Source organism: Pseudoclavibacter soli DSM 23366 (genome assembly GCF_000423505.1).
Lineage (GTDB): Bacteria > Actinomycetota > Actinomycetes > Actinomycetales > Microbacteriaceae > Pseudoclavibacter_A > Pseudoclavibacter_A soli.
Genome location: NZ_KE384027.1, coordinates 125,140 through 240,482 on the forward strand (window position 1 = coordinate 125,140; position 115,343 = coordinate 240,482).

Sequence of the window (115,343 nt, forward strand, 5' to 3'; positions counted from 1 at the left end):
GAGCTCCCCGCGAGAGCGGGGGTGATCCGTGGCGTGATCGTGGTCTGGTCGCGACGAAGATGAGCTCCCCGCGAGAGCGGGGGTGATCCCAAGACGTGCCTTTCGCCTTATCAACAAGGTCGGAGCTCCCCGCGAGAGCGGAGGTGATCCGGCCATCCAACCGATAAGCGGCGCCTGGCGCCAGGGGCCGTGAATCAGCGGAAGAGGTCGTGCTCGTTGGCCTTGATCCAGTTCTGCTCGTTTTCGCCGAGGGTTGAGCGACCGCTGCCTCGCGTTGTTTCTGTGACCTCGCCCTTCAGTGGGAGGGCAAGGCCGAGCAAGGCTGCCACGACAAGAATTCCCAGTGCGAGAGGGCGGTTGTTGGGGTTGGTGCTCACCCACCTCGAGGTTGCGGTGATCGCAATGCCGCTGTAGATGATGCAGCGGCCTAAGCGCCAGAAGATCGGTCGAGCCGAATGTGTGTATGAGACCATTTTTGTCATATCAGCGCACCTCGTCATAGGGCGATTGCGGCGGGCGGATGGCCGGACGCAGCAGGTTGCGATCCACATTGATGTCGCCCACCGTGCCTGAGAACGGGCGTGGTGTGTAGCGCGCGCTGGCGCGTAGCCTGCGACGTCGGAACCAGGATCGGCGCACTCTGGCGGAGCTGCTGCGGCGAACTCGCACCTTGGCCGAGGCCGACCGTTGGCGCTGGCGATGGCGCTGGCCTGGTGCAGGAATAAACAGAATGACGACCAACGCGATGGCGATGGCTGCGCCCAGTGTCCACTCTGGTGATGTGTGAAGCCATACTCCGGCGCGCATAGTGCCGAGTGCGAGCACCCCGGCGATCGCGATTCGCCCGTACAGCGGTATCCCCCATGATTTGCTCATAGGAGAATCATAGATTCGATGGAGTCGGAATCGGTGGAGCAGGCTCTCCCGCCGTATCGCCGACCTCACTGTCAAGCCTCCCGAAATCACGTCGTCGCAGCTCAGCGCCCATAAACGTACGGCTCGTGATCAAGTACCGAAGTGATCTCGAGGCCGTCATCGGTGAATTGCAGCTGGTAAGTGATATCTTCCGAAAGGTCGAATCGATAATCTGAATCCCACTCATCGACGCTGTGCGTCATTTTCACTGTTGGGCCGGTTCCATTGCCTCCTGGTGCCGTGAGCGAGTGCCCCCACCCATCTATTGCCCCGCTGGGCAGTTCGAAGCCACTCGCGTCTTTATACATGGTCTCTAGCAGCGAGGTACCACCGGTATTGGGGCTGATCAATTCGCACTGGCCGAGCACTGTCAAACTGTCTCCGTTTGCGTTCGCTGTGTACACGCTCAGTGCCAACGGGTCATTCATGCCGACAGTCCCACCTCGACCGCCAAAGCCGCCGGTATACGCTTCCAGCTGTGTCAGCGTCACGATGTCGTTAGCTCCGTCGCCATTGACATCGCCCACGTAGGGGTCGATGGCGTAGGCAGCGCTTGACTCCTCGCGCTCATGGCCAGCCGAAAACCCGTTGCGCGGAAACCCATCGATGTAGAGGCCGAGGGCACCTTCTGTCTGAGACTCAGCGTTGAGTACCTCGGTCGGGCTCCAGATGGCGCCGTCTTCAAAGTTCGTGGCCTCGTCAGGCAGCTCGGCATCCTCGGGCGTGCCTAAGAACCCGGCATTCTGCTCGATGAATTCGCGATCGAAGTCGGTGACGGGTGCGGTTTTGAGTAGCTCGAGTAGGGCGTCTTCGCTGAGGGATGCGTGGGCTGGTGCCGGAGGCGATTTGTCCGGCGAGGTCGGTGCCGCCTGCGGCGGTGACCCCGGTGCCGGCCTGTGTGGCGGCAAGGCCGGTGGTGGTGGCTGCGGATGCGGCGATGCCGGTGGCTGCTGGGCCGGCGAGGTAGCCGCGTTTTTGGTCTTGTTCGGGTTGCAGCCCGCGCAGCCATTGGGCCAGCTGCGGGTAGATGTTGGGGTGGGCGAGCAGGGGTGCGATCAGCTCGGGGTGTTCAGGTGCATGCGTGGCGATTTGCTGCGACTGTGCCGGGGTGGTGGTGAGCTCACGCACCTGCGCAAGCAGGGCATCCACCGGCTGATTTGGGTGTGGTTGTTCGGTCATTTCTCCCCCCGGATCGTCTGACGGTCGACAGGCTATCACGGGGGGCATGACAGAGCCACGGTGGTTGCTGTGGTACGCCGTCGAGTGTGCAGAAGAACCACCTATGTGAGGTTTCAGGTGTCACGACTTATGGTTTCGACGTGGTGAAATCGCATCTCGTGACACCTCTCTTGTGGCACTGCAGATTTGCGGTGCAAACGTGCGCACGTGTACAGCAAACAGGCACATCAATCGTCATCAAGTGTCGGTGACAGAATGAACCCGCCTTGATCTTCAGGATGAGCTTGAAGTGAATCCAAGAATCAATCGGGTTTTTGACGCGTGGAGGCCGAAATCGAGCCTTCATGTCGGTGGTTGGTGTTGGAATGTCAGTATGAACGCCAAGGCACACGCACAACACGCGGCAGCTGGCGCCAGTGCGCTGGCGGCGGCGCTCAGCGAGCTGAACGCGGCCGCTGAACGTGTTGTGAGGCTGTGCGTTCGGGCCGATCAGTCTGGCGCTTGGGGGCAGTCCGTTCTCGCTGTGTTATCTGGTGGGGCAGGCCAGCCTGGGGCGTTTGCGCTGCACGACATGGCGGGCGTGCAGGTAGTGCACGCTGCGCAGGCGATCGAGCGGGTGAGCCGGCTGGTCTCGGCTGTGCAAGTGAGCTTGGCAGGTGAAGTGCAGGCGCGGTGCCAGTCTCCTGAGCTCGAGCCAACGCCGAGCGCTGCCGGAGCGGGCGTCGGCGTGGGTACGGGCACAGGTACTGCGACCACTACTGAGGCAGCAGCAGTGGTCGATCCGGCGAAAACCCCGACGACTGGTGCGGCTGTAAACGCGGCTGCAAGCGCTGGCGAATGGACAGTTCCGGGGCAGGGCAGCGCTGTTGCCGGTGCGGCGACTGACCTGCGTGAAGTGTTCGGGGTGCGAACGGCCTCGGCGCTCTTGCAGCAGGCATGCGGGGTGGGCGCACGAGTGGCACGGGGGCGTATACGTCTGGCCGAGCAGGTGCTGCCCAGGCGAAGTGACACGGGGATGATTCTGTCGGGGCTGCATCCCCGGGTTGGTGCTGCCATGTTCGCCGGGGCGATCAGCGTTGAGACAGCCCAGGTCATTGTCGGTGAGTTGCAGACTGTGGCCGATCGTGCGCACCCCGACGACCTCGCGGCCGCTGAAGCGCACCTTGTTGCTGAGGCGAGCTTCGAGTCACCGACGACTGCCGACGCAGGCGACGCGGCTGTTTCAGAGGCGGCTTCAGCACCTGAGCTGGCTGCGAAGGCGGGGTTGTCTGTGAAGGCGAGGTTGTCTGCGAAGGAGGGGCTGTCTGCGAAGCTGGGGCTGTCGCCCGAGTTGGTGAGAGTGCAGGCACAAGCGTGGCGTGATGCGCTTGATCCTGATGGGGTTGAGCCGAAGTTCGATACACAATTGCGTCGCCGCTACCTCAGTATTTCGGCTACGCCTCGTGACGGCATGCACAGCATTTCAGGTGCGATACCGCCCGATGTCGCGGCCAAAGCTCTCGCGATTCTGGGTGCGCTCACAACGCCAAGACGATCAACCGGCAGAGATAGTGCAGTCGACTTGGCGAGTGGGTTGGGCGATGTTCCTGCCGATAAGCGCACGGTCGGCGAGCGTCGGGCTGACGCATTTGCCGCGATGGTCGCTGCTCTGAGCAACGACACCACTATGTTCACCACTCCGCCGTCGGTGATCATCACGACGAGCGCAACGAGCGCAACGAGTGCTGGCACACTTGCGAGCAGCCCCGGCCGCATCAGCGGCATCGCCGAACTCGTGCCACCTTCGGTGATCGCTCAGCTGGCTGACGACGGTGGCGTTCAACACGCCCAATCTGACCCTCGCGGCGCAGTGGTCGCGCTGAGCAGCGCACAACGGGTGTTCACCGCATCTCAACGCAAGGCGATGGTTGCCCGCGACGGTCATGAGTGTGTGATTCCAGGCTGTCGCATTCCGGCCATCGGCTGTGAAGCTCACCATGTCACCGCTTGGCAGCACGGCGGGCGCACCAGCATCGACAACGGAGTGCTGCTCTGCTGGTGGCATCACCGCACCATAGACACCGGGCCCTGGCGCATCGACATGCAGCATCGCCGACCTGTTATCACGCACAAGTACTGGCGCGGTCAATGCTGGCAACCGAGCGCTCACCATGCCACGACGGTTCGCGAGATCTCGTCGCGTGGCACGCAAATCCCTTCGCCTCGGCACCGAGTGAGCAGGCATCGTCATGAGGTCATGCAGACCTGAGCGTTTACGGGTGTGAATGTTTGGCAAGGTGAGCGCTGCGAGGCCATTTCCAGTTCACTTTCCGGTCATAGGCACGACACCGCCCGAACACCTGTCGGACACGTTCCGGGCACGTCGAGTTCACGCTTGCCTCCTACGGTTTCAGGGTCTCACCTGTACCCCCGAAGAGGAGCACCCTTGTCCCCCGAGCATATCCATCCCACTGCGCCCGAACCCGCACCGGCGCCTGCGCTCGAGACTGAGCCGTCGCGGCAGGTGTGTGATCACGCCGAACGCACTGGTCGCGCTGGTATTCTCTCGCGCATCCTGCGCGGCCTGACCGCATCAGCCGGCGTTGCCGCACTGATTGCCGCAACGCCAGGTCTGGCCGACCTCGGCGCGGCCGCAGCGCCAGCCGCCGTCACCGGGCCCATCGTCACCGAAATCCAGGGCGACAACACCGGGTATGACAACTTCGAGTACATCGAGCTGTATAACCCGCTCGAAGTGGCAGTCGACTTCGCGGCCGACGGCTTCAGCTTGGGCTATGACAACGGCGGCACCATCAAGACCCTTACCACTGCGAACATGGACGGCACCGAGGGGTCGCCGAACCTGGTGCTGCAGCCGGGCGCCACGGTCATGCTGTGGCTGTCGTACAACGACGGCAAAAGAGTCGACTCGTTTGCCAAGACCGAGCAGGAGTTTCGTGAGGCGATCAGCCTGAATGACTCCACGGTGCCCGTCGTGCGCCTGACCGGGCAAGGCGGTATCGCCAATGGCGGCGAGCGTGGCGTCGTGGTGCAAAAGAATGGGCAGACCATCGCCGAGTCGTACCTGCCGGCGATCTCGCCGCAGGCGCCCGGCACCTCGACCCACTTCGCTCTGCCGATCTCGCAGACCGACAAACACCTGAGCGTGTGGCAGCAGTCGGCAGACCCCACCCCTGGCGTGGTTGACAAAGCCCAGCTGGTGAACTCCAGCAGCGACGATGACGGCTCAGATGACGGCACCGGTGGCACCGACCCCGAAACACCGGTCGACACCGACCCCACGCCCGGCTTCGACCCGGTTGCCGACCCCAGCGCCACCGGCTCGCCGCTGCAGATTACTGAGCTGCTGCCCGACAGCTCCAACGTCGGTGGTTCAGACGGTTACGAGTTCATCGAGGTGTACAACTCATCCAGCACCGCCGTCGACTTCGCCGACTACGTGCTCACCTATCTGATCCCCATCGATTACGACAACAACACCACCGAAACGCTGTGGCCGTCGACGAAGCGCGATGTGGTCATCCAGCCGGGCGCCACGCTGGTGTTCTGGGTGAAGAACTCGGCCAATCAGCAGCTGACCGTCGATGACTTCAACACGAAGTTCGGCACGGCGCTGGTCGACGGCGAGACGATTGTCGAGGTGCAGTCGTCAGGCATGGCCAACGGCTCGATGCGCGGGGTCGCGCTGCGCACCAACACGGGGTACACCGTCAGCCGCGCGTATTACAACATGAGCGTGGGCCAGGGCACGAAAGACACGGTTGTCGATCAGGGCCTGCACTACACCGCGGGCACCGACGCCGATCGTCCCGAGGTGCAGCGCATTCTCGAAACCTCAGCGGCAACGCCCGGGCAGGTTTCGCAGCAGCAGGTGGGCACCAGCCTTATCGTCGCGCCCACCGACACCACGTCACCGGTGATCGAAAACCGCACCACCGCATCCACCGATGGCACCGGCGACCTCACCATCTCGGCGCACATCACTGACAATCAGCAGGTGCGCACCGTCGAGCTGACCTACCGCAACAACGTCGACAACACTGATCGCACGCTGCAGCTCAAACGGGGCTCTGGCGATGTGTATTCAACGACGATTTCGTCGGGCGATCTCGCCGGCAAATCGACGATCAGCTATCGATTCACGGCGACCGACGGGCTGTCCACTCCGGCTGAGGAGTCGGGCACTGTGACCATCGAGCGTGACGACGCCGGGCCGGTGCAGCTGAATATCGCTGAAGGCCAGATTGTCGCGGGCAGTCTCGACATCGTGGCGAGCGGTGACGCGGGCGGTACAACGGTGGATGTCGATGGCCAGACCCAGCAGACGTCGCCCAGCCTGCCCAGTCAGCCGACCTTCTTGTTTGAGGCCACCAACACCGACGTGTTCTTCCGCAACGGGGTGAAAGTGGCCCTTGGTGAGGACAAATACGACGTGCTCAACATCTTCGATGACGGTACGTACTCGAATACCGTCACGATCAGTACGCCGGTGCCGCTGAGCTATCTGACCAAGGGCTCACCGGTGAAGCTCAGCATCTGGGCGGGCACCAAGGCTTGGCCTGATATCGACGAGAATGAGAACAACGACGATTTCGAGGTCAAGAACCTGCGCCTTGTGCTGCCCGACGGCCGCACGCTGCGCTCGACGGAGTGGGCGGACGCTGACCAAGTGATCCAAATGGGCGACTCAACCGGCAAACACGATTACATCGAGGGCACGTTCACCCTTGATGATGCTGACTTCAGCGGGGTTGGTTTCACGTGGAACACCGCCACCGTGGCTGACGGCATGCACACCATCACTGCGCGTTCCGGCGACGAGACGCTCACCCGGCAGGTGCTCGTCGACAACACCGCGCTGACGGTTTCGCCCTCGGTGACCTCAGATGCCGAGAGCGAGCAGGGTCTGCACGGGGCCATCACGCTCGACGCCTTGGTCAGCGATGGCGACGGCGACGTTTCTGGTGTGCCCGATGGTGCGGTGTCGGCAACGCTCGACGGTCAGAGTATCGAGCTGCCCTATGTCACCAGCAGCACCGATCTCGCTGCCGGCCAGCACACGCTGTCGGTGACCGCGACTGATGCCGCTGGCAACACCACCACTGAGACCCGCACGTTCACCACCATCGACGAGACGCCTTCTGCAGCCGAGCTCTCGGTTGGCAGTACCGCCACGATGAATGCCGACGGCACGGCGACGGTCGATCTGCAGGCGACGGCGACCGACCCAACCGGTGGCAGCCTCACGGTCAACTTCAACGAGGGCTCGGCCGAACAACTCGGCGACGGGGTGCAAGTGGCCACTGGGACGACCAATGACGCTGCGGCGACCGACCGCTCGAGTGCGGTGGCGGTGAGCGCCGACGATTTAGCTCGGCTGACTGCTGCCGATGGCCAGGGCGTGACGACCACCGGCACCGACGGACTGCCGTATCAGTTGTTCACGGTCACCGTGCCCGAGGGCGTGACCAGCGGCCAGGTGCGTGCCAACTGGACCGGGTCGAGCAACCCCAACGCGCAGGTGACCCTGTTCGCGTTGAGGTCTGATGGTTCGGCCTGGGACCAGGTTGATCGGCACTACACACCGGCTGACGACACCGGCGCGAACTTCGATTTGAGCGGGTACGTCAACGTGGCGTCACACGCGAAGGATGGCGTGGTCACCCTGGTCGTGCAGCATTCAGACGGATGGTCGGGCGCCGACACCACCACGAGAGACTCTGACGTGGAGGCGTATAACGCCGACGCCACTGACCGCAGTGACTACGACTTCACCCTGGCCTGGGAATCGGACACGCAGTACTACAACGAGAACCTCACCCAGAACTTCAGGTACCAGCAAGACATTCATCAGTTCTTGCTCGATCAGCGCAAGAACCTGAACCTGAAGTACATGTTCCACACCGGCGACATCGTCGATGACTTCGACCAAGAGTATGAGTGGCAGAACGCCGATGAGGCATACAGCATGCTCGAAGAGGATGCCGACGGCAACCCGCTGGCATACGAAGACCGTATTCCGTACGGCGTGCTCGCGGGCAACCACGACGTGGGTCACAAGTCAGACGACTACAGCACCTTCAGCACCTGGTTCGGGTCCGATCGCTTCTCGGGATCGCCGTGGTTCGGCGGCGACTACAACAACAATCAGGGTCACTACGACCTGTTCAGCGCCGGAGGCATCGACTTCATGGTGGTCTCGATTGGCTGGGACCCAGGCGATGAAGAGATCGCGTGGATGAACCAGGTGATCTCCGAGCATCCAGAGCGCACCGTGATTCTCAACCTGCACGAGTTCATGCTGACCACCGGCGGCCTCGGCCCCATTCCCCAGCGCATTATGGATGAGGTGGTCGCCACGAACCCGAACGTCAGCATGGTGTTCTCGGGTCATTATCACGACGCCTACACGCGTCAAGACTCGTTCGATGACGACGGTGATGGGGTGAACGATCGCGTCGTGACCTCGATGCTCTTCGACTACCAGGGGCTCGAGCAGGGCGGTCTCGGGTACCTGCGGCTGCTGCACTTCGACAACGAGTCGCAGACCATGCGGGTGCGCACCTACTCGCCGAGTCTCGATGACTTCGACGCCGAAGAGCCCTCGCTGGCCGACACCAACGGCGACCTGAGCACGTATCAGGACTTCGCGATCTCGTATGCCGATCTCGGCATACAACCCCAGACCAAAACGCTGACGACTGACTCGTTCACTGCGTCGGTGCTGAGCAATCGTGGCGTGAGCACTTTCTCGCGCATGGTCTCGACCTCCGGGGCGATCGCCTCGGTGACGACGCCCAGCGGAGTCACCGCCAGCACGCAGTGGACCGTGCCGGGGCCGGGCGTCTACGGCTGGTACGCCGAGGTCACCGGGCAGTACGGTGCGCAGCTGGTGTCGCCGGTGATGACCTTCACCGTGCGCAGCGATGGCAGTGTTGTTGAGGGAGTGGCCGATCCGCAGGTCGACGACACGACCTCAGGTGAAGGCTCGAATACCGCGACAAGCGGGGGGTCGGGCAATGGTGACAGCGGTATCTCGGCAGACACCGGCGCGCAGACTGAACCCGCGCTCGCTGCCACCGGAGCCGATCAAGCGCTGCTTGGGGCGGGCATCCTGACGCTCATGCTGGGCGGCATGCTGCGTCTGCTGACCCGCCGGCGCGTGCGCTGAGTGCGACCTGAATCAGGCGCCACGAGATACGGACTGCCGCTGTGCGGCTCGTGCCTTGTGGCGCCTGTTCGGTTGGATGCGCCTCTCGCCAGATTCACAGCTCTCACGTAGACTGCACCCATGGGCCTCATCACACTGATCATTGTCGCCGTCATTGTCGTTCTGCTGCTGATCGGCACGTTCTTCACCGTGCAGACGCAGACCAACATCATCATTGAGCGGTTCGGGCGTTTCGTGCGCATCGCCAACCCCGGTCTGAACGTGAAGATTCCGGTGATCGAGAAGAAGGCGGGCATCGTCTCGCTGCGGGTGCAGCAGATCGACCTGCAGATCGAGACCAAGACCAAAGACAACGTGTTCGTGCTGGTGCTGGTCTCGGTGCAGTACGCCGTGCTGCCCAACCGAGTGGCCGATGCCTGGTATCGCCTCGAGAACCCCGAAGCCCAGATCAAGAGCTACGTGTTCGATGCCGTGCGAGCCACGGTGCCGAGCCTGCAGCTCGACGAAGCGTTTGAGCGCAAAGACGATATCGCTCAGACGGTGGGCACCGCGCTCGCCGGCGAGATGGGCGAGTTCGGGTACCAGATCATCAAGACCCTGGTCACCGACATCAACCCCGACTCGAGCGTCAAGGCGGCGATGAACAAGATCAACGCGGCGCAGCGCGAGCGGGTTGCCGCCCAAGACCTCGCTGAGGCCGACCGCATTCGCGTGGTCACCGAGGCTCGGGCCGAAGCCGAGGCCAAGCAGCTGCAGGGTGAAGGCATCGCGAATCAGCGCAAGGCCATCATCGACGGCCTGCACGCCTCGATCGCTGAGCTGCAAGAGCAGGGCATTCGCGAGGCCGATGTGATCAACCTTATTCTGCTCACGCAGTACTTCGACACGCTCACCTCGCTGGGCAAAGACGGTGCCACCACGGTGCTGCTGCCCGGCTCGCCGCAGGGTGTCTCACAGCTCGGCGACGAGATTCGCAACGCCCTGCTGGTCGCCGGGGCGGTGCCGCAGCGCGAGCAGTAGCGCTGCACTGAGATCACGCGACGCCATCCGAGGAGTTCTTCGGATGGCGTCGCGGCGTTTTCCCACCGTTCACTGCTGGGTTACCTCAGGGCACTTGTCGGTTCAGACTGCACTTTTATGCTGCATTCGTTCACCTGACAACAGCAGAACGGACCACTGTGCTCTTCCCTCGACGCACCTCACACCTTGCTTCTTTAACAATCTGGACTCGCCCGGTTCGGGCCGCGCGGTTCGCTGCCGCGATTGCCGCTGCAGCCACGCTCCTGGCCGGATTGCAGGCGCCGGCATTCGCTGATGCGAACCAGGCGAGCGATACGCTCGAATCGTCGACGGCAATCCAAGCACTGGTGAGTGCTGTCGACTCCAACCAGCCCAACAGCGGCGGCAAGGAGTCGGTCGCTAACCTCGCTGATCAGAACAGTTCGACCAAGTGGTATGAGGGCAGCGGTGCAGCGCCCTCCGCTCAAGCTCCTATCTACGCGGTGTATACGCTCAGTCGACCCGCTTCGGCCATCGGCTACACTCTCACCTCTGGCAACGATGAGTCGAAGCGAGATCCGAAGACCTGGCAGCTGCTTGGCACGAACGATGCGGTGGTTGCGGCTGATGCAGCATCTGACCAGTGGCAGGTGCTCGATTCGCGCGCTGATGAGTCGTTCTCACAACGCGCTCAAACCAATGGGTACTCCATCGCCAACCCGGCGAATTACACCTATTACCAGCTGCGCGTGACCGCCAATGAAGGCAACACCAACCAGTTCCAGATTGCCGATTTCACTTTGCTGGGCTCGACAGGCACAGCACGAGAGCTTGTTGGCGCAAGCGCCGAGTGGTCGTATTGGGACACGACCGATAGCTCAGACACAGCCTCTGACCCGACAGCGGGCTCGGATGCACGCACCAGTTGGAGCGCAACCGATGCGGTTCTGCGCACCGGCTGGAAGACCGGGGTCGGCCCGTTCGGCGTGAAAAAGCAATCTGATGGATCAGACGGAGCTGACTTGGGCAACGGTTTCAGCGCAAGTACAGTGCTGCAACGGGCACAGGGCTCATCAATCGTGCCGGCATATTTCTTCCGCACACAGTTCTCGTTGACGCAAGGCGATCTCGGCACTGTCGGTGGCCTCGTGGGTACCATCGCCTTCGATGACACCGCGACCGTGTATGTCAATGGTCAGCGGGTGACAGGGTGGGATGATGCGGATGTCACCTCGAACACTGCCGCACTAAAATATGACGGCAAGGGCGATCCGCAGACACGATTGTTCACCGTGCCCGCCGGGCTGCTCACCGTTGGCACGAACACGATCGCCGTCGAGGTGCATCAGTGCAACCAGTCCAGCTCCGATGCGTGGTTCGCGATGCCGACACTGGTAGCGACCGCTGACTACACGTCGCTGTCGTACACCGGGTCAGAGCGTGACCGCAGCTATTCCTCAGACAGCTGGCCGGCGACCGCTGATGGCAGTGACGGCTTTGTCAGTCTGCTCAGCGGTTACAGCGATCTCGCTGATCAGTCGACGGTCTGGGGCGGCAACTCAGTGCTGCCCAAAGACGCTGAACTGACTGCACGCAACGACCAGCTCATCGTACAAATCAACAATGAGGCCACCGATGAGCAGGTCAGCCGAGCCATCACTGACGCGAACAACTCCCCTGTGCAGACTGAGTACGACGGCTTGGGGGAGCGCCTGGGCTCGCTGTACAAGACAGCGCTTAACACTGGTCAACTCCCTAAGACAGCTGAGGTGCTTTCGCATCTGATCACTGATGACATCGACGGGCACAACACGGCCAAGTCGATCTTCACTGAGAAGCGACCCTACGAACGTCTCGGGTTCACCTCAGACGGCGGGCGTATTCAGAAATACGACATCGGTTACGGGTTCAGCAATGACTCATTCCCCAGCGGGCACACCACAGGCGGTTACATGGTGGGAACCACGCTGGCGACGCTGCTGCCAGAGCTTGCCCCACAGATGCTTGAACGCGCCAGCGAATACGGCAACAACCGCATCGTGCTCGGCTTTCATTACCCCATCGATGTGATGGGCGGGCGCATCGGCGGACAGGCGATGGTTGGTTATCGCTGGTCAGATAGCGACTTCCGTCAGCTGCTGCTGGCCGCGCATGACGAGATCGAGAGTGTGCTGACGGCAGCCTGTGTGGATGCCGGCTATGGCAGCACGCTTACGGAATGCGCTTCTGACGCGAACGACACTTCGAGTGCAGTGAACACCTATACCGAGAGGCTCACTTATGGCTTCTCATCCAGTGCTGCCGCTGTCACCGGAAACGCCGATCTCGTGGTGCCCACCGGTGCGGCCGACCTGCTGTTGACCTCGTATCCACAACTGACCCAGGCGCAGCGTGCGGCCATCATTCGTCAGACTGCGCTGAGCGCAGGGTACCCGCTCGATCTCACTGCAAGAGGTGAGGCGAGTTGGCAGCGAGTTAACCTCGCGGCTGCGTTGACTGCGGAGGTGCAAGTCATTTCGGCAGACCAGCTGTCGATCAACGGGGTGACCGTCGACGTGACGCAGGTCGACGACGGCGATGACGGAGCATCCACCGAGACAGACCAGAAGGCGCAGGATGCAACCGTCGGCTCGCTGATCGAATACCAGCGTCTCGGGCTCTCAGCAGATGTTGACGAAGCCGTGGCGAGCTTGGCCGAGACCGATGCCCAGAAGGCGCAGGCCTGGTCGGAGATCGCCCAGGCCTGGACGGATGATTTGTACCGATTCGACCCTCAGGGTAGCGATGACGCGACGAGTCTGGAGGGCATTCCTGACGGACTGCCCAATGCTCGCAGCCAAGTGTTTGTGGTGCTGGGGAACAAACTCAACGACGACGGCTCGGCGAAGCAGGAACTGATCGATCGTCTTGAAGTAGCCAGGGCTGCGCTCACGAAGTATCCGAACACGCGCGTGCTGGTGACGGGCGGGCACACCGCCGGCAGCGACAAAGACAGCGAGGGCGAGGTGATGCAGAAGTGGCTGATCGCTCATGGCATTGCAGCAGACCGCATCCTCGTCGAGACGGAATCGAGTGACACCCCCGACAACGCGACGATGTCGATGCCGATGCTTTACGGGCAGACCGGCGACGACGCAGTCACGACAATTTCGGTCATCACTTCCCAGTGGCATCAGCGTCGGGGCACCATTCTGTTCGAGGCTGAGACGCGTCTGCTCGCCGACGCGCTGGGCGTGCAGCCGATTACGGTGCTCGACGGGGCCACGTGTGCGACGTCGAGCTGTACAAACAGCTCGTACGCGACCCCGCCGGCATTCGTCGGTGACGATGAGCGTGATCTCATCGCAAGAAATGTGGCCAAGGTCGCGAGCAACATGACGGTACACTCCGGCCTGGGCACCGCTCGCGGTGTCTCGGACGCCTACAGTGCGGCGCGCGCGACGACTGATCAAGCCAGCACCGACTTGTCTCGAGTGATCTGGATGCAGAGCAACGGGTACACCGGGGACACATCGACTGCGCGAGACAATCTGCTTGACGTGCGTCGCGCGATCGCCGATACCGCTGCTTCGTCGCGCACTTATGGCGACGAGCTGCAGCGCTTCACTGAGACGTGGGATGCGGCACTTGCGCCCCAGCGCGTCAGCGACGAGATTCCAGACGACCTGCCGACAGCGGCGCATGCGTTCGTGCTGATGGGTGCCGACGGGGGTGGCAGCACCGCGATGAAGAACCGCATCGCGCTCGCAAAGAACGCATTGGCTGAGTACCCGAACTCGATCGTGCTGGTTGCCGGCAACCAGGGCGAGATCACCGCTGGGTATCAAGGTCTGACCACTGGTGACGATGCGGTCGATGCTTCGCGCATCGTGAAGGTCGCGGTAAGCACGGATGCTCCCAGCGGGGCAGTCAACGTGATGCGTCAGCTGTACAGCATGAACGGAGCCGTCACGTCGTATACGGTCATCGTTTCTGGCAACTATGTGCGTCGTCCTACGGTGCTTTTTGCGGCTGCCGAACTGCAGCAGCGGCAGGCCCAGCGTGCCGACTTCGCGATCAGCTCGACAGAGATGATCGCGGAGACCTCGACGGGCACACCTGACGCTGCAGTGGCCACGTCTGACGCCTTAGGCAAGATCGCGACCAACGTCGCCCAGGTCTTTGGCGTTTCGAGCGCATATTCGAGCCGAAACTCCGAGAACACACCGTTGTCGGCGCTCACCGGGCTGAGCATTGTGCTGCCCAATGACGCACGCTTGAGCCGCTCAGCGGTGACGCCGCTGGCTGCCCAGCAGCCGAGAGTCTATGCCGAGCTCGACAACGGTGCAGAGGGGTCGGTCGAGGTGACCGATCTGGTAGAGCTCGTCACGAGCAGCGAAGAGGTGCCCGAGGGCACGAAGACTACGTGGTCAACAAGCTTTACCTACCGAGGGATCACAAAGGAGGCGAGCGCTTCGAAGATCACAGCGGCAGACAGCGGAACCGACGATGGGTCGGCTGAGAATGGAGGTGAGGCCAACGGTGCCGGCACTGGTACGGAGAACGGGCACGAAACTGACTCAGGCGGCGCCACCGACGATGCTCAAGACACCAGCATCAACACCAGTGCCGCTGAGCAGAGCGACGCGGCCGAGCTCTCTGTCGCTGAGGAGCATGATGGGCTTGCCAGCACTGGCGGCGTCTCGTTCGTCGCGGCAGGTTCGGCGCTGGCTCTGCTCGCACTCGGCGCGGGGGTGCTCGTTGTGGCACGTCGCCGCGCCGAGTGAGCGCGAGCAGTAGCTCAGCCGATCCGAACGCCGTCGACCAGTGCGGGCACGGCTCCGTCGCGCAGCGATGCGGGCAGCAGCGCCTGCGGCAGGTTCTGGTAGGCCACGGGGCGCACGAACCGGGTGATTGCGGCCGTGCCCACCGATGTGGTGGTCGACGCTGTGGTCGCCGGGTAGGGGCCGCCGTGCTGCTGGGCGTAGCTCACTGTCACCCCGGTGGGCCACTCGTTCCACAGCACACGACCGGCACGCCGGGTCAGCGTGGCGATCAGCGGCGGGGCGATGCGGTCATCCTCATCGGCGATCAGAGTCGCGGTGAGCTGCCCGGGCAGGCGCTCGGCGAGCTCGACGAGCTGCTGCTCGTCGGTATACGACACCACCAGTGCCGCCGGCCCGAACACCTCGTGCAGCAGCTCCGCATTCGTCAGCACCGTCTCGATATCAGTGGCCAGCAGCGTCGGCGCCGGTGGGTTATCGGTGCTTGCGGTGCTGCGCTGTAGCGGTGCGACGCCGGGCTGCAGCTCGAGCTCGCTCAGCGATTGTGTGAAGCCGCTTTGGATGCGCGGGTTCAGCAGCTGCGCGGCTGGCGGCAGGCTCGCTTCGGCGAGCAGCGCTCGGATGCCCGAATCGGCCGGGTGCAGCAGCAGACCGGGTTTGGTGCAGAACTGCCCGGCACCCAGGGTGAATGACGCCACGAACTGTTCGACGATCTGCTCGGGGCGGCCTGCGGCGGCCTGCTCGGTGATGAACACCGGGTTCAGGCTGCCGAGTTCGCCATAGAACGGAATTGGCTCAGGGCGCGATTGGGCGAGATCGAACAGCGCCCGCCCGCCCGGGATCGAACCCGTGAACGCACCGGCCTGCACCCGGGGGTCAACGATGGCCGCACGACCGGCCTCGGTGCCCGTGATCATCTGCAGCAGATGCGCGGGGGCCTCGACTGAGGCGAGCGCATCCACCACAACCTCAGTGGTCAGCGCCGACAGCTCGGGATGCCCGGAGTGCGCTTTGAGCACCACCGCGTTGCCGGCAGCCAGCGCGGCAGCCGAGTCGCCGCCGATCACCGAGAAGGCGAACGGAAAATTGCTCGCAGCGAAGACTACGACTGGGCCGATCGGCACCAACACGCGGCGAATGTCGGGGCGCGCGCCCATCGGCCAGGCCGGGTCGGCGTGATCAATGCGCGCGTCGAGGTAGCCACCGTCACGCACCACCTCGCCGAGCAGACGCAGTTGGAAGCTCGTACGCGTCAGCTCGCCGCGCAATCGTGGCTCACCCAAGTGCGTTTCGCGCATGGCGACCGGTACCAGTGTGTCGGCCGCCGCATCCAGCGCATCGGCGACCGCATCCAGCGCCGCAGCACGAGTCGGCTCATCGGTGGCCGCCCACGCGCGCGAGGCGGTCACGGCATTGCCGACCATGGTGGTGATCTGCTCGGCAGAGGTGGGTGCGATCATGAGTGGTTCCTCCAGGTGTGTGCGATGGCCAACTGCTCGGCGGCGGCACGCGCGAGCACGTTCAGATCGGTGGTCACGGTGACCACACGGAATCCTTGGGCGGCGCGCTTGGCGGCGGTTTCGCCATCAGGTGTGTGAATGCCCGAGACCTTGCCGGCCGCCTCGACGGTGCTGCGAATGCGCTCGACGGCCGCTTCGAGATCAGGCAGGATGGCTGGCTCGAGCGGTACCTCGGCGCCGAGCCCCAGCGACAGGTCGTAGGGGCCCACGTACACACCGTCGACGCCGTCGACTGCGACGATCTCGTCGAGGTTGTCGAGGCCTTCGCGGGTCTCGACCATCACGAACAGCGCCACGGTGTCGTCAACCTCGGCCGGGTTCGACCCGAACAGGCTTTCGGCGCGCATCGGCCCGTAGGATCGGGCCCCGCCCGAGACGGGGTAGCGCATGGCGCGCACCGCCGCCCGAGCCTGCTCTGCTGTGTTGACCAGTGGCACGATCACCGCGCTGGCCCCGGCGTCGAGCGCCTTGCCGATGTCGGCGGCGCTGTTCTCGGGCACGCGCACCACAGGTACCGGGCCTCCGGCGGCCTCGATCACGAGCAGTCCGCGGATCACGTCGCCGTAGTCGATCAGCCCGTGCTGCCAGTCGACACAGACGTAGTCGAAGCCTTGGCGGGCGGCCAGCTCGAGCGCAGCGGTGGGCTCCACCGCGTTCCACAGCCCGAATGATGTCTCAGGTGCGCGAAGTCGGGCCAGCGCTTCTCGGCGAGCCTGGGTTGCGGGGCTCATGCGGTCACCTCTTCTGTCTCATTGCTGCGACGCAGGTGCGTGGTGTCGTCGAGCTCCTGGTCGTAGCGCTCTTTGGCGAACGACACAGCGACCAGTGAGATGGCTGCACAGGCGATCACGAACAGGCCGACCGGCACGTAGTTTCCGCCGAATCCAGCCAGCAGGGCGGTTGCAATCAGCGGGGCCGGGCCGCCGGCGATGGCCGCGCCCAGCTGATAGCCGAGCGAAGCGCCGGTGTAGCGCACCTCGGGGGCGAAGCTTTCGGCGAGCAGGGTGCCGATCAGCGAGCCGTAGGTGGGCCACACGATGAAGAACGAGATCAGAATGGCGGCCGCCGCAGCGACGTTGTTGTGTGTGTTGAGCAGCCACAGGTAGGGCAGGATGAACACGGCCACCGCGACGGTGCCGCCGATGAACACCTTCTTGCGACCGATGGCATCAGAGAGTCGGCCGTAGAAGAGCATGCCGCCGACACCGAGCACCGCGGCCAGCAGCACCATGTTGAGCACGAACTGGCGTTCGTAGCCGAGGCTCACCGCGTAGCTGATCGAGAAGGTCGCGAAGATAAAGAACGTCGAAGTCTCGATGAACTTGGCACCGGTGGCGATCAGTACCTCGCGCCAGTGGTGGCGCAGCGTCGCAGCCAGTGGCACGCGCTCCTGCTTGCCCTGGGCCTGCACGGCGCGGAACGAGGGGGTCTCATCGACTTTGTGACGAATCCACAGACCGATGGCCAGCAGCACGATCGAGATCAGGAACGGGATGCGCCAGCCGATTGAGAGGAACAGATCATTGGGGAACACCCAGCCCGATACCACCAGGGCGAGGTTGCCGAGGGCGAGACCGGTCAGTGCGCCCACTTGGGGCACGGCGCCGTAGTAGCCGCGCTTGCCCTTGGGTGCATACTCGACGGCCAGCAGCAGCCCACCGCCCCACTCACCGCCGAGGGCCACGCCCTGCAGCAGACGAAGCAGCGTGAGGATGATCGGGGCCGCAACACCGATGGTCGCGTAGGTGGGCACCAGACCGATGGCCACAGTCGTCAGGCCCATCAGGGTCAGTGTCATCACCAGGGTGCGCTTGCGGCCGATGCGGTCGCCGATATGGCTGAAAATCACGCCGCCGATGGGGCGAATGAAGAAGGCGAGGGCGAACGATGCCAGAGCCAGCAGCTGGCTGACCAGCGGGTCATCGCTTGGAAAGAAGAGCGGTCCGAAGACCAGGCCGCTCATGGTGCCATAGAGAAAGTAGTCGTACCACTCGATGGTGCTGCCGATCGCGCTGCCCCAGAGCGCGCGCGTGCGGTCTTGCTGACTGACGGCTGGTGGGGCGACGGTGCCCGCGGTCGTATCGGTCATTGGTGTTTTCCTTTGTTCGGGTGGTGGCACGGTCGTCCATGACCACGCCACGGAGGGGGAGGGGGTGGCGTCAGCTGGTGGCGCCGGACTGCGGAAGAATTACAGGGCGCCCGATGGCACCTGAGGTGAGTGAAGCGAGCGCTTCGTCGATCTCTTCGAGTCGATAGCTGCGGTCGATGAGTCGGTCGAGGGACAGGCGCCCGGCCAAGTACAGGTCGAGAATCTCGGGAACCTGCACCGGCGTGTTCGACGAGCCGTAGAGCGAGCCGTCGATGCGCTTGCCCTGCTGCACAAGGTGGTTGATCGGCAGCTCGGCGGTGTCGGTGGCTGAGCCGAGCCCCGCGATGACGGCCGTGCCGCCCTTGCGCAGCGCATGGATGGCCTGCGTGATGGTTGCGGACCGACCGATCGCCTCTACCGCGTAATGTGCACCCGAGCCGGTGATGCGCTGGGTCTCGGCCACGACATCCTGCGTCGCCGCATTGATCACGTGCGTGGCACCCAGCTCGAGTGCCTTCTCGAGGCGGGCGGGCACCACGTCAGAAACGATGATCTGTCGAGCGCCCACCAACTGTGCGCCGAGCACTGCCGAGAGACCGACGCCACCAGCGCCGATGATCAGCACCGAGCGACCGGTGAGATCGGGCAGCCGGTTGAGCACCACGCCCATGCCGGTGATGACCGCGCAGCCGGTGATCGCAGCGATCTCGCTGGGCACCTCGTCGGGCACGCGCACCAGCGACTGTTGTGGCACCACGGCCTGCTCGGCGAAGCAGGAGATGCCCATCAGGTGGTAGCGGGTCTCGCCGTTGAGGCTCAGGCGGGTGCCACCGCCGATGAGCTCGTTGGTGGTGCCATGCACCGCGCCTTTGTCGCACAGGGCGGGCTGTCCCGACAGGCAGTATTCGCACTCGCCGCAGCGGGGGCGCCAGAGCATCACAACTTTGTCGCCTGGTGCGAAGGCGGTGACGCCGGGGCCAACCTGCTCGACGATGCCGCAGCCCTCGTGGCCGAGCACGAGGGGGTGATGTGCGGCGAGGTCGCCCTGCCAGTAATGCAGGTCGCTATGGCAAACGCCGGCCGCTTCGATGCGCACGAGCACCTCTCCGGCCGCCGGGGCATCGAGGGTCAGATCCTCGATGATCACCGGTTCGTGGGGGCGGTGCATTACCGCTGCTCTCATCGGGCACTCCTTTGTGTCTGAGGGCGGTCGCCCGGGGAGGCGACCGTGCGACCGCGATAGCGGTCAGGTCGATGTGCGGCGAGGCCAGGGGGAGTTGCCCCGCCACACATCGACTGCTCACACATTCTGGGGAGGGTACAGGCGCAAATGCGAAAAGTGTTCCGGTGAGTGGAACGAAGATCGTATCTGATCGCTGGCATCGACCAGCGACTCAGTCGCGCTCGCGATGGCACTCAGTCTGCGCGTCAGAGGGTGTTCAGTGCTGCGTTGGCGCGGATCTGTCGGTTCAGACCGAGCGTGGCCGCATGAATGGTGGGGCCGAAACGGCGAATATCGCCGTCAGAGGTGGGTCCGGTGAGTGAGATGGCAGCGATGGGTGACTGATCGTGCCGCAACAGGGCTGCGGAGGCGCACGCGACGCCTTCCGCGGACTCTTCAACCTCATAGGCCACCCCGGTTGCGCGCACTTCGGCGAGCTGGCGGTAAAGCTCGGCACTATCAGTGATGGTGCGTGGGCCGAGGCGTTCAAGCCCACGCGAGAGAATGTCATCGGTGACCGCGGCATCAGAGAAGGCCATCAGCGCTTTGCCTGCTGCTGAGGCATGCGCGGGTACTCGGCCACCAACTCGTGATGGCAGATGCTCGGGGATGCTGCGCCCGCGCAGAATCTCGATGTAGACCAAGTCGCGGCCGCGCAGCACCGTCAGCTGCACCGTGAGCCCGGTGGCCTGACGCAGGTCGGCCATGGCGGCTAAGGCCAGTCGACGCAGCAGCTTCGAGCGGCCCACCATCTCGCCGAGTTCAAAGCAGCGCATGCCCAGCTGGTAGCCGTGTTCGACGCGCTCGAGCAGGTCGGCTTCGACCAGTTCGCTGGTGATGCGCGCCACCGTCGGCTTGGGAATACCCGTGCGTTTGGCGATCGCTCCCAGCCCGAGCACCGGGTCGGCGACGCTGAATGCCTGCAGAATCAGCGACACACGGCCGATCATGGTTTTCGGAATCGGAGGAGTTGGTTCCGGGGTCATTCCGGCAGTGTAGCGGGGTCAGTAATCGTGAGTCACTTCGGGAGTGTCGAAGGCGATGGCATCGTCTTGCCATGAGATGTGGAACGTCGCGGTATAGCCTTTGTTGACGGAGTTGCTCAGATCTTCACCCATAGCTTCTCGATTCATCGTCAGGATTGCGCCGGCGTCTGTGCTCTTGAGCTGGCGGTCCCAATAAGAGACCTTGACATCGCCATCGGTGACCGCTGCATCGGGTACTGCCTTGCGGAACGCCTCTTCCAACTTGGTGCTGTAGTCGACGTTGTCGGCACTGCGACTCTCTCCGGACTCTGGAGAGCTCATATGCTCAGCGTCAGTCAGCACCTCCTGGTTGAGCACCTCAAGGGCAGTGCCATCGGCATTGGGCGTGTAGATCGTCAGAGCGGTGTAAACGGCGCTGCTGCCCCAGCCTGCATCTCCGTAGGTCGACATCATCGAGAGCGTGACGATGTCGCTGGCGCCATCGCTGTTGATGTCGGTGACCACGATGTCATTCGATGATCCGGGTTTGGTGCGGTAATACCCATGCTCATAGGCCATATAGGTGCCGTCGTTAGTGAGCATGGTCGTGAAGGCCTCTGTTGAGGGTGAGGTCTGCTGAGGCGACGAGCCCTCTTCGAGTGAGATAACGCTGTCGGTAAACCGCTCTGGTGCCTGAGCTCCATCGTTCAGGTTCGCATAGAGCTGTTGATCATGCTCGCCGAGCGGGGCAGTGAGCAGCAGTTCGCGTAGTGCGGTTTCGCTCAAGGATGCGTGGGCTGGTGCGGTTGTCACGGTTTCGGCGGTGGTGTTGGTCGCGTCGTTGTTGAGGGCGATGTAACCGGCCGTGCCACCGCCTGCGACGACGGCGACGGTGGCGACGCTGGCGACGACTTTGCCGGCCGTGATGCCGGTGGCGGTTTTGGTCGCTGCGGCGGCGCTGGCTTTGCCTGCGGTTGCGGCGCCGGCTTTGCTGGCCGCTGCGGTGGCGGTGGTGGGGTCGATCGGGGTGATGCCGGCACCCAGCGAGCTTGGTGTGGCGGCGTGGGTGGTAGCTTGCGCGGCGTGTTCGATGGCGGTGTTGGCCAGGCCTGCGGCGTCGGTGGTGGCCGAGGCGGCGGCTCCGGTGCCAGCCTGTGTGGCGGCAAGACCGGTCGTGGTGGCTGCCGATGCGGCAACGCCGGTGGCTGCTGGGCCGGCGAGGTAGCCGCGTTTTTGGTCTTGTTCGGGTTGCAGCCCGCGCAGCCATTGGGACAGCTGCGGGTAGATGTTGGGGTGGGCGAGCAGGGGTGCGATCAGTTCGGGGTGTTCAGGTGCATGGGCTGCGATTTGCTGCAACTGTGCCGGGGTCGTGGTGAGGTCACGCACCTGCGCGAGCAGGGCATCCACCGGGCTGGAACCGCCAGCACCCGTCGCCGCATCGTTAGTGTTGACTGGCTGATCGCTCATGAAATTCCCCCTTGATGTGTCGTTGCAGATACGCGTTTACTGCCAGGCCACCAGCGACAGGGGCTTGACTTGGATTGCCTTGTCGATGGTCACCTCATCGTCGGAGAAGCCGATCGAGAAGGTGACGAGATCGGTGCCCTGAGAGCTCGGTGCGTCTCCGTCGGAGCCCCAGTAGTTGCTGCGCCGTGCGGTGAGTGTGGTGCCGTCTTCGTTGAGCGCGATCGCTGTGTAGCCGGCGGCTTGGCCGCTGGTGCTGGTGTGCGTGCCACCCGCTGCCTTGTACGCGGTATCGAGCTGTGGGCTGGCGCTGGCAGTGCCGTCGATGACGTCTTTTGTCTCGTCGAAGATGGAAAGCTGCGATCGCACGGTGAGTGCGGTGCCGTCTTCATTGGGGGTATAGACGGTGAGCGCCGAGAAGCCGTCGCCTGACCCGTTGGTTGTGACTGTCGATTTCGGATCGGGATTGGTCACGATGGTGACGATGTCTTTGATGCCATCGCCGTCGACATCGCGCACCGCTGGGCGCTGGCTGCGGGTGATGCCGTATGACGAGAGCGTCGGGAAGTTTGTGCTGGTGATCAGTGAGCCGTCATTGGTGACTCGAATGCTCACGCCGCTTGCCGACACGGTCAGCAGTGACCCGCTATACGAGGTGAGACTGGGCGCGGTGCCACCGTTGAACGCTGCGATGTCGGTCAGATAGCTGCGCTCAAGATCGCCGACCGGTGCGGTCTTCAGCAGAGCGAGCAGCTCATCGTCGCTGAGCGAAGCCGCTGCCGGCAGTGTTTCTGAAGGCTCTGCGGAGGTGCTGGCGGTCTCGGTGGTGTCATCGCTGCTGTTGAGCGCGAGATACCCGGCGGTGCCGCCGCCCGCCACGAGAGTTGCGGCCGCGAGCCCGGCGATGATCTTGCCTGCACTGAGCCCGGTGCCCGTTTTGGCAGCTGCGGCCGCGCCCGCCTTACCAGCGGTTGCTGCTGCGGCTTTGCCGGTTGCTGTGGTGGCGGTGGTGGGGTCGACTGGTGGGATGGGCGTGGCCGCGCCGCTGGCAGCGTGTGCGGTTACGGTGCTGGCAGGGTCGATGGGCGGCAGTGAGGCCGCACTGGTGGCAGTGTGTGCGATGGGGTCGATGCTGGGAATGGGCGGGATGGCGCCGGAGGCGATTTGCCCGGCGAGGTCGGTGCCGCCTGCAGCGGTGGCTCCGGTGCCGGCCTGTGTGGCGGCAAGCCCGGTGGTGGTGGCAGCGGATGCGGCGACGCCGGTGGCTTCCGGGCCGGCGAGGTAGCCGCGTTTTTGGTCTTGTTCGGGTTGCAGACCGCGCAGCCATTGGGCCAGCTGCGGGTAGATGTTGGGGTGCGCCAGCAGGGGTGCGATCAGTTCTGCGTGTTCAGGTGCATGCGTGGCGATTTGCTGCAACTGGGCCGGGGTCGTGGTGAGGTCACGCACCTGCGCGAGCAGGGCATCCACCGGGCTGGAGCCGCCGGCACCCGTCGCCGCGTCGTTGGCGTTGGCTGGCTGATCGCTCATGATTCCCCCTTGATATGTGGTTGTCGGATGGCTCTGCTCGTCGCAGAGACCAACCCGTGGCGCGCAGTGCCGTGCGGCCGAGGTCAGCCTACCAAAGGCCTCCGACATGCCCTGCGCTCAAACGCGGGGCCACACCTCATCGGCGATGCGCACGATCTCGGCGAGCTTGTTCCACTGCTGCTGCTCGGTGAGCACGTTGCCCTCTTCGGTAGAGGCGAAACCGCACTGTGGGCTCAAGGCAAGCTGTTCGAGAGGTGCGAAGCGTGAGGCCTCGGTGATGCGTGCCCGCACAGCCTCGGGGCTTTCGAGGTCGCCCGACTTCGAGGTGATCAGGCCGAGCACCACGCGTTGACGGCCGTGGGGCAGAAAGCGCAGGGGCTCAAACCCGCCGGCACGTTCGGTGTCGTACTCGAGGAAGAAACCGTCGTAGTTGGTTTCGCCAAGCAGCTGCCGAGCCACTGGCTCATAGCCGCCGGAGGCGATCCAGGTGGAGCGGAAGTTGCCGCGGCACACATGCGTGGTGATGGTCATGTCGCTGGGTTTGTCGCGCAGAATCTCGTTGAGCAGCGCCGAGTAGGCATCAGCCAGCCCGTCGGTGTCGAGGCCGCGTTCGCGGGCCCGTTCGAGTTCTTCGTCAGAGCACAGGTACGCCCAAGCGGTGTCGTCGAACTGCAGGTAACGGCAGCCCTCGGCATAGAACGCGGCGATCGCGTCGCGCCAGGTCTGCGCCAGGTCTGCGAACAGGGCGTCGCGGTCGGGGTAGATGTCGCTGGCGATGCTCTCGGGCGCGAGGCGGAAGTGCAGCACTGTGGGGGCGGGAATGCACTGCTTGGCCACTACTGAGGCGTGGTCGCGCACGAAGCGGAAGTGTTCGAGCATCGGGTGGTCGGCGGGAAAGCCGATGCGGCCGGTGATGTGCACCGCGTGTGGCTTGGGCGCCACACCCTTGAACGCCATGCCGGAGTCTTCGGCGACGATCTCGACCCCGTCGAGCCCGCCGAAAAAGTCGAAGTGCCAGAAGGCGCGACGGAACTCGCCGTCGGTCACCGCGTGCAACCCGACCTGTTGCTGCTGCTCGATGGCGTGCAAGATCGCTTCGTCTTCGACCGCGCGCAGGGCGGCGGCGTCGATCTCGCCGTGCTCGAAACGAGCACGTGCGTCGTGAACGGATGCGGGGCGCAGCAGGCTGCCGACTTGGTCGGCGCGGAACGGGGGTGTCGTCATGCACACCAGTGTAGGCCTGCACCCCGTCGGCTGACGGCAGTGGCCGCGCCCGGGAGTTCCGGAGCGCGGCCACTGTCTGAGGAGGAGTCAGGCGATCAGTGCACGTAGACCTTGAGCGCCTTGGTGTTCTTGGCGTCGGCGAACACCTCGTAGGCCTTCTCGAACTCGTCGAAGGCGAACTCGTGGGTGACGAACCCGCTCACGTCGAGCTTCTTGGCAGCGACGAGGTTCAACAGCATCTCGAGGGTGGTGGTGTTCACCAGGCCCATCGTGATGTCGATGTTCTTGGTCCACAGCTTCTCCATGGCGATCTCGACGGGCTTGCCGTGCACGCCGATGTTGGCCACGTGGCCGCCGGGGCGCACGATCTCGGTGGCCAGCTGCAGAGTCGGTGGAATGCCCACGGCCTCGATAGCCACATCGACGCCCTCGCCGTCGACGGTCAGCGCCTTGATCTGGTCGATCACGTCGGCCGCACCCGAGTTGACGCCGTCGGTGGCGCCGAACTTCTTGGCCTCGGCGATGCGGTTGTCATCGAGATCGACCGAGATGATCTTGGCCGGGCCGTACAGGCCGGCGGTGGCGACAGCCGAGAGGCCGACGGGGCCGGCGCCGATGATGGCGACGGTGTCGCCGGGCTTCACGCGGCCGTTCTGCACGCCGATCTCGAAGCCGGTGGGCAGGATGTCGCTCAGCAGGATCGCGTCGCGGTCGTCCACGCCCTCGGGGATGCGGTAGCTGGAGGTCTCGGCGTAGGGCACGCGGCAGTACTCGGCCTGGGTGCCGTTGATGTAGTGGCCGAACGCCCAGGCGTCGCCGGCGGCGCCCTCGGGTGCGAGGCAGTGGCTGAGCAGACCCTTGCGGCAGTTCGCGCAGCGGCCGCAGGTGGTCATGCAGCTGAGCAGCAGCTTGTCTCCGACCTTGATGTTCTCGACCTCGGAGCCGATCTCGGTGACGATGCCCACGCCCTCGTGGCCCAGCACGGTGCCGACCGGGGTCTCGGGCACATCGCCCTTGAGCACGTGCAGATCAGAGCCGCAGATCGTGGTGGCGGTCATCTTGACGATGACGTCGGTGGGCTGTTCGATGACCGGATCGGGCACGTCCTTCCACTCGCGAATACCGGGACCGCCGTAGACAAGACCCTTCATGGGTTCCTCCTTGAATCAGATGTCAGGCCGGCGCCTCGCCGTGGGGGTTCAGCGGCCGGATGCGAGCTTCAGCGCTCGCTCCTTCTCATGGTTCCAGCCGGGTCGGCTGCAGAACCGGGGTTAGTCGCCCTGATGTGTGCGAAGATGACACAGTATGTCCTCCACAATGTGGAGGTGGGGAAGGTGGATATGGCAGCCGAGCGCAGAACAGGCACACAGGCACTGCACCGTGCGGCCGACCTGCTGGCCGAGCTGGCACGTGACGCGGGGGCGCCGCGCCGCATCGCATCCATCGCCCGAGCGCTGGCACTGCCTGAGCCCACCGTCGCCCGACTGCTCGGCGGTCTGGCCGAGGTAGGGCTGGTCGAGCGGCTGCCGCACAGCCTGCTCTGGCGACTCGGCCCCGAGATCGACGCCCTCGCGCAGGCGCGCCCGGTGCTGTCGCCGTCTTTCTGGCGCGAGGCCGACGCCGTGCTCGACGAGGTGGCCGACACTACCGGAGGCACGGTGACGCTGTGGCTGCGCAGCGGCGACGATCGTGTGTGCGTGCGCCGGGCTGACGGCGTGCTGGCTCCCGATTCGGTCAGCGTGGTGCGGCTGGATGCGGCATCGTCAGACACCTCGTTCATCGTCGACGACGGGCATGACGCCTGCCCCGGTGACCGCGCGCCCCTCGGCATCGGCGCGGGTGGGCTGGTCGAACTGGCTGGCCTGAGCGCCGAGGATCAAGGTGCGATCGTGGGGCGGCTGTGGCCGCGCATCCTTGCGTCGGAGCATATGCCGAGATCGGAATACGATGCCCAGGTTGATGCGCTGCGCGAGCAGGGCTATGCCACCGATGACTCGCACGACTGGCAGCATTCGTTCTGCACGGCGGTGGCGCTCACCGATGCCGCCGGTGCACTGATCGGTGATCTTGTGGTGGTGCAACGTCTCGAGTTGGCGTCGGTATCGCGCCGACTGGCCGCTGTGCAGGCGTTGCAGCGCGCCGCCCGGCGACTGGCTCAGTCGGTTTCAGACAGGCCGTATTCGGCGAGTCTGCGGTAGAGCGTCGACCGTGAGATGTCGAGGGCGCGGGCGGCGGCTGCCCGATTGCCGCCCGCACGATAGAGCGCGGTCATGATGGCGGCCCGCTGCTGTCGCTCGGCCTCGGTCAGATGACGCAGCGCGGCGCTGAAAGCGTGCGGCGGCAGGTCTGCGGTGGTGATCTCGCCGACGGGGCGCTGGCGCAGGGCATGCCGCAGGGCATCGGTCAGCTGATGGATGTTGCCCGGCCAGTGCCCCTCGGCGAGGGTGCGCAGCGCCTCGGGTGCGAGCCTGCGCGACGAGCCGGGCTGGAGTGCTTCGAGAATTGAGGTCACCAGACTCGAGAAGTCGGCCCGGCGCTGCCGCAGTGCGGGCAGCGTCACCGTGTGCGCGACCATGGGCAGCGCGGTGGCGATGGGCTGGCCGTCGCTGATCTGATCGTTCTCTGCGGTGAGCACCACGCGCACGGGCTGGCCGTGCAGACGAGGGGCCCGCAGCCACTGAGTGACTTCGGCGAGCGTCGACTGCGGCAGGCGATGGGCGTTGCGCAGCACGAGCACCGGGGCGCTCTGGCGGGAGGTTGGGGTCGCGTCGCCGGGCACATCAGCGTCGGCCTCGCACACGGCCAGGGCTTGGGCGAACCCGCCGGCACGGGTGACAGTCTCGGGCGCGATGGTGTGCGTGTGCCAGCCCTCAGCCCGGGCCACCTCGTTGACCAGCGACACCTTGCCGGTGCCGATCTCACCGAGCACGAGCGTGGTCTCGAAGCGCCGCAAACTGCGCGTGAGGTCGCGGCGAGCCAGGGCCCAAGTGCTCGATTGGCTCTGCCGACCGAGCGTGAGCTCGTCGACCACGTGCAGCGATTCTGGCTCGGGCGATGCTGATGGGCGACGCGGTGAGTGCCGTGCGGGGCGAGCCGGGCGATCGGCGATCTGGGGCATCCTGCGGGCCCAGATGAGCACGCCGTCGGCCACCCCGTTGATGCGGGCGGCTGAGACCTGCGCGGCGAGTCGGCCGGCGGCTGCAGACAGCACCACTGATGTTTCGGTGGCGTTGGATGCGGCGAGGCTGCGGCGCACCTGCTCGACCAGTTTGGCCGTGGCGCCCTCGTCGAGCAGGCGACGGGCCGTCACATTGCGCAGGGTCAACAGGGGAGTGGCGGCGATGACGGCGAGGCCGGGCTGCCCGTGGGCCTCTGCTCGAGCGCGGGTGAAGGCCTCGAACACGCGGCGCTCGGCACTTGAAGAGGCCTGAAAGAGCTCGTGCTCGACGGCGCGGGCACCCTGCACGGCGATGACCTGCATCATGGGGCTCGCGTCGCGAATGTCGCAGGTGAGGTCGAGTACACCCTCGAGGCGGCCGGTAATCGGGTGGATGATCGGCGCTCCTGCGCACACGTAGCGCAGGAAGCGCTCTTGGTAGTGGGCCGCGCCGGCGACGTAGATGGGGCGGCGTGTCTCGATCACGGTGCCCACGCCGTTGGTGCCCACGAACCCCTCGCTGAAGTCGAAGCCGGGGGCGAGATCGATGTGGTTGACCAACGCCTGTGCGGTGTGGCCGTTGTCGGCGCGGGCGAGCACGTGCGAGTTGTCGTCTGAGAGCACCACGCTCACATCGAGACTGCCGAGCTGGTGCACGAGTTCGTTCATCGGCTCGGTCGCGCAGCGCGAGAGCAGAGTGTCGTCGGTCACGGTGACGCGGCGGGAGTCGCTGCTCTCGGCGTCCACGCCGGCGCGCACCGAGCGCTGCCACGATCCGGCGATGGGCAGGGGCACGCCGGTGGTCCAGGTGGTGGGATCAGCCGCGTGTGTGTTCTGGTTTGCGGGCGCACTGTCTTGTCGGGTGGCGCGGATGAAACGCTCCCGTGCCCTAGCGACGTCATCGACGGAGTGCATATCTCTATTGTCCGCTCTCTGCGCGCTGTTGCGCTGCCTGTGCACGTTGATTTGTGGTAAATCGAGGGGTTTCTCACAGACTCTTCCGCGCAGGTAGCGGGCGCGGGAGAGTGCGTATGCGTGCGCGAGTCAGGGCGCGGGGATGCTGTGCACATACACTGAGAGGGCACATACCCTGAGAGGGTTCGTCACTCGCGAAGGATGCCTCATGTCGATGCCCGAAGATCTACCCCTGCGAATCGACCCCGCGGGGGTGGTGATCGAGCAGCTGGTCGATCAGGTGATCGCATTGTCTGCCGAGTCTCAGGCGCGATTCGCCGAGACCTACGCCGCACATGCTTGGCAGGCCGATCTGCGCGAGCCGGCCAAGTTCACCTTCGACACCGACCCGGTGACTGTTTTCGAGCCGCAGTTTCTCGGCACCACGGCCGACGCCTCCAACTCGTGGCTGTGGGGCTGGGAGAACGTAAACGGGTTTCCCGCCTCGGTGCTGCAATGCGCCGAGCGCGTGCGCGGCGTCGGAGAGCACTTCGAAGTGCCCGAGCTGACCACCGCGATTCAACCGCTCGACGCCGAGCAGCGCCGCGCCGCCGGGCTCAACGCAGCCAACGCCGCGCAGCAGACGCTGGTGTACGCCGCCATGGCGATCGCGGGCTACCCGGCGCCGGTGTTCTACCGCGGGCCGGTGGGGCAGGGTTCATATGCCTGGTTTCTGCTCGACAACCCCGATGCGTTCAGCCTGCCGGCGCCCACCACACTTGCCACTGCCGAGGCGTTCACCGCCGCGATCGACAGCGGCCACCTGCACGACCATCGCCTCGTGGTGCAGGGGTACGCCGACCGGCGGGAAGGTGTCGACCTGAGCGAAGACGGGCCCGACGCGCTGCTGACGGTGAGCGACGGCGTGGTGCGCATCATGTTCGACGACCAAGGTCGCATGTCGCAGATCAGCGGTGAGGTGGGCTGAGGCTCTGTCGTCACTGTGCACTCCTGCCCAGCGATCAGGCCCGCGCAGCGGACGGGCTTGTGCACTCCTGCCCAGCGATCAGGCTGCAAGTGGCGCGCGGCACTTGTGCAGCCGCCACTGCGGCGCGTGATTTCGGCAGACACTGCGGCGACGTGGCAGCGCGGCAGGCCGATCACTGGGCAGTTCGGTACACCCCGGGATCGCACCTGAGCATGGAGTGTCGCGTTCACTGGGCAGTTCGGTACAGCCCCGCCTCTCACACCGCCAGATGCCGCCCGGCCGCAGCCGCATCGACCGCCTGCGCGAGCACATCGGTGAATTCCGCGTCGAACCACGGCGCGAGCGTCTGCACATACGCACGCGTGGGGTGATTGTTGTCGATGTAGATCACACGACCGCCGATCGCCGGTGGGCAGACGTCGCCGGTGCAGAACAGGTCGGCCAAATCGATCGTGAGCACCAGGGGGTCGTCGGCCAGCGTGGTCGGCAGAGCCTCTGAAAGGTCGACGTCGGCGAGCACTTGGTCGCGTGGCACCGAGCACGTCTCGATGCCGATCACTTGGTCGGGCTGCTGCGCCAGGCAGGTGCTCGGCGACTGGCTGAACCGCGGGTTGTCACGCATCAGAATCACCGGAACGCCCAGCGCGGTGATGCGCTCGGTGTGCTCGACCAACGAGTCAGCCACGGTCAGCTCGGGCGAGTCGGCCACTGAGCGGTTGCCCACGGTGAATACGGCGTCAGGATGCTCGGCCGCCACCGCGTCGATCAGCGTCTCGTTCATTGCGATGCAGTCGGTGGGCTTCTGCCCCACGTCGGGCTCGAACAAGCCGTCGTCACCGGTGCCCATCGCGCATCCGCCGAGGATGAACGTGCGGATGGTCCATCCGTTGCGCTCGGCCAGCTGAGCCAGCAGCGTGACCCAAGTGTCGGCATGCGAGTTGCCGGCGACGAAGATCGTGCGGGGCTGCTGCCCGTCGGCGGCGGCAGCCTGCGGGTCGTTCACGCAGGTGATCAGCTGGCTGTCGTGGCTGTCGATCGTCTCGCATCGCGAGGCCCACTCGGCCCACTGGTCATCGAGGGTGGTGAGCGCCGGCTGCAGCGACGTGAACAGCTGCGGCCCCGCGTAGTCGGCCGCCAGGGCACTGGCCCCCGGGTTGTCGTCACTCGCAGTGCTGGTGATCTGCGTGATATCGCGCTGCCACATGCCGACGACCAGCCCGAGCGCCAACGCGATGCCGGTCAGCCGCAACGCGGGGCGACGAAGGTGAGCGAGCATCCTGCGGGCCGATGCGGCACCGGCGGCCGACCGAATCGGCTGCTCGACGAACCGGGTGCTCAGCCAGGCCAGGCCGATCGCTGCCGCGATCACGACCAGGCCCTCGGTCGGGCTCAGCTGCTGCTCGCCGGTGTGTGCGAGCCAGAGCGTCATGATCGGCCAGTGCCACAGGTAGATGCCGTAGCTGATGCCGCCGAGCCACATCAGCGGGCGAGCCGACAGCCAGCGGCCGACGCCAGCTCTGTCTGGCGTCGCATCTGGGGTGGCGCCCGACACGAAGATCAGGGCCGCAAAGGTCAGCGGAACGGCGGCGATCACGCCCGGGAACGAACCCGACACGTCGGCGACGAAACCGAACGAGACCAAACCGGCCACGCCCATCCACCCGCTGACCACGCGGAGTGCGCGCGGCAGCCGCAGATGCGGCAGGGCGAGGGCGAACAGGCCGCCGGCGCAGAACTCCCAGACCCTGGCGAAGGTGTCGTAGTAGGCAAAGGGCTGGCGCGACGCAGTGGTCGCCACTGAATAGGCGAGCGAGGCGAGGGCGATGCTGCCGAGCGCGACGGCGACGGCGGTGCTGGGTGTGCGGCGCAGCCTTCGGGCGGCCCAAATCGCGGCGCCGATCAGCAGTGGCCAAACCAGGTAGACCTGCATCTGCACGGCCATGGCCCAGAAGTGCTGCACCGGGCTTACGGTGTCGCCGTTGTGGATGTAGGCGACGTTGTCGAACGCGAGCGTCCAGTTGACCGTGAACAGGGCGGCCGACTCGAGCTCGGTGAGAATCTGCCGCCACCAGGTGATTGGGGTCAGCAGGATGCTCGCGACAGCGGTCGCGGTCAGCACCGTCCAGGCCTGGGGCAACAGCCGTTTGGCGAGATTGCGCCAGAACCCGGCCACCGCGTGCCAGCCGCTTTCGGGCAGGCGCCGCAGCAGCGACGTGGTCATGAAGTAGGCCGAGATGAAGAAGAAAAGGTCGACCGCGCCGGAGACGCGGTGGAACCAGATGTGGTACGCCGCCACCAGCAGCGCCGCCAGCGCGCGCAGCCCCTGGATGTCGGTGCGGTAGCGCCTGGGCATGGTTGCGGGGTGGGATTTTGGCATAACCACTCAAGTCTAGTCGAGGGGTGTGGCGGTGCCTGTGGGGGCGCTGGCGGCGCTTCCGCCTCCCCGTGCCTCTTGCTGCACCGGTTTCTGCGTCGTTCTCGCAACTCTGGGGCGCGTATGAGGCCGTTTTCGACGCAGAAACGCGTGTGCACAGCGCGCTGACCTCAGCCCACAATCGTCGAGCGGTGGATCACCTCACGACAGATCGTGGTGAACGCCTTGGCTCGGGCGGTCAACCCCTCGCCAGAGCGGTAGGCGAGCACCACGTTCAGGGGCTTGACTGGCTCGATGACTGGCACGGCTGTAATCGGCAGGCCTGAATAGGTGAGCTCGTGTGAGGGCGCCTGGTTGAGCAGCGTGAACCCGTGACCGCCGGCGACCATGCTGCGCACCGTTTCGAAGCTCTCGAACTCATAACCGATGTGCGGCACGATGCCATTCGACGAGAACGCATTCAGAAAGTACTCGCGACTGGCGGGCAGGTTCAGCAGAATGAAGGGCTCGTCGGCGAGTTCGCGCAGCGAGATGGCCGACCGTGACGCGAGCGGATGGTTCGTCGATAGACCGATATAGGCCGGGCGCTCCTGCAGCACCTCGTAGTGCACAGCTGGGTCTGCCACGATGTCGTAGAGCAGGGCCACGTCGATGCGGCGATCTTTGAGCGCCTCAATACCCTCGGGACACGACAGCTCGGTCACCTTCACGTGCAGGGTGGGGTAGGCCTCGGAAAGGCGTGCCCAGATCGGCGGAAGATAGAACGGCGCGAGCGTCTTGAAGCAGGCCGTGTCGAGCACACCACTGGTCGCCTCGGGGCTGACCGAGTCGATGGCATCGCGGATCGAGGTGAGGATCTGTCTGGCGCGCACCAGCAGTTCGCGGCCATCGGCGGTGAGTTCGAGCCCCTTGGCGCGCTTGCGCAGAAAGAGCGTGGTGCCTAGGCGCCGTTCGAGCAGGCTGATCGAAGTGGAGACGGCAGACTGCGCAACGAACAGTTCATCTGCTGCAGCGGTCATGCTGCGATGCTCGGCCGCGTGCACGAAATAGGTCAGCTGGGCGATTGAGATCTCCGGTGCCGCGCTCATGCTCCTCCTTCGTGCTGTCTGAACTCTACGTCGCGTTGGTTGCGACTGTATTTCGTTGATGTTACCCGGCTACAGCATATGGAAAGTCGATGCAGGGTGACGTGAAAAGTGCGGTTTCGCATCCATTCGGCCTGTTTGCGAGGAGGCAGAACCGCGCAATATCGGGCTTTGTGGCCAAATGAGCCGAGCTCGCGTTACGAATGTGTTTCGAAGATATTGCAGGCAGCACAATATCGCTTTTTCTGATGCCCATGACCAGTTGTGATTACTTGCTCTGCGTTTCCGAGGCTCCCTAAATTGGGCTCATCAACGAGCCACGGGAACGGAGATGGAATGTCCAAGTACGAAGAGACCGAGGTGCTGGTGGTCGGTGGCGGCCAGGCCGGCGTCGCCATGAGTGAGCACTTGTCGGCCCGAGGAGTGCCGCACATCGTGCTCGAGCGCGGTCGCATCGCTGAGCGCTGGCGCTCAGAGCGCTGGGATTCATTGGTCACCAACGGCCCCGTCTGGCACGACCGCTTTCCGGGTCTGGAATTCATCGGCGACGATCCCGATGCCTTTGTGCCGAAAGAGCGCGTGGCGCAGTACTTCGAAGAGTACGCCCGCAAGATTGAGGCTCCCGTGCGCTGCGGCGTCGAGGTCACTTCAGTGACCAAAAACGAGGGCGAGCCCGGTTTCACTGCCGAGTACACGACAACGGATGGCCAGACCGGCTCGATCCGCACCCGCGCGGTGGTTGCCGCGACCGGTGCGTTCCAGCAGCCCGCCATTCCACCGATCGTGCCGACAGACTCACCCCTGCAGCAGATCCACAGCAGCCAGTACCGCAACCCCGAGCAGCTGCCGGCCGGCAACGTACTCGTGGTCGGCGCCGGCGCCTCGGGCGTGCAGATCGCCGACGAGCTGCAGCAGTCGGGCCGTCAGGTCTACCTCTCGGTGGGCCCGCACGACCGCCCACCGCGGCGCTACCGTGACCGTGACAACGTGTGGTGGTTGGGCGTGCTCGGCCTGTGGGGCAAGGCGACTCCACCCGAGGGAGCAGACCATGTGACCATCGTGGTCAGCGGAGCCAACGGCGGCCATACCGTCGACTTCCGAGACCTCGCGGCCAGCGGCATCACACTGGTGGGGCGCACAGCTGCGTTCGACGGCACGACCATGCGCTTCAATGAAGACCTCGCGACCAACATTGCCCGGGGCGACGCGAACTACTTGTCGGTGCTCGACGCCGCAGACGAGTACATCGAGCGCAACGGCCTCGACCTGCCCGAAGAGCCCCAGGCTCGCGTGCTGGGGCCGCTGCCCGAGTGCGCCGTGCACCAGATCACCGAGCTCGACCTGGCTCAGGCCGGGGTCACCTCGATCGTGTGGGCCACCGGGTTCCGGCTCGACTACAGCTGGCTGCATGCCGATGCATTCGACGACCGTGGCGTGCCGGTGCAGCAGCGCGGCGTCTCGAACGAGCCCGGGGTGTACTTCCTCGGGCTGCCCTGGCAGGCGAGTCGCGGGTCGAGCTTCATCTGGGGTGTCTGGCATGATGCCAAGTACGTGGCCGACCAGATTCAGATTCAGCGCAACTACCTGACCTATTCCTCGCCGGCTGAGCAGAGCGAGACCACCGACCATCTCGAGAAAGCGAGCGCACGATGACCGCGCACACCAGAATCCGCCCCTTCAACACCAAAGACACCTATCCCGAGCAGAACCTCGACAACGACCTCTGCCAGGCCGTGGTCGCCGGTGGTGTGGTCTACCTGCGAGGCCAGATCGGCCAAGATCTCGAGACCCGGGAAAACGTGGGAGTGGGCGATGCCGAAGCCCAAGCTGAGAAGGCGATGTCGAACATCGCGATGCTGCTCGACGAGGCTGGCAGCCGACTCGAAGATGTGGTGAAGGTCACCATCTACCTTGTCGACATTCGTTACCGCGAAGAGGTCTATCGCGTGGTCGGTCGTTGGCTCAAGGGTGTGTTCCCGGTGTCGACCGGCATTGTGATCTCGGCGCTGGCCCGCCCCGAGTGGTTGGTCGAGATCGACGCGACCGCGGTGATCAGCGACCCCGAAACCGGCCAGGCGCCGGTGGCGAAGGCGGGCGCCTGATGACGTTCTCGCTCGCCGCACACGATGCCGCCACGGGCCGGTTCGGGCTGGTGCTCAGCTCGTCGAGCCCTGCGGTCGCCGCACGCTGCGTAAACCTGCGCGCCGGAGTCGGTGCGGTCTCGTCGCAGAACGTCACCAACCCCGGGCTCGGCCCCATCGGGCTCGATCTGCTGGCCGAGGGGCTGACTCCTGAAGATGTGGTCGCTCGCCTGGGTGAGTACGACCCGTACCTCGAATATCGTCAGGTCACCGTGCTGGATGCGCACGGCCGTTCTGCTGTGTTCAACGGCTCCGGCACGCTCGGCGTTCACGCCTTCGCGCAGGGTGAGGGCGCGGTGGCCGCTGGCAATATGCTCGCCGACCCCGGTGTGCCACAGGCCATGATCGACGGCTACCTGGCCAGCGACGCGCAGGAGTTCGAGCAGCGCCTGCTCGACGGCATTGCCGCCGGGCTGGCGTTGGGCGGCGAGGCCGGGCCCGTGCGCTCGGCCGGTTTGGCCGTCGTCGACGACCGGCCGTGGCGGCTGACCGATCTGCGAGTGGATGACGCCGACGCACCTTTGACCGAGCTGCAGCGACTGCTCGACCTGTGGCTGCCGCAGCGCGACCAGTACGCCCTGCGCGCAGTGCTGCCGGCTGATGCCCCGAGCTATGGCGTGCCCGGCGATGAGTGAGTCACCGCAGCAGCGCGTGCGTGCGGTCGTCAACGACCGTGCCGAAGAGCTCATCGCCGTGCGCGACGAGCTCTTCGCGCATCCTGAAACCAAATGGGAAGAGCATGCCAGCGCTGCGCTGCTCAGCGGGGCGCTGGAAGGCGCCGGGTTCACGGTCACTCGTGGCGTGGCCGACCTGCCGACCGCGTTCGTGGGCACGTATGGCACTGGCGCGCGCCGCGTAGGCATCGTGCTGGAGTACGATGCCCTGCCGGGGCTCGGCCAGGCCTGCGGCCACAACATCATCGCCGCGGCCGGCCTCGGTGCGGCGCTGGCCCTCGCTGCGATCGCCGATGAACTCGGCATCACGGTGGTGGCCATCGGCACGCCCGCCGAGGAGGGCGGCGGCGGAAAGATCCTGATGCTCGAGGCTGGGGTGTTCGACGGCCTCGACTTCGCGATGATGGTGCACCCCGGCCCGGCTGATCGAGCGTGGGCTCGCCCGCTGGCAGTCGCGCACCTCGACGTGCGCTTCACCGGCCGTGGCTCGCATGCCGCCGCCTACCCCGAGGCCGGCGTCAATGCCAGCGACGCGATGGTGATCGCACAGGTCGCCATCGGCCTGCTGCGGCAGCAGCTGCCGGCCGGCACGAGAGTGCACGGTATCGTGAGCCAGGCCGGTACCGCACCAAACGCCATCCCCGAGACCGCAGCAGGGCACTGGTACGTTCGCGCCCAGACGCTGGAGCAGCTCGACGAACTCTTCGATCGAGTGATTCACTGCTTCGAGGCGGGGGCGCTGGCCACCGGATGCTCGTTCGCGTATGAAGAGACCAGCCCGCGCTACAGCGAATTCCGCAACGATCCGGCCCTGCTGAAGCGCTTCGCGGCCAACGCCGCTGAACTGGGAAGAGACATGGACGTCGAGGAGCGTCTGCCCGGCGGCATGAACACCGCCTCGACCGATATGGGCAATGTCTCCCGCGTGGTGCGGGCCATCCACCCCTACCTCGGCATCGACTCGCTGCCGGCGGTGAACCATCAGGCGGAGTTCGCCGATGCCACCATGACCGATGCTGGTCGACAAGCCGTGCTCGATGGTGCGTTGCTCATGGCGCTCACCGTCGTGGATGAATGTCTGGCGACCCCAGCCTCCTGACCGACTGAGAAAGGCCCGAAGATGACCGACACCCGAACCCTGCGTGAGCGAGCCGCAGCGCTGCAGCCGCGCACCGAGCTCTACATCGACGGCGCATTCGTGCCAGCGGCAGACGGCCGCACCTTCGAGACCCGAGACCCCGGCACCGGGCGGGTCATCGCCGAGATCGCCCGAGGCGGGCAGGCCGACATCGATCGCGCTGTGGTCGCCGCCCGGCGAGCCTTCGACAGCGGTGCATGGAGCGACGCCACCCCACGTGAGCGCCGCGCTGTGCTGCTCGCACTGGCCGATCTCATCGAGGCCAATGGCGAAGAGCTCGCCCTGCTCGAGAGCCTCGACGGCGGCAAGCTCTACAGCCAGACCAGCACCGAAGACATTCCGGGCACGGCGGCGATCTTCCGCTGGTACGCCGAGGCGCTCGACAAGGTCTACGGAGAGGTCGCCCCCACCGGAGGCGACGACCTGGCCATCGTGACTCGTGAGCCGCTCGGCGTCGTCGGCGCGGTCATCCCGTGGAACTACCCGCTCGAGATGGCCTCGTGGAAGCTCGCCCCCGCGCTCGCGGCCGGCAACAGCGTGGTGCTGAAGCCTGCGGAAGAAACCCCGTTGACCGCGCTGCGTCTGGCCGAGCTGGCCACCGAGGCCGGTCTGCCGCAGGGTGTGCTCAACGTAGTGACGGGCTACGGCGTCGAGGCCGGGCAGGCACTCGGTCGACACCCCGACGTCGACAGCATCGCGTTCACCGGCTCGACCGGGGTGGGGCGCATGTTCCTCGAATACGCCGGCCAGTCGAACATGAAGCAGGTGTGGCTCGAGTGCGGTGGCAAGAGCGCCAACTTGATCTTCGACGACGTGGCCGATCTCGACACGGCGATCGACTTCGCTGCGCAGGGCATCTTCTCACTCAGCGGCCAGGTGTGCTCGGCCAATTCGCGTCTGCTGGTGCAGCGCTCGGTCTACGACCGCGTGGTCGAGGGCGTGGTGGCCCGCGCCAAGGCGCTGCGGGTCGGCGACCAGTTCGACGAGCAGGCCGAGATGGGGCCGCTCGTTTCGGCCACGCAGCTCGGCCGAGTGTCGAAGTACGTCGAGACCGGCCGCACCGAGGCCACGCTGGCCGCGGGTGGCACGCGACCGGATGCGCTGGCCACGGAGCTGGCCGAGGGCAGCTTTCTGCAGCCCACCGTGTTCACCGGGGTCGACCCCGAGGCGACGATCGCCGTCGAGGAGATCTTCGGCCCAGTGCTCGCGATCATCCCCTTCGACACTGAGGAGGAGGCCATCGCCCTGGCGAATGCGAGCGAGTACGGACTCGCCGCATCGGTCTGGACCGACAGTCTGCGTCGTGCCCGCCGGGTGAGTCGGCGCCTGCAGGCAGGCACCGTCTCGGTCAACACCGTCGACGCGCTCGATGTGACCGTGCCGTTCGGTGGCGTGCGCCAGTCGGGCTTCGGCCGCGATCTCTCGCTGCACGCCCTCGACAAATTCACCTCGCTGAAGACCACCTGGTTCGCCAGCTGATTGAAAGGACCGCCATGACCGCCGCGCACACCGAACTCGCCACTGACTACCTGGTGATCGGGGGTGGCACTGCGGGTTGCATCGTGGCGGCCCGACTGGCCGACGCCCCCGGGCATCCTCACGTCACGGTCGTTGAGTGGGGGCCCGACGATGCGTTCGAACCGCGCGCGCAGGCCATCCGCCGGTGGGATGAGATGGTTGAGAGCGAGTATGCCGTGCAGCATCACACGGTGCCGCAGCAGCGCGGCAACAGTGGCATCGACCATACCCGGCTGCATATTCTCGGTGGATGCTCGACGGCCAACACGATGATCTCATGGGTGCCTTTTCGCGGTGACCTGCAAGAGTGGGAGCGGCGTGGCGCCACCGGTTGGGGCCCCGACGAGCTGTTGCCGTATGCGTCGCGCCTGCGCACGCGCATCTCGGTGATTCCACCGGCTGACCAGAATCCGCGGCTGTCGCGCATGGTCGATGCCGCCGCTGCGGGGCTCGATGTGCCACGGGTGGTGGAGTGGAACGATCACGACTATCAGCCGGGCGCGGGGTTCTTCGAGATCGGCTACATCCCCGAGACGAACCAGCGTTCCAGTGCCTCGAATGCCTATCGCGATCTGCTCACGAGGGCCCAGCTGCGCGGCAATCTGCGTCTGTTGACCGGGCAACGCGCGCGGCGCATCCTGCTCGACGGGGACCGTGCGATCGGTGCCGAAATCATCGACGCGACCGGCACCGTGACCGTCGTGCGCGCCGCACGTGAGACGGTGGTGTGCGCCGGAGCCTACGAGACCCCGAAGCTGCTGATGCTCTCGGGCATCGGCCCCAGCGATGTACTCGCCGAGGCCGGTGTGCCGGTGACGGTCGATCTGCCCGGGGTCGGCGAGAATCTGCAGGATCATGCCGAGGGCATCGTGGTGTGGGAGGTCACCGGGCCGGTGGAGCCAGCTAACGCCACGGGCTGGGATGCTGGATACCTCTACGGCGACGCTCATGCAGGTGACCCAGAATATGGCGACCTCGACCCGGTGCCGGTGGTGGCCAGTCACCTGCCGCAGGTGCCCTGGGTTGAGCAGGTACTGCGGGCCGGCGTCGAACTGCCCGAGCACATCGCTGCCGTGGCGCCGAACGTGGCGCGCCCGCACAGTCGAGGCCGGCTGTGGATCACCGGCTGCGACTTGGATGATGAGTTGGCGATTGACTACCGCTACTTCACCGATGAGGGTGGCCGTGATGAAGCGGCGCTCGTGCTGGGTGTGCGCAACGCGCGACGGCTGGCGGAGCAGCAGCCCTTTGCCGCCGAGGTGGTGCGCGAGGTGTTTCCGGGTGAGCAGGTGCGCACTGATGAGGCGATTTCAGCTGCCGAGCGCGCGGTGCACCAGACGGTCTACCATCCCTGCGGCACCTGCCGCATCGGCGCCGATGACGATCGACTGAGCGTGCTCGACCTCCAGCTGCAGGTGCGTGGCGTGCGCGGGTTGCGCGTGGCCGATGCCTCGGCGTTTCCCACCATCACGTCGATCAACCCGGTGATCACCATCATGATGCTGGCTGAGCGCGCTGCGGATCTGATCCTGGCTGAGAGCTGAGGGTCGCGGGAACGCTCTGCGCACGAAGTTGCGGTGCTCCAGGGCGGGCAAACGTGCACAGGCCTAGGCGAGGGCGGCGAGTGCTGTGCAGATCAGCGCAGCGCGGGTGACTCCCACACCGGCAGCTCTACACCGATGCCAGCGGCGGTGGCCCGGTCAAAGAGTTCGGTGGCCCAGCCGACGTCTTCGACGGGCAGGCCGCCCGTGCCGAAGAAGATGATCTCATCGTCATCGCGGCGGCCGGCATGTGCTCCGGTGAGCACGTCGGCCAGCGCCACTGGGGTGGCCGAGGACGCATCGGCGGCATGACGCTCGGCCAGCTGCACGCCGAACAGCCCGCGAATCGACTCACGCGGCGGCGGCACCTCGAGCATCCACTGGTCATACAGTCGGATGCTGTCGACGACCGTCGTCTGCCGCCAGGCATCGTCATCGAGTGCGATGTCGGCCGGTAGACACACCAGCGCGCCGGGCTTCAGATCGGCGGTGGCGATGGCGGGTGGCTCGTCGCTCGAGATGGCGATGCTCACGATGTCGGCATCGGCCAGGGCTTCAGCAGTGGATGCCGCGGTCACGATTTCGGGCAGGTGGTCGATGCGCTCGACAAGAGCTTGTGCGAAGTGGTCGATGCCGGCTTGAGAACGGCCGACGACCGTGATGCGCTCGATGCCGGGTCGAGCGACCAGATATGCCTCGACGGCCGCGATGTTGATGGCGCCGGGGCCAACGACGGCGAGCACGCGGGCATCCTCACGAGCCAATGCGCGAGCGCCGACACCCAGCACACCGGCGGTGCGGTAGGCACTGATCAGGTTGCCCGACATGATGCACACCGGGGCGCCGGTGTCTTTGTCGTGCAGCGCGATCATGTGAATTGAGCGAGGCAGGCCCTTGCCACGGTTGTCGACGTTGGAGGCGTACCACTTAAGGCCGAGCATGTCGAAGCGGCCACCCAGGTAGGCGGGCATGGCGGCGAATCGTCGGTCGGGGCCGTTGAGCGGCATGTTCGCGAACGGGCTGCTGTCGGGGAAGCCCATCTCGAGGCCATGCGACTCGCCGAGTTCGCCGGCCATCACGTAGTCGCCCGAGGCGAGCAGTGCGAATACCTCTTCGAGGGTGCTCATGCAGGCCGCCATGTCGAGGGCGCCGCAGCGAATCAGCGCTGGTTCGTCGAGATAGCGAAACCCGACGGCGCCGGTTGCCCGGCTCACTCGAACTCGCTGAGAATGTCGGCGTACAGGTCGCGGAAGTGATCGCTGATCAGCACCTCTTTGCCACGGGGGCGCGGCAGGTCGACGGGCACTTCACGCTTAATGGTGCCGGGCCGGTTGCTCATGATCACCACGCGGTCAGAGGTGTAGACCGCCTCTTCGATGTCGTGGGTGATGAGCATGACGGTGAGCTTGTGCTGCTCCCAGACGCGGGTCAGCAGCTCTTGCATGCTGCGACGGGTCAGCGCATCGAGGGCGCCGAAGGGCTCGTCCATCAGCAGCACGCGCGGCTTGTACGAGAGTGATCGGGCGAGTGCCACGCGCTGCTGCATGCCCCCGGAGAGCTGGTTGGGGAACTTGTCGCCGAAGCCGTCGAGACCGACCAGGTGGAGGTACTCCGCAGTGATTTCGCGGGCGTCGGCCTTCGAGAGGTCGGGCTCGCCCTTCAGCGCGAACATCACGTTGTCGGTGACGGTCAGCCAGGGCAGCAGGGTAGCGCTCTGAAAGACGACACCGCGGTCGCGGCCGGGGCCGACGATCTCGCCGCCGCCGACGGTCACCACACCTGAGGTGCTCGGCTCAAGGCCAGCGATGATCGACAGCAGAGTCGACTTGCCGCAGCCAGACTGCCCCACGATCGAGACGAACTCGTTGTCATGCAGGGTGAGTGAGACGTCTTGCAGGGCGGTCACGTCTCCGAACTGCTTGGTCACGTTCTCGACGCGCACCACATCGGTGGTGGCGAGTGGAGTGGAGGTGTTCATGAGCGTCCTTTCAGATAGCGGAACATGCGGCGTCCGGCGCCACGCATGATCTGGTCGAAGACCAGACCGAGCACGCCCAGCACGATGACGTAGCCGATAATGGTGTCGGTGGCCAAAAAGCGCTGTGCCTGCGTGATGCGGTAGCCCATGCCGCTGGTCGCGGCGACGAGCTCGGCGACCACGAGCCAGGTCCAGGCCCAGCCGAGGCAGATGCGCAGGGTATCCCAGATGCGCGGCATCGAAGCCGGAAGCACGATGCGAATGAGAATCTGGAGCCGGGACATGCCGAGGGTCGCGCCCAGGTTCTGGTATGAGCGGGGCACCTGCCGCACGGCGTCGGCGACCATGAGCACCTCTTGGAAGAAGGTGCCCAGCCAGATGATGAAGAACTTCTGCAGGTCGTCGGTGCCCATCCAGAGGATGGTCAGCGGCACGAACGCCACGACCGGCATGTAGCGAATGAAGTCGACGAACGGCTCGATGGCCGCCTCGAAGCGGGGGTCGGAGCCAGCCAGCACGCCCAAGGGGAGGGCGATGACACTGGCCAGCAGGTAGCCGACCATCACGCGGTAGATGCTCACCGACATGTCATCCCACAGCTGGCCGTCCTGCACAGCCTCGACGAGGGTGTCGAGAACGGCCAGCGGTGAGGGGAGGAACATCTCTTTGACCAGACCGAGCCCCGTGATCAGGGACCACACGATCAGCACGGCAACGAACGAGCCGATGGCGATGCCGATGTACTTGAAGCGGCCGATGGGTGCGGGCAGCACGTTGCGGAATTTGCGCGCGCTGCTGCGCTGGCGGCCGGTGGTCGCCTCGTCACCGTTGCGAGTGATCGATGTCATGATCCCGAGTCCTCTCTGAACAGGGTCTGGTCTGGGTGATTACTTGACGAACTGCGTGTCGACCACGTCGTTCAGGTCGAGTTTTTCGGTGAGGATGCCGGCGCTGAGGGCCGACTCCTGCACGCTGGGCAGCACGTTGGTGAGGTAGTCGCCGCCGAGCTCGGTCTTGTTGTCGTCGAGGCTGAAGAACTTGACTCCGTCAAACGCGGTCTTCAGATCTTCTGCTGACGAGCCGACATTCTTCGCGATGATCTCCTGCGCCTCGTCAGTGTTCGAGTTGTAGAAGTCGACCGCGGGGCCCCAGGCTTGGATGGCCTTGCGCACGGCTTCAGGCTTCTCTTCCAGAGCCTTCTTCGAGACGAACAGCACGTCAGAGATCAGGCCCTCCTGCTCATCTGCGGTGTACAGCTTCTTGATCGACGAGTCTTGGGCCAGCGAATCGGTGATGTACGGCTCGTAGGTGACCGCAGCATCCACCCGGCCGGAGGCCAGTGCGACCGCAGCGTCGGAGGGATCCATCGGCACCGACTCGATGTCGTCGATCGACATGCCGTTGGCGCTCAGCGCGTGATCGAGCAGCAGGTTGCTCACCGAACCCTCTTCATAGGCGACCTTCTTGCCCTTGAGGTCAGAGATGGAGTTGACGTTGGGGCCGGCCAGCACAGCATCGGCGGTCAGCGAGGTGTCGAGCAGCAGGGCGATGTAACCCTCCTGGCCATTCTCCAGCCACTGCAATGCGGTGTGCGATGCCGCGTTGGCGATGTCGACCTCGCCCGAGCCGAGGGCTGCGGTCATCTGCGAGTCGTCGTCGAAGCTGGTGATCTTGGCGTCAACGCCCTGGTCTTCGAAGTAGCCGTTCTCTTCGGCGATGTACCACGGGCCGTAGCCGAGCCAGGGCTGCGTGGCGATCGAGATGGTGTCGCTGTCAGCTGAAGAGCTGCTGGAGTCGCTCGAGCTGCAGCCGACGAGGCTGGCCGCGACCGCAGCGATCAGAACAGTCGAGGCAATGGCGAGGCGCCGGGGTCGGCGAGATGCTTTGGTGATCAAGGGGGCTCCTTCGGTTGCGTGGGGCGTTTCACACGAGGTGACGGTGCGCCTGGTGAGTCAAGATTCGGCCGCCGAGAGGTGCCTATGCAAATGTTGATCCGTTGCTCATGACATCAAAATAATTGATATAAGTCATTTGTAATAACGAAGAAATGAATATGTAACATCGTTGCAACTTAACCGGCCGAACGTCGCCTGAAACGTCTCGGCGGCGTTTACAGAACCGTCACATCTGGATTCGGCATGCGCTTCGTGCCCGCTGGTGATTTGCTTTCAGCCCCGTGCAACCCGCTGAATGAGTACAGCACCTGAGGAGGCAGCACATGAGCACATCGGCAGCGTTCACCATCACCGACGCCAGTATTTACCTGGGAGACGGGCAGTGGACGCTCGGCGATCTGCAGGTGCGCGATGGTCGCGTCGCCGCGATCGGTTCGAGTCTCGGCGACGACGGGTCGACCCGAATCGCCGCCGCGGGGGCCAGCCTGCTGCCGGGGTTTCAAGATGCGCACGTGCACCCCGAGCATGGCGGCGCAGGCCTCTTGGGGGTCGACCTCGCCACAGTGCACGACGTGGCCGCCTACCAGCGGCTGTTGGCCGAGTACGCGAGTGCGCATCCTGACGAATCGGTGATCTCGGGATACGGCTGGTACGGCGACCTATTCGAATCGGGCATGCCCCAGGCCGCGGTGCTCGACGAGGTGATCGCCGACCGCCCGGTGGTGATCAACGGGCATGACGGTCACAGCATGTGGTGCAACACGGCGGCCCTGCGTGCAGCCGGCATTTCGGCGACCACCCCTGACCCGTACGGCGGTCGCATTGTGCGTGACGCCGACGGTCAGCCGACCGGTACACTGCTCGACGCCGCGATGGATCTGGTGGTGCGACTTCGTCCGGCCAAATCGCAGGCGGTGGTCAAGGATGCCCTGCTCGCGGCCCAGCAGCGGCTCGCCTCAGTGGGGGTCACTGCGTGGGCAGATGCGATGGTCGGCGTCTCAGAGCTCGGCCCCGACCCGTTCAACGCGTATCGAGAACTCGAGCAGGAGGGGCTGCTGCACGCGCATGTGTCGCTCGGACTCTGGTGGGATCGCGCTCGCGGGCTGGAGCAGATCGACGAGTTCGTGGAGCGCCGCGCTCAGCTGGCCGACCACCGGCTGCTGCGCGCCGGCACGATCAAGATCATGCAAGACGGCATGGTCGAGAACCACACGGCCTCGATGCTCGAGCCCTATGCCGATGCCGGCGATGCCGGTCAGGGCGCCTCGTTTATTGCCCCCGATGAGCTCGATGAGATCTCGCGACGATTGGATGCCCTCGGCTTCGATATTCACTACCACGCCTGCGGTGACCGTGCGGTGCGCGAGTGCCTCGACGCAGTGGGTGCGGTGCGCGCTGCGGGCGGAGGCGCTGGGCGGCGCCACCAGATCGCCCATCTCGACGTCGTCAGTCGCACCGATCTGCCTCGTTTCGCCGAGCTCGACGTGAGTGCGAACATCCAGATGCTCTGGGCGCGCCGAGACAAAGAGATGATCGAGCGCAAGCTGCCGCAGCTGGGAGCCGCTCGAGAACTCGATCAGTTTCCATTCGCCTCGCTGCGACGTGCCGGTGCACGTCTGGCCGCCGGCAGCGACTGGCCGGTCAGTGATCCCAATCCGCTGTGGGCCATCCATACCGGCATGCTGCGCACGGCGCCGAGTGCCGATGTGCACGCTATTGGCGACGAGGCGCTCACGCACCCGCTCGAACGGCAGGAGGGGCTCGACTTCACCGACGCACTCGACGCGTATCTCACTGGTGCCGCCTATGTGAACCGGCTTGATGAGCGCGGGCGCATCACGGTTGGCGCGCCCGCCGATCTGGTGCTGTTCGACGCCGATCTGCGGCAGACGCCCGACTTGTCGCAGGTGGCCGTGCGGCGCACCTACGTTGACGGCGTCGAGGTGTATCAAGCCGACTGAGCCGGTCGGATGCGCCAGTCGCGCGTTGCGACCGGCTGAGAGCAGAAGGAGAGAACATGCATGCAGATGTTGCAGTGGTGGGGCTCGGCACGGTGGGTGCGCTCACCTTGGCCGAGCTGAGCCGACAGCCCGACCTCACGGTCGTGGGTATTGAGCAGTTCGGGCCGGTGCACGCGCATGGGTCGTTCACGGGAGAGTCGCGGGTCTTCCGCACCGCCGTGCATGAGGGCGATCGATATGTGCCTGCGCTGTTGCAGGCACGTCGGCTCTGGAAGCAGTTGGGCGCCGAGGTCGGGCGTCAGCTGCTGCTTGAGACGGGCGTGCTCTCGATCGGGCCCCAGGGGTCGGATGCGATCGAGACGACTCGTCGCGAAGCCGCAGGATTCGATCTGCCGCATGAGGCGCTCTCTCACGATGAGCTCGCCGAGCGATTCCCCCAGCATGACCTAGACCCCGATGACGTCGGTTTCGTCGACCTGCTGGGCGGCGGGCTGCGTCCTGAGCTGACGGTGCTCAGCGGGCTCGAAATCGCCCAAGCCCATGGGGCGCAGCTGCTCACCCGCTCGCCGGTGCTCGCGATCGAACATCGTGCCGACGGGGTGGCGATCGTGATGGGTGAGGAGACGGTCATCGCCGACCGCGTCGTGGTCTGTACAGGTGCCTGGTCGGGCGAGCTGCTGGGTGAGCTCGACGGCATGATCCGTGTGACTCCGCTGGCGTTGACCTGGTTCGCACCTCATCACATTGAGCAGTTCTCGCCCGAGCGGTTCCCGGTGTTTCTGCGCGATCGCGGCAATGAGCACCTGTTCGGCGTGCCCACCCTCGACGGGTTCAGCATCAAAGCGAGCGCCGGAGACCTCTGGGGAGACTTCGCGCGGGTGGCCGATGCGCCCACTGAGGTCGACCTGCCCTCGTTGGAGCGCATCGCGAAGGCGGCGGCGTGGTTCATGCCCGACCTCAACCCCGAGCCCGTGCGCGCGAGTATGCACTTCGACGGCTACGCGAGTGACCGGGTACCGATCATCGACGCGTCAGCTGACGGGCGCATGGTGATCGTGGCCGGACTCTCCGGGCACGGGTTCAAGTTCGCCCCGCTGTTTGCGCAGTGGGCAGCACAGCTGAGTCTGGGTGACGAGCCCGAACTCTATGACGCCGCGACGTATGCGCTGGCGGCGCACCGCAAGTTGGAGTTGTAGCTTTTGTGCGTCGTTCTCGCAGCGCTGGGCCGAGAATGACGCCGTTTTCGACGCAGAACTCAGGCGGCGCTGATGGTGCGGACTTTGCGCTGGGGCGGCGCCGCGCCCGCCCCTACCCCCAGGGAATCACGCCGACCACGATGCCCACCGCGAGCATCACGAGCGACACCACGGCGGCGCGCCACAGCACCTTGCGGTGGTGGTCGCCGAGGTCGACCTTGGCCAGCGTCACCAGCAGCAGAATGGCCGGCACCAGCGGCGACTGCAGGTGAAACGGCTGCCCGATGATCGAGGCCCGCGCCATCTCGACCGGCTCGATGCCGAACCCCTGTGCGCTCTGGGCGAGCACCGGCAGCATGCCGTAGTAGAAGGCGTCATTGCTGATGAAGAAGGTCATCGGGATGCTCAGCACACCGGTGATCACGGCAAGGTACGGACCCATCGACGCTGGGATGACCGACACCAGCCACGACGACATCGCATCGACCATGCCGGTGCCGTCGAGCACACCGATGAGCACTGCAGCGGCCATCACCATCGACACCACGGCGAGCACGCTCGAGGCATGGGCGGTCAGCTGCTTGAGTTGTGCGGCAGGTCGCGGGAAGTTCACGATCAGCGCCAGCGCCGTGCCGAGCATGAACACGTAGTACAGCGGCAGCACGTCGACGACCAGCAGCACCAGCACCACGACGGTGAGCACCGCGTTGAACCAGAAGAGACGTGGGCGCAGGGTTTCGCGCTGCGGATCGAGCATCCCTGAGACGAGGCTGTCTTGCGAGACCGTGGTGAGCACGCTGGTGTTGACCGACGGCTCACCGCCGCCCACCTTGGTAAGGCGGCGCCGCTCGAGCACGCCGAGATGCCAGGCGAACGCCAGCATCACGACCAGGCCTGCGCCGAGTGAGGGCAGCATCGGCACGAACACGTCGGTGGCGCTGACCTGCAGCGCGGCGGCGGCGCGCACGGTCGGCCCGCCCCACGGGATGATGTTCATGGTGCCGTTGGCCAGGCCCGCCACGCAAGTGAGCACCACGGGGCTCAGCCCCATCTTCAGGTAGATCGGCAGCAGTGCCGAGGTCACCACGATGAACGTGGTGGAGCCGTCGCCGTCGAGTGAGACGACTGTGGCGAGCACGGCGGTGCCGACCACGATCTTCACCGGATCGGTGCCGCACACCCTGGTGATGCCGCGCACCAGCGGGTCGAACAGCCCCACGTCGAGCATGGTGCCGAAGTAGACGATCGCGAAGCTCAGCAGGGCCATGGTCGGCGCGAGGCTCTTCAGCGCCGGGGTGATCGCATCGCCCAGGCCCCAGCCGATGCCGGTGAACAGCGCGAAGACAGTCGGCACGGTGATCAGGGCGACCGCCGGCGACAGGCGCTTGGTCATGATGAGCACCATGAACACCAGCACCATGCCGAATCCGAGTATGACGAGCATTGTGACTCCTTTGTCAGTGCGTCTCAGCCAGAGGCGCGCCTCGCCCCAGGGGGGAAGAATGGGGCGAGACACGCCCGGCAACGGTACGACTGGCTTGTGTGTCCGCGCGCGATTGCGCGCATTGCTGCGGGAATGCCGCGATAAACCGATTGTGTGCATTGTGTGCATGGGGTGGACAGGCGCTCTCGGGGTGCGGGGAGGGGCAGGCGCTCTCGGGGGCGATGTGCGGTGGGGGTGAAAAGGTCCGGTGGGGGTGACGCAGCCTCACCCCTGCCGCACATTCGCCGCATTCTTCACCCCTGCCGCGCGTCGCGTGAAGACATGAGCGCGCTGCTACGATTTGCCCCTATGAGCTGTCGCGCCTGGGGAGACGAAAGCGTACGCAGAGACTCTGAGTCAGGAGCGTATCGCTACCTGATCGGCGTGTTCATTCAAGACGAGTATTCAAGTGACATCGCCGAGAGGCTCAGAGCGGTGAAGCCTTCCGCCCTGCCGAAACTGCACTGGCGCGATCTTCGCTCAGCCGAGAGGGAGAGGTCTATTGAAGCCATTGCCCGCCTGCGCTCCATGCAGCTCGTGCTCGTCACCACGCCGCTGGAGCACGTTGCTGAAGAAAGAGCGCGCCGGAAGTGCCTGGCGGCGCTGTTTCGTGAGCTTGACGGGTATGACGGGCTCGATCGGCTCATTCTGGAATCCCGAACTGCGCAGCAGGACAAGCGAGACAGAGCACTCTTCTTGAGATATCGGCAGAGGACAAAGAAAGGCGGCTTTGACATCGAACATCGGTCGGGGCAGGATGCGCCGGAACTCTGGGTGCCTGATCAGGTGCTGGGTGCTTACGGTGACCACCTGCGTGGTCGTGATGATCACTGGTCTGCCCTTCGTGACCAGACGATCGTGACCGAGATCGAGATCTGACCCCCGGCAGCGCGAAAGCCGGGCCCTATGCATCACAGGGCGTCCGGCTTTCACTTCTGGATCCCCTCGGGGCCAGCGTGAGATTAAGTATGCGTCTCCGCTTCCAGCCCTGTCAATCCTGCGTAGCCTGCCGCACATTCCACGCATTCTTCACCCCTGCCGCGCATCGCGGCGGCGCCTGCCGACGCACGCCCCAATGCGCTCCAGATGGGTATGCTGGTGCGCACCCGCTCCACGAGCCCCCGATCGAAAAGGAGTCGCATGGCCCGACGTCGCTCCTTCACCGGGCAGATCATCATCCTGCAGCTGCTCACCATGCTGGGTGTGGCCGCGTTGCTGTCGGCATCCTGCAGCTGGCTCATCTGGCAGCAGCACCTCGCCGCAGCAGACGCGCAGACCCTCGCGATCGCGCGCACCGTGGCCAGCGACCCGCAGGTGAGGGAGGCGGTGGCCGCGTCCAACGCCGGCGGGCGTGACATGACGGATGCTCGAGTCGCCTCGATCGCCGCAGTGGCCGATCAGATTCGTGCGCGTACTGGGGCGCTGTTCGTGGTGGTTGCAGATGCTGACGGGTATCGCCTGTCGCATCCCAACCCCGATGAGATCGGCCGCCAGGTGAGCACCGACATGAGTCAGGTGCTCGCCGGCCAGGAGGTGGTCACCGAGGAGACCGGCACGCTGGGCGACTCGTCACGCGCCAAGGTGCCGGTGTGGAACGACGACGGTGGGCAGGTCATCGGCGAGGTGAGCGTGGGGCTGTCGCGCACATCCATCTGGTCGGGGCTGCCCACTGTGCTCTGGCCGGTGCTGCTGGCGACCTCGGGCACCGTGGCGCTCGCCGTGGTCGCGTCCGTGATCATCTGGCGACGCCTGCGCAGGCTGACGCTCGGCGCCCGGCCCGAGGATTTCGTCGCGTTCGCACAGAACCAGGAGGCCGTGCTCGGCAGCGTCGACGAGGGTGTGATCGGCGTCGACATGAGCGGCAGGGTCACCGTGGCAAACGACGCCGCGGCCCGCCTGATCGGCGACGGCGCACTGATCGGACGCCTGTTCGCCGAGATCGCGGCGCCCGACGCCCTGCACGCCGCGGTGCGCGCCACGCTCGACGACCGGCGGGGCCGCGCGCTCGAGGCGGTGGTCGCAGACCGTGTGGTGCTTGCCGATGCCCGGCCGGTCGATCGCGACGGCCGTCGGGTGGGCTGTGTCATCGTGCTGCGCGACAAGACCGATGTGCTGCAGCTGACCGACCGGCTGCAGGCGGTGGATGCGATGAGCCAGGCCCTGCGCGCGCAGCGGCACGAGTTCGCGAACCGGCTGCATGCGGTGCACGGGCTGCTCGAGGTGGGCCAGACCGACGAGGCGCGCGGCTACCTCGCGCGGCTGCTTGAGCGGGGGCCACTGCGCTTTCCTGTGCGCCACCTGGACCGCATCACCGACCCGTATCTGCAGGCGTTCGTGGGGGCCAAGGGGGCGCAGGCATCCGAGGCCGGCGTGGCGCTGACGGTCGGCACCGAGACCGCGCTGGGCGGCAGACTGCGCGACGCCGAGACCGTGGCCACCGTGCTCGGCAACCTGATCGACAACGGCGTACGTGCGGCGGCGCAGCGCGGCGACGACCCGTGGGTCGAGATCGAGATCATGAACGACGGCGACGAGTGCGTGCTGGTGGTAGCCGACTCCGGGTTCGGCATGGATGACGACCTCGACCCGTTCACCACCCACACTCAGCAGCTGCGCACGACCGATCCGATGTGCGCGCAGGTCGGGGCCGGTGGGTCGGGGTCGGCTGGTGCACCCGCCGCAGCCGCCCTGCTCGAGAACGCACACGGCCGCGGCATCGGGCTGCCGCTCAGCCGCGACATCGCGCGCCGACTCGGCGGCGACGTGTGGGTGGCGACGCGGCGGGCACCCGGGGCCGGCGCCGTCTTCTGCGCGCGACTGCCCGGGCTGGTCGATGCCGCGGCTGCCGCACAGGGCGCGGTCGTCGGCACGCCCAGGCTCACCGAGCGCGGCGACGCTGCCGCGGCATCAGAAGGCGAGGAACGATCATGACCGACCTGCGAGTGCTTATCGTCGACGACGACTTCCGCGTCGCGGCCCTGCATGCGCAGTACGTTGATGCGGTCGACGGGTTCGTGGCACTGCCACCTGTGCACAGCGCGCGGGCGGCCGTCGAGGCGATTCGCGCCGAGCATCCTGACCTGCTGCTGCTCGATCTGTACCTGCCCGACGTCAGCGGCGCCGCCCTGCTGCGCGATGTCGACGTCGACGCCTTCGTGCTCAGTGCCGCCGATGACGCCGACACCGTGCGCCGGGTGATCCGCAGCGGGGCGCTCGCGGTGCTGATCAAGCCGTTTGCACGGCCGGTGCTGACGGCGCGCCTGCAGGCGTACGCGCGGTACCGGTCGGTGCTGGCCCAGGGCGCTCAGGTCGATCAGGAGGCGGTCGAGCGTGCTCTGCGCATCATGCACAGCGGAGATGTGGTGGTGAGGTCGCGATCCGAGACCGAGCGCGCCGTGGTCGCCGCCCTCGATGAGCAGGCCGAGCCGGCCTCGGCGCAGCAGATCGCCGAGCTCGTCGGGGTGTCGCGCTCGACGGCGCAGCGCTACCTGACGGCGCTGGCTGCCGACGGGCTGGTGCAGGTGCAGCTGCAGTACGGCCAGGCTGGCCGTCCCGAGCATCGGTACGCGCGGGTGCGATAGGGCGTGTCCCTTCCTGCCCAGTGATCGCGTGTGGTGCTGGGGCGGCGCTGGTGCTGGCCGCGAGATCTCGCGGGAAACCGTGGGCGTTCACTGTGCCCGCGCCGCCCCAGCGCCGATCACTGGGCACGACGGTACGCCTCCTTCGTGCGTCAGTGGCGGCGCAGCACGTCTTCCATGCTGTCGACGACGCGTTGCGCGCGCTTGAGATGCGCGGCAGTTTCACTCAGACTCACTTGGCCGTGCCCGTACTGCGCAAGGCTCTTGGCCTCGATTAGTCGGCTGAACCCTGCCGCTACGGGAGCTTGCCCTGGCAGCGCCGCCTTGAGCAGAGCGATCGCCTCACGATGATCGTCGCCCCGTGCATATTCTCCGAGCCGGCACATGCAGATGACATCGCTTGCGGCGATCGCTGCCAGCACGGCATTGCTCACCGATGTCGCCCGCTGGGCGCTGGTCTCGCCGCTCACGTGAAGGTCGGCGAATGCCAAGAACTCGCGAGCGCGGTCGGCCCGCTCTCTCAGCTGTGCCTCGTTGAGATGACCTCGGCGTGCGAACATTCACGCCTCCAGATGCTCGGGCACAGATTGACCAACGAGAGTCACACCGTCGCGCAGCCATGACGTCACGATGGGGTCTGTCGCTGCCGCCTTCTGCCGCAGTGTGGACACATCCAGCTCGTATACCTGGGCCGGATTGCCCGTCCATCGGGTCACTGCGCTCGACAGGCTGCTGGCGAGCGCATCGCGCGCGTCAGCAGGGGCATCTTCGGGGCAGATGAGCACTAAGTCGATGTCGCTCACATCGGTCGCATCGCCGCGCGCAGTCGACCCATACAAAATCACGGATGCTCTAGGCAGCGCAGAGCTCGTCACGAAATCGCGAATTCGTTGATGCAGCTGCTCGGGTGTCGACAGTGCCGCCTGAATTGCCGGCCAGAGCAGATGTTCATCGTTGATGGCGTAGAGGTAGGCATTACCTGCCGGTTTGCGGGTAATTAGGCCGATGTGTGTCAAGAGCTGCAGCGCTCGCGCGGTCTGCGTTGGAGAGACATGAATGACTCGCGCGATCTGTCTGCCGGTCATGGCGTAGTCGACATTAGCTATGGCTGTCAACGCACGAGCCGGGTCGGGGCGCAGCAGCAGCGATTGAAGAGGCGTGTTGAGATCCACGGAGTCAGTGTATCCAATAATGGTACATATGTGTCATATATGACACATATGGGTCTATGTGGAGTACATGCGTACCACGTCTCATGCGAATGCTTTTCATGTGGAGTGTTGCGCTGGGCGCCGTACTGCCGGCGTCGCGAGGCGGTGTACCTTCCTGCCCAGTGATCGCGCGTGGTGCCGGGGGCGGTGCCGGTGCGGGCCGCGAGATTTCGCGGGAAACCGTGGGCGTTCACTGTGTCCGCGCCGCCCGCAGCGCCGATCACTGGGCACGACGGTACGCCTCCCGCGCCCACCACAGCCCACCCACCGCGGCTACGCTGTTCATGCCCGCACCGAGAGGATCCCATGTCACACCAATCAACATCCACCAACGCAGCAGCAGCACCTTCAACCCCGCGCCCCGTCGCCGTTGTCACAGGCGCGACCGGCGGCATGGGGCGCCGCATCGTGGCCGACCTCGCGCGAGATCACGACGTCTACGCGCTCGGGCGCAACGAGCAGGGGCTGGCTGCTCTCGCCGCATCTACCGGCGCGCACAGCGTGCGCATCGACCTCGCTGATCTCGACACCAGCGGCAGCCCGGTGGATGGCGTACCCGCCTCATACGCCCGGCTCGCCGCCGATCTCGCGCGGGTCGACGTGCTGGTGCACGCCGCTGCGGTGGCTGACGCGCGCAGCGTCGAGTCGGGGTCGGTCGACGACTGGCAGCGCGAGTTCGAGCTCAACGTGTTCGCGCCGGCGCTGCTGACCCGTGCCCTGCTTTCGGGCTTGCGCGCGGCCGAGGGCATCGTCGTGTTCATCAACTCTGGCGCTGGGTCGAACCCGCAGCCGGGCAACGTGATCTACGCGGCGTCGAAGCATGCGCTGCGCGGGCTGGCCGATTCGTTGCGTAAAGAAGAGGCGAACGCGGGCGTGCGCGTGTCAACGGTGAGCCCGGGGCAGACCGACACCGAGATGCTGCGCGGTCTCGTGGCGGCTTCGGGCGCACAGTACGTGCCCGAGCACTACATCGATACCGAGCAGATCGCCGAGGCGGTGCGGTTCGTGGTCGACGCGAGCCCCCGCGCACAAATCACGGATGTCGCAGTGCGGCCACGCGTGGAGGTCGCCGAGCGCACGCGCTGAATGGTAGTGCCGGGCTGGGCGCTCAGTCCAGTTCCGTGTGCTGCTCGCCGATCACATAATCTACGGAAAGACCGCCGACTGCCTCAAGGTATCTGCGAGACTGTACCGATTCTTGCGCTGTCAAGATCTCCGTTCTCGATCTTGGAGATTTGCCGCTGTCCAACTCCGATGCACTCGGCGAGCTCGGCCAGGGTGAGCCCGGCAACTTGCCGTAACTCGCGCAGGTGATACGTGCGGGGCTCGGAGAGTAGCGCTGCTTATGCTCATCGATTTCCGCAGGGTCTTCCGGGGTGAGTAGGTGCTTCTGAAGATCCTATTGGTAGGTGAGAGCCATTGCGTCACTCCCATTTCGTGTCTCGTAAATGCGCGTCTAGGAGCTCGTTGGCAACGGCAATGATTGACATGTTCCCCGGCGACACCCAGCAGGGTCTGCAGGACATTCGAGCGGGTGTCACGATGGGGTTCGTTACCCGCTTACCTTGGCACCGAACACCCACCATCGATAGAGGGCGAACCGAACCACTGTCGTGAACCCGATCGATGCTAGGTTCACGATGTTGACGGCGAACGGTCCAGCTGAGCGCCCAAGTATCAGTGAGACCGCGTGCACACCGACCCAGAGCAGGAGCACACCGAGACCGAGGCAAGCTCCGTTCACCAGAAGAAAGGAGATCGCCTCGTTCGCTGGCGCCCTTCTGCGAGCGCCTTTGAACGCCCAGAGGCGATTGCCGAAGTATGCATTAACTGTTGAGAGAGTCACTGCGCCAACCTTTGCCCACACCAAGGACCAGCCGAGCCACACGAATGCGTTGAACAACACAATCTCGATCAATGTGCTGAGCGCTCCGACTGAGAGGAACTTTCCGGAAGTTACTGCGAGTTCGTATAGCCGACCATGCCTATCGGTCTGGGTATCAGGTGCAGCTGCGGCAAATTCAGAGATCATCACTGTTCAGCCTAGACTTGTCGCGGTGTCGGCAGAGACCCGACAATGTGGGAGAGGGAAGCGGCCTGTGAGAATTGCACTCGTGATGCCGGCGTACAACGAAGAAAGTGGCATTGTCGAATTCCTCGACGAGCTCTTGGTGACAAGCCCGTTGACCGCAGCAGACTCACTCCGCATCATCGTGGTCGATGACCATTCAACTGATGCTATGCCTGAGGTCCTTGACGCCTACGCCGCTGACCACCCTGATGTGGGCGTATTGCACTCCTCGAACAACCAAGGCCATGGCCCTACGGCGCTGCGGGCATACCGTGAAGGATTAGCGAGCGAGCCAGATTGGTTGGTATTTGTTGATGGAGATGGTCAGTTCACAGGGGTTGACGTCTGGCGAACAGTACGTGCTGCGGTGAGTTTAGGCGCTGACGTGATCCACGGAGTTCGCACCCACCGTGACGAGCCCTGGTATCGGCGGATGCTCACTTCGGCTCTCGGGTCGGTGGTCGCAGTCGTGGCGGGAGGTCGCGTACCAGATGTCAACACCCCTTTGCGTGTCTACCGCCCGCCATTGGCGCGTGCACTGATTGATCTCGTGCCCGAGACGGCGCTCGTTCCCCATGTGCACTTTTCCATCGCGGAGCAGCGCGCGCATTTGAGAAGAGGAGCGCTGGCTGTCCGGTCGATCCCTCGTCGTGGTGGCGTGTCTCAGGGCAGTACTTGGGGTGGCCAGCGCGTGCCTCTTCTGCCTCCAAAACGTCTTCGCACGTTTGTGCGCAACGCAATCGCAGAAGTCTGGTGTGTTTCTTTGCGCCCGGGCAGCACGCGTCGAACGCGTCATGCCCTACGCAACACGCCATCTGGTGGCAAGGCTTCGAAACGGGAATTCGCTTGATGACCACGAAGGTCGAGACTCCTGTGAGAACGCAGCGACCGTATCTCACGGCTGTACTTTCAGCTTTCATTGGCGCCATAGTGGTCGGGGTCTGGGGGCTCGTGCTCTACCAGAGCGTCTTTGTACACATGGTCTGGGAAGATGAAGCGTTCAATCTCACCGTTGTCCGTAACATGGCTGAAGGGCTCGGGTACACGAGCGATGGCGTGCTGAGCGGCAACGAACTCGCGCCCTTTGACGTTCGTATCTCCACCGGGCCTGTGGTGCTTCTCCCAGCGGCTCTCCTGGGCGGGATTGGTGTTGATCTGGTGCTGGCAGCGCGCATCGTGGTGGCGCTATATGCGGTGTTGCTCGCGATGGGGCTCTACGTTCTGGGCGCCAGGCTGCATCGGTCTGGCGAGGCCGAGCGGCAGCCCGGTATCAGCTGGGTCGGCTTGTTGGCGGCACTCACCCCGCTGACGTTCAACACCTGGCTCACGATTTCTCCCATCCAAGGTCCTGCCGACGTACTGGGTGAGTTCCCAGCAGCAGCGTTGCTGGTGTGGGCGTTGATTTGGCTTGACCGGAAGCCGTGGCTGGCAGGTCTGCTCGTCGGTCTGGCGATCCAGGCGAAGTTCATCTCAGTATTGGCTCTGCCAGCATTTGCAGTGGGTGTGTTATTGCAGGGGCCTGTCAAGCTGCGTGAGCGTTCGGGGCGCCTTTTCAAAGCGGCCGTGTTCGTAGCCCTGCCATCTTTCGTCTACGAGGCATGGGTGTTTATCAGTCTTGGCTGGTGGCGATTCCGATATGAGCATTTGCGTGATTTCGGAAGTTTCTTGCTTCACGGGTACGACTACGGCTCCTCCCCTCTGAACAAACTCGCCACTTTCTTCCAGGCGTGGTTTTTGCCTGAGATACTGGCTATCGCGTTGCCTTTCTTGGTGATGGGGGTATGCGTATGGCTTTGGATAAGACGCGGGCGCAGACTTGGCTCCAGAACGGTAACTCTCCTTGTTGCGGCGCTGGCATGGCTAACTTATGTGGGGTGGTGGGTCAGCTCTACTTCGACTCCGGTGTGGGTACGACATCCAGCGATCGGTGTCATTGCGTTCACTCCCGTCTTAGTCGCAGGCGCCTGTACGCTTTTGTCAGAAGAAGCCGGACGAGGGAAGCTTCGCTATGTGTCACGGGTCACGCTTGCAAGCCTGTTGCTCGGGCTAGTGGTTCAGGTGAGTGGGTATGTTGATGGGCAACTCGCCCCCGGATATTCGCTGGATACCCAGCGGGCTGAAGCTGTCGAACTCTCGACCACTGACGAATCTGTAGCTGTCCCGTGGGGGTTGACTGTGAGTATGGGAGTGCTCACCGGCGCCCATGTGGTAAATCTGGATGGGCCGGATGAGACGTGGCGGGGGCTCGATCGAATTCTGCCAGCAGGCGGGTGTATTGACCCGATACGTATGACTGCAAATTTCGTGCGCTGCTCGGCATTATGATCAGCCACCGTTGTTGAGTGGCTCGCCCTCAGCTCTCGCTCTGCACGCTCTGCGCCTCGAGCGCGCCGTCTTCTCCCAGCGCCTGGCGGAAAGCAGCCATGAACCGTTCGTCGAACTGTGGCGCCATCGTCTCGACGTACTCCCGAGTTGGATGATTGCCATCAAGATAGACCAGCACGCCACCGATGGCAGGGGGGCAGACCATATCTGAGCAGAATAGATCTGAGAGGTCCAAAGGAATCACCAAGGGATCTTCCTGAAGTTCGGACGGGAGCAGCTCTGCCAAGCTCCTTGAATCGAGAACTTGATCGCGTGGGATCGAGCAGTTCTCGACGGCATGCTCTGAGTCTGTTTCAGCGGCTAGGCAAGTTGACGGCGAAACCCCGAAACGCGGATTGTCGCGCAAGGCGATTACGGGCACATTTGCCACTGTAACTTGTTGCGCACGGGTGATGAACCGGGCATCGAAGAGGGTTTCAGGTGAGTCAGGTACTGACCGATTTCCTGTGGTGAATAACACGCTTGGCGGTTCAGTCTGAATCATGTCCCAAGCGACCTGATTCTGCGCTTCGCAATAGTCCTGAGTCGTTCCGAGTAAGTCGGGCTGCTCAGCGTCATTCGCCCAAAGGTCGCAACCAGGGCCGACGATCACTTGGAGATTGAATCCTTGCTGAACGGCCAACCTATAGAGCAGCGTGGTCCAAGTGTCAGTGTGAGAGCTGCCGACTACCATGACTCTCGGGCTCTGAGCTGTGTCGGGGGTGACATCGTCGGCAGGAGTGTACTCACAAACACGCACGTCCTCACCGTAAGTATCAACTTCACGGCAATCGGTAGGAGACCACTGCGGCCACTGCTTATCCAGTGCAGCAAATGATGGAGTGAACTTGGAAAACAGGAGCGGCCCGTCATAATCTGCGGCCAGCACAGCCGCGCCCGGGTTCGAGGTGGACGCAGCTCGAGCCGTCAGGCGATACACATTGGCATACCAGCTACCCAATGCCAGGGCCAGCACCGTGGCAAGAGCGCTCAGCCGCAGCACCGGGTGGGCTCGCTGTCGCCAGGGCAGCTTCTGATGCGCCTGCTTCCTGGTGGCGACGGCACCCGCAGACGGTCGCACCGCAGTGGATGCGCGAATCGGCTGTTCCACGAATCGCGTCGTGCCCCAAGCGAGAAGAATCGACAGCTCAATGGCGAACAGCCCCTGCGTGAAACTCAGCTGCTCGGCGCCATTTCGCGCAAGCCAGAGGGTCATGATCGGCCAGTGCCACAGGTAGATGCCGTAGCTGATGCCGCCCAACCACGTCAGCGGTCGACTCGAGAGCCAGCGGCCCACGCCGAAACGATCTGCGACGGCGTCGAGCCCATCCTTGCCGTCAGTGCCGGCGATGAAGATCAACGCTGCGAAAGCCAGCGGCACGGCTGCGATCGCGCCCGGAAAACTGTTCGAGACATCGAACACCATGCCGAAACCCAGCAGTCCGATGACGCCCACCCAGCCGGCAGTGACCCGCAGCAGGCGTGAGGGGCGCAGATGCGGCAGCAGAATCGCGAAGAGCCCGCCCGCAGCGAACTCCCACGCTCGAGCAAAGGTGTCGAAGTAGGCGACGGGTTGATTGGTTGCCGTCGTGATCACTGAGTAGGCGAGCGAGGCCACCAACAGCAGGCCCAGTACAGTGCCGATCGATGTGGTGATCTTCGCATGGATGCGCTGGCCGACCGCCGCGGCCAGCCAAAGTACCAGCGGCCAGACCAGATACATCTGCATCTGTACCGCCATGGCCCAGTAGTGCTGCACAGGGCTGACCACGTCGCCGGCGTGCAGGTAGTCGGTGCCGTTGGCTGCGAGCACCCAGTTCACCGTGAAGGTGGCGGATGCTGTGACCTCCTGTAGCATCTGCCGCCACCACGTCATCGGAGTGATCACGTAGCTCACTCCGGCAACTACCAGCAGCACCGCCCATGCCTGCGGCAGCAGGCGTTTGGCAAGCCCCTTCCAGAAGCGCACTGTCGTTGCCCAACCGCCAGAAGGCAGGCGACGCAACAGCGACGTCGTCATGAAGTAGGCGGAGATGAAGAAAAACAGGTCGACGGCACCCGACACCCGGTGGAACCAGATGTGGTAAACGGCCACCAGCAGCGCGGCGAGGGCGCGCAGGCCTTGGATATCGTTGCGGTACTTGGGGGAAGACATGACCGACCAAGTGTACCGGAGGGTACATTCATGGCCGAAAGACGACCTTCGCGTAGAGCACGTAGTTCCAGATGAGTGTGATGGCCGTGGCCGCAGCCTTAGCCATAAGTAGCACCCAGGAAGTGGACAGTCCTCCGTGGAAGGCGGCCGTGATCAGCGGAGAGATCAGCCAGATGACGACCGGCTGAATCGCCCAGAGGCCAAACAAGGTAACCATGATAAACAAGGTCATCTGGCGCGCCACTGAACCGCTGGCTGCCTGAAATGTATATCGACGATTTGCGAAGAAGCTGAACGTGAATGCCACCCCGGTCGAGATGGTGTTCGCGACTAGGGGTTGAGACCCGAGAGAGACGAGGAGGAACAGCGAGCCAAAATCAATGACGGTGTTGACGGCGCCCACGAGCAAGAAGCGCATTGCAGTCTGTTTCTTTGTCATCTGATTGCTCGTGCACTGGCTGTGAGAAGCCAGTGGGCGGCTGCTTCGTCGAAAGTCAATATCATCCCTTGGTAAAGTGGACACGCGGTATCGCATGTTCCATGCGCCTGCCACCTGCCACAATACTTTAGGAGTTTCGCAGTGGATCTGCTTATCGTCGGCTCAGGGTTCTTCGGCCTCACCATCGCCGAGCGCGCCGCAACCCAGCTCGGCCTGAAGGTCACCATCATCGAGCGACGTAGTCACATCGGTGGCAATGCGTACAGCGAGATCGACCCCGAGACGGGCATCGAGTACCACAAGTACGGTGCGCATCTGTTCCATACCTCAAATGAGACTGTGTGGGAGTACGTGAACAAGTTCACCTCGTTCACCGATTACCAGCACCGCGTGTATGCCAATTACAACGGCGTTGTCTACCCTCTGCCGATCAACCTCGGAACGATCAACCAGTTCTTCAACGCTGCATACACTCCCGACGAGGCGCGGGCACTGGTGGCAGAGCAGGCTGCAGAGCTCGGTGGCAAAGAGCCTGAAAACCTTGAAGAGAAGGCGATCTCGCTCATCGGGCGGCCGCTGTATGAAGCCTTTATCAAGGGGTATACCGCGAAGCAGTGGCAGACTGACCCCAAGAAGCTCAGCCCAGACATCATCAACCGTCTGCCGGTTCGATACACCTATGACAATCACTACTTCCGTGACAAGTATGAGGGCCTGCCTGTCGACGGCTATACTCCGTGGCTGCAGAAGATGGCCGAGCATCCAAACATCGAGGTCAAGCTCAATACCGATTTCTTTGATGAGTCGCAGCCGTTGAACAAAACGGCTCTGCTCGGCAAAGTGCCGATTGTGTACACCGGTCCGCTCGACAAGTACTTCGACCACAGGCTCGGCTCACTTTCGTGGCGCACCTTAGACTTCGAGACAGAGGTCAAGCCGACGGGCGACTTCCAGGGCACCTCGGTGATGAACTACTCCGACGAGAACGTGCCGTATACCCGAATTCATGAGTTCCGTCATTTCCATCCGGAACGCGATTACCAGACCGAGAAAACCCTAATCATGCGTGAGTATTCACGTTTTGCTGGGGGCAGCGACGAGCCGTACTACCCGGTGAACACCCCCGAGGATCGCGACAAGCTGAAGGGCTACCGCGAGCTTGCGGATCAAGAACCGCAGGTGCTCTTCGGTGGGCGCCTCGGCACCTATCAGTACTTGGACATGCACATGGCTATCGCCTCTGCGTTGAGCCGGTTTGACAATATCGTACGTGAATGGTTCACGCAGGCCTAGAAAACGGTGCACTTATGTTGAAGATTTTCCGCGTAGAGACTCCGGAAGGCTATGACTCGGCCCTTGCGCGTCTGAGCCTGCGCCAACGAACCCTGTTGGCGGGCGCTGTGACCTATCATTCGCTCATCAACCCGGGCAGGCGTCTGCACTATCGGGTTTATGTTGGAGGCGAGAACCAATACCCGCGACTTACGGATACATCCACACTCGATGGAGTTAACGTTGAGGGGCTTGTAGCATTAGGCGAATTTGACGCCTCTGGTATCGCCCCACACCGCACGGATTTCACACCACGCCTCTACGCTGGAAATATTCCAGTGCGAGATCGGAACATCCGATATATCTTACTGACTCCTGATACGGCATCAGATGACGTGACTCGTTCCGCACATGGGGGGTCTCCTGTTCACAGACTCTACTCTGAGCTTGAACGTCATGCCCCGGCTGTATTGGATGCTGGACTCTCAGCACTAACGACAGCTCGAATAGCGGGTCTCAAACGCTACGTGCCCCGTCGAAGAGTGGAAAGCCCGCAGGCAATTGCCAGACGGATGGGCGTGACGCGGCCAATATGCGCTGTTGCTCCAGGGCCCTGTGTTCCCAATGCGGCACCGGCCGCACTCATCGGCATGCATTGGTTGCAAGCGGGGGGTGCTGAGCGGTGGGCAGTGGAGACCGTTGCGCTTGCCAGAGCAGCAGGGCTCAGGCCCATCGTGGTCACTGATCATGACTCGCACAGTCCGTGGATTACTCGGGCTGAACTAGACGGGGCCCTGATCATTCCGTTGACCTTTCCCGCCCAAGAGCAGATTGGCGATGAGCCGTTTTTGCGCGCGATCTTCGAGGCATTTGACATCCGCGGAGTGTGGCTTCATCACTCACAATGGCTCTACGATCGTCTCCCTTGGATCAAGCAATACCGGCCAAAGGTGCCAATTATTGATTCACTTCACATCTTGGAGTACAAGGGCGGTGGTTTCCCGGCTGCCGCAGTGCATGAGGATGCCTTTATAGACGCTCATCACGTCATTTCTCCTCAACTGAAGCGATGGATGATCGAGACTCAGAAGGTTTCTAGCGAGAAGGTAGTGCTCGCACCTCTCGGTGGACTTACTTCCTCAGAGGGCACTGGGTTCAGAGCGAGAACTGTGAACGGCTTTACTGTCTCATTCATTGGTCGTTTGGCGAGACAGAAACGGCCAGAGTTGTTCCTGCGCTTCGCAAAGCGAGCCAGCAAACGTTTTCCAGAGGTGCGCTTTGTCATGCATGGGGACGGTGAACTTGACGAAGTAATCGGGCACCTGATTGATCAGTTTGGGTTATCTGATGTCGTCACGCGACGCAGCAGTGAGGTGCCAATCAGTGATACCTTGGTGGAAAGCGACCTCCTACTGATCACCTCGATTAATGAGGGCATTACTCTGACGACGTTTGAAGCGGTTGCTGCCGGGGTTCCGGTAGTTTCGTCGAGGGTCGGGTCTCAGGGGACATTGATTCCTCCGGAGGGGCTGTTGCCCTACTCGGCGGACTCATTTCTCAGACATGGGCTTGTGACGTTGGAGAGGTTGCTCACAGAGGAAAACCAACGTCGCTCGCTCTGGAAACGCGAGCGCGAAGCCGTGACAATGTTCGATAGGCTGCAAACAGCCACTTCATGGGCGAAAGGCCAGATCAGTACATGGGCACAAAAGTAGCCGCAGTCATAGTCACGTTCAATCGGCTGGAGAAGCTGAAGACGGTGCTAGCTTCCGTCGAACGCCAAGAACGGACGCCAGACCTACTTGTCATAGTTGATAATGCCTCGACAGATGGAACGGCCGAGTTCTTGGCAACATACTCGTGTGCTGTTGAGGTTGCTTTAGTGACTTTGAGCAAAAATACAGGTGGCGCAGGTGGCTTTTCCACCGGTATGCAGAAAGCCTACGAACTTGGCGCGGATTACATCTGGATTATGGATGATGATGGCTACCCTGAGGCTTCGGCATTGGGTAACTTGTTACATGGTTACGAGGCCGCCATCGACGAGCTTGGGCCCGATGTGCCATTTGCCTGCTCAGTCGTGCATTTCGTGGATGGCACCATCTGCGAGATGAACAATCCAGTTCCGACTTGGGACTGGGGGCGCCTGCTTGCCAAAGGTCAGAACGCTGTCACCGTGTCTCGATGCTCCTTTGTCTCAGTTTTGCTGCCACGTTGGGTTCTCGAGACTTATGGGCTCCCATACAAGGAGTATTTCATCTGGTTTGATGACGCGGAGTATACAGAGAGAATCACCAAGATCTGCCCAGGTGTGCAGGTGCTCACTAGCGTGGTTGTGCATGACATGGGGGTGAATAAGGGCGTCAATTTTGAAATGATCAATGAGGGGAACGCCTGGAAATTCGCCTATGGAATCAGGAACGAAGCCTCATATCGATTCCACCACGTGAACAAGGCCTCATACTTGATCTTCGCAGCCTCTGTAGAACGGCAGATGAAACGCGGAAAAGTTGCGCCAAAGCTGAGGTTGAAGATGACCAAGCAACTCTTAGAAGGGGCTCGATTCAACCCCGAGATCGATTATCCGCAATCGACGCACCACCGTCCGGGAACGGCCGGATGATTCACGAGCGCGTTCGAATCGACTCGCTTACTGGCCTGCGTTTCTTTGCTGCGATATGGGTGGTTCTCTTCCATGTGAGGGGCAATCTCGCCGAAGAATACCCGGCGGCCTATCGCGTGATTGAACCAGTGATTGCTTACGGCGAATATGGTGTCGACTTGTTCTTTGCGCTGAGCGGATTCGTCTTAGCGCTCGCCTACAGCGAGCGTTTGGGAAGTGCCTGGTCTTGGCGGGCTACTGGACATTTCTATTGGACGCGTTTCGTGAGAATCTGGCCGGCATACTTTTTCATGCTGGTCATCGCGGGTGCCTGGCACCTGAGCTTGGTCTATCGGGGGGTTGCTGATCCTACAGCTCCGCGTGATCTTTCATTGGGCAGTTTTCTTCGCCAGGCGCTGATGATTGTGCTTTGGACAGAACCCACAAGCGATCGATTGACCTGGAACGGTGCTGCCTGGACTGTTTCTGCCGAGGTTCTCGCTTATATCTTCTTTCCGGTTTTAGCTTTGCTTCTTCACCGGAGGGTCAGCAAAGCCCCTGCATGGGTGCTGGGAGTACTGACCTTTGCTGCGATTCTGCCATTGGGGATTCTGGCGATAAACGTGGGCCTCTACGCACCATGGATGTGGCTAGCGAGAATTGTCTGCTCCTTCACCGCAGGATATATGAGCTATTTCTTTATGCTCAGTATTCGCCGAAGGCTTTGGGCACAGCGTTGGAGCGGCGCATTTGTGGGTATTTCTGTGTTGCTCGCAGTCCTTTGGCTGAGCTTTTGTACCGTGGTCGATGATCATGTGAGAGGCAACATCGTCGTCTTGCTGTTTCCATTTCTTCTCGTCGCTCTGGCGATTGACCGTGAATGGATTGCTCGGCTCTTGGAGAGACCCGGAGCGCAACTCGGCGGGAAAACCTCGTACTCAATCTATCTTGTACACATGCCGATTATTGAGATTCTCTGGTATCTCCAGACATACCATCCCGTAACGTTCAGCGCTGATCAACCTGCAGCAAAGGTTGGTTTTCTTCTCATTCCAGTGGTCGTGACTATCGCTGGCTATCTCCTGTGGCGTTTTATCGAAGAGCCATCTCGTAGGATCTTGCTAAGGGGTAATCGATGATCGAATCTTGGGGGCAAATGGCCACCGCAATATCCGTTGCGGTTCTTTTGTTCTGGGTACCCGGAGGTCTGGCATTGCTGATGGCGCATCTGCGTACCCCATTTGGGGTGTTCATTGCGGTTTCGCCAGTACTGAGTACGGCACTTTTCGGCGTGGCTGCGATCCTTTTGTCAAAGATTGAGGTTCCTTGGAGTCCGTTAAGCGCGCTTGTGACTGTCATGGCTTTGTCCATGTTACTTGGAGGTGCGTTACGGTCCTTGCGCACAGTGTCATGGCGACGTGCTGCTCCAACAATGTGGCGCGTGGGTTTGCCCAGAGCTTGGGTCGGGGCATTCCTCGGCGGTGCGATTCTTGTTTCCCTGTTCCTGTGGGCCCTTCCGAACCCGAACGCTTTTGAACAGACATTCGATACGGCGTTCCACCTCAATGCGGTGCAATATGTTGTGCAAACGGGAGACGGATCGGCTCTGACTCTGTCTGAGATGACAGGTAAGAGTGGCTTCTATCCCGCTGCATGGCATGACCTGGGGGCATTGATAGTGCTGCTCACGGGTGTCTCCGTCCCACTCGCTGCCAACGCGCTAAACGGGGTCATTATCGGTATGATTTGGCCGGTTGGAATGGCCTTCTTAGCATGGTCGCTCTGGCGTGAATCTCGTTGGGTCGGGTTTGCAGCGGGAGTTCTCTCGGCAGCGGTGCCCAGCTATCCGTTTCTCTTTTTCTATTTCGGCTCGTTATATCCCAACTTGCTGGGGGTCGCCCTACTGCCTGCCGCACTGGTGATCGGTCTTCGGACTTTCAAACTGATCCCTCAGATCGATGTTGAATCGACTGGCAGTGCGTTACTCGTTCTAGGCGTGGCGATGGTAGGCCTAGGCCTAGCGCATCCTAACGCTTTGCTTGCCCTGTTTGCTGCGATGGCCGCCGCGACCACTGCACGATCTATCCAGCAGGCAATTCGGTCATGGACAGGCTGGTCGGGAGCCGTCCGTCTCGGCGTGGCTTTGTTAAACGTCATCGTCTGGGGGGTCTTGGCGGGAATTTGGTCCACCGTACGTCCCGATACCTCGCAGCCACATATCGAGTCTGGTCTTACTACCGCGCATGCACTGGGTGAGGTCCTGACCAATGCCCAAGGTAGCGGAAGCGTGGCCTTGGTGCTTTCTATCTTCGCGCTCGTTGGGGGGGCGAAACTGCTGCGTCGGCGTGACCTTTTCCCGCTGATATTGTGGCTAATCACCGCGACGACATATGTGCTCGTCGCTGCGGGCCCATGGGAATCTGTGAGTCGCCTACTCGGCGGTGTATTCTACCAAGACTTCAACCGAATCGCGGCGTTACTCGCTATTCCTACGGTCTTGATATCTGCATATGCTCTAGGTGTGGGACTTGACGCGATGGCGCGGTCGAGGCACCCCGTCGTGCTCCGGGCTGTTTCAGTGTTGGCTCTCATCCCTGTGCTTATCATGCCTCAGCTTTCTGGGCTGGAACACGTGAGGTGGTCGTTTAAGGTGTTCGAGAGCTCCGTCATGATTCGGTCTAACGAGATGGATGTCGTAACAGATATGACCGATGTTGTGCCGAATGGCGACAGGGTCATGATTATCCCCATCAGCGGTGGGGTCTTCGCATACGCGTTGACTGGCAGAGAAGTTACTCCGGAACACTTTTTCTATAGAGAAACGCCAGTCGAAGAGTATATAAGAGAGCACATTGATGAACCTGCTACTCCGATGCTGTGTCAAGCATTAGAAGAGTCTGATGTTCGGTACTTGCTTGATTTCAACCGAGTGACAAGCGGTATATCTCCTGGCTCTGACCTTGACGATGGCGGTGCTACCAATACTCTCGTAGTCGCGGAAAGTGGTCAGGCTAAACTTCTTCGAATTGTTGCATGTGGACTTGGGGGCCAATGATGAAGGGACTGTCGTGATAGCACCACTGGAAGAAGCCACTTGGCTGGTTATCCCCCTCTACAATGAAGGGGCGGTCGTGGGAGACGTAATCAAGAACGCTCTTGAAGTGTTCCCCCACATAGTTTGTGTCGATGACGGGAGCGCTGACGGTTCTGGGGATATCGCACTCCGCGCAGGGGCGGTGGTGTTAACGCATCCCATCAATTTAGGACAAGGAGCTGCCCTCCAAACTGGGCTCACATTTGCACTCTCCTATGATAGGGAAGCGCGGTACTTCGTAACCTTTGACTCGGACGGTCAGCATCGTACAGAAGATGTTCAACGGATGATTCGTCGCCTTGATAGAGATGAGCTCGACGTCGTGCTTGGAAGTCGGTTCCTCGACGAAGGTACAAATATGACCAGACTTAAGCGAACGGTGCTGAAAACTGCCGTCGCGTTCGAGAACTTCACGACGGGCCTGAAACTCACTGATGCGCACAATGGTCTTCGGGCATTTACACGAAGAGGTGCGGAGAAGATCCATATTACTCAAAACCGCATGGCGCATGCGTCCGAGATTACTTCGCAGATTGCCCGTGCCAAGCTACTCTACGCTGAAGAACCAGTGCACATTCAGTACACAGACTACAGTATGGCGAAGGGGCAATCCGTTTGGAATGCGGTAAATATACTCGGCGACCTTTGGCTGAGGTGATTGAGGGAGTGACAGTTCTATGAACCAGATCTTAATAAAGCTTGTTCTCATCGTTGCATTTGGGTTACTGGCCTTGTATCTCATCGCTCCGTTGTCTGGGCAGCGCGGTTTAGCCATCAGGAAATTGGTGTATGCGCTATTATTCGCAGGTGCTGCCTTGGCGGTGCTGTTTCCCTCTTGGATCAGCGCATTGGCTCAGCTCCTCGGAATAGGGAGGGGGACTGATCTACTTTTGTACTCGTTGATTGTTGTCTTTCTTGGGGTCTCATTTTCGCTGCGAAGGCGAATCAAGATGCAGGAAGTCGCGATCACGCAACTCGCTCGCAGCATCGCCGTTGACAAACCTCGCTTCCCACGGTCCTCTGACGCAGCGGGCCGGTGAGACGTGCCACGACCCAGAGGGTTTGCCGCTGGCGTCACTGGCGTCGCGTTAGCGACATTAGTCGCAGCGGTGAGCGGGTTTGTTGTGACACTGCTTGCTGCGCGGGCCCTGCGACCGGAGGAATACTCGCAGTTCGCTACAGCGTGGGCGATCCTGTACATGGCAGTCGCGGCACTTAGTGGGGTACAACAGGAGGTTGCGCGTTCGACGGCGCAAGAATTTCAGGAGTGTCGGGAACCGGGCGCGCGTGCGCTACCTTCTGTGCTGCTGGTCACTGCCGTAGTAGCAGTCGTAGTTGTGGTCGTTCTCACTGGCGTCCCTGGATATTCGACACTTGCCTACGGAGCTATCTGGTTTGTTCCAGCCATAGTCTTCCTAGTCGCTGGTCAGGCGGTTCTATCTGGTGCATTGGTCGGCGCAGGGGAGCTTCTTCCTTACGCTGCTGTAATTACCGTCGAGGCTGTGGCCCGACTCATCCTCTTCGTGATGGCTGCTTTGACTGTACTTGGTGGGGATCTGTTCAGCCTGGTGATCTACGCTATGGCGCCATTCGCTGCCTGGTTCGTGCTTGGTGTTCCGACCGGATGGGTAAGAAGGACAGCGACCGTCCGAGGCCAAGGCAGTTGGCAGCGACAGTTTCGATCATCCATGACAGTTGCGTCAGCAGCGTTGGTGACAGGCCTGTTGACTACGGGTATGCCAGCAATACTCTCTGGGATGATCACGAATGCGGATGGGTACACACTAGGGACGATCATTCTGATCGTAACGCTCACGCGTGCACCGTTGATGATGCCGCTCATCGCCTTCCAAAGCGCCATTGTCGCGTATCTGGTGAAACGGCAGCTGAGCCTTCAGACAGTGTTCAACGCAGTGGTAGCCGTTATCGGAGCGGGTACCGTTTTGGCCGCGTTAGCCAGCGGTTTTGGGCCGGTGCTCTTGAACTGGATGTTTGGGGACACCTACACGACGACCCGAGTCATTCTGTTCTGGACAACTTTCGCCTCGATCAGTCTAGCTCTGTTGTTTCTCGCGGGAGCGTTAGTGCTCGCTAGGGGAAGTCAGCGAGGGTATCTATGTATCTGGGCTGCCGGAGCGATCGGGACGTTCGCTCTATTACTCGTGCCATTTGAGCCTTGGTTTAGAACTATACTTGCCCTAGCCCTTGGGCCGTTAGCCGGTGTACTGGTGGGAGGGATCTACCTTGTCCCCCGGAAGTCAAGGTGAGCATCTCTGTCGCTTTCTCTCTGAGTGAACTACTCCGTCATATGAAGAGCGTCCCAAGCGAAGATGCCGGTGGTGCCATCATTGGTTGGCAAATAGGCGTCGCTGACGGCAGAACCGATGGAAGCAGTGAGAAAAAACAACGCGATGAGTGAGGCCGCGGTTAGCCGTCGAGGGGAGGAAACAGCGCGTGTACAAACCTCCAAAAGGCCTCAGTCAACTCAAAGCGGAGATGACTAGCATTGCAAGAAGAAGTACTTGCGTTGAACGGAGGTAAAGATGGGCATTGCCGGACTGGTACATATTTGAGTATTCGAGGCGTAATAGAATCGGAGCAGCCAAGCGCCGCCAAAGATTGCGGTAATCGTGGCTACAGATCGGTCGCGATCGGGCAGAATATTGCCCAAGAATACAGTGAGTATCAAAACCGTGGTGAGACCAGATAGTCCTGCAAACTCTCCGTTTGGTGTCCACACTCCGCCAGCTACAGAAAGTGCTCCAGGAAGATCTCCTAGCCATGACGTGAAATACGCAGGGTCAGAAGGGGTGTCCCAATACTGATAGGTGTCGACGATCGGGTCGGCTGTCAGCGCGGCTAATACGTAACTGCCCGCTATTGCCATAAAGCTGGTAACAAAGGAGCTAAGAGCGACCAGCACACGACGCCAGTCTCGCCAGGGAGTAATGAATAGTCCGAGCACCAGAACACCAGAGCACCAGAGATGAACGAGATGAACCAGATGAACCAGCCTGAGTAGAGGAGGGCGATGAGGCCGACAGCGAAGCCTAGCGCTATGAATCGCCAGATGATTCCAAGCAAGTTATGAGCATGAAATTCTTCCATCTGGCGGAGTCCGAGCAGGAGCAGCGGCGGGATTGAGAGCAGAGCGATAGAGCTCAAAGGTTGGTACATGTCCAGATATGGTGCAGTCGTAATTGCAGCAAGTAATGGTTCCTGTCCTGGCGCGTAGACGAACTCCCACAGTGCCCAAATTGCAGGGACAAGAAGAGCGGTTACTGGTAACTGAATGACCTGCTCCGCCTGGGATAGGGGGAGACTGGTAATGTGGGCAGTGAATGACAGTAGTTTAATTGTCCCTGGCGGATACGCAGACGGTGCGCCTTCTCCCCCGCTGAGATCGGCCTCCGCCCACTCTAGGTATCGCCGGACATCTCTTCCTTCTGATAAGGCGAAAGGTTCCTTGGTAATGCGCAACGCTACTGCTAACGATGCGGCTGGGACAGCTCCGAGTATTGAAAGATCAGGTGCCCATTCAACTCCTCTCAGCCACGCGAAACGCTTCGACAGGCAATAGCCCCTGATGTCAAAGGAAGAACGAGTAGGGCGGCCCGTAACTGGACTCCTGAGAGCAGACTAACTTGGCCTGATCGTTCCAGAGGGTCTACGGAAATCGTGAATCGGGCTCAAAGCACCAAAATGACTGCGACCGATGCACTCACACCTAATATGTGGCAGATGTTGATGAGACGTTTCATCATTACGAAGTGTGCGTCCTGGGTCTTACTCTGTTCATCACCTAATGCTGGTGCCACGGGCATGATGGGATAATGCTGTCGCATGGGCGGAACTTTTCTTTCTGTAATGAGGCGTGTTAGTTCAAGCTTGAGCCGATTGGTCAGGAAGACGATCTGCCAATGACACGTGTGCGTAAGCTGGATAGCATCGCGTGTACACGTGAAGTGAGGTGCAATCGAGATGCGCTGGCTGATCGTCGCCAGCCAAGGCTATCGAAGATGGCTGCTTGAGACTCGAAGAAGTGCTGTTCCTCTTTGAAACGTGGACCGTCTAACGCTTGAGTGGATGACACAGACCGTGCGTGACGGCGATATTGAAATGTTGGCGCACCGCTGCCGATGTACATCGATCCGCCCCGTACCAGCACCTTCATCAATAGGTCGAGATCGATTGTGACGAGGGCAGTAACGTTGAAACCGAGCGGCTGTATGACGTCAGTCCGCCATGCGAGCGATGGGAAATAGGTCCAATTACCGGTCATAAGGCTCGCTGTAAGCCGATCACCTCGATGGGTCTCAGAGGCGCTGTGCCGTGGACGGAGCAGAGCTTTGACGCGGTCTGCCAGAGGTTTCACGGCCACCCCTGATTCGTTGATGACTTCAACGACAGGCTGGTAGACGTCAAATTGCTGTTCGAGATCAGCGGCGTGCAAACGGTCGACGTACTGTGGTAGAAGGCGATCATCATCTCCGAGCAACACTGTGAATCTGCCTTTGCTCAATGATAGACATCGCTGAAAATTAGCTCCCAGTCCGAGATTGACCTCATTTTTCAAATAAGTGATTCTGTCATCGTTGAGTTGAGCGAGCCAGGGACGAATATCCCCATACGGGCTTTGGTCATCTATGATGGTCAAGTGCCAGTTTCCTTGTTGCTCGCGCACGCTCTTCACCGTTTCTTGGATGAAAGAAACCGGGCCGTAATAGGGGATAAAAAAGTGCACAAATGGTGAGTCTGTTGGCATTATTAGTTCAATCTTCTTCAAGGAGTGCGAGCAGGCGCCGACCGTAACCACTCTTTATTAATGGTTCAGCTGCCGCACGCAAGCCATCATCTGTCAGGAACCCTTGACGCCATGCGGTCTCCTCTGGAGACCCGACGAAAAGGCCTTGACGCGCTTGAACAGTTCGGATGAAGTTCGTGGCATCGTTGAGGCTGTCGAAAGTTCCAGTGTCGAGCCAAGCTGTTCCACGTGGCAGGATCTCAACCTGCAGTTCTCCACGCTCAAGGTACACACGATTGAGATCAGTGATTTCCAGCTCACCACGAGGCGAGGGCTTCAAACTCTTAGCGATGTCAACTACCTGATTGTCGTAGAAATAGAGACCTGGCACCGCATAGTTGCTCTTTGGCGCTTGGGGCTTCTCTTCAAGACTTATCGCGCGGCCAGTACCGTCGAACTCGATGACACCATAGGCAGATGGGTCTGAAACCCAGTACCCGAAGACCGCAGCACCGTGCAAATCGTCGAATCGTTGAAGCTGCGTGCCCAATCCGGCTCCGTAGAAGATATTATCGCCCAGTACCAACGCGACATCATCATCGCCAATGTGCCTTTCGCCCAAAACGAAAGCCTGAGCCAACCCGTCTGGAGAAGGTTGCACGGTGTACGTGAGGTTGATTCCGAATTGAGACCCATTGCCCAGTAAGCGATGAAACTGATCAGCATCGTGTGGCGTAGTAATGATCAGAATATCTTGGATCCCGGCGAGAATGAGTGTCGACAAGGGGTAGTAGATCATCGGCTTGTCGTAGACCGGCACAAGCTGCTTGCTGATGCCGTAGGTGATGGGATGCAGCCTGGAGCCGGTTCCACCGGCGAGAATGATTCCGCGCATGGCTCGATTCTCTCACACCGGCCAGATCGACTGCCCAGTCACACCTCAGGGCGTCGCGTAGGATAGCCGTTATGCAGAACATCATCGTCACCGGCGGCGCAGGATTCATCGGATCGAACTTCGTGCATCACGTCATCGCTGAGCGCCCTGACTGGCATGTGACAGTACTCGACAAGCTGACCTATGCTGGCAATCGAGCCAATCTTGAAGGCCTCCCTGCTGACCGCCTCACCTTTGTGCACGGTGACATCGCAGATGCCGAAGTCGTTGACAGCCTCGTGGCAAAGGCCAATGCCGTTGTCCATTACGCGGCAGAGTCCCATAACGACAACTCACTGCAGAATCCTCGGCCATTCATCGACACGAATCTCACCGGCACTTACACGCTGCTCGAGGCGGTACGTCGCCACGACGTGCGTTTCCACCACATCTCGACCGATGAGGTCTACGGTGATCTCCAGCTCGATGATCCAGCTCGATTCACTGAGCACACACCCTATAACCCTTCGTCCCCATACTCATCGACAAAAGCTGGGAGCGATCTTCTGGTGCGCGCATGGGTGCGTTCTTTCGGCGTTCGAGCCACGATTTCCAACTGCTCGAACAACTACGGCCCGTACCAGCACATTGAGAAGTTCATCCCGAGACAGATCACTAACGTACTGTCCGGCATCCGCCCGAAGCTTTATGGAGCAGGACTCAATGTGCGCGACTGGATTCATACCAACGACCACTCCTCGGCCGTACTGAAAGTCCTTGAGGAGGGACGCATCGGCGAAACGTATCTCATCGGTGCCGATGGTGAGCAGAACAATAAGACCGTCGTCGAGTTGATTCTGGAGTTGATGGGCAAAGACCCTCACGACTACGACCACGTCAATGATCGCCCCGGGCACGACCTGCGCTACGCGATCGACTCGACGAAGCTGCGCACCGAATTGGGCTGGCAACCGAAGTTCACCGACTTCAGAACAGGCCTCGCCGACACGATCGCCTGGTACAGCGAGCATGAGAGCTGGTGGACCGCACAGAAAGCGGCAGTTGAGGCACAGTACGCCAAGGCCGGACAGTAAGACTGAGGGAGCAACAGAACCGTGAGCGACGAGCTGCGCTACGAACGCGACCTGAAAGCCACCAAAACGAGCATCCCCGGCTTGGTGGTGTTTGATCTGCCGGTGCATGGCGACAACCGTGGCTGGTTCAAAGAGAACTGGCAGCGCGCCAAAGAACTGCCTTTAGGCCTGCCAGACTTTGGGCCGGTCCAAAACAACATCTCCTTCAACGCGACTCGAGGCACGACTCGCGGTATCCACGCAGAGCCTTGGGACAAATACATCTCGGTGGCCACCGGATCGATCTTCGGAGCCTGGGTTGACCTACGACAGGGCCCAACCTTCGGGGTAGTACACACCCAGGTGATCCGGCCAGATCAAGCCATCTTCGTACCCCGTGGCGTGGGCAACTCCTTCCAAACACTTGAAGACGCCACCGCATATACGTACCTCGTCAACGACCACTGGTCTGCTGACAAGCTCGATAAGTACGCATTTGTGAACTTGGCAGACCCCACGCTCGGCATCGAGTGGCCGATTCCGCTCGACCAAGCCGAACTGTCTGATAAGGATCGCAACCACCCACTGCTCGCAGATGCCACACCAGTTCAGCCGAAGCGCACCCTCGTCATCGGCGCCAACGGTCAGCTCGGTCGGGCGTTACGCGATGAATACGGCGACAACGCGATCTACGCGACTCGCGACGAGATCGACCTCACCAGCAGCACTCTCGCCACAGATTTCGACTTCTCGAACGTTGGCGTCATCATCAACGCCGCCGCCTATACCGCCGTCGACACTGCCGAGACGCAAGAGGGCCGCAGGGCCGCTTGGCAGATCAATGTCGAGGCCGTTCGCCAACTCGTCGAAGTCGCACGTCAGCGGCATGCGGTGCTTGTCAACGTCTCGAGCGACTATGTCTTTGACGGCACAGCAGAAGTTCACGCTGAGGACGAACCGCTCTCGCCCTTGGGTGTCTACGGGCAGACAAAAGCTGCTGCAGATCAGATCGTTGCGACGCTCCCCTCCCATTACACGGTGCGCACCAGTTGGGTCATCGGAGACGGCAATAACTTCGTGCGCACTATGTGGAACTTGGCACAGCGCGGCGTCGAGCCCTGCGTGGTCAATGATCAATTCGGCCGGCTGACTTTCACCGACACCCTGGCCGCAGGCATCAAACATTTGCTCAACGTCCATGCACCTTACGGCACATACAACCTCAGCAACGACGGCCCGACGGTGTCTTGGGCGGATATCGCCAAGAATGTTTACCGTGCTGCCGGCGCTAACCCCGATGATGTCACCCCCGTCACCGCCGCCGAATACTACAAAGATCGAACTAGCATGGCATCACGCCCCATGAACAGCACTCTTGACCTGACAAAAATTCAGAACACCGGGTTCGCCAACGAAGAAGCCAACCAAGCACTTGAACGCTATTTGAACGGAATGGCGTGAAATAGGCACATTTCGCGCATCAGAAAAGGGAGGGTTCTCCATCCAATTTCAACTTTGTAATGCAGTCAAAACTTCATTGGAAGTAGTCAGGATGTGTGGTGTCGTATTCCCCGCAGCGGCGCTGACTGCGGCCATAGTCTGTAGCCAAGTGAGGGTTCCATTCGCATACAGATAGACTGCCGGTCCCGAACCTTTGAGAATGGCCGGGGTGCTAGATGGCAAGAGCTGGTTTGACAACGCTGTACAGGCAGACGCTGACAGAGAGAAAGAGCTAAGTTGCGTGGCCCCGGCATTCGAGAGCCGTAACAGGCCTGACGCCGTGGGTGCGTAGATATCTGTATCGCATTTGAGGAGAGGGCTGTACTCGCCAAGGCTCTGTGTAGGGCGTTTGCCTTCGATAGGCAGGATCGAGTTGGTCTCCAACCCGAGCAGAGACATCGTGTCGAACGACGGTATGTGTGTGGCAGACCCCTGACCATCAACGAGAAACACTTCACGAGATGAGCTATTCTTTGCAAGGTACACTGCTGGGTAAATTGAATCTCCTGTGGGGAATATCTTGGTGACGGGGGTACTCTTGCCCACCCAACCGATCACGGGGGTAGCTGTTCCTGCAAGGGAAATTGCAGTGTCCCATGTGAGGACGTGATGGGCAGCCCCCTCTGCATCGAGAAGATACAGGTCAGGGCTGCCAGTAGTGCCAATGAGGATGCTTTGGCCGCCAAATGCAGCGCCGACTTTGAGTCGAGAGCATCGGGCTTGGCTCAGAGCAACGGGTGCCACGTTGAGCTGGCTAGCATCGATCGCGTGGAGCTCATCCTTGGCGAGCAAATACGTCTGGGTATCGCAACTCACCGCGAGTGAGGCAGGTTGTTTATCGACCTGTAGGTTCCCGAAGGAACTTGTCATCAGCACTGTCTGAGACGAGGAGCCCAGTGCAGCACCTGTTTCAAGGGAGCTGAGATATCTAAGGCGTCCATTCGCGAAGTAGTACACCTCAGGACTGGACGTTGTGCGTACCATGTCTCCATCAGCCAAGAGCGGATCTCCCAACGGAAGATCTGGCAGGGCGGGCATCATGAGAGCAACTGCACCGCTGGGGTTTACGCGCTGCCAGGCTTCACTGGAGACGATGTGATGCAGCGCGTTGTCCTCGATTCTGTAGACCTCTGGGTCATGAAAAGTACGGACAAGGCCCGAGGCCACTTCCTCACCCTTTGGGAACGAGCTGAATACCTCCTGCGAGACGTTCGGCGCTTCGCATGGTAGGCCGAAGTCTGTCATTTGTGTGCAAGTGGTGAACTTATGGCGCCAACCGCTCGGTGAGAAGAAAGCGATCTCGCCAGTGGCGGAATTGCGTATCAACGTCGTCTGTAGCAGAGCCCCATCAGAGAAATTGGAGAGATATTCCGAGGTCACGCGGGTAAGGGTCCCCAAGCGTTGGTATCCGGACAGGACTTCCATTGTGGGGATGTAATACTTCACGTTCTCGCTGAGGAAGAATATGCGATTCGTGCCAGACTCCTGCACGAGAGGGGAAAGCGGCGCTGTCGGATTCCCAAACCAATCGGAGTAATACATGAAAAAGTTGCGGTTACCGTAGCTCGAACATCCGTCACCGGTGCCGTATCCGGCATTTTTAGCGGCTGTATTCGGCTGGTAGGGAGTGTAGATGTACAGTGCTGCGGTGGCTTGGTTCTGAATAAAGACGGTTGAACCCCCACACGCAGCAGTGGGGCTCCACTGAATGTAGTTGTTTCGGCCGGCTCGGTATCCGTAGCTGGCAGGTTTTGCCTGGTAGATCTTGTATTGTTGGGCGGCTCCATAGACTTGGTTGAAGAACCCGTAATATTGAGAGTCGCAGGCCGCGGTGTCGGGGCATCCCATCCCCATGGCTGAGCGATAGCGGTAAGAGCTCGGATATACGTTGGTGACGAGCCCCTGCTCTTTCTGCAGCATGACGAGCAGCACTTTCTGGCTGATGCCGCAGCTACGTGCCACGCCATCGATGATTTGGGCTGCCGACTGATTCAATCCCCCGGTGTAGCCGCTGCAGTATGCGTTTGCAGACTTGGCAACCGTAGTAGTGCGGTAGTCCTTTAGGCACGTGATATCTGCTGGATTACTATCCCACTCGGGATGACACGTAGGAACCCTTGCGTTGAGAAAAGTCTGTATCTCTGTGGCAGTGAGAGCGTTGCTATTGTAAAAATTCGCGTCAGAGATGATATAGCCGGCGTCGAACGCATTGGCATCTGCAGCGCTGGCAGCATCCTGCTGAAATGGCGATAGGAGTGGTAGAAGAGAGAGCAGCACTGCAAGAGCTGAGACAATCGATAGGTCTCGGAATTTCCTTGTATAGGAGGAGTGGATCATTTCACTTCTACCTTCTCTTCTTGGGAAACGCCCGTGAAGTTCGCTGATGAGTAAGAGATCTTGATTGTCCATTCGCCAGCGCTGAGCTTGGCGCGGTCGATGACCAAGTCTTGGCCGCAATCCGTAGAAGAAGCTGAAGGATTGCCTGGGCCGGAGACACTAACTTCAGCAGAGTTCTGCGTGGCTGTCAGTGTGCATGTTCCCGTGGCCTCTACGATGCCGGAGATGACTGCGGCTGCATCTAGCCCTTCATCATCTGCGCCCCATGAGGTGAGTGTTGGTTGTACCAAGACTCTGCCGTCGCCGCTGGGCGTGGTCGGGGTAGGGGCCGGAGAGTCAAGAGCGGTACCGTCTGATCCATCTTCTGCGGGTTCATGCGTCGTAGGCGAGGAAGACGCACCATCGGTGCCACTTGCACCGCTGGTAGCGGAGGAGGTTGCAGTGGCTGCTGCGTCATCCCTCGATGGGGTGGAGCATCCAACGAGCAAGAGTGGGGCAGTTGCGGCGAGAATCAGCGCAGCAATCCGTTGGGTGTGGAACGGCATACCGGAGTGCTGGATCATAAATTCAACAGTAACTTGAAGGTTTGGGCGTGTCGAATCTTTGTCTGAGCGCGACCGTGCTAAAGAGCCGTTGGCGCGGCCGATGGGCGGATCTCTCCGAGCTGGAATCAGCTACCGCGCCAGATAGCATGGGTGCATGCGAACGCTTTACGACCTCGCTGTCGTCCTTACTGTCCATGCCGAAGGAAGGCTGATCTTTCCGACGGTCAATGCGTTGCAGCGCGCGGTGGCGGAAGCCCGTGCAAACGGTCTCACCACTCAGGTGATCATTGTGCAGGATCGTGCTGATGAAGCCACGAAAGAGGCTGTGCAATCTGCTCTGCATGAAGGGCTTCTCGGCGCCGCGGCTGAAGTGCGTGCGGTCGACGTCTCGCACGGGGATCTCGGTCTAGCCCGAAACAGTGGTGTTGCTCAAACGAGCGCTTCTTATGTCGGTGTGCTCGACGCAGATAATCTTCCGTCGAAGAACTGGTTAATAGCAGCGTCAGAAGTATTGCGATCTGCTACTGAACCGGCCATTGTGCATCCGGCTACGATCGTCACTTACGGCAGTAAGCGAGAGTGCTGGCCTCTGCAAGAAAGCACATCGGCAGGGTTTCATGCCGCGCTCTTGGCTTGGGCTAATCCCTGGGATGCTTTTTGTCTGGCGCCTCGTGAGGTGTTTGACAGGTTCCCTTACCCTGAATGCCGGCCTGAGGTCGGGTTCGGACCCGAAGACTGGGCCTGGAACTGCACGACGGTAGGTGCCGGTGTGCCGCATCTTGTCGCTGCCGAAACCGCACTTTTCTATTGGGCTAAAGATTCCGCCTCCCTGTCTGCGGCTCATGGCGATAGCCTGCTGCCGCAGCGAACGCTTCTTACCTCCAAGAGTCTGGCAGCGCGGGAAAGCACGCGTATCACCGAACTGCTGTCTTCGTCGACTGCTCCTGTACCTCGAACAGCCTCCGAACGACTGCGAGGTTTCGTTGGACGCCTGCAGGCAAGCTCTCGCGTGGCAGACATAGGGGTGCGCGGAACCAAGTATTTGGTGCGCCCTGTCATCGACCGCTTGCGGCGTCGTCTGAGCAAGGATGACGGGGCTGGTTTGGGTGCTGCCGCATCAGTGCGATCCGTGCCGGTCGAATACTGGCGCGAAGCCCATGAATTGCAGCCACTCATTCCATACCCCTCAGAGGAGACTCTTCGGAGTTATGGCGTCTGGGGCGAGAACTGGGATGACTTCATGCTTCCGGATAGGCGGGCGTACTGGCAGATGATTTCTGCTCTTCCGAGTCAGCTCGACCTGCTTTTTGTTGTGCCATGGATCGGAACTGGCGGAGCAGACCTCCTCACTTTGCAGTATGTGCAAGCGGCACGCCGATTACGTCCTCGGGCGTCCATCGCGGTGGTGACCACTGAACCAGCTGAATCCACGCGGCTGAAGGATCTTCCAGCTGACGTGTCGGTTTACGAACTGGGCTCGGACAGGCTGCATCCGCCTTTTGCCACAAGGGCACTCGCTCAGGTCGTAGCACAACTGCGGCCGGGCGCGGTTCACGTTATCAACTCCACAGTCGGCTTTGACATGGTTGACAAATTCGGACGTCAGCTGGCGCGGCATACCCGTCTCTATCTCTCGACTTATGTGGTGGATACGCTTCCTAACGGCGCGCGCTGGTCATTTCTTGATAACCGGTCACGGGACTTTTACACGCATGTGCAGCGAGTGCTTACAGACAATCACGCATTCGTACAGCGTGCCGTGCAGGAGACGGGTGCGCCAAGTCAGGCATTCACCGTGCAGCATCAGTACGTGCACGGCAGCGCACATCCCGTGATGCCCGGTGAGTTTTCCAACGAACGACCCCTTCATCTGCTGTGGTCCGGGCGTTTCGATCGGCAGAAGCGACTTGACCGATTGGCAGACATCTTTGAAGAATGCCAGCGCTTGGGCTTGCCGGTGACATTGGACGTTTTTGGGGAGCCCGTGCTTGACGATGACGCGGCGCGTGTGAAATCTTGCGAGCGGCTCACGGCTGCTGGAGCGGTTATCCACCCGCCATACCAAGGAGACCTCAGGGCTGTGGGCCCAGAGCGGTTCGATGCCTTGCTACTCACGTCTGATTGGGAGGGTGTGCCGAACACGATGCTTGAGGGCATGGCAAATGGGCTCGCGGTGATTGCCCCAGCAGTGGGGGGAATCCCTGAGGTGCTGACTGAATCCTGTGGGTACCCGGTGTGTGTTCGGGATGTCACTGATCGAGACCAGATCACAGAGAACTTTGTCGAGGTGATTGAGTCGCTGATCGGTGCCCCTGCCGATGCGGAAGAGCGCGCACTGGCCGGTCGTCGAAAGGTTGCGGAGGAGTTTTCGCTTCGCCGGTTCGACGAAGTCCTCGAGTCGCTTCCTGGGTATCTTCCGTCGGAGGCGGGAAGCGTAAGGCAGCCACAAGAATATGCCTATTTCGCCGATCACCAGACAGCCGAACTCCTGCGTTCAGAGAAACCGGTCGTTCTTTTGTATACCGGGTCTAACGGTCACTCGAATTTCGGGGACATCCTGCAGAACAAGAACATCCTTCACTATTGGGAGAAGCGAGACGACGCTACGCCAGTCTTGGTGTTGCCCGCGTTCAGCGGAGCGGCTGGGAGATTTGCCGATCTGCAGAAGTGGTATACGCCGCACATTCTGTTCTTCTCTGAGCAGGCTGAGGCGGTCACGGCTGGCCACGGGTTCCGATCGTCCTCCTCACCGCAAGCGCCGGAGGAGGTCGTATCGGATTGGCGTGGCGGGCGAGGACTGCCACTACTTCATGTCGTCGGCGGTGGATACATCAACAAGATGTGGGGAAAAGCACATCTTTCTGCAATTCGAGGCATCTCTACTGACTGGCGAGTGCAGCAGGTCATCATGTCGGGCCTGCAAGTAGACCCCCAAGGTGCAGCTGGGCTCGCGGAGCTGGTGACTGCGGGCTTGCCGGCCTCACACATCGGGTTTAGAGACCAGCGATCGCTTGGGTATGCGGAAGGCGCTGGAATTGGGAATCTCAGTCACTTTACGTTCGACGATCTGACTGAACTTTTACAAGATTGGGCCGGATGCGCTACCCCTCTTGAGCCTTTGCGAAGAGAGAGCACGAAATACGCGGTTCACATGAACTCTTCTGATTACGCCGGAGGCGAGGACGCGATTAGACGTTGGGCAGACCTGCTCAAAAGACTTTCATCTGAGCGTCCAGAAGAGGTGATCCTCCTGCATGCTTACGCCGACGAACGGCCTGAGGTGAAAGATACCTTGGACACAGCTGCCGCCTTGGCTGAGCGCTTTCCCTTTATTCGCTTCCGTGTCATCAGCACTGCACGTCTGGCGCTTGAGCTGGAGGTTGGGCATGGACTGCCGGCAGAACTCCTAGAGCTTGAAGGTGTTACTGCGGGCTTCAGCTCCAGCTATCACACTGCTTTGATGATGAGATTCCTCGGTATTCCTGCTTACCTCGTCAATGCCAATGAGTACTTCGCCCAAAAGGCCACTCTTTTTCAGCTGCCTGATCTCGATACTTTCTTACAAGAGCCGGGCGCGTACGCGCTGAATCTTGACTCGGAAATAGCCTCAAGAAGTGCTTGGCTGCAGCTGCTGGACAGTATTTCGCCAGCTGTTCAACGGTGACGGAAACGCCGCCAGCGGCGTCTGATCAGTGAGACCACACTGGCGTCGCTGATCGCTTCTTCTACGTTTGCCAGCTGCGAATTGCGTTCTTCAAGGGCTCGTCGCAGTTGGTCGACATGAGCGTCATATGCTCGCTGCTGTGCCGTTATTCGGTCGGTGAGCTCCTGGAAGCGATCGTCGATGAAGCGTGTGAGGTAGAGCAGCCCACCGAGGCCAGCTGGGTCGGATCTGAGTGCGACATCACGACGCAACAGATCAAATCTGCGGTGGGCTTCGTGAGCGGCGAAAACACTGTTACTTTCGGCGCCGGTGGCATCTGGGCGTTGTCGCCAGAAGGCCAGTGCCGGGCCTGGAAGCACAGGAATGGGGCTGTGTGAGGCAAGGCGCATATGGAAATCCCAATCGTCTACGACAGGCAGAGTTTCGTCGTAGTATCCCATCTCATCATGGATGGATCGACGATAGACCAAGCCGATGGGGGTGAATCGATTCGTCTTCAGCAGATCAAAAAGTGTGAATTCGGCATGGCCGGGCTCGAATGCCATCCGCGAATACTCGGTGTAAGGTGCGTGTTCGCTTTCGCGGCGTTCATAGACGATATCTATTGGTGTGACGATAGCAGGCTGCTCGGGATGCGTATCCAGCCACTTTGTGGTGGCCAAGAGGAAATCAGGATGCCACGTGTCATCATCGTCGTGCAAGACTAAATAATCAGACTGCGCTGCTCTAACCCCGATGTTTCCGGCTTTCGGGCCGCCTAAGCGTTTGTCGTTGGAGATCAGTGTTGTCTGCAGGTCGGAGGCCTCGATGAGCGGCGTGATCAGTTGCGAGTCACCGCCATCGTTGACGATGATGACCTCGTCGGGCAGCCGTATCTGACGGCTGAGATCCTCGAGGGCACGCTGAAGAAACTCAGGCCGGTCAAAAGTGCGAATAATGACAGAGACGGTAGACACAACTGCCTTTCGAAGAACTCAGATGAATACCTCTATCGTCTCATGTGTCGAGGCGCGAGGTAGTGTCTATGAGTATGCTGTTCCGAGACGAGTTGGTTTGATCGACAGAATTCAGGGGAAGTGTGTATATGTCTATCCGTTCATTTGTGAAGCCTGTCGCTGTGGGGGCGGCAATGCTCATGCTTGCCAGTTCTTTCGCAGCTACGGCAGCTAGTGCTGAGTCGATATCACAACCGTTGCAAGTTGCGGCGAAGCAGGAACTGTCAGGCGTGATGGGTACGGTCACGCTCCCTGATGACATCATTTCGCAAGATGTCAACGTGTACGCGGTACTCACGAGCGCCGACTATGCGTGGGATGCTCGCATTGCCGGAACGTACGATGCCGCCTCAGGCACGTTTAATATTCAGGGGCTCGCGGATGGCGAGTATCATATCGTGGCTTGGGTCGGCGATGGAGGCGCAGTTGACCAGAAGACTGTGACTGTTGCTGGTGCCGATGTGCAGGGCGTGCAGCTGAGCATTCCTAGGGTTGGCATGCTTAACGGGTATATCAAGCTGCCTTCACGGTTCTTTGACGATGAGTGCGCCCAAACAGATTGGAAAAAAGGGGACGCGTGTTTCACCGTTGAGGTGAAGAACACTGATACGGGGCAAGTCTGGGATAGGACGATCTGGCACGGGATGCAAGAATGGGGCACCCAGTATGTGGACGAGGACGGGTACACGCCAGCGGGTAACTACTTGGTGACGCTGAATACGACGGATCCCGCCACGAAAGCGCAGAAGTCTCGTAGCTGGAGCATCAGCTTGCGCTCGGGTGAGCTGCGCCAGTTTGACTTAGTGCTGAATGTCGATACTTTTACAGATATAAGTTCAAGTGCCTTCAAGACTGAGATTCAGTGGCTTGCCGATCAGGGTGTGACCACTGGGTATTCGAAGGGCGATGGCACTGCTGAGTACCGTCCGACGGCACAGACCACTCGCGATGCATTTGTGGAGTTCCTCTATCGAGCGGCCGGACAGCCGTCAGTAGATACATCGGTAGCCAGCCCGTTCAATGACGTTGGCTGGGAGAATGAGCACTATCGGGCCATCCTGTGGGCGTATCAGAGCGGCCTTGTCAAAGGGTGGGATGATGGTGGATTCCACCCGTACCAGTCGATTCAGCGCGATGCGGTGGCAACTATCCTGAAACGGTACGCTGAGTATCTCGATGTAGACATTGAGCAGGACGCTGCTGCCGCGTTCAGCGATATCTCGACCAGTGAGCATGCAGACAACATCAGATGGCTGGCCGCAACTGGTATCACTACTGGATACGCCGACGGCACATTCAAACCGCTGCAGCCCGTGACTCGTGACGCGATCGCTGCATTCTTGTACAGGCTCAATCAGAAATCTCACAGCTGACGGTTAGCCGGATGTAGGGGGGGGAAATGCGAGAATTCGCAGAATTTCGAGGAGCGGTACGCTCACGTCATCGAGTCTGGGCGTGGCTGTTGCTGCATTCCTTGGTGCTGTCAGGAGTGTTAGCAGTCTCGGAGCCACTGCCGTCGGATGGGAATACGGCAGTGGCAGCGAACTCTCTGGCTGATCAAGTCCAAGTGATTCTTGACCAGACAAATGCCCTGCGTGCTGAGAAAGGGATCCCTGCGCTGGTTTTGAACACGGATCTCTCTGCGATGTCTCAACGCTGGTCGGAACAACAGGCGAGCGATGACATGATTGGACACAATCCAAATTACGTTTCTGAAACTCCTGGTGCGTGGAGGAGCGTTGCAGAAAATGTGGCCGCAGGGTATACCGCTGAAACTGTTGTTGCCGGATGGCAGAGTTCTCCGGGACACTATGCCAATATTATGAACCCGAACTATACTGATATCGGGATTGGTGTGGCCTACACATCAGCCGGAGTTTACCATACGTACTTCACTCAGAATTTTGCTCAATATGCTGCGACTCCGACAGTACCTGCAGCTCCACAGAATGTCGCGGTTTCAGAGGTTTCTTGGGACAGTGCAAAAGTATCGTGGACGCGCCCTGAAGGCGCGGGTGCAAATTCCCTCAGCGGTTACGCCATCACATTGAAGAAACAATCCGATGGACGAGAAAGACAATTCTCGGTGGGTGCAGATAGGTCGGACTACAGTTTTTCCGGCCTAGAGTACGCGACATCGTACCAAGTGACGGTCAAGGCAGTAAACTCGGTCGGGAATAGCGCTGACGGAACAGTCCAATTCTCGACGTCCTTTACCGATATTCCGTCCAACAGCGCGTTCAAAACCGAGATCCGATGGATGGCGGATTCGCAGATATCCCATGGTTGGGTCTTTGTCGACGGCTCGCGTGAGTTTCGCCCGTTTGCGGTGACATCGCGTGACGCGTTTGTGCGGTTCTTGTATCGTTTGGCGGGGGAGCCAGAGGTGGTGCTGCCGGCGTCATCTCCGTTTAACGATGTGGATGAGGGGAATGAGCATTATGCGGCGATTGTGTGGGCGTATAACCAAGGCATAGTGAAGGGGTGGTCGGATGGTGGGTTCCATCCGTCTGCCTCGGTGCAGCGTGATGCGGTGGCTTCTTTCTTACAACGCTATGCCTCGATGCAAGGCGTCGACACGTCTGCCGGGTCATCGTCGTTTGCTGATGTGGAGGCCAGCAACGAGCATGCGTCGAGTATTGCTTGGCTGGCGTCAACGGGGATTACTACAGGTTGGCCTGATGGAACCTATCGGCCGTACCAGCTGATCACAAGGGACGCGATCGCTGCCTTCCTGTACCGATACGACATCAAATTCTAGAAAGACACTAGATACATTCTGCAGTCAGACGAAGTGACGTTGGTTGCGCTGCTTGATATGGCTGCACTTGAACTTGCCAAAAGAAGGGGAGACGATGAAAGTACGAAGCTCAAAGAGTCTTCTGAGTAAGAGACTATTAGGGGCAATGGCAACTGCTCTGATAGTTGGATCGGCGCTCTCCGCGCCCGAGGCCGCTTCGGCCTCGGAGAATTTGACAGGGCTGGAGCTGGAGGCCTTTCGGCAGCTTAACCAAATTCGTGAAGACTCTGGGGTATCCCCTCTCTACTGGGACCCGATGCTCGCCTATGATGCTGACAACTTAGTTGAGGCGTATGCAGAGTTTGGCGATCAGGCGACCAGTTGTGGAGAACTTGAAGTTTTTCCCGACTATGAACCCGACATCAGTGAATGGAGTGTCAGCAGCTGGGAGATGAACTGGGCTGTCGAGTGGCTTCCGCCAGCAGATCAATCCGAGAGCGGATCAGATAACGTTCGAGATATGATTGAGGACATAGAATCTGAGGGTTACTTGCTGAACCTCAAAGACGACACCTACGACAATGTGTTTGTTTCGTTCCACCGCTCTGAATGCGGTGCGTTATTCGCGGCGTTTGAGCTTGTGAGATTCGACTCGGACATCGATGGCAACTCGCTCATGGCAGACCGAGTCTCAGGGGCGCAAGTTCCCAAATATGCGCGCAATCGATGGACGACAACTGTGCGTGGCTTCGACGATTATGTCTGGCCGTATGATGCTTACAGTGATTCCTATCAGTTTGTCAATGAAGTCGCATTTCTCGCTAACAATGGGATCGTTTCCGGCTATCAGAATTCAAATGGGGGGAACGACTTCCATCCTTTTGCTGAGATTACACGCGATGCCTTTGCTGCCTGGTTGTACCGTGCCGCGGGATCTCCGGAATTCACCGCGCCAGCGCAATCACCATTTTCTGATGTGTCTGCATCGAGCTCAGCCTTTTATAAGGAGATTACTTGGGCTCAATCTCAGGGCATCGTCAATGGCTGGGATGATGGTACGTTTCGGCCATACGCACTGACCACTAGAGATGCCGCCGCCGCATTTTTCTATCGTGCCGCGGGATCTCCGGAATTTACCGTGCCAAGGCAATCCCCATTTTCTGATGTGTCTGCGTCGAACTCGGCCTTTTATAAGGAGATTACTTGGGCTCAATCTCAGGGGATCATCCAGGGCTGGGCTGATGGCTCATTCCATCTTTGGGATCGGATTAAACGCGATGCTGCAGCTGCCTTCACAGCAAGGTATGTTGACGCGAACTATAAAGGGGAATTCTAGAACCTTGGCGACTCTTCTCCCCGAGCCTGTCTAAGCACGTATACGTTTATACGCCGAGAGCTGTGCGCCTGCACTGCTTTGAACACCGATACGACACCAAATCCAACAGTAGAAAGAACGAGGAAGAGTATGCGCGCGAAAAGAATGATGGCGCTTGCGTCGATTGTCCTATTGGGCGTTTCGCTACAATCGCAAACAGCATTTGCGAGCACAGGAGGTGCTATCACCGATGCTGGGCTGCGGGCTTGCATCAATGAGGAATTGGGGAAGTCTTCAACACATGATCCTACGAATAGTGAGCTCGCAACGCTGCAGGAGCTCAGCTGTTCGAAGATTTCTCATGGCGCAATCAAGTCGCTCTCGGGGCTTGACAAGGCTGTAAATTTGACCTCTTTGAGTATCTATGACGGTGACTTTAGTACAGTAAGCCCGCTGAACGCATTGAAGTCTCTGGAGTCACTCTCCCTAGGGAGCAGCGACAGTCTCAAAGCACTGGACCTGCATGACCTTCCGCGGCTCAGTATGATCTATGCACCGAACTCGGGCCTCACTACGCTTACCGGACTCAAGAATCTGCCAGCGCTGGCAACCCTTAAACTCCGGGGTAATCAAATCTCTGACGTCAGTGCGGTGAGCGGGCTCACGGCGCTGATCAGTGTCGACCTGAGCGACAATAAGATCAAGAATGCCTCGGCTTTCAAGGGGATGAGCCGTATTTCCACTCTTGATCTTGCAAAGAATCAAATAGCTGATGTGACAAGTCTGACTGGGCTGAACAGCCAGATTTCGCTCGGGCTCGGCTCAAATAAAGTGACAGATTTCAGTGCGTTGAAATACCTTACTTGGGTCACCACGACAAACCAGAAGATTTCGTTGAATGCGGTTACCGACGGCACCAATACTTATATCGACGCGTATGATTTGCGCGCCAAATCTGGGGAACGAGTATCAAGTAATTGGGCTTTGACGAATCCGGTTGCCACCGGTGTCAGTACGCGTGACAATGGATGGGTGGTGTTGAGGGGGGTTTACGCCACCGGGAAAACGATCGATTACGGGTATGGAGCTGGCACAGCAACTCTGCAGGTGAGCAAGGTGAACTATGCGCTTTCGACCGCCCCTAGTCGATTTCTTGATGTTTACAACATCTCTTTCGAACGAGACATTTACTGGGCAGTCGACAAGGGAATCGCCAAAGGATGGGATGATGGGACATTCCGCCCCTACGAAGGAATGACTCGCGATGCCTTCGCTGCGTTCCTCTACCGGTACGCTGGTAGTCCAAAGGTCTCAGTAAGCGCATCGTTCCCTGACATTGCAGGGAATCAACACGCAGATGCGATTCGTTGGATGGCGGCAGAAGGCATAACGACTGGGTATGAGGACGGTCTGTTTCATCCAGAGCGGACAATCACACGTGACGCGCTAGCAGCATTCTTATACCGCTATGCGGGCAGTCCTTCGGTAAGTGGAACTACGACGTTGAATGACGTATCGAACAATCAGCACGTGACGGCCATCACCTGGCTGTCTCAGAGCAAGATCACCACCGGGTATCCTGATGGCGGCTATCACCCATATGCGACTGTGACACGTGACGCCTTCGCCGCATTTCTGCATCGGTATGACACGAAGTATGGGAATTAGACGTAGCTCTAGCTGAGCTATTTCTCGCGTCTCTGATTTGAGAGGTGACGATCTGCTGATCTCAGGCATCTGATGCGAGAAGGTGAAACGTTTGAAAAAATCACGCTGAAATTGGTGGGCTTCCGGCATATCGATAGAAGACTGCAGCCATGTCGGCTCTCGTGATGACGTGGGTTGATTCAGAAGAAACGTCGCCCAACGCAGCATCGGCATCTGAACCGCAGAATTCATCAAGAATCGCCTTGAATTCGCTTCCGGTCAGAACATCGTGAGGCCTAAAGAGTTCATCCGTGGTCAGAGCGTTAGGAAGGCGGGCTGCAACCCAGCGGATCGCCTCGGCAAAAGGGGCGCCCTCAGGAACGTCGCTGAAAGAGATTGAAGACTCATCAGCCTGAATCGGTATCTGGCCGTAGCCCTTCTGGGACATACGGTAGACGAAGGCGGCGACCTCTTCTCGGGTGAGGTGATTCTGCGGTCGAAACTCGCGTGCGCCGTCGGGGAGAGCCCAGCCAGTTGTTATGCCCTTTCTGCTGAGCCAGACGATAGCATCGTGCAGTGGATGGTCGTCTGAGACATCGAGGAAGGACACTTGGCGAAGGGTTTCTATAGCATCTGGCGTCGGGCCATCAAAAACTACCCGTCCTTTGATCATTACGATGCCACGGCGGCACACTCGCTGAACCGACTCAAGGTCATGACTGACAACGACCAAGGTCTTCCCGGCCTGTCGCAGTTCCTCGATCTTGTCAAAGCACTTCTTCTGGAATGGCTCGTCTCCCACAGAAAGGACCTCGTCAACTAGGAGAACGTCCATTTCGGTGTGGACAGCAACTGAGAAGGCCAGGCGAACAAACATTCCGGAGGAATAGTGCTTGACTTCGGTATCGATGAACTGGCCGATCTCAGAGAATTCAACAATGTCATCGAATCTTGCTTCCGTCTCTTGACGGGACATGCCTAGGATTGCAGCATTCAGATAGACGTTTTCGCGCCCCGACAAGTCCGGGTGGAAACCGGCGCCGACTTCGATGAGCCCGGCGACTCGCCCTCTAGTGAGAACTTGCCCTGCTGAAGGCTGCAGGACGCCACTCGCGAGCTTCAGGGACGTCGACTTACCAGATCCGTTGAAGCCCAAAAGCGCTACGGATTCGCCTTGTGCAATACTGAAAGTTACGTCATCGAGAGCATTGAAGTCTTCACTGATCTGTTTGCGTTTTAGTTTGGCGATGACCGTTTCTTTGAGGGAATGTGTGTGCCGAAGGTGAAAGCGTTTGCTTACGTGATTGAAGATGAGCGCAGGCACAGAGGGGTGCGAATCAGAGATCTTGGGCAAAATTCTTCTCCAGACGATGGAAGACCAGCTGGCCGACTAGCAGGAACACTGCGGCAAGGCAGAGGCCGTATATGCCATATTGCAGGACATGAGTTCCAACCAAGTTGGTGGCGGCGCTTTGGTCGCTCACTGTCGGTACCCAGAAGGCATAGTGAAACAGGTTCACGGCGGTGGTGATGGGGTTCAACTGGTAGACGAAGAACACCGCAGGGCTGGTGGCGTTGCGAACCAGCTCCAGCGTATATAGCACTGGTGAGAGCCACGTGGTGAACATGAGGATCATCTCGACGATGCTCTCTGCATCGCGGACGCTCACGTCGATTGCACTAAACAGCAGGCTGAGCCCGAGAGCGAGAACAAGAATGATGAGAATGCCCAAGACGATGGCCATCACCTGCATGAGTGACGGGTGCCAGCCAAAGAACAAACAAGCAATCAACAGCACGAAGACCTGGGGCAGGAAGTTGACCAGGGCGATGAGTGACGACGAGACAGGGAAAAGCTCACGGGGAAGGTAGATCTTCTTGACGAGAGCGGCGTTGTCAACGATCGAACGGGTGCCGTTGCCGAATGCTTCATTGAAGAAGTTGATGACAACGAGGCCAGAGAAGAGGTAGATGGCGAAATTCTCGAGCCCGCGATTCAGGCCGAGGAACTGCCCCATTGCTACGTAGTAGACGACGAACTGTGCGGCGGGTTTGAGGAATGACCAGAACCAGCCGAGAACGGAGCCCCGGTAGCGGATCTGCACGTCTTTGCGTACAAGAAGCTTGAGCAGGTATCGACGGCGCACGACGTCGAGCAGCCCACGCCCGTGACCGGGGCGGGTCATGCCCGGATAGGTCTGTGTCGACATTTGCATCCTTCAGCCGATGTGAAAGCCTTCACCTTGAGGGCCTCGTAGGTATCCAACTAGCCAGCGTAGCCGATCGACCGAGCGATGTGCGCTCGTCTGTGGACGCCCAGCCTGAATCGGCGCTGCAGCACGGCCCGTGCACACGATGACTCACGTTGAGTCGCTTGTCAGCAGGCGGCGCGACGCTGACCCGTTGCCCCAGATACGTGTCTGAGAAGGGCGACGTAGTGAATCGCCCCGAAACACTCTCACTGATTCTGCTTGGCCTAGTGCTGGCGAACACTCGCGAAGACCAACAGGATCGCGTCTTTCGCGCCTTCCTGGGGAAGGCCCTCGGCATGGCACTGATCGAGCCGGGCATCCTCTCGATAATTCCGATCGCGGTGGGCTTATAGCGTTACCGCTCGCGACCTCTTAGTCGTCTGCGCTGCCCCACGGCACCAAGGGACGTTGCACGAGTCGTGGTTCGACACTGGCGAGATGCTCGTAGTCGCGGTCATAGTGCAAGATCCAGGCATCGTTGACGAGTGCCCACGCCGCGATGAGCGTGTCGGTGGCTCCTGCTGCGCGAAAGAGGCCAGCGGCCCACAACTTACGTTGCAGGTCAAGCGTGTCATTCACCGTCGGGGGCGCTGACAGAGGCACCCACGAATCGAGTAGACGACGGTGTTGGTCGAAGGCTTCGGAGCCTTCACGCGCTGAGAAGCAGAACTCGGCAGCCTGAGGCGGCCAGGTTGCCAGCCAGACGGCATCGTTGCGTACCAGCGCGCGCAACGCCGCGGCGACACTCGGTTTGTCGCGTCGTTGCAAGATGGAGTTGTCAAGCAGAACGAGGTTCGCCATTGTCGTCTGCCGGCTGGGCGGTCACAGGATACTCGATGACCTGCGGGTTGTGGTCGACGGGCAGCGCGATGAGGTCTTCGATCGACTGCCGCTGTTGAGCTCGGCGGCGCTCTCTGTGACGGCTCCTGTGGCATCGTTTGCCACCCTGCGCGTTCGTTCGCCAGAAGCGGGTGGGGCCGTGGCGAGTTTACGTGTGTGGTGGCAAGGGAAGCCGCGCTCGCGCCGGGGCTCAGGCGCCCCGCGCCAGCGCCTCGGTCATGCCCTGCGCCTCTTCGACCAATAGGCGGCCCAGCTCGGGCTGACGATCGGGGCCGAAACGACTCTCGACGCCGGTGAACGACAGTGCCGCGATCGGCGCGCCAGCGGCATCGAAGACGGGTGCGGCCATGCCCCAGCTGCCAGCCAGGATGAGCCCGGGGTTCACCACGTAGCCGCGCTCGCGGGTTTCTCTCGCATGTTGCAGTATGCGCTCAGGCGTGTTTGCCGGCCCATAGGTCTCAAGCTCGGCGGCGTTGTCGGCCAGCACCCGCTGTTGCTCGGCCTCGGACAGCTCGGCGAAGATGGCCATCCCCGCACTGGCGACGCCCAGGGGAAAGCGCCGCCCCACGTACAACACGAACGACCGCAGCGGAAAACCGCCCTCTGCGTGACCCACGCACACCGTGTGCGAGCCGCGCCGCAGCGAGAAGAAGGCGCTCTCGCCACTGGCGTCGGCCAGCCGTTGCAGCGGTTCGCGGGCCAGCTGCTCGATCGAGAAACGCTGTGAGCTCAGAGCGCCCAGCACCTGCAGCTCCGAGCCAAGCAGCCAGTTGCCGGAAGTTGCGTCGCGCCCCACATAGCCCAGCGCCTCGAGGGCGCCGAGCATGCGCAGCAGCGTCGGCCGCGACAGCCCGGTGAGGGTGACGAGGTCGCGCGTGCTCAGACCGGTGACCGGCTGCTGCCCAATATGTGTCAAGATGCTCGCCACGCGACCGATCACCTGCGTGCCAGGTGGCAGGGATGCCGTGTTCGGTTTGTCCATATTTTGAACAGTACCGGCCGCTCGGCTGGTGCTCCAAGCTGATCGTGATGATATTTCATTTGCTCACTCTGCTGGCGCGCCGTACCCTCAAATCGTGAATATGGACATCCTGTCCAATATATAGACAATTGTGAGGTGAAGGAATGAGCACGAAAGGCAAAATCCGCGACAGCGCCGTCGCGGCACTCGCCGACGTGGCCAGAGACGGCATGACCGTCGCAGTGGGGGGCTTCGGCCTGACCGGGGTGCCCTTCGATTTGGTCGAGGCCCTGCGCGACACCGGGGTGCGCGATCTGACGATCGTCTCGAACAACATGGGCACCGATGGCAACGGGCTTGGTCTGCTGCTCGAGAACCATCAGGTCAGCCACGTGATCTGCTCGTACGCGGGCGAGAACGCGCTGTTTGCTCGGCAGTACCTCGACGGCGAGGTGACCATCGAGTTCAACCCCCAGGGCACGCTCGCGGAGCGGCTGCGCGCCGGTGGTGCGGGCATCGCCGGGTTCTACACGCGCACCGGCGTGGGCACCGTGATCGAGGATGACCGCGAGGCTCGCGAGTTCGACGGCCAGCGATACCTGCTTGAGCGGGGCATCCGCACCGACTTGGCGCTTGTGCGTGCACATCAGGCCGATGAGGCCGGCAACCTGGTGTATCGCCTGGCCGCGCGCAACTTCAACCCGGTGGTCGCGCTCGCCGGCGACGTGACCATCGCCGAGGCCGAGCAGATCGTGCCCACGGGCACACTCGACCCCGAGCACATCATCACCCCGGGTGTGGCGGTGCACCGACTGGTTGTCGCCACCGAGCGCGACAAGCCGATCGAACAGCGCACCGTGCGCCCGGCGCAGCCCGTACCCGTGGCCTGAGCCGCACAAACATCCATCACAAGGAGGACACAATGACGTGGACACGAGATGACATGGCCCGCATCGCCGCCAGAGAGCTGGAAGACGGCGACTACGTGAATCTGGGCATCGGCATTCCGACCCTGGTCGCCAACCACATCGCACCGGGCATCGATGTGACGTTGCATTCTGAGAACGGCATATTGGGCGTCGGGCCGTTTCCGTTCGAGGGCGAGGAAGACGCCGATCTGATCAACGCAGGCAAGCAGACGGTCACGGTCAACCCGGGTGCCAGCTTCTTTGACTCGGCCACCTCGTTCGCGCTGGTGCGCGGCGGGCACATCCACAAGGCGATTCTCGGCGCCCTGCAGGTGTCGGCCAACGGCGACCTGGCGAACTGGGTGATTCCCGGCAAGATGGTCAAGGGCATGGGCGGTGCCATGGATCTGGTCGCCGGCACCCCGCGAGTCATCGTGCTCACCGACCACAACGCCCGTGATGGCGCGGCCAAGATTCGCACCGAGTGCGATCTGCCGCTGACCGGCCGCGGCGTGGTCGACCGCATCATCACCGACATCGCCGTGTTCGATGTCACCCCAGAGGGGCTCCGCCTGGTCGAGATCGCCCCGGGAATCACGGTCGACGAGGTCACTCGCCGCACCGATGCATCATTCACCATCGCCGACGAGGTGACCGAAACGCCTGAGGAGGCCATCGCATGAACGCGACCACCACATCCACCCGCTCGAACGATGACGTGCTGATCGCCGGATGGGCACATACGAAATTCGGTCGGCTCACCGATGAGACGCTCGAGTCGCTGATCGTGCGGGCCGGTCGAGAGGCACTCGAGGATGCCGGGGTCGCCGCGCGCGACGTCGACGAGATCTTCATCGGCAACTACAACTCGGGGCTGGTGCCGCTGTCGTTCGTGTCGTCGCTGGCCCTCGAGATCGACCCTGACCTGCGCTTCGCCTCGGCGACGCATGTCGAGAACGCCTGCTCGTCGGGGTCGGCAGCCATCAAGCAGGGCATCGCCGCTCTGCGCAGCGGGGCCGCACGCACGGTGCTCGTGATCGGGGCCGAGAAAATGACCCACGCATCCGGCGCAGAGGTGGGCCAGGCCCTGCTCGGCGCCTCATACGAGCTGGCCGGGCAGCCCTCGGCCGGTGGCTTTGCGGCGATGTTCGCCGAGGTGCAGGATGCCTATGTCGAGCAGTACGGTGAGGTCTCTGACGCACTGGCGGCGATCGCAGCCAAGAACCACGCCAACGGCGCACTGAACCCCTACGCGCACATGCAGCGCGATCTCGGCTTCGAGTTCTGCAACACCGTCAGCGACAAGAACCCGATCGTGATCGGGCAGCTGCGCCGCACCGACTGCTCGCTGGTGTCTGACGGTGCTGCGGCGATCGTGCTCACCACCCGCGACGCCAAACCAGACACTGACCACCCGGCCGTGCGCTTCGCCGGATTCGCTCAGGCGAACGACTTTCTGCCGAGCGCTCGGCGCAACCCCACCGAGTTCGCCGGCCCGCGCACCGCGTGGCAGCGCGCGCTCGAGCAGGCGGGTGTCGGCGTGCACGACCTCGATCTGCTCGAGGTGCATGACTGCTTCACCATCGCCGAGCTGCTGCTCTACGAGGCGCTCGGGCTGGCCGAGCCTGGCCAGGGGCGCCGCCTCATCGACGATGGCGCGGTGCTGCGCGACGGCACGATTCCGGTGAACGTGTCGGGCGGCCTGAAGTCGAAGGGCCACCCGGTGGGCGCCACCGGCGTCTCGCAGCATGTGGTGAGCGCCTGGCAGCTGACCGGCGCGGCCGGCGAGATGCAGCTGCCGAAGGTCGACCGCGTGGGCATTCTCAACATGGGCGGCACCGCGGTGTCGAACTACGCCAGCATCCTCGAGCTCGACTGACCAACCGCCACATCCAATGGCCCGTGTGGATGCCGCACGGGCCATACCCCCACCGTTCGTGCCAGCCCCGGCACGGGCATCCCCTGGTGCGCCCCTGCCGAGGCAGCGGCGCCATTCGATGACAAGGAGGTCATCAATGACAACAACAGCGACACCCGCACCAACCCCTGAGGTCGCGCGAGAGACGCGCCTGAGCCGGGTGGCCCAGGCCATCGCAGGCTGGACGGAGAAGTGGTTTCCCGACGCCTACGTGTTCGCCCTGGTGGGCGTGGTCGTGGTGGCGGTCGCCGCGCTGCTCAACGGCTCGAGCGTGGCGACGGTTGCCACCACCTTCGGCGGCGGATTCTGGGATCTAACTGCATTCACCCTGCAGATGGCCATGGTGGTGCTCGGCGGATACGTGGTGGCCACCTCACCGCCCATAGCCCGCATGATCAACTGGCTCGCACTACGCCCGCGGTCTGGCCCGGGCGCAGTGGCGTTCATCGCCGTGCTCGCGATGCTCATTTCACTGCTCAACTGGGGGCTCAGCCTCATCTTCGCCGGGCTGCTCGCTCGAGCCGTCGCACGACGCACCGACATCACGATGGACTATCGAGCGGCCGGCGCCGCCGCACTGATGGGGCTCGGAGCCACCTGGGCGCTCGGGCTGTCGTCGTCGGCCGCGCAGCTGCAGGCGACGGCATCCTCCATCCCCGCCTCGCTGCTGCCGATCACCGGCGTGCTCGACTTCGGCAAGACGATTCTCACCTGGCAGTCGCTGCTGATGGCCGGGGTGCTCATCGTGCTCACCGCCGCCGTGGCCTACTGGTCTGCGCCGCGCGGCCGGGTGGTCACCGCAGCAGACCTCGGGGCTGACCTGTCAGACGAGATCGAGGTCGTCGACAAACGCACCCGACCCGGGGAATGGCTCGAGCACAGCCGCATTCTGCCGATCCTGCTTGGCCTGCTCACCCTGGTGTGGCTGGTGCTGCAGTTCGTCAACCTGCCGTTCCTCTCGGTGATCAGCAGCCTGAACGCCTACCTGTTCGTGTTCCTGATGCTGGGACTCGTGCTGCACGGCACCCCGCGCAAGTTTCTGACGGCTGTGAACAAGGCGGTGCCCGCGACCGCGGGCATTCTGGTGCAGTTTCCGCTGTATGCGGCGATGGCGGCCATCCTGACGAAGGCAGAAGGTCGTGGGGGCGAGACCCTCGCGCACCACCTGAGCTCGCTGTTCACCTCGACGGGCTCGGCGGTGGGTCTCGGGCTGCTGGTCGGCCTGTATACCGTGGTGCTCGGCGTGTTCGTGCCGTCGGGTGGTGGCAAGTGGCTGGTGGAGGCGCCCTATGTGATGCAGGCCGCCACCGACCTGCATCTGAACCTGGGTTGGACGGTGCAGATCTACAACGTCGCCGAGGCGCTGCCCAACATGATCAACCCGTTCTTCATGCTGCCGCTGCTCGCACTGCTCAAGATTCGGGCGCGTGACATGGTCGGGTTCTCGTTCATCCAGTTCCTGTTCCACACCCCGGTGGTGTTCTTGATGATCTGGCTGCTGACGGGCACGTTCGACTTCGTACCGGCGGTCATTCCGTAGACACCGGCTGCCGGTATGAGGGTGTGCGGGCGTTCGGCCGAGAAGGGCTCTCTTCTCACCCGAGCGCCCGCACTGTTGTGCGCGCCGCTGGCCCTGCTGGTCTCGTCGAGTGTGCAGAAGTACGGCTTATCAGTACACACATAGGCAGCTCTTCTGCACACTCGGTGAACTCAAGGCAGCGGACTGGAGGGTGAGCGCGTGCAGGTGTCGCCGATTGCGGCTAAAGGATGTGTTTTGTCGCGTTCGGTGACACCTGAATGCCGTGTCAGAGGTGAATCAGCAGAGTTGTGAGTGCCTGCCGCGCACGTCTGCGGGGGCATTCACCACGATCGATCTCAGGAGAGTCAATGACTGATACCGCACTCCCCGCACCCCGCCTCGCCGGTCGACTCGGCGCTGAGGCACTGGGAACCTTCCTGCTCGTCTTCGGCGGCACCGGCGCCGCGGTGTTCGCGGCCACTGTCGACCACGGCATCGGGTACTTGGGCGTTGCGCTCGCCTTCGGCCTCACTGTCGTGGTCGGCGCCTACGCGTTCGGCCCGGTCTCGGGCGGCCACTTCAACCCGGCCGTGACCATCGGTTTGGCGACTGCGGGGCGGTTCGCCTGGAAAGATGTGACCGTCTATATCGTCGCCCAGCTCGTGGGCGCCGTCATTGGCTCGGCCGTGGTGCTGGCCATCGCCTCGGGCAAGGCCGGATTCAGCCTCGCCGACGGGTTCGCGACCAACGGCTACGGCGAGTACTCGCCTGAGGGGTACGGGCTGGGTGCGGCGCTCGTCGCTGAGGCTGTGCTCACCGCGGTGTTCCTGTTCGTTATCATCGGCGCCACTGGTCGTCGAGCCGCGGCAGGTTTCGGGCCGCTGGCCATCGGTCTGACGCTGACGCTCATCCACCTGGTGTCCATCCCCGTGACCAATACGTCGGTGAACCCGGCCCGTTCGATCGCGCCCGCGCTGTTCGCCGGCGGGGCCCACTTGGGGCAGCTGTGGGTGTTCATCGTGGCTCCGATCGCCGGCGCGATTTTCGCCGGGCTCACCTACAAGCTGATCACGGGCGAGCGCGACTGAGGTGAAGTGGGGCGTTGATGCAGCGCCCCACTTCGACCATGTTCGTGCTCAGAGCCCGACCGCGGTGGCCCCGTACGCGGCCTGCTCGGCGCTGAAGCCCTCGTATTCGAGCTGGTCGATGAGGCCCTGGCGGGAGAACGAGGTGAACTCCAAGTAGCTGGCGGCCTTCTTGGCTGCCTGCTCGTTCCAGTCGATGTTGAGGCTGTCGACGGCTGCAGTGGCATCGGCGGTGGAGAATTGCTCGTATTCAAGCTGGTCGATGAGGCCCTGGCGGGAGAACGAGGCGAACTCGAGATAGTTCTGGGCTGACTTCTTGGCCTGCTCGACCTCGGTCGATGCGCTCGACCCCGCTGGCTCGGAGGCCTGCGTCGTCGGGGTGTCCTCTTCGACCGGATCGGAGGTTGCGGATTCCGACGTTTTGGACTCTATGGAGGAGTTGTCGCCTGACGAGCGCTCGGAGGAGGTCGAGCTGGTCGTGCCTGTGGACTGGCTCAACGTGGCCAGATAACTCTGCGACACGATGCTCGAGATGATGCTGAGCAGCACGACGACAGCACTGACCACCCAGCCGATGGTGGCCTCGTTGCCCTTGGGCTGCACGCGTGCACCCTGCTTGTCGGTCGCATTGCCGGTGAGCGTGATGATCAGGTCGATCAACGCCCAGATGCCGAAGCCACCGAGCGTGAGCAATTTGACGATGCCAGTGCCGATCTTGCCCAGATAGAACCGGTCGACGCCAAAAGAGCCCAAGAACAGGCTGAACAGCCAGGTCGCCATGAAGCTCTTTGAGGAGGTGCTGCCGGGCTGCGCGGAGTATCCGTTGCCGATCGGCGCTCCGTACTGGGGAGGCTGCTGGCCGCCGTATGCTCCGCCACCATATTGGCCCTGCTGCGTGTACTGGCCATAGCTGGGCAGTTGCTGAGTGGGAGCCGCCGCAGGCGGGGCGAAGACGGGGGCGGCATCCTGCTGGGGTGGGGTATCTTGCTGCGGTGATGCGTATTGTGGGGCACCGCCTGGTTGAGCGGACGTGGGGTCATACGACGAGACCGACTCGGTGTAGGCGTCGGCAGGTGACGAGTAGGAAGACTGCTCGGTCGGTGCCACCGGTGTGGTTGACGGTTGCTCCGACGCGGCGCGCTGCTGCGTGGTCCAAGAGGTGCCGTCAAACCAGCGCTCGGCTCCGGGCTGTTCGGGGTCGGGGTACCATCCGGCGGGAGGCTGTGTCATCTGTGAGTGTCCTGTCAGTCTGTGAACATGTGCTCACAGACTAATGGACACCGGTGACGTCCGGGTGAGATGCGTCGTGCGCAGAAAACTGCCGCTCGAGCGGCCGACACCTCGTGACGACGTCGCCGCGCCGGTGTTTCGTGCGGATGCGGTGCCCGCGTTCGCCGGGGATCCGGCGCCCTGCTGCCACCGGCTCTGGGCGAGTGCGTCGATGAGTCGGCGGTCGTCGATGTTCATGCGGCCTCCTGTGGCTTGGACGATGTGGTCTGCAGCCTAGAGACAGCTGAGTGCATGCCGTGAGCACTCTGTCACGGGGGTGGTCAAGCGGACGTGGCTCACGTAGGGTGGCGGCATGAGCAGGATTCTGATTCTCGGCGGTCACGGCAGAGTGGCGCTGCTGGCCACCCCCAAACTCGTCGCCCGCGGCCACGAGGTCACCTCGGTGGTGCGCGACGACGCACAGTTCGGCGATGTCGAGGCGGCCGGCGGGCATCCGCGCCTGTTCAACCTCGAGCTGGCGACGACGGATGCGCTGGTCGATTTGATCAGCCCCTTCGACGCAGTCGTGTGGTCGGCTGGTGCGGGCGGTGGCGACCCCACTCGCACTTGGGCGATCGATCGTGATGCGGCTGTGCGCTCGGTGCAGGCTGCCGTCATCGCGCAGGTACGCCGCTATGTCATGGTGTCGTGGGCCGGGTCGCGACTTAACCACGGCATTCCCGAGGGCGACTCGTTCTACCCCTATGCACAGGCCAAGGCCATCGCCGATGCCGTGGTGCGCGACAGCGGGCTCGACTTCACGGTGCTCGGCCCTGCGCGTCTCACCGATGAACCCGGTACCGGCGCGATCGGTGAGGCGGCCACCCGGGTCAGTGCTGGGGCCAGCGCTGTTGCAGGCCAAGGGGCGGCGGTCTCTCGTGACGACGTCGCGGCGGCGATCGTCGCGGTGCTCGAGGATCGCGACACCGCCGGGCACACCATCACGTTTGGCCAGGGAGACATTCCTATTGCTGAATATGTCGGGCTCGCTGAGGGGTGATCAGCTCAGTTTGCGCCCTGACGCGAAGTGAAGTCGGCGAACTCGGCGAGTGAGTGCGCACAGACCTCGTCTTGGTGGCTGCGCGAGTAGAGATTCACCGCGACAGCGAGCTCTTCGTCGATGGCGATGGGGCGACCATCAAGTTGCTCGACCGGCCGCACGTTCGAGCCTCCCATGGTCCAGATCGCATCAGCCTGCTGCAGCATCTCGACTGCGTATCGCCCATATTCGCAGGTGATGCCCTGGCTGCGGGCATAGGCGAAGAACTCGCGTTGAGTGGTGCCGTAAAGAATGCCCAAAGACGGGTCAGGTGTGCAGAGCGTGCCGTTGACCCGGAACACGATTGATGACGTGGGACATTCCAGCATGACGCCCTCTGTGCTGTAGAGAATGGCGTTATTCGCACCACGTCGAGCGCACTCTCGATACATCGCCTTGTTCGACGCATAGGAGAGTGTCTTCGCGCCCCGCAGCATCCATGGTGCGAAATGGGCGGTGTCAGCCGATACCCCAGTGGCCAGCGTGACCAACTGCTGTCGGTCGGGCTGCGCCGGAGAGTCACTGCGGGGCTCGATAATCGCCCAGACACGAGCAACGCCAGGGTCGCCTTCGCGCCCGCCGAGAAGCTGCGGGTCATCTCCGCGTGACACGAGGATTTTGACGAGCTGCTGCTCTTGGGCGGGCGGTGCCGCGCGGCGTTGGTACTCGGAGATCAGCGACTGTACGGCGTGTTCGAGGGCCTCGATGTCGAGCACGGAGAAGTCGAGCAGCGCCGCACTGTGCGCGAGTCTTGCGAGGTGGGGGCGCAACGACAGCGCCGTGCCGTGCCAGACCGTCGTCGCCTCGAAAACTCCGTCACCTCGCTGTACTGCGAGATCGAACAGACTCACCTGGTTGCTGAGCGGGGCATCAAACACGACAAGATCGTCGTCGACCGGCCGCTCACCGAAGGCCTGACGGCCGTCGATCCAGGCACTGAGAGTCATGGGCATGTGGGTTCTCCTCTGCTGAGCTCACTCGTGGGTGAGAATGATGTTTGCCGGCGTCTGCCGGTCGATGATCGCCTGCACCTGTGCGGCGACCAGCTGTCGGGTCGCGTGTAGGAAGTCGTCTGTGTTGCCGCCGATGTGTGGGGTGATGAACACCCCGGGGGCCTCCCAAAGAGGGTGTTCGACAGGCAGCGGCTCGGGATCAACCACATCGAGCGCCGCCCGCAGACGCCCTTGCTTGAGCTCGGCCAGCAGGTCGGCTGTGTCGATCAGCCCGCCACGACCCACGTTGACCACGAGCGAATCATCGGGCAGCAGGTTGAGGCGTCGGGCATCAATCAGCCCCTGCGTGTCGTGCGTCAGCGGAATGGCCAGCAGCAGCACATCGTGCGCCGGCAGCAGTGCGTCGAGCTCGCTGATGGCGTGCACGGAGCGACCCGTCTCTGCACTCGTGCGTGCAGTGCGAGCCACCACGGTCAGCTCGGCCACATCGAATGCCTCCAACCGGCGAATGATCGCTTTGCCGAGTCCTCCGTAGCCGAGCAGCAGCACGCGAGCGGTGCGCAGAGAGCGTGTCCACAGGGTCTGCCAGTGATGTGCGGCAGCCTGTTCGAAGGCGGCGTCGTATTGCCTGAGCCCGGCAATCGTCAGCGCGAGAGCATGCTCGGCGGTCGACTCCTCGACGCAGCCACGAGCATTCATCGCCGTTACCTGAGCCGGCAGGCGGTCGACGATCCAGTCGAACCCCAGCGAGAGCAGCTGCAACCAGCGCAACGAGGGAATCTGGGTGATACGCGGTTGGTGAGTCGCGTCGAGCGGGCGTGCCGTGACCAGCATCTCGGCATCGGGCGGGCTGTCAGGGGCGTCGATGTGCCACACGAGGCAGTCGACGTCGGGCACCGCTGCACGCAGGGTTGCGGCATAGATTTCGTCGGGAACGATGACTCTCATTTTTATCTCCTTGTGGGTGTCTTCAAACAGGTGAGTGGGCAGGAGCCGTCGCGGACAAAGATCCATTTAAGGTGACCAGTGGATCGCTCATAGGGAGCGGATGTCTGACGGTCAAGTTGCGCTGGCGCCTGAAAGTGGCATGACATGTGAGTACGGGCTGCAGCAGGATCTGCCTTGAGAAAGCCTGAGCTTGACGGCCAAGTGTGTGCAGCTCGGCCAAGTGAGGTGCAACGGAGTTCGGCCGCCGACGGATTGCCATTTTTAAGTACTCTGCTTCGAAAGTGATGTAACGATCGTCTATCGATAGGCAACATATGTTACATATAATGTGTAATTATATTTCGAAAGCATGAACTCTCGCCGCATCGGCAAAGACATACGATTCAAATATGTGACGCAGGTGGGTTGTCTCCTCAAAAGGGAGTTGTCTGTGTAACCGCAAGTAGAGAGGTTCTCACCAGTCGGTATGGCTCAGGCGCGCAGTGAGCCGCGCAGGTCGTCGAGCTCTGCGTCGCCCAGCCCATTGCGGGCGAGGTAGGCCGCTGCGCCGCCGTGCTCGGTGTCGAGATGATCGATGGCGGCTTCGAGTGCGGCCGGTGGGGCCTCGGCAATCAGGGTGACCAGCTCGTCGGTGAGCACCCCTCCGGCGGCGCGCACGCGTTGCAAGGCCCCTTCGAGCCACGGGCCGGCCAGCTGCTCGGTGGTGGCCGCATAGTCGGTGACCACGGCATCCTGTCGAGTGTCGATCGCCAGCAGAATCAGTGCCACCGTGATGCCGGTGCGGTCTTTGCCGGCGGTGCAATGCACCAGCACGCCGGCGGTCGGGCGGATGGCCAGCGCGCGAGCGATGCGCACGAACACGGCCGCGTCGTGGTCGAGCAGACTGCGATAGAGATCAGGCAGCGTGGGAAGCCCCGCGAGACTCGCCTGCAGCGACCCCTCGAGCAGTGGCAGGTGCACCTGGTTGACGGCTCGCTGCGTGCCGAGATCGTCGGGCAGGCGGGTGCGCTCGTCAAGGGTGCGCAGATCGAACACCGTGTCGATGGGGCTGGCGTCGAACCATGCCGTGGCCTCGGGGCGGAGCGTGCCGGGCGCCGCGCCGCGGAACAGCCGATTGCGCCGCACCCGGCCGCCGTCGCTCAGCGGCAGTCCGCCGACATCGCGCAGATTGACCACGCCCGGCAGCTCGACATGGCGCGGCGGTGCGTCGGTCGAGGGCTGGCGTGCAGGGGTCATGCCCTTCAGCGTAGAGGGCTGGCGCGTGCCATGCCAGCATGCGGCGCTCTGCGGCCAGCGACAGGTAGGCTCGAAGACGTCCGGCGCCTTGCCACAGTGCAGGCGTTTGGCGAATGACCCGAGGAGACATCGTGACGCATTATGAGCACATCGTCATCGGCGGCGGCGCCATGGGATCGGCCGCTGCCTGGCAGTTGGCCCGTCGAGGCAGAGAGGTGCTGCTGCTCGAGCGCTTCGACCAGGTGCATCTGCATGGGGCGTCGCATGGGGCGAGCCGCAACTTCAACATCGCCTACGAAGAGCCCGACTATCTGCGCCTGGTCGCCGAGGCCGGTGGGCTGTGGCGTGAACTCGAGGCCGAGACCGACACGCACGTGCTCGACATGGTGGGGCTGGTCAACCACGGCGCCGGCGAGATCGAGGGTCACGATCAGCTGCTGCACCAGTATGGATTCGCGGCGACCACGCTGACACCCGACGAGGCGGCCGAGCGCTGGCCGGGCATCCGTTTTGACACCAGAGTGACCTACACACCAGATGGGGGTCGGCTAAATCCCGACCTGGCCATCCCGGCGCTGCAGCGCGCTGCCGCCCGACACGACGCTGAGCTGCGTCACCAGACCGCGGTGCGCGGCATCGAGGTTCTCGCCGACGGCACCGTGGCCGTGCACACCGACGATGAGACGCTCACCGCAGACTCAGCGGTGGTCACGCTCGGCGCCTGGAGCCGCAAGCTGTTGGAGGGCATTGTCGAGCTGCCGCCGCTGGTGGTCACGCAAGAGCAGCCCGCGCATTTCGCGCTCGCTTCGGGCGGCGACGGGCTCGACGCAGAGACGGCCGCCCTGTGGCCGGGCTTCAACCACCTGAGAGCTGCGGGCGATGCGCGCACCGACTGGTGGTACTCCGACGTGTACGGCATGTTGACCCCTGGTGAGGGCATCAAGGCTGGCTGGCACGGCACCGGGCCGGTGGTCGACCCCGACCATCGCAGCTACGAGCCCGAACCCGTGCAGCTCGCGGCCCTGCAGCGCTACGTGCGCGAGTATCTGCCGGGTGCCGATGCCGACAGCCTGGTGCCGGTCAGCTGCACCTACACCACTACGCCCGACGAAGACTTCGTGATCGACCGGCGTGGCCCGATTGTGGTGGGCGCGGGTTTCAGCGGGCACGGGTTCAAGTTCGTGCCCGCGGTGGGGCGGCTGCTCGCCGAATTGGCCACCGAGGCGGATGCCCGGGCCGTTTCGCGGTTCAGCCTCGCCCGGTTTGGGCTATAGGGCGGTGGCCCCGACCGCGGGATGCGCGACGTGCATGGTTTCCCCGGGGAGCGGGGTGTTCGGTGCGTGTTTTCACGGAGGCGTGCGCGTTTTCACGTGTGGGTGGGTGTTTTTGGTGAAAACGTGTGCGCCGGGGTGAAACGGTGCGCGCTTGAGTGAGGGTGTGCGTGTTTCACCGGGGGTGCGCAACGGGGCGAGAGTGCGCGGTGGGGTGAGCGCTACGCCTCGGCGTCTTTGCGCTGCTGATCGGCCAGCGCCTCGGCATCTGCCGCCGCAGGTGGGCGCGGGCTGCCGAGCGAGAGCATGAGCCGGTTGGCCCAGGTGAAGAACGCCGCGGCAGCCAGGGCGTCGAACGCCTCGCCGTCGCTGAGCCCCTGTGCACGCAGCGCCTGAATGTGCTGCCCCTCGAGCACCTCGGCACCGGCCTGCAGCGCGGCCACGGCGTTGACGATGGCCCGCCAGCGCGCGTCGGTGTCGAACTCGACCCCCTCGGCCAGTAGCCGCTGCACCTCGTCGACGCGGCCGGTCAGCTTCTCAGCGAAGCGCGAGTGCACACTCGCACATAGGCGGCATCCGTTCAGCCGCGAGGTCACTGCGGCCGCCAGCTCGCGCTCGCCGCGAGGCAGGCCGCCCTCGCTCAAGAAGATCGTCTCGTCGATGATCGTGCGCGTGGTCAGCGACGCAGGATGCCAGGCCAGCAGCCGAAAATAGGGCGACTTCGGCCAGGCGCTCGCGGCCAGCGCGGCCTGCTGTTCATCGGTGGCCCGAGTGGGCTCGAGCGGTGACACCCAGGCGTGCCACACCAAAGGCTCGGCGGTGAATCGCTGGGCCCGGTCGGCGATGATCTCGCCGCGGTCGGCGGCAGGATGGGCCACGAACGCGAGCTCGGAGAGTGCAGGAATCTGGTCGGCAGTGGCGCTGACTCCCTCAGCGGCAATCGTCGAATCTGCGGTGGCTGGTGCTGCGGCGGATTCGGTGATCGTCTGGGCCGCCGCGCGCAGCCGCACGAAGAATCCCACGAACGAGATGATCTGCGAGATCAGCACGATGTCGGCGGCATCGAAGCCCGCGGCGAGCAGCCCGTCGAGGTCATCGGGTGAGGCCGCACCGGGGCGCAGCACCAGCAGGTCGATGTGCCGGGCGATCGCACGCAGCCAGCGCGGGGCGGCAGACAGCTCGCTGGATGCCGTGGGCGCAGTGATCAGCCGGCCCACTTCGATCGGCAGCTCGGCCAGCAGCTCGTCTAACGTTGCATCATCTGACTCGAGCCAGGCAGTGCGCGCCGCCACGGTCAGTCGCACGGATCGGCTCAGCGAGTGCAGCTGTGGGTCGGCGGCGTCATCGAAGACCGCGGTGACGAAGGCCGCGATGCCTGGCAGCAGATCGGGGCGATGACCGGTGATGAGGGCTTGGGCGTTGCCAGAGAGCGTGCCGCGCAGAGCCTGAGCGACCGGCGAGGTGGGGGAGGTGGTCATGATGCTTTCAGAGTCGGGGGAGTGGAGCAGGCGGGGTCAGAAGCCCGGCGGTGCGAGCTCGCCGCGGGCGGCGCGACCGATCAGCCGGGCGAACTGTGCGCTGAGCTCGGGCGAGTTGGGCAGCTGAGTGACGGCAATGCGCAGATGCCCCTGCGCCGGCGGAGTGACAAAGGTGTGTTCGCTGGGGCTCAGCACCACGCCATGCGCCGCCAGCGCCAGCAGTGCCTGATTCTCGTGGGCAGTGGGCACCCACAGCAGCAGGGGATCGACCGGCGCAGACCATGGTGTGCCCTGCGCGTCGAGCTGCTCGGCCAGCAGGGCTCGACGCGCGGCGGTGGCGCGTTCCATGCGCTCGACCACGCGGGTGGCCGCGCGGCTCTCGAGCTGCACTGCCAGCGCGTTCTGCAGAATGCGGCTGTTCATTGCGGCGCCGTGACTGCGCAGGGCTCGCACCCGCTCGACGATGCGGGCCGGGCCGCCGATGACTGTGGTGCGCAGGTCGACGCCATAGGCACGGCAGTACGAGCGCATGCGCACCACCTGACCGGGCAGCGCGCGCGCCACCGTCAGCCCCTGCACGCTCGACAGCGGGCCGAGCACGTCGTCTTCGATCACGATCACGCCGTCACCGCCGGGCGCGTGGCGAATGGTTTCGGCCAACTCGTCGAGACGCTGCTGATCGCCGCCGGCACTCAGTGAAAACGAGCTGCTCGGCTGCAGCAGAACGGCTCCGGCGCCGGCACGCAGCGCCTGCTCGAGTGAGTGCACCGCCGGGCCGTTCTCATCGTGTTCGATCGGCAGCAGGTGCAGGCCCAAGCCGCGCAGTGAGGCGACTGTGCCCGGTGTCGTTGGCTGTGCCACGGCGATCGGGCGATCGCGCCCGATGAGATCGGCCACCGCCTCGGCGACCAGCACCGTGGCCTCGCCGGCGCCGCCGACTGTGGTCCAGGCTTCGGGAGCGAACGGCCATTCGGCGGCGGCCACATGGCGCAGCCGGTCGGTGATGTAGACCTTGGTGGGGTCGTTGGTATGCGGCTCGTGCAGCGCGGCGGCCAGCGCACTGGCGAGATCGGGCTGCAGTTTCGGGTCAGGATGCCCAGTGACCAGGTCGAGGGCATGCCAGCCGTCGAATGCGGTGACTGTCGACGTCGCGGGGCTGGGCTGAGCCGCGGGTGCAGTGCTGTCTGTGGTGGCGACGAATGAGCCGCCCCGTCTGCGGGTCACGATCAGCCCGCGATCGCGCAGCAGCGCCCAAGCGTTGGCGAGCAGGCCACGGCTCAGGCCGGTGTCGGCGGCGAGTTCGCGAATGGTGGGCAGCGCGGTGCCTGGCGGCAACTGCCCGGAGGCGATGAACCCTTCGAGCTGGTGCACGATGTCTCGAGAGGTGCCCGGCTGCAGCAGGATGGCGACGTCGACGGCCGCTTCTGTGCTGGTCATGGGATCTCCTGTGCTGTGGTGCTGCCCTTCAAGTATGGGGTACGTGTGGCAGTCGAGCAGCGAGTGTTGAGAAATATGTCTATCTTTATGTCAGTGTCATATTTAGACACAAATGTCATCTGTCAATGACAAACGTGTGAGATTGATCAGCGAACGAACCAATAATGTCGCCACTGCTGTGGCGCCATCATCCCCCAAGGAGACTGATGTCCACCAAGCCCGTGCGCCGCGCGATCGCCGCCGGCCTGCTTGTCGCGGTGAGTGCCACCGCGCTCGCCGCATGCTCGACCAATGCAGCCAAAGATTCGTCTGATCCCATTCGCTTCGGGGTGACCGCACCGCTGACCGGCAACCAGGCGCAGTACGGCGCCGATTGGAAAGACGCAATCGATCTCTACACCGAGCAGCTCAATGCGGCAGGCGGTGTCGACGGGCGACAGGTCGAGGTCGACTTCCAAGACAGCCAGGGCGACCCCTCGCAGGCGGCGACCATCGCCCAGAAGTTCTCTGACGATGAGAGCGTGCTCGGTGTGCTCGGTGACTTCGCCTCGCCCACCTCGAAGGCTGCCAGCCCCATCTATCAGCGTGCCGGCCTCACCCAGATCGGCATCACCAACTCGGCCGCCGACTTCACCGACACCGGCGACTACATCTTCAGCCCGGCCACCACTCAGGCCGATGACGGGCCCGCGCTCGAGCAGGCCACGGCCAAGCAGGGCGAGAAGATCGGCATCATCTACGTCGACAGCGACTGGGGCAAAGGTGGCGCCGAGCTGTGGAACGAAGAGGCGCAGAAGAACGGCGACGACGTTGTGTTCAGCGAAGCCGTCTCGCAAGACACCACCGATTACAAGACGCTGCTGACCAAGCTGCGCGACTCGGGCGCTCAAGCGGTCACCATCTACGCGTATTACCAGAACGCGGCCCCGATCGTGAAACAGGCTAAGCAGGTCGCCGGCCTCGAGAACACCCAGTGGGTGTCGATCATCTCGAACTACTCCGACGACTTCCTCGAGAACGCGGGTGACGCGGCTAACGGCACCATCATCGAGACCACCTACTTCGCCGGTTCCGACGACGAGCAGGTGCGCGCCTTCGACGATGCCTTCCAGGCGAAATACGGCCGCACCACCAACTGGTTCTCGGCGGTCGCCTATGACGGCATTCAAGATCTGGTCTGGGCCTACCAAAACAGCGACGGCACGCGAGAGGGCATCCGCAATGCTCTGCGCGACGGCACCGACATTCCGAGCATCGTGCTCGGCAGCATCACCTACAACGACGACCGGCGAGTGTCTCAGCCCCGGTACCTGTGGGTGCGCGTCGAAAACGGCAAGTTCACCCTGCCTGACGACCTGAACCAGGAGCAGTGACTCCTGCCCCCAAGCTGGTGAGCGGCTCGCCCTCGACCCCCGACGAGGCCGGGCCGCTCACCTGTCACGAAAGGACGGCACCCCGGTGCTCGACACCCTGATCGCCGGCATCATCAACGGCAACTCCTACGCGCTGATCGCCATCGGCGTCTCGCTGATCATCGGCGTCTCGAACGTGATCAACTTCGCGCACGGGTCGATCTTCATCTTTGGCGCACTCAGCTCGTGGTGGGTGACCACCACCTTCGGCTGGCCTTTTTGGGCCGGTATCGCGACGGCGCTCGTGGTCACCGCAGCGCTCGGCTTCATTGTCAACCTGATCGCCGTGCGCCCATTTGCCGGCAAGGCCCCAATTGGCTCGGTGCTGGCCACCATCGCGCTGATGGTCATTCTCGACAACGCCGCGCAGTTGATCTTCGGCCCCGAGACGCGAGCCATCGACACCGGCCTGCCGCGCGCCAACCTGCAAATCGGCGGGCTGCGCTTCGGCCTGGTCGACGTGGCCATCGTCGTGGTCAGCCTGGTGAGCATGGTCGGCCTGGCACTGCTGCTGAAGCACACCAAAATCGGCCGCGGCATCCGCGCCACGGCACAAGACCGCGAGGCTGCCGCGCAGATGGGCGTGCCGATCAATCTCACCCAGAACGTGGCGTTCGTGATCGCTTCGGCACTCGGCGGCCTCGCCGGCGTGCTGGTCTCGGCCTCATATGGCAACATCGGCCCGTCGCAGGGCTATCTCGCCGGCATGCAGGGGTTCGCGGCGGCGACGCTCGGCGGCCTCGGTTCGCTGCCCGGCGCAGTGGTCGGCGGTATCGTGCTGGGCATTCTCGAGGCGTTTGGGGTGTACCAGTGGGGCGAACCGATTCGCCCGCTGATCACCTTCGGCGTGCTGCTGCTGGTGCTCTGGATTCGCCCGGCCGGCCTGTTCGGCCGCCTGCCCGCCATCTCTCGCGAGCCTCTGACCGGCACGTTCTTCGCCCGAGCCAAGGCCATTCGACTCAAGCGCTGGCAGGTGCTTGCCCTGACCCTGCTGCCCTGGCTGCTGCTGTTGCCGGGAGTGCGCGGCTACCACCAGCAGATCGGTGTGCAGATCGTGGCCTTCTCGCTGATGGCACTGTCGCTGACCCTCGTGGGCGGTGCGGCCGGGCAGATCTCACTGGGCCAGGCCGGCCCTGTCGCGGTCGGCGCCTACGTGGCTGCGCTGCTCACCCGCGATCACGACTGGAACTTTCTGGCCGCGGCCCTCGTGGCGGGGGTGATCGCCGCACTGATCTCGGTGGTGCTCGCCGCACCAGGGTGGCGACTGAGCGGGCATTACGCATCGGTGGCCACGATGGCGACCGGGGCAGTGATCGTCGCGGTCATCCTGAATCTCGACAGCGTGACCAACGGGTCATCGGGCCTCACCGGCATCCCGCTGCCTGACGTGTTCGGCTGGCAGGTGCGTGGCACCGGGTTCATCTACGCGGTGGGCCTCGGGATGCTGTTGGTGCTGTTGTGGGTCACGTCGCGGTTGCAGCGCTCGCACTTGGGCCGCTTCTGGAACGCGATTCGAGATGACGAGGTGGCGGCTCGCTCGGCAGGCATCGAGACACCGGCCTACAAGTCGCTGGCCTTCGCCATCGGCGGGTTCACCGCCGGGCTCGCTGGGGCGTTTCTCGCCTCGTCGTACGGCTACATCGACCCCAGCATGTTCACGCAGACGCTCAGCCTGCAGATTCTCATCGTCGCCGTGGTCGGCGGCATGTTCAGCCCGTTCGGTGCCGTGGTGGGCGCCGTGGTGCTCGTCGGCGGCCTCGAACTGTTTCGGGTCTCGACCGAGGGGCGACTGTTCGCCTATGGGCTGATTCTGCTGCTGGCCGTGCTGCTGCGCCCGCAGGGGCTGTGGTCGCGCAACGCCTCTGGGCGCTCACTGCGCACGTGGCTCACCCGTCGCAAGGAGGCCGTCAATGACTGACCGCGTGCTCACTGTCACCGAGCTGACCAAGCACTTCGACGGGCTGCCGGCCGTCGACGGCACCTCGTTCGAGGTGCGCGAACATGAGGTGGTCAGCATCATCGGCCCCAACGGCTCGGGCAAGACCACCACGCTGAACCTGCTCAGCGGGCTGCTGCGCCCCCAGCACGGCACCGTCGTGTTCGACGGCACCGACATCACCGGGCGGCTGCCGGATGCGCTGGCTGCGATTGGGCTGACCCGCACGTTTCAGAACGGGCGCGTGTTCGGCACCATGAGCATCGACGACAATGTGACGGTGGGGCTCACCCCGAAGCTGCGAGCCGCGCGGCCGCTGGCGAGACTGCGCCGCATTCCGGTGCTGCGCTGGATCCCGCTGCTGGCCGAGACGGTGGTGGCCCTGGTGCGCCCGCCATCCGTGCGCCGCGAAGAGCGCGAAACCGCGCAGACCGTCACCGGCCAGCTGGAGCGCTTTGGCGATCGACTGCTGCCGCGACGCAGCCAAGAGGCCGCGACGCTGTCGTATGCGAACCGTCGGCGCACCGAGATTGCCCGCGCCCTGGCGCCGAGCCCTCGCCTGCTGCTGCTTGACGAGCCCACCGCGGGCATGAACCCCGCCGAGACCGACGAAGTGATGCACCAGCTGCTCGCGCTCAAGCGGGATGGGCAGACGATGCTGTTGGTCGAGCACAAGCTCGATCTGGTGATGACTGTCTCTGACCGGGTGATCGTGATGGATCACGGCGTGATCATTGCCGAGGGCACCCCCGCCGAGGTGCAGGCCGACCCCGCGGTGATCGAGGCCTACTTGGGCAGTCGTCGCGGCCGGGCCGTCGCTGATATTGCGCCGTCGGGCGCGACAGACGAAGGAGACCACGAATGAGCGCCCTGCTCGAATTCGACCGCGTCAACGTGCATTACGGGCACTTTCACGCGCTGCGCGACGTGAGCTACACCATCGACTCCGGCGAGATCGTCTGCCTGCTGGGCGGCAACGCCTCGGGCAAATCGACCACGATGAAGACGATTCTCGGGTTGGTGCACCCCTCTTCGGGGGAGGTGCGCATCGACGGCGAGGCGACCACGGGGCTCAGCACCGCGCAGATCATTCGGCGCGGTGTGGCCTCGGTGCCCGAGGCTCGGCGGGTGTTCCCCGACATGACGATCGAGGAGAATCTGCTGGTGGGCGCGTACACGGTGCGTGGTCGCAGTGTGCTGCGTGCAGACCTCGAGCAGCAGTACGAGCTGTTTCCGCGTCTGGCCGAACGTCGGCGCCAGCTGGCCGGCACCATGTCGGGCGGCGAGCAGCAGATGCTCGCGTTCGGGCGTGCGCTGATGTCGCATCCGCGGCTGATCTGCATGGATGAACCGACCATGGGTCTCGCCCCGATCGTGGTCGATCAGGTGCTTGAGACGATCACCCGCATCAACCGCGAGCTCGGTGTGGCCGTGTTCATGGTCGAGCAGAATGCCGAGTTGGCCCTGTCGATCGCCCACCGTGGCTACGTGCTGGCCACCGGTGAGGTGCGCCTGGCTGGCCCCGCGCACGAACTGCTGCACGACGAGCGTATTCGCGAGGCGTATCTGGGCCAGCGCGACGAGGCCGCCGTCGAGGCGGCCATTGAGGGCACGGAGGGGCAGCGATGAGCCGCATTGCCATCATCGGCGCCGGTGCCGCCGGTCTCGAGAGTCTGCGCGTGCTGCGCGACCACGGGCACGAGGTGACCGTCTTCGAGTCGAGGGCCGAACCGGGTGGGCATTGGAACAGCGACTACGAGGCGCTGCATCTGATCTCGTCGGCGAACATCTCGGGGTTCGAAGCGTGGCCAATGCCCGACGACTACCCACTGTTTCCCTCGCGTCAACAGATGGTCGACTACCTGCACGGGTTCGCTCGACACTTCGATCTGCTGCGCGACATTCGCTTCAACACGCCGGTGCGTCTGGTGCAGCCGGTCGATGGCGGGCGTCGCGGCTGGGAGGTGAGCACCGCATCCGGCACTGAACGCTTTGACGCGGTGGTGGTGGCCAATGGGCATCTGAGCTCGCCGGTGGTGCCCGAAATCGCCGAGCGATTCACCGGCCACCAGCTGCACACCGCCGACTATCACAACGTCGACGACCTGTCGGGGCAGCGAGTGCTCGTGGTGGGTGCCGGCAACTCTGGGTGCGACGTGGCCGTCGACGCTGCGCAGTCGCGCCGGTTCGACGACGTGACCATCTCGATCAGGCATGGTCACCGGTTCATTCCCAAAACCCTGTTTGGGCGGCCGAGGCGAGAGATCGCCATCCTGCGCTATACCGGGCCGTGGCTCAGCCAGCTGATCACGCGCGGCCTGATGCGGGTGTCAAAGGGCACCAACGCGCGCTATCCCGGGCTGCCCGAGCCGGTCGACCCCGACCTACGCCACCAGCTGCCGATCGCCAACGACCTGCTGCTCTACTGGATTCACCACGGTCGCATTCGACCCACCTCGGGCATCACCGACATCGAAGGCACGCAGGTGAGTTTCGCCGACGGCACCAGCCGCTCCTTCGACACCGTGGTGTGGGCGACCGGCTACCGGGCGACCTTTCCGTTTCTCGCCGATGAGTATGTGCCGCGTGAAGCTGATATTCCGGTGAAATACGCCGGATGCACACTGCTCGCCTCGCCGCTGACCAACCTGTTTGTGATCGGGCTCACCGCACCACGCGGCCCGCAGTTTCCGGTGTACACCCGGCAGATCGAGCTGGTCGTGCGACTGTTGGCACTGCAGCAGCGCATCGATCACCCGATCGTCGAAGACTTCGCACAGAGCGAGTCGCCGAATGTGCGCATCGACATCATCAGAGCAGACTGGAACACAGAGATGGAGCGGGCCGAGCGGCTGACCACACGACTCGAAGAGCGCCTGGCTCCGGCAGGAGTGGTGGAATGAGCGACAACGAACCGGTGCTGGCGATCATTGGCGGCGGCCCGCGCGGCATCTCGGTGCTTGAGCGCATCGCGGTGCGGCTGAGCCCCGATGCGAGCGCGCAGGTGCACATCTATGAACCCTGCGAGCTGGGGTCGGGCCGTGTCTGGCAGACCGATCAGCCGCAGAACCTGGTGATGAACACCTACGCCGGGCAGGTGACCTTCTTCGTCGACGATTCAGTGCACTGCGCCGGCGCGCACGTGAACGGCCCTGATCTGATCGCCTGGGCGCGTCTGATCGTTGAACAGCACGATGGTGTGGTGTCGCCCGAGGTCGACCCGCAGGCGCGCGCCGTCTGGCAGGCGCACCCGGCGCAGCCCGAGGTCACGCGCTCGCTGTTGGCCGAGGCTCGCGCGCTCGAACCGTGGTCGCACCCCTCGCGGGTGTTCTTCGGCCGCTATCTGCAGTGGTTCGCCGATCGCGCGCTGGCGCTGCTGCCTTCGGGCGTGCACGTGATGCATCACCGCACCCGGGCCACCGCCGTCGACGTCGATGCCACCGGCGGCCGAGAGCGCTACCGCATCAGCGCATCCGATGGCACGCTCATCGCAGATGCCGCGGTGCTGGCACTGGGCTGGCTCGATGCCGAGCCGGGTGTGGCCCGGGTGACCGAGCTGCCCTGGGTGGCACCCGAGAACCCCATCGAGCAGCGACTCGA

91 protein-coding genes and 1 pseudogene (1 of these 92 running past the window's edge) are annotated in these 115,343 nt (G+C 62.5%); 49 read left to right on the top strand and 43 right to left on the bottom strand.

Features of this window, described 5'->3' with window-relative positions:
- Window positions 1-194: 194 nt before the first annotated feature.
- The 4 genes from G557_RS0108185 to G557_RS14000 form a co-directional block, all read right to left on the bottom strand.
- Window positions 195-482 (bottom strand): hypothetical protein, encoded by a 288-nt coding sequence (locus G557_RS0108185; protein ID WP_156877142.1) that lies wholly within the window; start codon window positions 480-482, stop codon window positions 195-197.
- A 1-nt stretch (window position 483) separates the two neighbouring features.
- Window positions 484-876: a hypothetical protein gene (locus G557_RS0108190; RefSeq protein ID WP_028245659.1), complete on the bottom strand. Its 393-nt coding sequence runs from the start codon at window positions 874-876 to the stop codon at window positions 484-486.
- A gap of 101 nt (window positions 877-977) precedes the next feature.
- A complete protein-coding gene (locus tag G557_RS13995) occupies window positions 978-1,442 on the bottom strand; it encodes a hypothetical protein (protein ID WP_156877143.1) in 465 nt (154 codons plus the stop codon).
- A gap of 172 nt (window positions 1,443-1,614) precedes the next feature.
- Entirely contained in the window at window positions 1,615-2,094 is a 480-nt protein-coding gene (locus G557_RS14000; protein WP_156877144.1) for a variant leucine-rich repeat-containing protein, read from the bottom strand.
- Window positions 2,095-2,467: 373 nt separating this feature from the next.
- Here G557_RS14000 and G557_RS0108205 point away from each other — a divergent pair, with 373 nt between their 5' ends.
- The 4 genes from G557_RS0108205 (at window position 2,468) to G557_RS0108220 (ending at window position 15,030) form a co-directional block, all read left to right on the top strand.
- On the top strand, window positions 2,468-4,342 hold the full coding sequence (locus tag G557_RS0108205) for an HNH endonuclease signature motif containing protein (protein WP_028245662.1): 1,875 nt from the start codon (window positions 2,468-2,470) through the stop codon (window positions 4,340-4,342).
- Window positions 4,343-4,519: 177 nt separating this feature from the next.
- Entirely contained in the window at window positions 4,520-9,265 is a 4,746-nt protein-coding gene (locus G557_RS12510; RefSeq protein WP_051224892.1) for a lamin tail domain-containing protein, read from the top strand.
- A gap of 120 nt (window positions 9,266-9,385) precedes the next feature.
- Entirely contained in the window at window positions 9,386-10,285 is a 900-nt protein-coding gene (locus G557_RS0108215; protein WP_028245663.1) for an SPFH domain-containing protein, read from the top strand.
- A 158-nt stretch (window positions 10,286-10,443) separates the two neighbouring features.
- A complete protein-coding gene (locus G557_RS0108220) occupies window positions 10,444-15,030 on the top strand; it encodes an ElyC/SanA/YdcF family protein (RefSeq protein WP_028245664.1) in 4,587 nt (1,528 codons plus the stop codon).
- Window positions 15,031-15,044: 14 nt separating this feature from the next.
- Here the strand turns inward: G557_RS0108220 and G557_RS0108225 are convergent, their stop codons facing one another.
- The 9 genes from G557_RS0108225 to G557_RS0108265 all read right to left on the bottom strand — a co-directional run bounded on the left by G557_RS0108225 (window position 15,045) and on the right by G557_RS0108265 (window position 26,189).
- Window positions 15,045-16,487 (bottom strand): aldehyde dehydrogenase family protein, encoded by a 1,443-nt coding sequence (locus tag G557_RS0108225; protein ID WP_028245665.1) that lies wholly within the window; start codon window positions 16,485-16,487, stop codon window positions 15,045-15,047.
- Entirely contained in the window at window positions 16,484-17,278 is a 795-nt protein-coding gene (locus G557_RS0108230; RefSeq protein WP_028245666.1) for an HpcH/HpaI aldolase family protein, read from the bottom strand. The genes G557_RS0108225 and G557_RS0108230 overlap by 4 nt, the downstream gene beginning before the upstream one ends.
- Entirely contained in the window at window positions 17,275-18,636 is a 1,362-nt protein-coding gene (locus G557_RS12515; protein ID WP_051224896.1) for an MFS transporter, read from the bottom strand. Before G557_RS12515 ends, G557_RS0108230 begins: the two co-directional genes overlap by 4 nt.
- Before the next feature lie 70 nt (window positions 18,637-18,706).
- Window positions 18,707-19,819 (bottom strand): alcohol dehydrogenase catalytic domain-containing protein, encoded by a 1,113-nt coding sequence (locus G557_RS0108240; protein ID WP_028245667.1) that lies wholly within the window; start codon window positions 19,817-19,819, stop codon window positions 18,707-18,709.
- A gap of 245 nt (window positions 19,820-20,064) precedes the next feature.
- A complete protein-coding gene (locus tag G557_RS12520; protein WP_084627083.1) occupies window positions 20,065-20,844 on the bottom strand; it encodes an IclR family transcriptional regulator in 780 nt (259 codons plus the stop codon).
- Between the two features lie 18 nt (window positions 20,845-20,862).
- The gene (locus tag G557_RS0108250; RefSeq protein WP_028245668.1) at window positions 20,863-22,290 is read right to left on the bottom strand and encodes a variant leucine-rich repeat-containing protein; all 1,428 of its coding nucleotides are present in this window, start codon (window positions 22,288-22,290) and stop codon (window positions 20,863-20,865) included.
- A gap of 36 nt (window positions 22,291-22,326) precedes the next feature.
- Window positions 22,327-23,814, bottom strand: coding sequence for a variant leucine-rich repeat-containing protein (locus G557_RS0108255; RefSeq protein ID WP_028245669.1), 1,488 nt, complete (start codon window positions 23,812-23,814; stop codon window positions 22,327-22,329).
- Between the two features lie 117 nt (window positions 23,815-23,931).
- Window positions 23,932-25,038, bottom strand: coding sequence for a 5-methyltetrahydropteroyltriglutamate--homocysteine S-methyltransferase (locus tag G557_RS0108260; RefSeq protein WP_028245670.1), 1,107 nt, complete (start codon window positions 25,036-25,038; stop codon window positions 23,932-23,934).
- A gap of 95 nt (window positions 25,039-25,133) precedes the next feature.
- On the bottom strand, window positions 25,134-26,189 hold the full coding sequence (locus G557_RS0108265; protein WP_028245671.1) for a zinc-dependent alcohol dehydrogenase family protein: 1,056 nt from the start codon (window positions 26,187-26,189) through the stop codon (window positions 25,134-25,136).
- 189 nt (window positions 26,190-26,378) lie between these two features.
- Here G557_RS0108265 and G557_RS0108270 point away from each other — a divergent pair, with 189 nt between their 5' ends.
- Entirely contained in the window at window positions 26,379-27,236 is an 858-nt protein-coding gene (locus tag G557_RS0108270) for an IclR family transcriptional regulator (protein ID WP_028245672.1), read from the top strand.
- Here G557_RS0108270 and G557_RS0108275 read toward each other — a convergent pair.
- Window positions 27,194-29,110: a sigma-54-dependent Fis family transcriptional regulator gene (locus tag G557_RS0108275; RefSeq protein WP_028245673.1), complete on the bottom strand. Its 1,917-nt coding sequence runs from the start codon at window positions 29,108-29,110 to the stop codon at window positions 27,194-27,196. The genes G557_RS0108270 and G557_RS0108275 overlap by 43 nt on opposite strands.
- 208 nt (window positions 29,111-29,318) lie before the next feature.
- Between G557_RS0108275 and G557_RS0108280 the strand changes: the two genes are divergently transcribed.
- Window positions 29,319-30,077, top strand: a complete 759-nt coding sequence (locus G557_RS0108280; RefSeq protein ID WP_028245674.1) for a DUF6882 domain-containing protein — start codon at window positions 29,319-29,321, stop codon at window positions 30,075-30,077.
- A 256-nt stretch (window positions 30,078-30,333) separates the two neighbouring features.
- Here G557_RS0108280 and G557_RS0108285 read toward each other — a convergent pair whose 3' ends face one another.
- Window positions 30,334-32,454 carry an acyltransferase family protein gene (locus G557_RS0108285; RefSeq protein ID WP_084627085.1) on the bottom strand — a complete coding sequence of 707 codons (2,121 nt, stop codon included), beginning with the start codon at window positions 32,452-32,454 and terminating at the stop codon, window positions 30,334-30,336.
- A gap of 167 nt (window positions 32,455-32,621) precedes the next feature.
- On the bottom strand, window positions 32,622-33,539 hold the full coding sequence (locus G557_RS0108290) for a LysR substrate-binding domain-containing protein (protein ID WP_028245676.1): 918 nt from the start codon (window positions 33,537-33,539) through the stop codon (window positions 32,622-32,624).
- Window positions 33,540-33,872: 333 nt separating this feature from the next.
- Here G557_RS0108290 and G557_RS12525 point away from each other — a divergent pair, with 333 nt between their 5' ends.
- Genes G557_RS12525 through G557_RS0108320 form a run of 6 tightly spaced genes read left to right on the top strand, consistent with a single transcriptional unit; the run spans window position 33,873 to window position 40,551 of the window.
- Window positions 33,873-35,189, top strand: a complete 1,317-nt coding sequence (locus tag G557_RS12525; RefSeq protein ID WP_051224897.1) for a flavin-containing monooxygenase — start codon at window positions 33,873-33,875, stop codon at window positions 35,187-35,189.
- The gene (locus G557_RS12530) at window positions 35,186-35,638 is read left to right on the top strand and encodes a RidA family protein (protein WP_036961952.1); all 453 of its coding nucleotides are present in this window, start codon (window positions 35,186-35,188) and stop codon (window positions 35,636-35,638) included. The genes G557_RS12525 and G557_RS12530 overlap by 4 nt, the downstream gene beginning before the upstream one ends.
- Window positions 35,638-36,312: a DUF1028 domain-containing protein gene (locus tag G557_RS0108305; protein ID WP_028245677.1), complete on the top strand. Its 675-nt coding sequence runs from the start codon at window positions 35,638-35,640 to the stop codon at window positions 36,310-36,312. The genes G557_RS12530 and G557_RS0108305 overlap by 1 nt, the downstream gene beginning before the upstream one ends.
- Entirely contained in the window at window positions 36,305-37,450 is a 1,146-nt protein-coding gene (locus G557_RS0108310) for a M20 family metallopeptidase (RefSeq protein ID WP_051224899.1), read from the top strand. The genes G557_RS0108305 and G557_RS0108310 overlap by 8 nt, the downstream gene beginning before the upstream one ends.
- 21 nt (window positions 37,451-37,471) lie before the next feature.
- Complete coding sequence (locus G557_RS0108315) at window positions 37,472-38,968, top strand: aldehyde dehydrogenase (RefSeq protein WP_028245679.1); 1,497 nt, start codon at window positions 37,472-37,474, stop codon at window positions 38,966-38,968.
- A gap of 14 nt (window positions 38,969-38,982) precedes the next feature.
- Entirely contained in the window at window positions 38,983-40,551 is a 1,569-nt protein-coding gene (locus G557_RS0108320) for a GMC family oxidoreductase (RefSeq protein WP_028245680.1), read from the top strand.
- 92 nt (window positions 40,552-40,643) lie between these two features.
- Here the strand turns inward: G557_RS0108320 and G557_RS0108325 are convergent, their stop codons facing one another.
- From G557_RS0108325 to G557_RS0108340, 4 genes are read right to left on the bottom strand one after another with little or no spacing between them, the layout of a single operon-like run.
- Complete coding sequence (locus tag G557_RS0108325; protein ID WP_028245681.1) at window positions 40,644-41,762, bottom strand: tyramine oxidase subunit B; 1,119 nt, start codon at window positions 41,760-41,762, stop codon at window positions 40,644-40,646.
- Complete coding sequence (locus G557_RS0108330; protein WP_036961954.1) at window positions 41,759-42,526, bottom strand: ABC transporter ATP-binding protein; 768 nt, start codon at window positions 42,524-42,526, stop codon at window positions 41,759-41,761. The genes G557_RS0108325 and G557_RS0108330 overlap by 4 nt, the downstream gene beginning before the upstream one ends.
- Window positions 42,523-43,374, bottom strand: coding sequence for an ABC transporter permease (locus G557_RS12535; RefSeq protein WP_084627086.1), 852 nt, complete (start codon window positions 43,372-43,374; stop codon window positions 42,523-42,525). The genes G557_RS0108330 and G557_RS12535 overlap by 4 nt, the downstream gene beginning before the upstream one ends.
- A gap of 39 nt (window positions 43,375-43,413) precedes the next feature.
- Window positions 43,414-44,421 (bottom strand): aliphatic sulfonate ABC transporter substrate-binding protein, encoded by a 1,008-nt coding sequence (locus tag G557_RS0108340; RefSeq protein ID WP_084627087.1) that lies wholly within the window; start codon window positions 44,419-44,421, stop codon window positions 43,414-43,416.
- A 323-nt stretch (window positions 44,422-44,744) separates the two neighbouring features.
- Here G557_RS0108340 and G557_RS0108345 point away from each other — a divergent pair, with 323 nt between their 5' ends.
- Entirely contained in the window at window positions 44,745-46,382 is a 1,638-nt protein-coding gene (locus G557_RS0108345) for an amidohydrolase (RefSeq protein ID WP_028245684.1), read from the top strand.
- Between the two features lie 56 nt (window positions 46,383-46,438).
- Complete coding sequence (gene solA / locus G557_RS0108350; RefSeq protein ID WP_036961957.1) at window positions 46,439-47,578, top strand: N-methyl-L-tryptophan oxidase; 1,140 nt, start codon at window positions 46,439-46,441, stop codon at window positions 47,576-47,578.
- 112 nt (window positions 47,579-47,690) lie between these two features.
- Here the strand turns inward: solA and G557_RS0108355 are convergent, their stop codons facing one another.
- On the bottom strand, window positions 47,691-49,022 hold the full coding sequence (locus G557_RS0108355) for a CitMHS family transporter (protein ID WP_028245686.1): 1,332 nt from the start codon (window positions 49,020-49,022) through the stop codon (window positions 47,691-47,693).
- A 423-nt stretch (window positions 49,023-49,445) separates the two neighbouring features.
- Here G557_RS0108355 and G557_RS13470 point away from each other — a divergent pair, with 423 nt between their 5' ends.
- From G557_RS13470 to G557_RS0108370, 3 genes are all read left to right on the top strand, one after another.
- Entirely contained in the window at window positions 49,446-49,940 is a 495-nt protein-coding gene (locus G557_RS13470; protein ID WP_211220536.1) for a hypothetical protein, read from the top strand.
- Between the two features lie 261 nt (window positions 49,941-50,201).
- Entirely contained in the window at window positions 50,202-51,992 is a 1,791-nt protein-coding gene (locus G557_RS12550) for a sensor histidine kinase (protein ID WP_051224902.1), read from the top strand.
- The gene (locus G557_RS0108370; protein WP_156877164.1) at window positions 51,986-52,642 is read left to right on the top strand and encodes a response regulator; all 657 of its coding nucleotides are present in this window, start codon (window positions 51,986-51,988) and stop codon (window positions 52,640-52,642) included. Before G557_RS12550 ends, G557_RS0108370 begins: the two co-directional genes overlap by 7 nt.
- Before the next feature lie 149 nt (window positions 52,643-52,791).
- Here G557_RS0108370 and G557_RS12555 read toward each other — a convergent pair whose 3' ends face one another.
- Window positions 52,792-53,199, bottom strand: a complete 408-nt coding sequence (locus G557_RS12555) for a hypothetical protein (RefSeq protein WP_036961960.1) — start codon at window positions 53,197-53,199, stop codon at window positions 52,792-52,794.
- On the bottom strand, window positions 53,200-53,811 hold the full coding sequence (locus G557_RS0108380; protein ID WP_028245688.1) for a nucleotidyltransferase domain-containing protein: 612 nt from the start codon (window positions 53,809-53,811) through the stop codon (window positions 53,200-53,202).
- 345 nt (window positions 53,812-54,156) lie between these two features.
- On the opposite strand from G557_RS0108380, the gene G557_RS0108385 reads away from it, so the two are divergent.
- Complete coding sequence (locus G557_RS0108385; protein ID WP_028245689.1) at window positions 54,157-54,936, top strand: SDR family oxidoreductase; 780 nt, start codon at window positions 54,157-54,159, stop codon at window positions 54,934-54,936.
- Between the two features lie 83 nt (window positions 54,937-55,019).
- On the opposite strand, the gene G557_RS14395 is transcribed toward G557_RS0108385, so the two are convergent.
- Together G557_RS14395 and G557_RS13475 are read right to left on the bottom strand one after the other, a co-directional pair.
- The gene (locus G557_RS14395; protein WP_342662190.1) at window positions 55,020-55,160 is read right to left on the bottom strand and encodes a helix-turn-helix domain-containing protein; all 141 of its coding nucleotides are present in this window, start codon (window positions 55,158-55,160) and stop codon (window positions 55,020-55,022) included.
- Window positions 55,161-55,402: 242 nt separating this feature from the next.
- On the bottom strand, window positions 55,403-55,882 hold the full coding sequence (locus G557_RS13475) for a GtrA family protein (protein ID WP_051224904.1): 480 nt from the start codon (window positions 55,880-55,882) through the stop codon (window positions 55,403-55,405).
- Between the two features lie 82 nt (window positions 55,883-55,964).
- Between G557_RS13475 and G557_RS13780 the strand changes: the two genes are divergently transcribed.
- Together G557_RS13780 and G557_RS0108400 are read left to right on the top strand one after the other, a co-directional pair.
- Window positions 55,965-56,771: a glycosyltransferase family 2 protein gene (locus G557_RS13780; protein WP_211220537.1), complete on the top strand. Its 807-nt coding sequence runs from the start codon at window positions 55,965-55,967 to the stop codon at window positions 56,769-56,771.
- On the top strand, window positions 56,771-58,246 hold the full coding sequence (locus tag G557_RS0108400; RefSeq protein ID WP_084627090.1) for a hypothetical protein: 1,476 nt from the start codon (window positions 56,771-56,773) through the stop codon (window positions 58,244-58,246). Before G557_RS13780 ends, G557_RS0108400 begins: the two co-directional genes overlap by 1 nt.
- A gap of 28 nt (window positions 58,247-58,274) precedes the next feature.
- Here the strand turns inward: G557_RS0108400 and G557_RS0108405 are convergent, their stop codons facing one another.
- Together G557_RS0108405 and G557_RS0108410 are read right to left on the bottom strand one after the other, a co-directional pair.
- Window positions 58,275-60,440 (bottom strand): acyltransferase family protein, encoded by a 2,166-nt coding sequence (locus tag G557_RS0108405; protein ID WP_028245691.1) that lies wholly within the window; start codon window positions 60,438-60,440, stop codon window positions 58,275-58,277.
- A 28-nt stretch (window positions 60,441-60,468) separates the two neighbouring features.
- Window positions 60,469-60,879, bottom strand: a complete 411-nt coding sequence (locus G557_RS0108410) for a GtrA family protein (protein ID WP_028245692.1) — start codon at window positions 60,877-60,879, stop codon at window positions 60,469-60,471.
- Window positions 60,880-61,020: 141 nt separating this feature from the next.
- Here G557_RS0108410 and glf point away from each other — a divergent pair, with 141 nt between their 5' ends.
- The 8 genes from glf to G557_RS0108450 all read left to right on the top strand — a co-directional run bounded on the left by glf (window position 61,021) and on the right by G557_RS0108450 (window position 70,114).
- A complete protein-coding gene (gene glf / locus G557_RS0108415) occupies window positions 61,021-62,172 on the top strand; it encodes a UDP-galactopyranose mutase (protein WP_028245693.1) in 1,152 nt (383 codons plus the stop codon).
- 668 nt (window positions 62,173-62,840) lie between these two features.
- On the top strand, window positions 62,841-63,866 hold the full coding sequence (locus tag G557_RS14165) for a glycosyltransferase (protein WP_051224909.1): 1,026 nt from the start codon (window positions 62,841-62,843) through the stop codon (window positions 63,864-63,866).
- Window positions 63,851-64,774 (top strand): glycosyltransferase family 2 protein, encoded by a 924-nt coding sequence (locus G557_RS0108425; RefSeq protein WP_028245694.1) that lies wholly within the window; start codon window positions 63,851-63,853, stop codon window positions 64,772-64,774. Before G557_RS14165 ends, G557_RS0108425 begins: the two co-directional genes overlap by 16 nt.
- Window positions 64,771-65,892, top strand: a complete 1,122-nt coding sequence (locus G557_RS12575) for an acyltransferase family protein (RefSeq protein ID WP_051224911.1) — start codon at window positions 64,771-64,773, stop codon at window positions 65,890-65,892. The genes G557_RS0108425 and G557_RS12575 overlap by 4 nt, the downstream gene beginning before the upstream one ends.
- Window positions 65,889-67,808 (top strand): DUF6541 family protein, encoded by a 1,920-nt coding sequence (locus tag G557_RS0108435; RefSeq protein WP_028245695.1) that lies wholly within the window; start codon window positions 65,889-65,891, stop codon window positions 67,806-67,808. Before G557_RS12575 ends, G557_RS0108435 begins: the two co-directional genes overlap by 4 nt.
- A 13-nt stretch (window positions 67,809-67,821) precedes the next feature.
- Complete coding sequence (locus G557_RS0108440) at window positions 67,822-68,505, top strand: glycosyltransferase (RefSeq protein WP_028245696.1); 684 nt, start codon at window positions 67,822-67,824, stop codon at window positions 68,503-68,505.
- Window positions 68,506-68,524: 19 nt separating this feature from the next.
- Window positions 68,525-68,887 carry a DUF2304 domain-containing protein gene (locus G557_RS12580; protein WP_036961972.1) on the top strand — a complete coding sequence of 121 codons (363 nt, stop codon included), beginning with the start codon at window positions 68,525-68,527 and terminating at the stop codon, window positions 68,885-68,887.
- A gap of 261 nt (window positions 68,888-69,148) precedes the next feature.
- Complete coding sequence (locus tag G557_RS0108450; RefSeq protein WP_156877145.1) at window positions 69,149-70,114, top strand: hypothetical protein; 966 nt, start codon at window positions 69,149-69,151, stop codon at window positions 70,112-70,114.
- 1,634 nt (window positions 70,115-71,748) lie between these two features.
- On the opposite strand, the gene G557_RS13790 is transcribed toward G557_RS0108450, so the two are convergent.
- Both G557_RS13790 and rfbA read right to left on the bottom strand, forming a co-directional pair.
- The gene (locus G557_RS13790) at window positions 71,749-72,612 is read right to left on the bottom strand and encodes a glycosyltransferase family 2 protein (protein ID WP_084627092.1); all 864 of its coding nucleotides are present in this window, start codon (window positions 72,610-72,612) and stop codon (window positions 71,749-71,751) included.
- A 7-nt stretch (window positions 72,613-72,619) separates the two neighbouring features.
- Window positions 72,620-73,486 carry a glucose-1-phosphate thymidylyltransferase RfbA gene (gene rfbA / locus G557_RS0108465; RefSeq protein ID WP_028245699.1) on the bottom strand — a complete coding sequence of 289 codons (867 nt, stop codon included), beginning with the start codon at window positions 73,484-73,486 and terminating at the stop codon, window positions 72,620-72,622.
- A 71-nt stretch (window positions 73,487-73,557) separates the two neighbouring features.
- On the opposite strand from rfbA, the gene rfbB reads away from it, so the two are divergent.
- Window positions 73,558-74,559: a dTDP-glucose 4,6-dehydratase gene (gene rfbB, locus G557_RS0108470; protein WP_028245700.1), complete on the top strand. Its 1,002-nt coding sequence runs from the start codon at window positions 73,558-73,560 to the stop codon at window positions 74,557-74,559.
- A 21-nt stretch (window positions 74,560-74,580) separates the two neighbouring features.
- Window positions 74,581-75,999 carry a sugar nucleotide-binding protein gene (locus tag G557_RS0108475; RefSeq protein WP_028245701.1) on the top strand — a complete coding sequence of 473 codons (1,419 nt, stop codon included), beginning with the start codon at window positions 74,581-74,583 and terminating at the stop codon, window positions 75,997-75,999.
- Window positions 76,000-76,047: 48 nt separating this feature from the next.
- On the opposite strand, the gene G557_RS14240 is transcribed toward G557_RS0108475, so the two are convergent.
- Window positions 76,048-78,447 (bottom strand): hypothetical protein, encoded by a 2,400-nt coding sequence (locus tag G557_RS14240; RefSeq protein WP_211220538.1) that lies wholly within the window; start codon window positions 78,445-78,447, stop codon window positions 76,048-76,050.
- A gap of 627 nt (window positions 78,448-79,074) precedes the next feature.
- On the opposite strand from G557_RS14240, the gene G557_RS0108490 reads away from it, so the two are divergent.
- Complete coding sequence (locus G557_RS0108490; RefSeq protein ID WP_084627093.1) at window positions 79,075-82,584, top strand: glycosyltransferase; 3,510 nt, start codon at window positions 79,075-79,077, stop codon at window positions 82,582-82,584.
- Here the strand turns inward: G557_RS0108490 and G557_RS12590 are convergent.
- Entirely contained in the window at window positions 82,575-83,540 is a 966-nt protein-coding gene (locus G557_RS12590; protein WP_051224916.1) for a glycosyltransferase family 2 protein, read from the bottom strand. The genes G557_RS0108490 and G557_RS12590 overlap by 10 nt on opposite strands.
- Window positions 83,541-83,668: 128 nt before the next feature.
- Between G557_RS12590 and G557_RS13490 the strand changes: the two genes are divergently transcribed.
- The 4 genes from G557_RS13490 to G557_RS13500 all read left to right on the top strand — a co-directional run bounded on the left by G557_RS13490 (window position 83,669) and on the right by G557_RS13500 (window position 89,302).
- Window positions 83,669-84,952 (top strand): S-layer homology domain-containing protein, encoded by a 1,284-nt coding sequence (locus G557_RS13490; RefSeq protein ID WP_051224917.1) that lies wholly within the window; start codon window positions 83,669-83,671, stop codon window positions 84,950-84,952.
- A 194-nt stretch (window positions 84,953-85,146) separates the two neighbouring features.
- Window positions 85,147-86,340: a CAP domain-containing protein gene (locus G557_RS13800; RefSeq protein WP_169337768.1), complete on the top strand. Its 1,194-nt coding sequence runs from the start codon at window positions 85,147-85,149 to the stop codon at window positions 86,338-86,340.
- 145 nt (window positions 86,341-86,485) lie between these two features.
- A complete protein-coding gene (locus tag G557_RS13495) occupies window positions 86,486-87,655 on the top strand; it encodes an S-layer homology domain-containing protein (RefSeq protein ID WP_051224919.1) in 1,170 nt (389 codons plus the stop codon).
- A gap of 129 nt (window positions 87,656-87,784) precedes the next feature.
- On the top strand, window positions 87,785-89,302 hold the full coding sequence (locus G557_RS13500; protein ID WP_051224920.1) for an S-layer homology domain-containing protein: 1,518 nt from the start codon (window positions 87,785-87,787) through the stop codon (window positions 89,300-89,302).
- Window positions 89,303-89,402: 100 nt separating this feature from the next.
- On the opposite strand, the gene G557_RS14320 is transcribed toward G557_RS13500, so the two are convergent.
- The 3 genes and pseudogenes from G557_RS14320 to G557_RS0108525 all read right to left on the bottom strand — a co-directional run bounded on the left by G557_RS14320 (window position 89,403) and on the right by G557_RS0108525 (window position 91,491).
- Complete coding sequence (locus tag G557_RS14320; RefSeq protein WP_245542808.1) at window positions 89,403-89,891, bottom strand: S-layer homology domain-containing protein; 489 nt, start codon at window positions 89,889-89,891, stop codon at window positions 89,403-89,405.
- 3 nt (window positions 89,892-89,894) lie between these two features.
- Window positions 89,895-90,635, bottom strand: a pseudogene (locus G557_RS14325) (ABC transporter ATP-binding protein); the annotation flags it as partial.
- Entirely contained in the window at window positions 90,619-91,491 is an 873-nt protein-coding gene (locus tag G557_RS0108525) for an ABC transporter permease (protein WP_036961975.1), read from the bottom strand. The gene G557_RS0108525 and the pseudogene G557_RS14325, both read right to left, overlap by 17 nt.
- A gap of 227 nt (window positions 91,492-91,718) precedes the next feature.
- Here G557_RS0108525 and G557_RS14005 point away from each other — a divergent pair, with 227 nt between their 5' ends.
- Complete coding sequence (locus tag G557_RS14005; protein ID WP_156877146.1) at window positions 91,719-91,886, top strand: hypothetical protein; 168 nt, start codon at window positions 91,719-91,721, stop codon at window positions 91,884-91,886.
- 19 nt (window positions 91,887-91,905) lie between these two features.
- Here the strand turns inward: G557_RS14005 and G557_RS13505 are convergent, their stop codons facing one another.
- On the bottom strand, window positions 91,906-92,334 hold the full coding sequence (locus G557_RS13505) for a PIN domain-containing protein (protein ID WP_051224921.1): 429 nt from the start codon (window positions 92,332-92,334) through the stop codon (window positions 91,906-91,908).
- A 229-nt stretch (window positions 92,335-92,563) separates the two neighbouring features.
- Window positions 92,564-93,355: an IclR family transcriptional regulator gene (locus G557_RS0108545; protein ID WP_028245706.1), complete on the bottom strand. Its 792-nt coding sequence runs from the start codon at window positions 93,353-93,355 to the stop codon at window positions 92,564-92,566.
- A 143-nt stretch (window positions 93,356-93,498) separates the two neighbouring features.
- Here G557_RS0108545 and G557_RS0108550 point away from each other — a divergent pair, with 143 nt between their 5' ends.
- From G557_RS0108550 to aqpZ, 5 genes are all read left to right on the top strand, one after another.
- Window positions 93,499-94,224, top strand: a complete 726-nt coding sequence (locus tag G557_RS0108550) for a CoA transferase subunit A (protein ID WP_036961981.1) — start codon at window positions 93,499-93,501, stop codon at window positions 94,222-94,224.
- 32 nt (window positions 94,225-94,256) lie between these two features.
- A complete protein-coding gene (locus G557_RS0108555; RefSeq protein WP_028245708.1) occupies window positions 94,257-94,925 on the top strand; it encodes a CoA transferase subunit B in 669 nt (222 codons plus the stop codon).
- The gene (locus tag G557_RS0108560) at window positions 94,922-96,121 is read left to right on the top strand and encodes an acetyl-CoA acetyltransferase (RefSeq protein ID WP_051224922.1); all 1,200 of its coding nucleotides are present in this window, start codon (window positions 94,922-94,924) and stop codon (window positions 96,119-96,121) included. Before G557_RS0108555 ends, G557_RS0108560 begins: the two co-directional genes overlap by 4 nt.
- 136 nt (window positions 96,122-96,257) lie before the next feature.
- Window positions 96,258-97,700 carry a TIGR00366 family protein gene (locus G557_RS0108565; RefSeq protein WP_028245710.1) on the top strand — a complete coding sequence of 481 codons (1,443 nt, stop codon included), beginning with the start codon at window positions 96,258-96,260 and terminating at the stop codon, window positions 97,698-97,700.
- Window positions 97,701-98,047: 347 nt separating this feature from the next.
- Window positions 98,048-98,767, top strand: a complete 720-nt coding sequence (gene aqpZ / locus G557_RS0108570) for an aquaporin Z (RefSeq protein WP_028245711.1) — start codon at window positions 98,048-98,050, stop codon at window positions 98,765-98,767.
- Window positions 98,768-98,815: 48 nt separating this feature from the next.
- Here the strand turns inward: aqpZ and G557_RS13810 are convergent, their stop codons facing one another.
- Together G557_RS13810 and G557_RS0108580 are read right to left on the bottom strand one after the other, a co-directional pair.
- Entirely contained in the window at window positions 98,816-99,994 is a 1,179-nt protein-coding gene (locus tag G557_RS13810; protein ID WP_084627097.1) for an Ltp family lipoprotein, read from the bottom strand.
- 33 nt (window positions 99,995-100,027) lie between these two features.
- Window positions 100,028-100,231, bottom strand: a complete 204-nt coding sequence (locus tag G557_RS0108580) for a hypothetical protein (RefSeq protein WP_028245712.1) — start codon at window positions 100,229-100,231, stop codon at window positions 100,028-100,030.
- 115 nt (window positions 100,232-100,346) lie between these two features.
- Here G557_RS0108580 and G557_RS0108585 point away from each other — a divergent pair, with 115 nt between their 5' ends.
- Complete coding sequence (locus G557_RS0108585; protein ID WP_028245713.1) at window positions 100,347-101,033, top strand: NAD(P)H-binding protein; 687 nt, start codon at window positions 100,347-100,349, stop codon at window positions 101,031-101,033.
- A 5-nt stretch (window positions 101,034-101,038) separates the two neighbouring features.
- Here the strand turns inward: G557_RS0108585 and G557_RS12630 are convergent, their stop codons facing one another.
- The 3 genes from G557_RS12630 to G557_RS0108600 all read right to left on the bottom strand — a co-directional run bounded on the left by G557_RS12630 (window position 101,039) and on the right by G557_RS0108600 (window position 104,209).
- The gene (locus G557_RS12630; RefSeq protein WP_051224923.1) at window positions 101,039-102,025 is read right to left on the bottom strand and encodes an aminotransferase class IV; all 987 of its coding nucleotides are present in this window, start codon (window positions 102,023-102,025) and stop codon (window positions 101,039-101,041) included.
- 21 nt (window positions 102,026-102,046) lie between these two features.
- Complete coding sequence (locus tag G557_RS12635; RefSeq protein ID WP_051224924.1) at window positions 102,047-102,973, bottom strand: NAD(P)-dependent oxidoreductase; 927 nt, start codon at window positions 102,971-102,973, stop codon at window positions 102,047-102,049.
- Between the two features lie 471 nt (window positions 102,974-103,444).
- Window positions 103,445-104,209: a tyrosine-protein phosphatase gene (locus G557_RS0108600; protein ID WP_051224925.1), complete on the bottom strand. Its 765-nt coding sequence runs from the start codon at window positions 104,207-104,209 to the stop codon at window positions 103,445-103,447.
- A gap of 113 nt (window positions 104,210-104,322) precedes the next feature.
- On the opposite strand from G557_RS0108600, the gene G557_RS0108605 reads away from it, so the two are divergent.
- A complete protein-coding gene (locus tag G557_RS0108605; protein WP_245542788.1) occupies window positions 104,323-105,483 on the top strand; it encodes an FAD-dependent oxidoreductase in 1,161 nt (386 codons plus the stop codon).
- Between the two features lie 218 nt (window positions 105,484-105,701).
- Here G557_RS0108605 and G557_RS14245 read toward each other — a convergent pair whose 3' ends face one another.
- Both G557_RS14245 and G557_RS0108615 read right to left on the bottom strand, forming a co-directional pair.
- Complete coding sequence (locus G557_RS14245) at window positions 105,702-106,958, bottom strand: peroxidase-related enzyme (RefSeq protein WP_084627099.1); 1,257 nt, start codon at window positions 106,956-106,958, stop codon at window positions 105,702-105,704.
- Window positions 106,959-106,994: 36 nt separating this feature from the next.
- Complete coding sequence (locus G557_RS0108615) at window positions 106,995-108,395, bottom strand: aminotransferase class I/II-fold pyridoxal phosphate-dependent enzyme (RefSeq protein WP_028245716.1); 1,401 nt, start codon at window positions 108,393-108,395, stop codon at window positions 106,995-106,997.
- A 206-nt stretch (window positions 108,396-108,601) separates the two neighbouring features.
- Here G557_RS0108615 and G557_RS0108620 point away from each other — a divergent pair, with 206 nt between their 5' ends.
- From G557_RS0108620 to G557_RS0108645, 6 genes are all read left to right on the top strand, one after another.
- Entirely contained in the window at window positions 108,602-109,768 is a 1,167-nt protein-coding gene (locus G557_RS0108620; RefSeq protein WP_028245717.1) for an ABC transporter substrate-binding protein, read from the top strand.
- An 85-nt stretch (window positions 109,769-109,853) separates the two neighbouring features.
- Complete coding sequence (locus tag G557_RS12645) at window positions 109,854-111,725, top strand: ABC transporter permease (protein WP_051224926.1); 1,872 nt, start codon at window positions 109,854-109,856, stop codon at window positions 111,723-111,725.
- Window positions 111,718-112,608, top strand: a complete 891-nt coding sequence (locus G557_RS12650; protein WP_036961983.1) for an ABC transporter ATP-binding protein — start codon at window positions 111,718-111,720, stop codon at window positions 112,606-112,608. The genes G557_RS12645 and G557_RS12650 overlap by 8 nt, the downstream gene beginning before the upstream one ends.
- On the top strand, window positions 112,605-113,372 hold the full coding sequence (locus G557_RS12655) for an ABC transporter ATP-binding protein (RefSeq protein WP_051224927.1): 768 nt from the start codon (window positions 112,605-112,607) through the stop codon (window positions 113,370-113,372). Before G557_RS12650 ends, G557_RS12655 begins: the two co-directional genes overlap by 4 nt.
- Window positions 113,369-114,646: a flavin-containing monooxygenase gene (locus tag G557_RS12660; RefSeq protein ID WP_051224928.1), complete on the top strand. Its 1,278-nt coding sequence runs from the start codon at window positions 113,369-113,371 to the stop codon at window positions 114,644-114,646. Before G557_RS12655 ends, G557_RS12660 begins: the two co-directional genes overlap by 4 nt.
- On the top strand, window positions 114,643-115,343 hold the start of the coding sequence (locus G557_RS0108645; RefSeq protein WP_028245718.1) for an FAD/NAD(P)-binding protein. It continues 1,162 nt past the right edge of the window; 701 of the gene's 1,863 nt are visible here — the first part of the coding sequence; the start codon lies at window positions 114,643-114,645; its stop codon lies off the right edge, out of view. Before G557_RS12660 ends, G557_RS0108645 begins: the two co-directional genes overlap by 4 nt.

Coding starts and splice junctions, on each gene's coding strand:
- G557_RS0108185 (WP_156877142.1), bottom strand. CDS start 482: ATGACAAAAATGGTCTCATACACACATTCGGCTCGACCGATCTTCTGG.
- G557_RS0108190 (WP_028245659.1), bottom strand. CDS start 876: ATGAGCAAATCATGGGGGATACCGCTGTACGGGCGAATCGCGATCGCC.
- G557_RS14000 (WP_156877144.1), bottom strand. CDS start 2,094: ATGACCGAACAACCACACCCAAATCAGCCGGTGGATGCCCTGCTTGCG.
- G557_RS0108205 (WP_028245662.1), top strand. CDS start 2,468: ATGAACGCCAAGGCACACGCACAACACGCGGCAGCTGGCGCCAGTGCG.
- G557_RS0108215 (WP_028245663.1), top strand. CDS start 9,386: ATGGGCCTCATCACACTGATCATTGTCGCCGTCATTGTCGTTCTGCTG.
- G557_RS0108225 (WP_028245665.1), bottom strand. CDS start 16,487: ATGATCGCACCCACCTCTGCCGAGCAGATCACCACCATGGTCGGCAAT.
- G557_RS0108230 (WP_028245666.1), bottom strand. CDS start 17,278: ATGAGCCCCGCAACCCAGGCTCGCCGAGAAGCGCTGGCCCGACTTCGC.
- G557_RS12515 (WP_051224896.1), bottom strand. CDS start 18,636: ATGACCGATACGACCGCGGGCACCGTCGCCCCACCAGCCGTCAGTCAG.
- G557_RS0108240 (WP_028245667.1), bottom strand. CDS start 19,819: ATGAGAGCAGCGGTAATGCACCGCCCCCACGAACCGGTGATCATCGAG.
- G557_RS12520 (WP_084627083.1), bottom strand. CDS start 20,844: ATGACCCCGGAACCAACTCCTCCGATTCCGAAAACCATGATCGGCCGT.
- G557_RS0108250 (WP_028245668.1), bottom strand. CDS start 22,290: ATGAGCGATCAGCCAGTCAACACTAACGATGCGGCGACGGGTGCTGGC.
- G557_RS0108255 (WP_028245669.1), bottom strand. CDS start 23,814: ATGAGCGATCAGCCAGCCAACGCCAACGACGCGGCGACGGGTGCCGGC.
- G557_RS0108260 (WP_028245670.1), bottom strand. CDS start 25,038: ATGACGACACCCCCGTTCCGCGCCGACCAAGTCGGCAGCCTGCTGCGC.
- G557_RS0108265 (WP_028245671.1), bottom strand. CDS start 26,189: ATGAAGGGTCTTGTCTACGGCGGTCCCGGTATTCGCGAGTGGAAGGAC.
- G557_RS0108270 (WP_028245672.1), top strand. CDS start 26,379: ATGGCAGCCGAGCGCAGAACAGGCACACAGGCACTGCACCGTGCGGCC.
- G557_RS0108275 (WP_028245673.1), bottom strand. CDS start 29,110: ATGCACTCCGTCGATGACGTCGCTAGGGCACGGGAGCGTTTCATCCGC.
- G557_RS0108280 (WP_028245674.1), top strand. CDS start 29,319: ATGTCGATGCCCGAAGATCTACCCCTGCGAATCGACCCCGCGGGGGTG.
- G557_RS0108285 (WP_084627085.1), bottom strand. CDS start 32,454: ATGCCAAAATCCCACCCCGCAACCATGCCCAGGCGCTACCGCACCGAC.
- G557_RS0108290 (WP_028245676.1), bottom strand. CDS start 33,539: ATGAGCGCGGCACCGGAGATCTCAATCGCCCAGCTGACCTATTTCGTG.
- G557_RS12525 (WP_051224897.1), top strand. CDS start 33,873: ATGTCCAAGTACGAAGAGACCGAGGTGCTGGTGGTCGGTGGCGGCCAG.
- G557_RS12530 (WP_036961952.1), top strand. CDS start 35,186: ATGACCGCGCACACCAGAATCCGCCCCTTCAACACCAAAGACACCTAT.
- G557_RS0108305 (WP_028245677.1), top strand. CDS start 35,638: ATGACGTTCTCGCTCGCCGCACACGATGCCGCCACGGGCCGGTTCGGG.
- G557_RS0108310 (WP_051224899.1), top strand. CDS start 36,305: ATGAGTGAGTCACCGCAGCAGCGCGTGCGTGCGGTCGTCAACGACCGT.
- G557_RS0108315 (WP_028245679.1), top strand. CDS start 37,472: ATGACCGACACCCGAACCCTGCGTGAGCGAGCCGCAGCGCTGCAGCCG.
- G557_RS0108320 (WP_028245680.1), top strand. CDS start 38,983: ATGACCGCCGCGCACACCGAACTCGCCACTGACTACCTGGTGATCGGG.
- G557_RS0108330 (WP_036961954.1), bottom strand. CDS start 42,526: ATGAACACCTCCACTCCACTCGCCACCACCGATGTGGTGCGCGTCGAG.
- G557_RS12535 (WP_084627086.1), bottom strand. CDS start 43,374: ATGACATCGATCACTCGCAACGGTGACGAGGCGACCACCGGCCGCCAG.
- G557_RS0108345 (WP_028245684.1), top strand. CDS start 44,745: ATGAGCACATCGGCAGCGTTCACCATCACCGACGCCAGTATTTACCTG.
- solA (WP_036961957.1), top strand. CDS start 46,439: ATGCATGCAGATGTTGCAGTGGTGGGGCTCGGCACGGTGGGTGCGCTC.
- G557_RS0108355 (WP_028245686.1), bottom strand. CDS start 49,022: ATGCTCGTCATACTCGGATTCGGCATGGTGCTGGTGTTCATGGTGCTC.
- G557_RS12550 (WP_051224902.1), top strand. CDS start 50,202: ATGGCCCGACGTCGCTCCTTCACCGGGCAGATCATCATCCTGCAGCTG.
- G557_RS12555 (WP_036961960.1), bottom strand. CDS start 53,199: ATGTTCGCACGCCGAGGTCATCTCAACGAGGCACAGCTGAGAGAGCGG.
- G557_RS0108385 (WP_028245689.1), top strand. CDS start 54,157: ATGTCACACCAATCAACATCCACCAACGCAGCAGCAGCACCTTCAACC.
- G557_RS13475 (WP_051224904.1), bottom strand. CDS start 55,882: ATGATCTCTGAATTTGCCGCAGCTGCACCTGATACCCAGACCGATAGG.
- G557_RS0108400 (WP_084627090.1), top strand. CDS start 56,771: ATGACCACGAAGGTCGAGACTCCTGTGAGAACGCAGCGACCGTATCTC.
- G557_RS0108405 (WP_028245691.1), bottom strand. CDS start 60,440: ATGTCTTCCCCCAAGTACCGCAACGATATCCAAGGCCTGCGCGCCCTC.
- G557_RS0108410 (WP_028245692.1), bottom strand. CDS start 60,879: ATGACAAAGAAACAGACTGCAATGCGCTTCTTGCTCGTGGGCGCCGTC.
- G557_RS0108425 (WP_028245694.1), top strand. CDS start 63,851: ATGGGCACAAAAGTAGCCGCAGTCATAGTCACGTTCAATCGGCTGGAG.
- G557_RS12575 (WP_051224911.1), top strand. CDS start 64,771: ATGATTCACGAGCGCGTTCGAATCGACTCGCTTACTGGCCTGCGTTTC.
- G557_RS0108435 (WP_028245695.1), top strand. CDS start 65,889: ATGATCGAATCTTGGGGGCAAATGGCCACCGCAATATCCGTTGCGGTT.
- G557_RS12580 (WP_036961972.1), top strand. CDS start 68,525: ATGAACCAGATCTTAATAAAGCTTGTTCTCATCGTTGCATTTGGGTTA.
- G557_RS13790 (WP_084627092.1), bottom strand. CDS start 72,612: ATGCCAACAGACTCACCATTTGTGCACTTTTTTATCCCCTATTACGGC.
- rfbA (WP_028245699.1), bottom strand. CDS start 73,486: ATGCGCGGAATCATTCTCGCCGGTGGAACCGGCTCCAGGCTGCATCCC.
- rfbB (WP_028245700.1), top strand. CDS start 73,558: ATGCAGAACATCATCGTCACCGGCGGCGCAGGATTCATCGGATCGAAC.
- G557_RS14240 (WP_211220538.1), bottom strand. CDS start 78,447: ATGGACAATCAAGATCTCTTACTCATCAGCGAACTTCACGGGCGTTTC.
- G557_RS0108490 (WP_084627093.1), top strand. CDS start 79,075: ATGCGAACGCTTTACGACCTCGCTGTCGTCCTTACTGTCCATGCCGAA.
- G557_RS13490 (WP_051224917.1), top strand. CDS start 83,669: ATGTCTATCCGTTCATTTGTGAAGCCTGTCGCTGTGGGGGCGGCAATG.
- G557_RS13495 (WP_051224919.1), top strand. CDS start 86,486: ATGGCAACTGCTCTGATAGTTGGATCGGCGCTCTCCGCGCCCGAGGCC.
- G557_RS13500 (WP_051224920.1), top strand. CDS start 87,785: ATGCGCGCGAAAAGAATGATGGCGCTTGCGTCGATTGTCCTATTGGGC.
- G557_RS0108525 (WP_036961975.1), bottom strand. CDS start 91,491: ATGTCGACACAGACCTATCCGGGCATGACCCGCCCCGGTCACGGGCGT.
- G557_RS13505 (WP_051224921.1), bottom strand. CDS start 92,334: ATGGCGAACCTCGTTCTGCTTGACAACTCCATCTTGCAACGACGCGAC.
- G557_RS0108545 (WP_028245706.1), bottom strand. CDS start 93,355: ATGGACAAACCGAACACGGCATCCCTGCCACCTGGCACGCAGGTGATC.
- G557_RS0108550 (WP_036961981.1), top strand. CDS start 93,499: ATGAGCACGAAAGGCAAAATCCGCGACAGCGCCGTCGCGGCACTCGCC.
- G557_RS0108555 (WP_028245708.1), top strand. CDS start 94,257: ATGACGTGGACACGAGATGACATGGCCCGCATCGCCGCCAGAGAGCTG.
- G557_RS0108560 (WP_051224922.1), top strand. CDS start 94,922: ATGAACGCGACCACCACATCCACCCGCTCGAACGATGACGTGCTGATC.
- G557_RS0108565 (WP_028245710.1), top strand. CDS start 96,258: ATGACAACAACAGCGACACCCGCACCAACCCCTGAGGTCGCGCGAGAG.
- aqpZ (WP_028245711.1), top strand. CDS start 98,048: ATGACTGATACCGCACTCCCCGCACCCCGCCTCGCCGGTCGACTCGGC.
- G557_RS13810 (WP_084627097.1), bottom strand. CDS start 99,994: ATGACACAGCCTCCCGCCGGATGGTACCCCGACCCCGAACAGCCCGGA.
- G557_RS0108580 (WP_028245712.1), bottom strand. CDS start 100,231: ATGAACATCGACGACCGCCGACTCATCGACGCACTCGCCCAGAGCCGG.
- G557_RS0108585 (WP_028245713.1), top strand. CDS start 100,347: ATGAGCAGGATTCTGATTCTCGGCGGTCACGGCAGAGTGGCGCTGCTG.
- G557_RS12630 (WP_051224923.1), bottom strand. CDS start 102,025: ATGCCCATGACTCTCAGTGCCTGGATCGACGGCCGTCAGGCCTTCGGT.
- G557_RS12635 (WP_051224924.1), bottom strand. CDS start 102,973: ATGAGAGTCATCGTTCCCGACGAAATCTATGCCGCAACCCTGCGTGCA.
- G557_RS0108600 (WP_051224925.1), bottom strand. CDS start 104,209: ATGACCCCTGCACGCCAGCCCTCGACCGACGCACCGCCGCGCCATGTC.
- G557_RS0108605 (WP_245542788.1), top strand. CDS start 104,323: ATGACCCGAGGAGACATCGTGACGCATTATGAGCACATCGTCATCGGC.
- G557_RS14245 (WP_084627099.1), bottom strand. CDS start 106,958: ATGACCACCTCCCCCACCTCGCCGGTCGCTCAGGCTCTGCGCGGCACG.
- G557_RS0108615 (WP_028245716.1), bottom strand. CDS start 108,395: ATGACCAGCACAGAAGCGGCCGTCGACGTCGCCATCCTGCTGCAGCCG.
- G557_RS0108620 (WP_028245717.1), top strand. CDS start 108,602: ATGTCCACCAAGCCCGTGCGCCGCGCGATCGCCGCCGGCCTGCTTGTC.
- G557_RS12650 (WP_036961983.1), top strand. CDS start 111,718: ATGACTGACCGCGTGCTCACTGTCACCGAGCTGACCAAGCACTTCGAC.
- G557_RS12655 (WP_051224927.1), top strand. CDS start 112,605: ATGAGCGCCCTGCTCGAATTCGACCGCGTCAACGTGCATTACGGGCAC.
- G557_RS12660 (WP_051224928.1), top strand. CDS start 113,369: ATGAGCCGCATTGCCATCATCGGCGCCGGTGCCGCCGGTCTCGAGAGT.